We start from the raw sequence: 113,226 nt of genomic DNA, 5'->3' as shown, positions 1-113,226 counted from the left end.
GCCGATCGCCTGCAACCAGATCGAATATCACGCCATGCTCGACCAATCGAAGGTTTTGGCCTATCTCGCCGCCAAGTCCATCCCGCTGGTCGCCTATTGCCCGCTGGCACAGGGCCGCGTCGCTTCGGATCCGGTGCTGGGCGAGATCGGAGCCAAGCACGATGTGACCGCCGCGCAGGTCGCGCTGAAATGGCTGCTCGACCAGGATGGCGTTGCCGCGATCCCGAAGGCGTCACGCCGCGAAAGCCAAAAGGCCAATCTCGATGCGCTGAAGATCAGGCTCGACGAGGCCGACCGCAACAAGATCGCCGCGCTGCCGAAGGACAGGCGCTGCGTCAATCCGGGCTTCGCGCCGGCGTGGGACTGACCAAAAAAGCGCTTCGTGAGCGCAAAGAAATGGCCCCGCGAGAGGCCATTTCCATGTTTGCGTCCACGGCAGGCGCCATTCGCGCGCGAATTTGATCCGCGTCAATGAGGCCGGCCGCTTCCCGGATAGAATGGGACTTCCGAAGGGCGAAATTGGATGGGCCAATGCTGAACGAAGTGATGGATTTCGCCGGCGAGGTGCTGCCGGGAAGCTGCGCCGTGCCGCCTTATTCCGAAACCGCGTTTCTGGCGGAGCTCGGCGAGCGGCTGCGGTTATCGCGCATGCGCTGCGAGCTGTCGCGCCGGGAGCTCGCCCGCGGGTCCGGAATTTCGGAGCGCTACATCGCCCAGATCGAGGCCGGCAAGGGTAACGTCTCGATCGTTCTGCTGCTGCGGCTCGCCTCCGCGATCCACCGTAGCCAGCGGTAGGCCGCCTGACATCAGGCCCGCGCCTTCTCCACGTTGGCGCTGCGGGCCGGCACGGCGAACTCCCTGCGACAGACTTCGGCCAGCACGGCGACGCCCTCGCGGATCTGCTGATGCGTCGGGCTCGCAAAGCACAGCCTGAGCCGTGAGCTGGAATGCTTCCTGTTGGTCGACCATTCCGGCCCCGGATTGATCGAGACGCCAGCGGCAAGCGCGGCCTCGTACAGCTTGAGCGTATCGACCTGGTCGGGCAGCTTCACCCAGAGGAAGATGCCGCCCTTTGGCTCCTCGAACTCGGCGGCGGTCCCGAACTGCTCGTTCAAGGCCTCCATCAGCGTATCAAGCTTGGTGCGTAGCGTCTTCGTCAGTGCCGGCACGTGGGTCGAAAAATGCGGCTTGCAATATTCGGCAAGCACCATCTGCTCCAGCGCGCCGGAGCCGGCATCCGTCTTCAGGGACAGCATGCGCGACATCACATCCCAGGGCGCCACGATGAAACCGACGCGTAGCGCCGGTGCGATCGATTTGGAGAACGACCCGATATGGATCACGCCGCCGTTAGGGCTCATCGCATGGATCGCCGGCGGACGTTGTCCCGACCATACGAGATCGGCATAGCAATCATCCTCGAAGATCGGCACGCCATAGTCGGCCGACAGCCGCAATAGCTCGGCACGCCGGCTTTCCGGCATGACGCTGCCGGTCGGATTCTGCACCGTCGGGATGGTGTAAATGTATTTCGGCTGGATGCCGCGGTTCTTCAGGTCAGTCAGCGTCGCGGCCAACAGGTCCATGCGCATACCATCCGCGTCGAGGGGAATGCCGACCACGTTGACGCCGAGCCGCGCCAGGCGGCTCAGCGAGCCCTGGTAGCTGTCCTGCTCGACAATCACGGTGTCTCCGCGCGCCAGCAGCGTGTGGTTGACGAGGTCGAGCGCCTGCAACGAGCCGGACACGATCAGGAGATCGTCGACCGTGCACATGATGCCGGCGTCGCGCTTGAGTTTCGTCACCAGGAATTCGCGTAAGGGCAGATAGCCTTGGGGGCCGTGTGCCAGCCCGTAAGTCGCGAGGTTTCGGCCCTCGCGCCGCAGCACAGCATTGGCAGCCTCGACCAGCTCGTCGAGCGGGACCTGCTCGGAATCGTTGTTGCCGCCGACGAAGCTGTATTTGGCAAGACCGGTCCAGCGCGCAGTCGGGGCCGGCAGCCCTGCAGGAAACAGGGGCGCGAAGTCGAAGCTGGACATCATGGGGCGTTCCTCGTTCTGTTCTTATTGAGCGGCCGGTTGCCCCGGCCTGCCTTACTTCTTGCCGGCCGTCCGGGTCGGACGTCCCTGGCTGATGAAAGCGTAATGCGCATTGGCGACACCGCCAACCATCAAGGCTTCGACCGCCGGTTCGGCGATCTCGCCCGTGGCAGCCCAGTCGACGATGAAATTGGCCCCGGTCCCGCCGCGCACGTCGTCGGTCGGAATGAAGACGGAGATGGTGGCGAGCGGCTTCAGCGCCACCGGCGCTTTCAGATAGCTCTCGACCTGCTTGCCTGCGGTGTCGAAATAGGCGATGCGTCTGACGACCAGCGGCTGGGCCTCGGAGGCGTTGTGCACGCTCAGCGTCACCGAGAAGTCGACGCGCAGCTTGCCCTGGCTCATCGCGACGCTGGAATAGGCCGGCACGTAGAACCCGCCGGACACGCCGAGTTCATCCTTCGGCAGCGCCGTGAGCGAATCCGCAAAGTTTTGCTCGATATTGACCTTGGACTGAGCGACTGCGGCCGAGGCGAGCAGGTATAGCAGCATTGCGGCGGCAAGCCCCATCCACATGTGACGAATTGCTTGCTTGCCGCGCCGCAACCTGTCTCTAGGGTGCGGCAAAACGGACAAATTTGGCATGCACGAACTCATTCGCGACATCACTCTCTGTATTCTGTTCGCCTGGATGCTGGGCCTGCTCGCCCATTTCTCCCGGCAGCCGCTGATATTGGCCTACCTTATCGCCGGCTTCTGCATTGGTCCATTCGGCGCTGGCTGGGTCAAGTCGCAGGAATCGATCAGCGTCATCTCCGAGCTCGGTCTGATCTTCATGCTGTTCATGATCGGTCTCGAGATCGACCTGAAGAAGATCGTGCGGGCGGGAAGGGTGATCCTGTTCGCGGCCGGCGGCCAGCTCCTCGGCGGCTGCCTGCTCGGCGTTCTGTTCTTCACCGGCATCGGCCTGTCGCTCGGCGGCGGTCATTTCGATGCGCTCTATCTCTGCGTCGCCTGCGCGCTGTCGAGCACCGTCATCATCGTCAAGGTGCTCTACGAGAAGCGCGAGCTCGACACGCTGCCCGGCCGCGTCACGCTCGGCGTTCTGGTGCTCCAGGATATCTTCGCCATCCTGTTTCTGGCGGTGCAGCCGAGCCTTGCCAACCTGCAAGTCAGCGTCATCCTGCTTTCGATTGGCCGTGTCGCGGTACTGGTCGCAGCGGCGCTCCTGGTCAGCCGCTACGTGCTGCCGCGCCTGTTTCACCAGATCGCCCGCCGCCCCGAGCTGATCCTGCTCGGCGCGCTGGCCTGGTGTTTTCTCGTCGCCGAGACAGCCGAGCGGCTCTCGCTGTCTCGCGAGATGGGCGCCCTGATCGCCGGCGTCTCGCTCTCGACCTTTCCTTATGCTCTCGACGTCACGGCCAAGGTCACCACGCTCCGCGACTTCTTCATCACGCTGTTCTTCGTGGCGCTCGGCATGACCATTCCGGTGCCCGGGCTTTCCGTGATCGGCCTCGCACTGATGATTGCGGCCTTCACGGTGGTGAGCCGCGTCGTCACCACCTTCACGCCGCTCTATCTGATGAAGCAGGGCCTGCGCGCTAGCCTGTTGCCGGCGCTCAACCTGGCGCAGATCTCCGAGTTCTCGCTGGTGGTGATCCAGACCGGCGTCGCCGACCACCACATCGCACCCGAGACAGCGAATGCGGCCTCCTTCGCCTTCGTGGTGCTGGCCGTGCTCTCGACCTTCGTGATGACCCGCAGCGACGAGATCATCCGCCGGGCGATCGCTCCCCTGAAGCGGATCGGCCTGCGCGATCTCGACCACGGCCACGCCGATGAGGGGCACAAGGGCGGCCATGGCGAGGCCCGCCGCATCGTTATCCTCGGCTTTTTCCGCGCGGCCAGCGCACTGCTCGCCGAGATCGAGCGGCAGAACCCGCTGCTGCTCGAGCAGATCACGGTGATAGACTTCAACCCCAATGTGTACCAGACCCTGCTTTCGCGCGGCCTGCACGTGATCTATGGCGATATCAGCAACGTCGACACGCTCCTCCATGCTGGCGTCGGCAAGTCCGAGATGATCATCCTCAGCGTGCCGGATGCGCTGTTGAAGGGCGCCAGCAACGAGAAGCTGGTGCGCCACGTGCGGAGCCTCAATCCGAAGGCTCTGATCGTAGCGACCGCCGATCTTCTTTCCGATGTCGGCGAGCTCTACGAGGCCGGAGCCAGCTATGTTACCGTGACCCGGGTCAGCGACGCCCATGAGCTGTTTACGGTGATCGAAGCCGCCCAGGCCGGCCTCCTGGCCGACAAGCGCGCCGAGCTCGACGTGCGGCTGAGCGAGCGGCGTGAAGTGCTGCCCTAGGAGCTCCGGCTGGCCTTCCGCTCGAGCCATTGGCGCCTATATCGCTGGTATCTTCGGTGCAAGCCCGAATGCTGCGCGAAGGCCGCCTCCGGGCATATGTGGTTGCGTCCAGGACACTAGCGCCGGGCCCCAAGTCCGGCTAAGCCTCCGGCCATAACCGATAGAGATTGGGAAATGCCCGATACCGTTCAGGAAGTCTTGCAGGCCTTCGCCAGGGGCGAGCTCGTCGTCGTCACCGATGACGAGGACCGCGAGGGCGAGGGCGATCTGATCGTCGCCGCCTCGCTCTGCACCGCCGAGAAGATGGCGTTCATCATCCGCCACACCTCGGGCATCGTCTGCGCGCCCATCACCACCGAGGACGCGCGCCGCCTGCGCCTCGATCCGATGGTCGCCCACAACGATTCCGCCCACACCACCGCGTTCACGGTGTCGATCGACTATAAGCCCGACGGCGGCACCGGCATCTCGGCGGAGGAGCGCGCCTCGTGTTGCCGCGCGCTCTCGAATCCCAACGCGGGCGCCAACGACTTCGCCCGGCCCGGCCACATCTTCCCGCTGATCGCCAAGGACGGCGGCGTGCTGTTGCGCTCCGGCCATACCGAGGCCGCGGTCGATCTCTGCAAGCTGTCGGGGCTTCCGCCGGTCGGTGTCATCAGCGAATTGATGAACGACGACGGCAGCGTCATGAAAGGCGAGCAGGTCGCCCGCTTCGCCGCCCACCACAAGCTCAGGCACGTCACGATTGCCGACATGATCGCCTATCGCCAGGCGCGCGAGAAGCTGATCGAGCGGGTCTCGACGTTCGTCACCGAGAGCCCGATCGGGCCGCTCCAGGGCTATGCCTACCGCTCGCCGTTCGATTCCATCGCCCATGTCGCCTTCGTCTACAACGGCGTCGGCGACGGCAGGAACGTGCTGACGCGCTTCCACAAGCCGAACATCGTCAAGGACGCCTTTACCGGCCACAAGCGCATGGCGGCCGTGCTGGAGCACTTTAAGAAGTCCGGCCGTGGTGTGCTGGTTTACTTGCGCGACGGTGCGGCCGGTGTTCCCGTGGAGCCGCTGCCGGATGAAACCTCGACGGAGGCCGACCGCAACCGCCAGTGGCGCGAAGTCGGCGTCGGCGCGCAGATCCTGCGCGATCTCGGCGTCACCTCGATCCGGCACCTCACCTCATCTGTGCACGACTACAAGGGATTGTCGGGCTTCGGTATCGAGATCGTCGCTAACGAGCAACTCGATATCTGATACTGTCATTCCGGATGGCGCACGGCGCCGGACTTGGGATCTCGGTGTAGCAGCGATCAGGATGTCGGGTTTCGCGCTGACGCGCGCCCCGGAATGATCGAAACCAGGATGCATTTGCACTTGTTGCCGCGGCGCTCTAATTTGTCGGGCAATTATTGACGGAACAGACGCGAAAGGACGTTTCATGAGCGTGCGCCCCCAGGCCAAGGACAAGCCGGCTGCGGCTTCTTTCCAGTGGGACGATCCGTTCCTGCTCGACGAGCAGCTCACCGAAGACGAGCGCATGGTGCGCGACACCGCGCGCGCCTACGCCCAGGACAAGCTGTTGCCGCGCGTCGCCAAGGCCTATCTCGAAGAGAAGACCGATCGCGAGATCTTCAACGAGATGGGCGAACTCGGCCTGATCGGCATCACGCTGCCGGAGGAATATGGCTGCGCGAATGCAGGCTATGTCGCCTACGGCCTGGTCGCGCGGGAGATCGAGCGTGTCGATTCCGGCTATCGTTCGATGAACTCGGTGCAGTCCTCGCTGGTGATGTATCCGATCTACGCCTATGGCGACGAGAACCAGCGCAAGAAATACCTGCCGAAGCTCGCCAGCGGCGAGTGGGTCGGCTGCTTCGGCCTGACCGAGCCCGACGCCGGCTCCGATCCGGCCGGGATGAAGACCCGCGCAGAGAAGGTCTCGGACGGGTATCGGTTGACCGGTACAAAAATGTGGATCTCGAACGCGCCGATCGCCGACGTGTTTGTGGTTTGGGCCAAGTCGGCCGAGCACGACAACCAGATCCGCGGCTTCGTGCTGGAGAAGGGCATGAAAGGCCTCTCCGCGCCGAAGATCGGCGGCAAGCTGTCGCTTCGCGCCTCCATCACCGGCGAGGTCGTGATGGACGGCGTCGTAGTCCCCGAGAGCGCGTTGCTGCCGAACGTCTCCGGCCTCAAGGGTCCGTTCGGCTGCCTCAACCGTGCCCGTTACGGCATCTCCTGGGGCGCGCTTGGCGCCGCCGAGGACTGCATGCACCGTGCCCGGCAGTATACGCTCGACCGCAAGCAGTTCGGCAAGCCGCTCGCCGCGACCCAGCTGGTGCAGAAGAAGCTCGCCGACATGGAGACCGAGATCGCACTCGGCCTCCAGGCCTCATTGCGCGTCGGCCGCCTGATGGACGAGGGCAAGTTCGCGCCCGAGATGATCTCGATCGTCAAGCGCAACAATTGCGGCAAGGCGCTCGATATCGCCCGCGTCGCGCGCGACATGCACGGCGGCAACGGCATCTCGATCGAGTACCACGTGATGCGCCATGTCCATAACCTCGAGACCGTCAACACCTACGAGGGCACCCACGACGTTCACGCCCTGATCCTGGGCCGTGCGATCACCGGCATTCAGGCGTTTTTCTAGAGGCCGCGGCGTTCGGTGTTGGCTGATTTGCTCCGCTGTCATCGTCCGCCCTGTGCGCATTGCGCACTGGTGCGGACGATCCAGTATCCCAGAGACCTCGCCTTCACCTCAGGCGCTGCGGCGTACTGGATACCCCGCCTTCGCAGGGTATGACGAAGAGCGTGGCGGTACGTACAGGAAGAGCCATGTCCGACAACGACGACGTCCCGTTCAACCGCAACTTTCCACTCAAAGCGGGAATCGTCGAGGAGGTCCGCCCGGGCGTGCGGCGCGTGCTCTGTAACAATCCAAGCCCGTTCACCTTCACCGGCACGGTCAGCTACATCGTCGGTCAGGGTAACGTCGCAATCATCGATCCCGGTCCGGACGATGAGGCGCATGGGGCAGCACTGCTCGATGCCGTGCGTGGCGAGACCGTAACGCATATCCTCGTCACCCACACCCACCGCGACCATTCGCCGAACACCGCCCGCATCAAGCGGGCGACCGGCGCGACCGTCTACGCCGAGGGGCCGCATCGCGCCTCGCGGCCGCGCTTCGAGAGCGAAAAGCACAATCCGGAATCCGGCACCGACCGCGATTTCGTGCCTGATGTCAAAGTCGCCCATGGCGACGTCATCGAGGGCGCCGGCTGGCGGCTCGAAGCGGTCGCGACGCCCGGTCACACCGCCAATCACCTTGCGTTCGCCTGGCCCGAGCGAAAGTTCAACTTCGTCGGCGATCACGTGATGGGCTGGTCAACCTCGATCGTGGCCCCGCCCGACGGCTCGATGATCGACTACATGGAGTCGCTGGATCGGCTCGCGGCGCGCGAGGAGGATCTGTATTTCTCCGGCCATGGCCCCGAGATCCCGGACGGCCCGCGCTTCGTGCGGTTCCTGATCCGTCACCGCAAGGCGCGCGAGGCCTCCATCCTGCATCGCCTCGCCAAGGGCGAAGCCGACATTCCGACCATGGTGCGCGCAATTTATATCGGCATCGATCCGAGATTGACGACGGCCGCCGGTTATTCCGTGCTGGCGCATCTGGAAGACCTGGTCGCACGCGGTGTGGTCGCAACCGACGGCGATCCGGTGATTGGTGGGACGTACCGGATGGCAGCCTAGCTTCTCGTCATTCCGGGGCGATGCAAGCATCGAACTCTGATGCGCAATTGCGCATCAGAGAATCCATTCATCCACCAACTCTGCGGCGCGATGGATTCCGGGCTCGCCGCGTTGCGATGCCCCGGAATGACAGCGAGGCTATTTCTTCACCGTCTTCGCGGGCGCCTTGGGCGGCGCGACTGGCGTCTTCTTCACCGGCTTCAGCGCATCGGCATCGGCGGCGGCGTTGAGATCGTCGATGAATTTTGTGACGCGGGCGGCGTTGCTGCCGAGGTCGCTCTCGAAATAGCGCGAGGCGGAGCGGATATCGACGCGGGAATCGTCGCCGTCGGGCACGACCCGGATCGAGATGTCCTCGCGGAAACCCATGATCGGCGAGCGCGCCACCGCCTCAATGCGGCCGATGCGGCGCGGCGGCTGCGGCGCGCGCTCGTCGATCACGAGCCATTTGCGCTTGTTGACGAGCTGGAGCGCGATCGCATAGGCGCGGTCGACCGAGATCTCGAGCTCGATCGGCTCGATATCAGGGTAGAAATGCCGCTGTTGTTCGGCCGAATAGAGGCCGGCATAGACGGCCGGATTGGCGCCGTCGCCGGTGCGCAGGCGCGCCAGCGCATCGAAGCGCGGCGGATCGATCGGATCGGTGGTGACGTCGTGGATCGCCGGCAGCTTGCGGTATTGCAGGCCGAGATAGGCGGGATAGGCGAGGATCGCACCGTCAATCAGGAAGGCGAGCAGGATGCGCGCCATCCCGCGCGAGCCGTTCTGCCAGATCGCGGCAAAGCCGGCGAGCCCGAACAGGATGGAGAGCGCGGCGATCGCAAGTCCGCCCAGAAAAGTCGCGAGCGCCGGCTTCATTTCCAGGAAGCCGAAGCGGACGATGACGATCGACACCAGCACCGCCACCACCGCGAACACGGCCAGATTGCGTGCCCAGCTCGCGAGACTGGACACGGGCTCCGACTGATAGGGAGCGGAAAACCTGCGGGCCATGGGGTAAGCTCTGCCGGGGTTTTGGGGCGGTGCCGCCGTGCGAAACGGCGGAACTGCCGGATGCGCCGTTGAGACCATGCCCCGGCGGCAAATTCAAGGGTTCCGCAGACCCTCGGATCGTCATGGCCGGGCTTGTCCCGGCCATCCACGTCTATCTTTCTTGCGGCCAAGACGTGGAAGCCCGGGACAAGCCCGGGCATGACGGCTGTGATGATTTACGCCGCCGCGTTCGGGAAGCGATAATCCTTGAACTGGTCGCGCAGCGCGGTCTTCAGGATCTTGCCGGTCGCCGTATGCGGGATACCGTCGACGAAAGCGACGTCGTCAGGCATCCACCATTTGGCGATCTTGCCGTCCATGAACTTCAGGATGTCCTCGCGCGTGGCCTGCTGGCCCTGCTTGAGCTGCACGATCAGGAGCGGGCGCTCGTCCCATTTCGGGTGGTAGACGCCGATCACTGCGGCTTCGGCCACGGCAGGATGGCCGACCGCCAGGTTCTCCAGGTCGATCGAGGAGATCCACTCGCCGCCGGACTTGATCACGTCCTTGGAGCGGTCGGTGATCCGCATGTAGCCGGCCTCGTCGATGGTCGCGACGTCGCCGGTGTCGAAGAAGCCATCCTCGTCGAGGATGTCGGTGTCGACGCGGTAATAGGCCCTGGCGACCGCGGGGCCGGAGACCTTGAGGCGGCCGAAGGTCTTGCCGTCCCAGGGCAGTTCCTTGCCGGCATCGTCGGTGATCTTCATCTCGACGGCGAACGGCGCGTAGCCCTGCATCTGGAGCACGTCGAGCCGCGCCTCGCCGGTGGCGTCGGTGAACGGCGGCTTCAGTGCCGCGACGCTGCCGATCGGGCTCATCTCGGTCATGCCCCAGGCGTGGCGGACGTTCGAGCCCATGTCGAGGAAAGCCTTGATCATCGAGCGCGGCATCGCCGAACCGCCGCAGATCACCATCTTCAAATGTGGCAGCTTGAGATTATTGGCGGACATGTGCTGGAGCAGCATCAGCCACACCGTCGGCACGCCCGCGGTATGCGTCACCTTTTCGGTCGAGAGCAACTCATAGACCGAGGCGCCGTCGAGCTTGGCGCCGGGCATCACCAGCTTGGTGCCCTGCGAGGGCGCGGAGAAGGCGATGCCCCAGCTGTTGGCGTGGAACAGCGGCACCACAGGAAGCATCGTCTCCGAGGCGCTGGTGCCGAGCGCGTCGACATTGTTGGCCATCAGCGCGTGCAGCACGTTGGAGCGATGCGAATACAGCACGCCCTTCGGATCGCCCGTCGTGCCGGAGGTGTAGCACATCGCGGCCGCCGTGTTCTCGTCAAAGTCCTTCCATTTGAATTGGCCGTGGGCCTCTGCGATCCAGTCCTCATAGGCGACTACGTTCTTGAGCGTGGTCTGCGGCATATGCGCCTTGTCGGTGAGCACGACGTAGCGCTCCACGCTTGGAAGCTTGTCGGCGATCTTCTCCAGCACGGGAACGAAGGTGATGTCGGTCATCACGATGCGGTCCTGCGCATGGTTGATGATCCAGGCGATCTGCTCGGGGAAAAGGCGGGGATTGACGGTATGGCAGATGGCACCGATGCCCATGATGCCGTACCAGACCTCGAGATGGCGCCAGGTGTTCCAGGCGATCGTCGCAACACGGTCGCCGAGCTTAATGCCGTCGCGCTCCAGCATCTGCGAGACCTTGAGCGCGCGCTGGTGGATTTCGGCGTAGGTAGTGCGGTGGATCGGTCCCTCGACCGAGCGGGTGACGACCTCCTGCTTGCCATGAATCCTGGCGGCGTGTTCGATGATCCGGTGGCAGAGCAGGGGCCAATCTTGCATCAGACCAAGCATTCAGACGTTCCTCCGAGTAAGGCTGGACTTGTTATCGCTCTCAGCACTGGGCCAAAGAATTGCCATGAGTTTTAGCCTGCCGGACTTTCGCCGCAAATGGTCTTGTCGCGGCTATATGTCCGCCGGCGCGGCAATGGTTACCGTCGGGCTCGGGCTGTTGCTTGTGCTGCCGGAGCCTGCGGCGGCGCGAAAATATGCTGCGCCGCTCGATATCTTTGGCCTTGGTGCGCCACGGCCACGCGGAAAGGTTCATTCTGCCAAGATCCCGCTGCCGAAGCCGCGGCCCGAGGAGGCTCCCAACGCGTCGGATGAGCCGGCGCCGGAGGCTCCCGCCGCGGACGGCAAGCCCTCCCCTGATAAGCCCGCCGAGGCCGCGCCGCCCCCCGAGAAGCAGGCTTCAGCCTGCCGGCTCGCGCTGACCGAGGACATCGCGATCGCGCCCTCGATCCCGGAAATCCGCGGCCCCGGCGGCTGCGGCGGCGAGGATCTGGTGCGCCTCGAAGCCATCGTGCTGCCGGACAGGCGCAAGGTGCCGGTCAAGCCGGCTGCGGTTCTCCGCTGCACCATGGCCTCCGCGATCGCCGATTGGGTCCGCACGGACATGGTGCCGCTGGCCACAAGCCTCGGTTCGACCATCGCCGATCTCGATAATTTCGATTCCTTCGAGTGCCGTGGTCGTAACCGCATCGCGGGCGCGATGCTGTCCGAGCATGGCAAGGCCAATGCGCTCGACGTCCGTGCCATCAAGCTCGCCAATGGCCAGTCGATCGGCCTGACCGACCGCGCCATGTCGCGCGATGTGCGCGAGCGCGTCCTGCATTCGGTCTGCTCCCGCTTTACCACCGTGCTGGGTCCGGGCTCGGACTGGTATCACGAGGATCACATCCATCTCGACCTGGCGCAGCGGCGCAACGACTACCGGATCTGCCAGTGGAACGTCTGGGATCCGCTGCCGCAGGTCGCGCCGCTGCTACCGGCGGAACGCCCCGAGGAGGCGCCGCCGCGCGAGGTTGCGGCCAAGCCTGATGGAAAGGAGGGAGTTGATGACGAGGCGACGGAGAAACTCCGGGCGCCTGCGGATAAGTCGGCGGCTGACGGCAACAAAGCCCGGCCGTCCAAGCCCGCAACAAAAAAGCGCCGATGAAACCGGCGCTTTTGAAAAGCCTCAGGCAGGGCCCATTCAGTACGAAGAATTGGAACCGCCGCCCTGAAGCGCAAGGCGCGAATTGTAGGGCGAGTCGCCGTGCTTCGGCTCGAGCACCACGACGATGGTGCCGACCTTGACGCGGTTGTAGAGGTCGATTGCGTCTTCGTTGGTCAGGCGAATGCAGCCCGACGAGATCGAGGCGCCGATATATTCCGGCTGGTTGGTGCCGTGGATGCGGAACAGCGTGTCCTTGCCGCCCGAATAGAGATACATCGCGCGCGAGCCCATCGGATTGTCCGGACCGGGCGCGACAAAGGTCGGCACGCCCAGGCGCGAAATCTCGCCCGGCGTCGGGTGCCAGGCCGGCCACTCGGTCATGCTGCCGACCTTGGCGATGCCGGACCACGCCATGGCCTCTTCGCCGACGGTGATGCCGTAGCGGATCGCCTTGCCGCCATCCATCACGTAATAGAGGTAATGATTATCGGAATCGACCACGATCGAGCCCGGCGCTTCCTTGCGGTGGTATTCGACGATGGCGCGGCGGAACGGTTCCGCGACCGGAGTGTTCTCGTACCGGACCTTGGCGAGCAGTTCCTTGTCCTTCGGCTTGAAGGCTTTGGTGTCGGTCGCTTCAAAATGCGTGGCCTGCATGCAACCCGACAGCATCAGGCCGGCAGCCAAAATGACTAACTTAACTCTCAGCGACGACATGATTTGGTTCCAATCAAAACAATACCGTGCGGAAATCCCGAGCTTAGCGCCCGAGTTCCTCGACTCCGTTAGTCCCATTATCGTTGAAATCTGCCACAATTCCAGCTCTTAAGGCTTTCTCCCGCGCTGCGAGACCCCAGCTGTGGCTTTTTTGCCGCAAGTTTGCAGCCTCGACGTCGATTTTCGGGCCAGAGCGCGCCGAAACTGTCCCGTCCCCGCCACGGTAGAGCCACGGGGCGGCCATAAATGCAAACGCCCCGCTAATGTGCTTGTCATCGTGAACTTGTCAGAATCGCGCTAAGGGCTGTCACTCTGTCGCAGCCCTGCTGGAGTTGTGCATGTTTTCTGTGTTCGTTCCCTCCGAGTCCTCCCTCAAGAAGGCCATCGTCGGCGATCTCGCGGCAGTGCCGGAGCATGCGGTGTGGATCGATTTGTTCAACCCGACAGCGGCCGAGGACAAGGCGGTGGAGCGGCTCTCGGGCATCGCGATCCCGACCCGGGAGGACATGCAGGAGATCGAGATCTCCAGCCGCCTCTATATCGAGAACGGCGCGCGCTACATGACGGCGACGCTGATGTGCCACTCCGACACCGACATGCCTCGGACCACGGCGGTGACTTTCATCCTCGGCGACCACCGCCTGGTGACGGTGCGCTACGATCAGCCCAAGCCCTTTGCGCTGGTCGAGGCCAAGCTGGCCCGCTCCTGTACGCCGGGCATCACCGGCGAGATGGTGCTGATGGAACTGGTCGACGCGGTGATCGACCGCTGTGCCGACATTCTGGAGCGGTGTGGCGCCGAGATCGACCAGGTCTCGCACGACATTTTCGAGCCGGAGAGCGAACGTCACGGTCACGCCAAGCAATATTCCCAGATCCTGATCTCGATCGGCCGCAAGGGCGACCTGACCTCCAAGGTTCGCGAGAGCCTGGTCTCGATCGGCCGCGTCGTCGCCTTCCTCTCGGCGGTGGTGGAAGGCGTGAAATGGTCGAAGGACATGCGCGAGCAGCTCAAGACCATGCAGCGCGACGTGGTCTCGCTGACCGACCACGCCTCCTATCTCTCGAGCAAGATCACCTTCGTGCTCGACGCCATGCTCGGCGTCGTCAATCTCGAGCAGAACAACATCATCAAGCTGTTTTCGGTCATGGCCGTTGTCCTGATGCCGCCGACGCTGATCGCTTCGATCTACGGCATGAACTTCAAGATAATGCCGGAACTCGAATGGGCGCACGGCTATCCGATGGCCCTGGTGCTGATGCTGATCGCGGCGATCGTCCCGTACTGGATCTTCAAGTGGAAGAAGTGGTTGTAATAGCTACCGAGACCTTTCGCCGTTCGCGCAGACATGGCGGTTGGTGTCGCAGAATAGAGCGGGATTGAGGCTGCGCGGTGATACGTGCTCTCCGCCCCAATTCCTCCGGTAAAATTTGAGCGGTGGGCTGAACGTTTACGCGAAACTTGTCTGCGATAAGCAGTGCGTAGCCGCGAGGAACAGCCATGGTTGAAAAACACATAACGTCGCCCCGCAACGTCATCGATCTGGCGAACTATCGTCAGGTTCTGGCGAGCGGCAAGGCGTCGTCGATGTCGGCACGCCTGTGCCGGCACTGTGGTGCTCCGCTGCTCGACGGTGAGAACGACGACGACTGCTCGACTGCACTCAACGCCGCAGCTCCCCGGCTGCGCGAACGGTCGCGTCGGATTCGACTCGATTGAGCAACGGAAGGAAGGGCGGGCGATCCAGGTCTTGCGGCGGCTTTGTCTGGATCGCCCCCTAGCACACTGCTTCCAATTCAGTCATTGCGAAGAGCAAGACGACGAAGCAAATCCAGACTGGCTCTGCGGAGGCGGTCTGGATTTGCTTCGCGGAGCCTTGTCGTCAGGCCGCGCTTTGCGTGGACCTGGTGGCTAGCAATGGCGGCGAGCGAGCCTAAACGTGCTGGCCGCCGTTGATGTGGATCTCCGCGCCGTTGACGTAGGACGAAGTCTCCGTGCACAGCACGTAGATGATCTTGGCGACTTCGTCCGGCGTGCCGAGCCGGTGCATCGGGATCTGCTGCTCCACGATCTTCTCCGTGCCCGGCGACAGGATGGAGGTGTCGATCTCGCCCGGCGCAATGGCGTTGACGCGCACGCCGATGCGGCCGAAGTCCGACGCCATCTCGCGCGTTAGCGATGCGAGTGCGGCCTTGGAGGTCGCATAGGCCGCACCCGCGAAGGGATGCACCCGCGAGCCCGCGATCGAGGTGACGTTCACCACCGAGCCTTTGGCCGTCTTCAGCTCCTCGATCAGTCCGCGCGCGATCATGATCGGCGCGAAGAAGTTGACGTTAAACACGTGCGTCCATGTGTCGAGATCGGTGTCGACGGAGCCGAGCCTGGAGCCGCCCGGTCCCTTCGGCGAGATCGCGGCGTTGTTGACCAGCGCATGCAGCATGCCGCCCTCGAGGCGGTTGCGAATGTCCGAAATCGCGCGCGTCGTGTCCGCGGGATTGCCGAGGTCGACCTGGATGTGATCCTCGGGGCCTGCGTCCCACGGACAATCCTCCGGGAATGGATGCCGCGAGCAGGTGATGACGCGCCAGCCCGCCGAGGAGAAGCGGATCACGGTGGCGTGGCCGATGCCGCGGCTGGCTCCTGTCAGGAGCAGCGTGCGGCGCGGCGCGTTGGAGGGCTGCGGCATTGAAGTCTTTCCGGTCAGGGGTACATCCGCGTCTTGGACCACGGCTGGCCGGCGACGTCACGGCGAAATTCGATGCGGTCGTGCAGGCGGAATGGGCGGTCATGCCAGAACTCGATGCGCTGCGGCGTGATGCGCCAGCCGCTCCAGCCCGGCGGTCGCGGCACCTCGCCGATGACGTGTCTGGCGGCGACCTTGGCGATAGCCTGCTCGAAGGCAAAGCGGCTTTCCAGCGGCTGCGACTGCTTGCTCGCCCAGGCGCCGATCTGCGCCTGCTTGGGGCGGGTGGCGAAATAGGCATCGGCCTCGGCCTCGGACACCGGCGTCACGTTGCCGCGGATGCGGACCTGACGGCGCAGCGATTTCCAGTGAAAAAGTAACGCGGCCTTAGGATTTGCGGCGAGCTCGCGGCCTTTCTGGCTCGCGATGTGGCTGTAGAAGACGAAACCCGCGGAATCGAAGCCTTTCATCAGCACCATGCGCACGTCCGGCAGCCCGTCCGCGTCGACGGTCGCGAGCGCCATGGCGTTCGGATCGTTCGGCTCGCTCTTGATCGCCTCGTTCAGCCAAGCCTCGAACAATGCAAAAGGCTCGTCGGCGGCGGTGAAATCACCGGATGTTAAGGGTGTCTGGTGTTTCATCGAGGTCGTGTCGGTCATGTCTGGAGTCCGAGTTGCGTCCTGAGGCCCAAAACGCGTTGTTGTCCGCTACCGCTCTATATAGGGCATGGGGACGCGTTGGCCTATCGGCGATGCGGCCGTCCGGCTTTGTCATGACGATGATTCTGATCGGGCTCGGCGCCGGCGGTTGCAGCTTTTCCCGCAACGAGAGCAGTGCGTACGCGAAGGCCGACGACAGCGACCTCACCGGCTCGATCGTGCGGGCGGCAAAGGAGGCCGCACCGACCGAGACCGATCTCGCCTTCGCCCGCAACGCCGCCTCCGACGTCCTGAGCCAGGGCGACAAGGATTCCAGCCAGCACTGGGAGAATCCGCAGACCGGCGCGCGGGGCTCAGTGACCCCGATCGCGCAGTCCTACGCCGCCGAGGACGGCCGCAAGTGCCGCGATTTCCTGGCGAGCTATGTCAACGGCAGCACCGAAAGCTGGCTTCAGGGCGCCGGCTGCCAAAGCAGCCGTGGCCGTTGGGAGATTCATACGCTAAAGCCGTGGCGGAGTTAGGAATCGGCTCCACGGGCTAGTTGCAAAAATGCCACTGGTCCCCACATGAAGCCCAGGTGGGGCGGGGAGCCCTTTGAACATATCGATTTCCGAGAGGAGACGTGACGGATGCGCGACCCCTATGAGGTCTTGGGGGTGCCGCGGAGCGCCAACGCTGCCGCGATCAAGAGCGCCTATCGCAAGCTTGCCAAGAAGCACCATCCCGACAGCAACAAGAACGACCCGAAGGCGGCCGAGCGCTTCGCTGAGCTCAATACCGCCAACGAGATCCTCGGCGACGAGGACAAGCGCAAGCAGTTCGACCGCGGCGAGATCGACGCCGACGGCAAGCCGCGCTTCCAGGGCTTTCCTGGCGGCGGCGGTCCGCGCGGGCGCGCGGGTCCCGGCGGGTTCGAAAGCTATACATTCCGCAGCGGCGGCGCGGGCGCAGGCCCGGGCGGGGGCGCTTTCGAGGATATTCTCAACAGCATGTTCGGCGGCGGGATGCGCGGGGCGCGGCCCGGTGCCGGCGGCGCCGGGCAGTTCGAATTCGACACCGGCGGGATCGGGCTGGATCTCGACCTGAACGTCGCCATGACCGTCTCGCTGGAAGAGTCGGTGCAAGGCGGGGAGAAGCGCGTCCGGTTGCCGTCCGGCAAGGAACTCAACGTCAAGATTCCGGTCGGCGTCGTCAGCGGCCAGCAGATCCGGCTGAAGGGGCAGGGCGAGACCGTGCCCGGCCATCCGCCCGGCGATCTCCTGATCACCATCACCGTCGCGCCGCACGCCTTCTTCAAGATCGAGGGTGCCGATCTGCGGATCGACCTGCCGGTCACGCTCTATGAGGCGGTGCTCGGCGGCAAGGTCCGCGTGCCCACCCTCGGTAACGCCGTGGAGCTCTCGATTCCAAAAAACACCTCCAGCGGCCGGACCTTCCGTCTCAAGGGCAAGGGCCTGCCCAAGGCGGGCGGAACCGGCGATCTCTTCGTCACCGTCAGGATTATTCTACCGGACGGGAACGACGCCGAGCTTGAGGCATTGATGGAAAAGTGGCGGGACCAACATCCCTACAATCCGCGCAGCGGGCTCGGCTAGGGCGAGACCGGAATTTAAATGGGTTCTCCTAAAGGCCAAGAGCATCTTCCTAGCAGATGATGCTCATCAATACGTCGCCTGAAGCGCGGTGACGCTGCGCGATCCCAGGTGCTCGACGTGTCGGATGTCCGGCGGGCAGCCGATGAAAAGGTGCGGCCTCGAGAGGGGGACCAGCGCGGTACCAAAAACCCCAATCGAGGCCGCTCGCGTCGATCGGCGGATCGAACGCTGCTCAGTTTCGCGTGAGCATCCGGTGCGATAATGAGACGCGCCGATGTCTTGATTCCAAATTTTCAATGTCGGAATCGAGGCACTGCGTTCGCGCGGTTGTCTAGGTGCCGCTTTTCTCTGCCTGGTCGTAGACGGCCTGGGCCACCTTGGTCAGCCGGTCGCGGTCACTGCTGCCGCTGACGACGTAGCCGACGCCGCGGTCGGCCCAAAACAGCGCCCCGTCCCGGTCCGTTTTGGCGTAGCGCATCTGCGTCGCGCCGCTCTCGGTCTTGGCGGTGTAGATCGTGTAGCGCTCGCCCGAGGTGCCCTCATACATCAGGAACGACGCGGGGCCATTCGGCCCCGGCAGCAGCCGGCCGCCGACGAGTTTCAGTCCACTCGCCTCCAGGTTCGGCGCGAACACGGTCCAGCCGCAGCGCCTGGTCAGCCAGGCCTGGAGATGGTCGCGCTCGTTGGCGCCGACCTCGACGGGATGACGGACCTCGACGACATAGAGCCGGTGGGCGTCGAGTGCGTCCGCCGTGAAGCTCTGGAAGGTCGAGGGCGTATTGGCCGCGCCATGCGCCACCCAACCGGCCGCACCGCCGGCAACGAAGGCAACCAGTGCAGCGGCGACGGCGCCATAGAGCCACTGCCTCGGGTGGCGTTCCAGCCGCTCCAGTTCCAGTCGCGCCGGCACCGGCTCCTGGGCGACGTCGTCGTAGCGGGCGTGCAGCATCTCGGCCATGGCGCGCCAGGATTGCACCCGCTCGGCATCCTCGGGGTGGGCGGCGAGCCAGGCCTCGACGTCGGCACGGCGCTCGGCCGGCAGTTCGCCGTCGACATAGGCGTGCAGCTCGTCCTCGGTGATTGGAATATTGCGGTCCTTCATATCGGTCGTCTCTGGCTCTGCGGCCCAAAATATCGTTCGCGGCTGACCTTCGCTTTGTCCCTCTGCAAGCAGAGGACGCGACATGCGCAATGCATCAACCCTGCCATCATTTCACCCGCCTGAGCGCCGGGCGCTCGCCCACTAGCGATGCTTTGACGTGGGCGCGGGCTCGCGCCAGGCGCGACATCACGGTGCCGATCGGTACGCCCTGGATATCGGCGACCTCGCGGTAGCTCATGCCCTCCAGCATCACCAGCAGCAGCACCGAGCGCTGCTCCTCGACGAGCGTCGCCAGCGCCCTTTCGATGTCGCGTCCTTCGGCTTCGGTGCCGCTGGCATCGGGGTTGTTCTCCGTCAGCTGCATGAATTGCGGCCGTCTTGCCAGCGATCGGCGCCGGTTCTTGTTGAGGTTGGTCAGGATCGTGTAGAGCCAGCTCCTGACGTCGCCTCCGAGAAACAATCGTTCCGAACGCAGCGCCCGCACCAAGGTGTCCTGCACCAGATCGTCGGCCGCATCCGCATCGCGCGTCAGCGCGCGGGCGTAGCGGCGCAACGCGGGGATCATGGCTTCGACACTCTGGCGAAACGCACTCATGGCCGTCTTGACGTCCTTAACGTTCGGCACGAGCGCCTCAACGATGATAACACCCGAACGGAACGGCTATTCCGGCGCTTCAAACAGCGTTAACGCCGCGGATTAGGACTGTACCGCGAAGGAGGGCTGGTGTACCTCCAGACCTCAACCCCGCTCGATGGGACATCAAGAAAATGGCGCAGAATTCAGGTCTGATGCAGGGCAAGCGCGGGGTGATCCTCGGCGTTGCCAACAACCGCTCGATCGCCTGGGGCATCGCCAAGGCATGCCATGCGGCCGGCGCCGAGCTCGCCTTCACCTACCAGGGCGATGCGCTGAAGAAGCGCGTCGAGCCGCTCGCCGCCGAGATCGGCGGCCTCGTGCTCGGCCATTGCGACGTCACCGATGCCGCGACCATCGACGCGGCGTGCGCGGTGCTGCAGGAGAAGTGGGGCAAGATCGACTTCCTGGTGCATGCGATCGCCTATGGCGAGCAGCTCGACGGCCGTTACGTCGACACCACGCAGGAGAATTTCACCAAGTCGATGCTGATCTCCTGCTACTCGCTGACTGCGGTCACGCAGCGCGCGGAAAAGCTGATGACCGACGGCGGCTCGATCATCACGCTCAGTTATTACGGCGCCGAGAAGTGGATGCCGCATTACAATGTGATGGGCGTGGCAAAAGCTGCGCTGGAGGCCAGCGTGCGCTATCTCGCTGCCGATCTCGGCGAGAAGAACATCCGCGTCAACGCGATTTCGGCGGGGCCGATCAAGACGCTCGCCGCCTCCGGCATCGGCGATTTCCGCTATATCCTGAAGTGGAACGAGTACAACGCGCCGATGCGCCGAAACGTGTCCACCGAAGACGTCGGCGGCAGCGCGCTGTACTTCCTGTCCGACCTGTCGCGCGGCGTCACCGGCGAGGTGCATCATGTCGATTCCGGCTATCACGTGCTCGGCATGAAACGGCCGGACGCGCCGGACATTTCGCTGGGTGGCAAGGACTAAACCTTACCTGAAATGCCCGTGCCCACGATCTACTTTCTTCGCCATGGCGAGACCGAGTGGAATGCGCTCGGTCGGCTCCAGGGCACCAAGGACGTTCCGCTGAACGTGCGCGGCCGCGGGCAGGCGGTGTATGCCGCGGGCGTGCTGGCGGACCTCTTCAAGAGCGACGGGAAGGACAAGGCGGCGTTGCCTTACGTGTCGAGCCCGCTCGGCCGTGCACGCATGACCATGGAACTTGTGCGCGGCAGCCTCGAACTACCGCCTGCCGACTATTCGCTCGACGATCGCCTGCGCGAGATCGGCTACGGCGTCTGGGAGGGGCTGACGCCGGCCGAGAGCGAGTCAGCCGATCCCGACGTCTATGCAAACCGCCTTGCCGACAAATGGACGGTGGCGCCAGCAGGGGGCGAGACCTATGCGGCCGTGCAGCTGCGCATGCTCGACTGGTACGAGTCGCTGCTGGTCGATACGGTCGCGGTCGCCCATGGCGGCACCTGCCGGGCCCTCATGGTTGCCCTCGGCATCGAAACCCCGGCCAGCGCCGCCGAACTCTATATCGAGCAGGGCGCCGTCTACGTCTTCCGCGGCGGGCGGCTGGAGAAGTATAGTTAAGTCCTGCCGTGGTCGTCCGTGCCGTGCTGCGGGTTTGACCCCTGGCCCCTCGCGCGTTACCACACGCCGGAACTAGGCGAGCAGCGCATGTCCTTCAACACCTTCGGCCACATGTTCCGCGTGACCACCTTTGGCGAGAGCCATGGGGTGGCGATCGGCTGCGTGGTCGACGGCTGTCCGCCGCTGATCCCACTCACGGAGGCCGACATCCAGCGTGACCTCGACCGCCGCCGGCCCGGCCAGTCGCGCTTTACGACCCAGCGCCAGGAGCCGGACCAGGTCAAGATCCTATCCGGTGTGATGGCGCATCCCGAAACCGGCGTTCAGGTGACGACGGGCACGCCGATCGGGCTGTTGATCGAGAACACCGACCAGCGCTCCAAGGACTATTCCGAGATCAAGGACAAGTTTCGTCCCGGCCACGCCGACTTCACCTACGAGGCCAAATACGGCCTGCGCGATTATCGCGGCGGCGGGCGCTCCTCTGCGCGCGAGACCGCGACGCGGGTTGCCGCCGGCGCGATCGCGCGAAAGGTGCTGCCAGAGGTCAAGGTGCGCGGCGCGCTGGTGCAGATGGGCCCGCACAGGATCGACCGCGACAAATGGGATTGGGGCGAGATCGCCAACAATCCGTTTTTCTGTCCCGACAAGGACAAGGCGGCGTTCTTCGAGAGCTATCTCGATGGCATCCGCAAGAACGGCTCCTCGATCGGCGCAGTGCTCGAGATCGTCGCCGAGGGTGTGCCGGCAGGATTGGGCGCGCCGATCTACGCCAAGCTCGATGCCGAGCTCGCTTCCGCGATGATGAGCATCAACGCGGTGAAGGGCGTCGAGATCGGCGCCGGCTTTGGCGCCGCCGAACTCACCGGCGAGAAGAACGCGGACGAGATGCGCACCGGCAACGACGGCACGCGCTTTTTGTCGAACCATGCCGGCGGGGTTCTGGGCGGCATCTCCACGGGACAGCCGGTGGTGGTGCGCTTCGCGGTGAAGCCGACTTCGTCGATCCTCCAGCCGCGCCTGACGGTCGATCGCCAGGGCGCCGACACCGAGATTATGACCAAGGGCCGCCATGACCCCTGCGTCGGCATCCGCGCCGTCCCCGTCGGGGAAGCCATGATGGCCTGCGTGCTGGCCGACCACTTCTTGCGCGATCGCGGGCAGGTCGGGCGGTAGGGCAAATAGAGCGCCGGTGTCGCGGCACCAGCTTGCCGCGCAACTTGACGATCCCACAACTTCGTCGGCAAATGCGGATATGGAAAGCTGCGAACTCCGGCGCATCATCAATTGGCTGATCGACGGCGCCTGGTCGTCGAAGAGCCCGGCCGAGATGACCGCGGAGGCCTGCGAACGTCTGGTCGCGGCAGGCCTGCCGCTGTCACGGTTCGGCATCTTCATCCGCACGCTTCACCCTGAGATCTTCGGCCGCAACTTCATCTGGCGACAGGGCGCGGAGGTTGAAATCGGCGCGGTCGATTTCGAGATCCTGGACACGCCCGAATTTGCCAGAAGTCCGCTGCGAATCGTGTTCGAGCAAGGACTGGAGGTCAGGGGACGCATGGACGATCCCGACAGCAAGCGGTTTCCGTTCCTCGACGACATGCGTGCCGAAGGCGTGACCGACTATATCGCGGTGCCGCTGTCGTTTCTCGACGGCTCGATCCACGCGACGAGCTGGACCACACGGCATCCCGGCGGCTTCAGCGACAGCGACATCGCCGCAATCCGGGCTCTGATAGCGCCGCTCGCGCGCGTCAGCGAGATCATCAGCCTGCGCCGCACCGCCGAGATGCTGCTCGACACCTATGTCGGCAACAGTGCCGGCGCGCGCATCCTCGGCGGTCAGATCCGCCGTGGCCACAATGACACCATGCAGGCCGCGATCTGGCTGTCGGATTTGCGCGGCTTCACCGCGCTGTCGGACCGGCTGCCGGCCGAGACCGTCGTCGAGATCCTCAACCAATATTTCGACTGCCAGGTGAGCGCGATCCGGGGCCACGGCGGCGAGGTGCTGAAATTCATGGGCGACGGCCTGCTCGCGGTGTTCCCGATCGACGAATATGTCGGCGACGCGGCCCATGTCTGTTCGCGCGTGCTGGAGGCCGCTCGCGAATCCCGCGCCAGCGTCGAAGCGCTCGCGTTTCCGGTCGGCGACGCCATCGAGCGCTTCCGCTTTGGCGTCGCGCTGCATGTCGGCAACATCCTCTACGGCAATATCGGCGGCGGCAACCGGCTCGACTTCACCTGCATCGGCCCTGCCGTCAACCTAGCGGCACGGCTGGAGAAGATCGCGGGCCGGACCGGACGGACCGTCGTCGCGTCGGAAGGTTTTGCCAATGTCTGCCGCCAGGACTGGCGCGAGCTTGGTGAATTTCCAATCGCCGGATTCTCCAAGGCGCAGCGCGTGTATGGACTCGCCGAAGAGACGCCGGTGGTAATGGCCTAGCGGACGGCGCCGTCAGGGGCGCTAATTGCCGCGAACATAGGACCGCTTTAGACCACGGGTTAGGACCCTGAGGGTGATCCACAGCCGCAGCATGGCGAAGCTGAAGATGAACACGAAATAGATCAGGTTCTTGGTGAACTGCGTCGCCGACGAGGTCTGCCAGAAATTCCAGATCGTGCTGCGCACGGCTTCCTGTCCATAGGCGAGGGCGACGTTGATGACGCCGAGCACGATCACGGCGGCGCCGAGCCACACTCCGCGTCGCGCAAACTCGCCGATCGCGGCAAACAGGGCGATCTCGCCGTCATCGCGCTCGGCACGGACGATCATGAGAAGCACCAGCGCAGCGATCAGCGCACTCCAGAATCGTCCGAGATGCGTGAACTGGTCGAAAGCAATGCCATCGAGGCCCGCCATCAGGTGGGGCGCAAACGCGTCATGACCGGCGGCCGCGGTGCCGAGGGCTGCCGCGAACATCACGAAGGCGATCCGCCACAGGATCGAAAAGGAGAGCTTGAACTGCTCGCCCAGTGTCAACTCACCGAGAGAGGATTGGCCTCCGGCCGCCTCGATCGATTGTTGCGCCGTTGCAAAGAAGGCCAGCAGCAACGATACTTGCGGGCAGCGCCACGGCGCCGCCACCGAACGCTACCACCCGCATCGCCGCCGCCAGGATCAGCCAAGGCAGGGCGTGCAGCAGTTTGAACGGACCGAACGTGGATTCGTGGCAGGCCGGCTTGAGTTCAACCTGTTTGCGCAGTGCGACTGTCATCGCACCTTGGTGACATAGGACGTTAAATCTGCGGTAGCGCGGATCGCTAAAATTGACCAGAAGTCGCCTGGCGGCGCCGCTATTCCTCCGGCTCCGTCGTGAACAGCAGCGGATAGCCCTTGGTCCGGCCGGCATCCGTTGCACGCGTCGCCTTGGTCTCGGCGACGTCCCTCGTGAACACGGCGACCACGCAGGCGCCCAGCTTGTGCGCGGTTATCATGACCTTGTAGGCCTGATCCTCCGTCATCCGGAATTCCGCCTTGAGTATCATGGTCACGAACTCACGCGGGGTGTAGTCGTCGTTGATCAGGATGACCTTGTGCAGCTTCGGCCGCTCGACCTTGGTCTTCGTCCGGGTTTTCGGCTTGGTAACAATGTCGTTCATTCCGCCTCCTGAAACGGCGGGCGTCTCTCGGTTCCAGCCGCGGCGTCAGCACGCGACCTTCTCACCATATTGCAGGACCTGCACCTTCTCCAAGGTGATCAGCCCGCTCGACATCATGCCATCCAGGATGGGCAGGAATGCGTTGATGTTATCCTCGCTGTCGACGATTTCGATCAGCAGCGGCAGATCCTCCGACAGGCGCAGGATTTTCGAGGTGTGCAGCCGGCTCGATTTGCCAAAGCCCATGGGGCCGCGCAGCACCGTGGCGCCGGCCAGGTGCTGCTCGCGCGCCTTCATCACGATCGCCTCATAAAGCGGCTTGCCGTCGCAATGGTCACTCTCGCCGATGAAGATCCGGAGCAAAACGGCCTGATTGGGAATTTGCATGATCAGCTCCTCTTCAAGCGGTTGTAGCGGCTCCCCATCATATAGCCGAGCCACACCGACACCAGCCAGCAGACGACGGACGCCGCGACATAGGCGAACGCAGTGTACTTCATGCCGCCATGGAGCAGGCGGAAGGTCTCCAGGCTGAAGGCCGAGAAAGTGGTGTAACCGCCGCAGAACCCGGTCATGATGAACTGCCGGTGTTCGGGCCGCGCCAGCACCCGGCCGTCGGGACCGGTCAGTGCCGCGTAGAAGCCGATGATCAGCGAGCCGGTCGCGTTAATGAACAGTGTCGCGAAAGGGAATCCGGGCCCGGTGTCGAGCGCAAGGGAGACCAGATAGCGCGTCAGGCCACCGGCGATGCTGCCGGCGGCCACCCAGGCATAAAGCATCGCGCTGCGCCAGCGCTCGGCGGAGGAGGGGGTGGTTATGGCAGTCATGGCACCTCTAGCCTCCGAGACTGTCCGCAAGGAGGAAGCCGCAACTGACGGCCACAAGGCACAGCCCGACCGAGACCACGACGTTGCCGACGGCAGCGAACGGCTCGCCGTTGCGGGCGAGCGTCAGCGTTTGCAGGCTGAACGAGGACACCGTAGTGTAGCAGCCGAGGAAGCCGGTCACTGCGAACAGCCATGGGTTGGGCGCGGCGAAGACCGAACCGGGATGAGTCGCCAGCGCGCCGAAGATGCCGATCAGGAAGGCGCCGGTGACGTTGATGGTCATGGTGCCCCAGGGAAAGGTCTCGCCCAACCGCCGCGCGATCGCGCCGGAGACGAAATAGCGCGCGCAGCCGCCCAGCATGCTGCCGATCACGATCGCGATCACTCCGCTCAGCACGACGAATGGTCTCCCCTCATCCCTTGCGCTCCACGCTCAGTCCATTGCCGATCACGAGCAGCCCAGCAAGCGCGACCAATGCGAAGCCTAGCCCGGCCAAGAAGGTGCCGACCGGACCGAAGGCGTCCCACAGCGCGCCGGCGATGACGCTCGCCGCCAGCAATGCAATGCCGGTGAGCAGATTGAAATACCCGAACGCAGTGCCGCGTAAATTGGGCGGCGCGGTGTCGGCGACGAGGGCCGAGAACAGCCCTTGCGTCAATCCCATGTGCAGCCCCCACAGCACGACGCCGAGCGCCAGACCCGCAAGGCTCGGCAGCAGAGCGAGCGCGAGATCGGCTCCCGCAAGAAAGACGAGGCCGAGCGTGAGCAGGCCGGTCCGGTTGATCCGATCCGACAGCACGCCGGCCGGATAGGCCGAGAGCGCGTACACGATGTTCATCAGCACCAGCACGGCGGGCACCCACATCGCGTTGAGGCCGATGTTCTGCGCCCGCAGGATCAAAAAGGCCTCGCTGAAGCGAGCGAGCGTGAAGACGATTCCGACCGCGACGACGCGCCAGTACACCATTCCGAGTTGCCGCATCGCGGCGAGGTTGAGCGGATTTTTCGCGGGCTCCCGGCTGGCGTCAGGCTCAGGTTCGTTGACCGCAAACGCGATCAGGCCGAAGGACAGAAGTGCCGGCAGTACGGCCACCCAGAACACAGCGGTAAAATTATCCGCGGTGAACCACATCAGGCTGATTGCCGCGAGCGGGCCCAGAAAGGCTCCGATCGTGTCGAGCGATTGGCGCAGGCCGAAGCTCGCGCCGCGCAGGCCTATGGGCGCGATGTCGGCGACCAGCGCATCGCGCGGCGCACCGCGGATGCCCTTGCCGACGCGGTCGATGAAGCGCGCTGCCACCACCCATCCGACGCTGGGGGCGAGCGGGAACAGCGGCTTGGTGAAGGCGGCTAGCCCGTAGCCGAGCGCCGCGAGCAGCTTGCGCCGGCCGAGCCAGTCCGACAGCGCGCCGGAGAAGATTTTTGTGATCGAGGCGGTCGCCTCCGCTATGCCCTCGATGAAGCCGACGGTCAGCGTGGAGGCGCCGAGCACGGTGACGAGATAGACCGGCAGCAGCGCGTGGATCATCTCCGAGGAGATGTCCATCAGCATCGAGACGAAGCCGAGCACCCAGATCCCTCTGGGCAGTCCGGCGCGCGCGGCATTCGGTGCGGTCGTCGTCACGTCGTGGCCCTCTCCTTGGCCTTCGTCCTCAGGCAAAAAAGTCATCACACAACAAAAAACCCGCCATCGGCGGGTTTGTCCATGCTCCCTCAAAAGGCAGAGGCTCAAAGATTGCCCCGCCTCAAGCAGAAGTCATCAGCCCTCTGCGATCATCGACCGTCGGGCGGTTGTCGGGGGACTCCATCCCCATCTGTGCGGTCAGCCTAGCATGGAAATCGCGACGGACAATAGGGTGGGAGGATGCCGCGCATATCATGCGCGGGTTTGACCCACGCATCCGTCCAGAACGAAAGCGCTCTTGCGGAGATGGATTTCCGGGTCCTGGCGCCGCCAAGGCTTCGCCGGGCTTTCGATGCTGGGCCAGCGAAGCTTTAGCGAAGATGGCAAGCCCGGCAATGACGTTCGGTGTGTTCCGTACGCTCCAGCGGCATCGAGATGGCGAAACGGCGGCATCTTCGCGCAAGCGTGCAAATCCTAACTCGTAAATTCCTAACTCGAATGTGAAGCATAAGCGATCTTCGCACTTTGCGGCAAGGCGATTGCATGTCACCATCGCGTCATACGACGGGAGACTGCGATGCGCTTGCTGTTCTCGATCGGGGCTGTGCTGGTGGCCGGCGTATTTGCCGGAGGGGACGTCGCGGGCATCGCGGCACCTGGACCTAAATCTGAGCGGCCTAAATTCGAAGCGCCTAAAAGCCAGCCGCAGCAGCAAGCGGCCGACAAGGACGGGCAGACCGTCGATGTCGAGCTGATCCTTGCGGTCGACGTCTCCTACTCGATGGACATGGACGAACTGGCGATCCAGCGCGAAGGCTATGCGCAGGCGCTCCAGTCGAAGGAATTCCTGCAGGCGTTGAAGATGGGGCCCAACGGCCGGATCGCGGTGACCTATTTCGAGTGGGCCGCCTCGACCGACCAGAAGATCATCATTCCCTGGCGGCTGGTCGACGGACCGGAGACCGCGGACGCCGTCGCCGCCGAAATCATGAAGACGCCGATCCGCCGCGCCTCGCGCACCTCGATCTCCGGCGCGATCAGCTTCGCGATGCCGCTATTCGACGAGGATCCCTATCGCGGGATCCGCCGCGTAATCGACATTTCCGGGGACGGTCCCAACAACAATGGCAGCCCGGTCACGGTGGCGCGCGACGCCGCGATCGAGAAGGGCATCGTCATCAACGGCCTGCCGATCATGGTCAAGGAGCCGTCCTACTCGACCATGGATATCGACAATCTCGACTATTACTATGAGGACTGCGTCATCGGCGGCCCCGGCTCCTTCGTCATCACCATCAAGGACCGCGACAAGTTCAAGGAAGCGATCCGCACCAAACTCCTGATGGAGGTCGCAGGCCTCAAGCCGGAGCGTCCCGTGATGCGGGTTGCGGACAAGGAGCCGCGCGTCAGCTGCTTGATCGGCGAGAAGATCTGGTCGGACCGCTGGGGGCGGTGAGACGCTAGCCCCGAGGCGGTTGAATTTAACCGTTCGTTAATCGGTGAGTGGCCCTAATCCAGTTGTTTCCGTCAATGACCTGACATGGCTGGCCGGCGCGCAGACGGAGGCGGGTTTGTCAGACGGGTCCGCCGAGCAATCCAATGGCCATCGTCACGCAGAGCACCGGCCAGATTTCTCCTGCCAACGAGCGGGTCTATCACTAGAGCAACCTGCTCGGTGAATGGAAGGGTAATTGGGCGGGAAACAATCAGGCCGTCGGCTTCAAGGTCGTGAACATCCGCGGCGCCCGCGCGCAGGTGGAATACACCCATAACGGGCACACCGAGCGTGGTTTTGGCAAGGTCGACGGTGCAACCATCAGCTTCGGTTCGGTCACGATCGGGACCAAGAACGGCAAGAATGCGGCGCTCGTGTTCTCCGCCGGCGGCGGTCAGGCGAGCGCATCACTTGAAAAACAGGCGCCGCCAGCCTCCGAGAGCCGCCTCATCGGAAGCTGGGGTGGCTATTCGGCCGACAACAACAAGAGCGCGAGCTTCCGGGTGGTCTCCATCACTGGCAACGAGGCGCTGGTCACGACCACCATCGACGGCATCACCCGGCAGGGCACCGGCATCGTCTACAAGAACGTGGTCATGTTCGGACAAACGCAGATCTCGACGGACGACGGAAAGAACGGCAAGGTCATCTTCCAGGTCGGCAGCAAATCTTTCCAGGTACCGGTGACGAAATTACCGCCGTCCGATACGTCGTCTTCGGTGGACAGGACGGCGTAGCCGCTCAGGCTGCTTCTCGCCGGACTGCGTTAGGGCCTTCAATTGCCGGTCGATCTGACGCAAGACGTCGCAGGCGGGCGCGAAAGCACCACCGCCGATCAGCCGCCAGATCTCCGTTGCCTGCTCGGCCAGACGCGGAATCGTCAGTGGCAGCCGCGCCGCTTCCAAGAGCGCGCCCTTTTCGTTGATGAGATAGCGTTCGTTGAGAGCGAACACGACCTGCGCGACGCAGGCGAGCGACCGGTAGGCGCATCCAGCGATATGGGTCTGTTCGCCGCGCGCGATGGCAAGCTCGGCATTCTCGATGCCGAACAGGATTTCCCACTGGAAGCGCCGGATCAACGCCTCGCGCAGTGGCCTCGGATAAGGCAGAGCGATCGATTTCAGCCGGGCGATCAGCGCTTGCGGATCGTGCAGTGGCCGGCAATGAGCGACCTCTCCCATCCAGATCGCCGAACAGAAGCCGTGTGGATGGCCGGGCTGGTAATCGATGCTGACGATGCCGGCCCGGCAGGTTTCCATTACGGCTTCGACCGCCTCGGCGTCGCGATAGAGCAGATCGACCTTCTGTCCGCCGACCGACAGCCAGGCGCCTCCGACGATCCACGGTCCCCATTCGCCGATCTTCGTTACTGTCGCGGCGGCGGGATCATCGGCGATTTCCTTTACGGCGGTGAGCAACCGTGCGGTATCCAGCGGAACCGCCGCCCTGAAATAGAGGCCGATATCGTGGTCCGACGCGGCGTGCCCGCTTCCCCGCGCACGCGAGCCGCCGAGCACGATGGCCGCGACACCTGGCAGTTCGGCGAGCGCGGACGTCAGGCGCGTGAGCAGCGGATCGTGCGGCATGGACGCCAGCTTACGTCGGCGCGCGACCCGTGCAAGGATGTCAGCGCCGGGCGCGGCTGCGGGATCGGCATGGCCGTGTGGCAGCTTGCGCGGAAGACATCGAAGAACTTTGCCGCGGGCGATCGCGGCGGGAATCAGCTTACCTTCGGGATGGGAACGGATGCCTCGAGCCGACTCCGTCGGCCGGAAGTGACCGGCTCGAAGTCAGGAGAGTGACGAATGCCGACCGCAAGGCTAGCCGAAGAGTCCGATCTCTCCGCGCCGCTCGAGCTGTTTCGCGCATCGCAGGTCAGCGCCGCCGCACCGGTGGAGCGAGCCGAGGACATCTGGCGGCAGACAATGTCCCGCGACGATCTCGCCGTATTCGTCTCGGCGGAGGAGAGCCGCATCGTCGCCAGCTGCATGCTGATCACTGCGCCGAACCTGTTGCGCGCCGGCCGGTGCCACGGCTTTGTCGAGAATGTCGTGACCCACCCCGACTATCAGGGACGCGGCCACGGACGCGCCGTGATCGCGGCGGCGCTAACTGAGGCCTGGCGCAAGGACTGCCATCACGTCCTGATGCAGAGCGGCCGCAAGGACGCCCGCGTGCATCGTTTCTACGAGGACTGCGGCTTCGTGCCGGGCCTGCGGGTCGGCTACGTCGCGCACAGGCCCGTGCGGCCGGCGTGAGGAGGTCAGGCCTTGGCCTTCGGATCAGATTGAAGGGCACTGCCACAGCTAGTCGCGCGTCACTCGCTGGCATTTGCGATCTGCGGAGGGTATAATTCACGAACTTTTCGACGGTAGTCTGAATGTCCAACCTCGCAGTTCCACGTGGTCTCGCAACTCTCTTCGCGGTGCTTTGCCTGGGCGGAGCACCGCTTCAGGCGCAAGTTGCGCCCCTGAGATATTGGATACCGGGCGGGCCTTTTGGCCTCAGTGGCAGTGCAGGCCAGAGTTCCGATGCTTACGGTAACTTTCCAGGCTTCAATGCCGGCGATGCAGCCGAACGCAGCGATGTTCCGAGCGGATTCTTCGTCGGAGGCGAGCGCGGTCACCTTGGCTTGAGTGGCATTAGCACATCTGGAAATTTCGGCGCGCTCTCTTATGACAGCACGCAGTTCGGCTACAACACCAAGACGGCGGGCGGCATACCCGTCACGTTCTTTGCCGGTTTCGACACGCTGAAATACCGCAACGGCATCGGCAACTCGCTTGCGCCGCTCACCTCCAGCACCACACCCGGCTATGGTGGGTTTGCGGGTGTCGAATTCAAGCCGACCCCCAACCTCAGCCTGTCGTTCGGGGTCGGTTACACCCAGCAGCAATCGGGGCGCATGGACAGCGATATCAACTCGTCGATGCTGCCCGGCGAGTCGCCGGCGTTGAGCGGCTTGCGTCGTTGAGCGTTCACGCGTCAATTTCGCCGCCCGCTTGACCGCGGCCGCGTTGGCCTACGAGAAGCCCGCCACCAGCGGGCGTCGCAGGTGCTTCGCCATCAGCTCCGCCGCTTCGGCATAACGCCGCGTTTCCAGAACCTCGAGTAGGCGTAAATGCTCGCGCACGTGCCGCCGCATGCCGTCGCGGTCGGCGAAGCTGCGATAGGCGAACAGGCGTCTGATCGAATTCACGCGCCTCAGCGACTCAAGAAAGAAGGGATTGCCGGCGCCGCGGATGATCTCCTCATGGAATTCGCAACCGGAATGAAAGACCTCGCCGATCGTCATCTTCTCGAGCTCGCCCTCGAACACGCGCTGTTGACGCTCGCGCAAGCGTGCAATCACCTCCTGCGGCAGCGCAAAGCCGGGCTGCGCGATCGCCGCCGGCTCGATCACCGCGCGAAACGCCATAGCCTTGGCATGAGCTTCGGGGCTTGAGACCGTCTCTGCGAAGCGCCAGCCATAACCCGGCAGGCGCGCGACCCAGCCCTCGGCAGCGATCCGGTCAAGCAGCCGCTGCAGCTCGGCCCGGCTGAGGCCATAGCGGCGCATCAGCTCCGCCTCGGTGACGTCAGCCGGTAGCCGGCTTGCGAGCACGTCGCCTGCGATGGTCGCATAAACCTGTTCGCGGCGCCGGACTGCTGCGAGGGCTGGCTGGGCTGCGCCGCTGGTCGGGTTCTTGGCCAGCACGAACCCGCGATGCGGCTCGCCGCGCGCGAGTCCTGCCGCTTCCAGAGCCCTGAGGCCGAGCCGGATGGGCGCGCGTGAAAGATCGAGCGCATCGGCAAGCCTTTGTTCGATCAACCGATCGCCAGCTTTCATACCTTCGCGTCGGGCAAGCGCCATGATCAGGCCGGCGAGGTGCTCAGCGCGCTCGGAACCGCCTCTACGTGAGGCGGGCTGTCGGGAACTGTCGGAGGCAGTCATTGCAGTGCACGCAGATTTTGAGCTTGACAGACTGTTCCACGGATTGTTCTTTAAGGCAATAATATACAATCATGCCAGGGAGAGCCAGATGACGCATGCGCCGGATGTCCTGATTTGCGAGGTCGGCCCCCGTGATGGCCTGCAAAATCTGGACGTGTTCGTTCCCACCGAAGCCAAATGCGCGCTGGTTGATATGATCGCCGCCGCCGGCGTGCGCGAGATCGACGCAGGGTCCTTCGTGCCGCCGAAAGTCGTGCCGCAATTCGCCGATGTCGATGCGGTGATGGCGTACGCACTCGCGCACAAGACGGCGACAATCGGTGCACTTGTGCCGAACGTGAAGGGCGCGGAGCGCGCCATCGCCGCCGGTGTCAACGCCATGTACTTCGTCATCTCCGCCAGCGAGACTCACAACCGCGCCAATGTGCGCCGCTCGATTGAAGAGCAGCTCGAGGGATTTCGCGCGGTCCGCGCCGCGATCGACGCCTGTCCGGCGGACCAACGACCGCACTTGATGGGAGCGATCTCCACCTCCTTCGGCTGCTCGCTGGAAGGCGAGGTGAGCGAAGCGGCCGTGTGCCGGGTTGCGCGCGCCTTTGCCCAGGCCGGTGCCGACGAGATCGGGCTCGCCGACACCGTCGGCTATGCCACCCCGAAACTGATCAGGCAGATCGTCGAAGCTGTCAGGCACGAAGTCGGATCGCAAATGACGCTGCGGCTGCATCTGCACGACACGCTCGGTGCTGGCCTTGCCAACGCCGTCGCCGGCCTCGAAGCCGGGATCCACCGTTTCGACGCCGCGGTATCAGGACTTGGCGGCTGCCCCTTCGCTCCTGGCGCCCGCGGCAACATCGTCACCGAGGACCTCGTGTTCATGCTGGAACGGATGGGACTATCCACCGGCATTGACCTGGATCGCCTGATGCAAACGCGCGAGATTCTCGCCCGCCATATCCCGGCAAGACATCTGACCGGGCATCTTCACGAGGCCGGCATTCCCAAGGTGCTGCGGAGGGCGGCATGACGGCAGCTACGTCCGAGGCGGCATCGGAGTTGCGTCCGCTGGCCGGCCTTCGTGTCATCGAGTTCAGCCAGATGGTGATGGGGCCGAGCTGCGGCTTGATCCTCGCCGATCTCGGCGCCGATGTCATCAAGGTCGAGCCGCCCAAGGGCGACCGCACCCGCTATTTCAAGGGGCCCGCTGCCGGCTTCTTCGCCACCTACAGCCGGAATAAGCGCAGTATCGCGTTGGACACGTCGACCGCGGAGGGCCAGAACGTCGCGCGGAGGCTGATTGAGAACAGCGACGTCCTGATCGAGAATTTCCGGCCCGGCCTGCTGAAGCGGATCGGCCTCGACTCCGAGTCGGTGGCCGCTTTTGCGCCACGCCTGATCTACTGCTCGCTCAAAGGCTATTTGCCCGGCCCTTACGAGAATCGTCTCGCGCTCGACGAGGTCGTGCAGATGATGGGCGGTCTCGCCTACATGACCGGCTTGCCCGACCGGCCGATGCGCGCCGGTGCCTCGGTTAACGACGTCATGGGCGGCATGTTCGGCGTGATCGCGATCCAGGCTGCGCTCGCCGAGAGGCAGCGCACCGGCCGTGGCCGCTACATCCAGAGTGCACTCTACGAGAACAACGTGTTCCTGATGGCGCAGGCCATGATGTGCGAGGCAGTCAGCGGCCAGCCCTCGATTCCCTATTCGATCAAGGACAGCCCGTGGCCGGTCTATGATCTCTTCGACACCAGGGACGGCTCGAAGCTGTTCGTCACCATCGTCGGTGAAGAGCAGTGGGAGGCCTTCTGCCGCGCCTTCGATCGCGAATCCTGGCTTGCCGATCCGCGCTTTGCGACGAGCAACGATCGCGTCGACCATCGCGGCTGGCTGATCCCCGAAATCGCGAAGATATTCAAGCAATGGGACAAGGCCGATCTCGCCGCGCGCCTTGAGCAGCTCGATCTGCCTTACGCGCCGGTGAACAAGCCCGGCGATCTCTTCGATGACCCGCATCTGAACCAGTCGGGCGGATTGACCAAGATTCACCTGCCTGATGGCGGCGAGGCGAAAACGCCGCTGTTGCCGATCTCCATGGACGGCCGACGTCTGCCCAACCGCTACGATCCGCCGCAGATTGGCGAGCAAACGCGCGAGATCCTGAGTGAGATCGGCGTTTCGTCGAACGAAATCGAAACTCTGCGAAGAGCAGGAACGATCCGGATTGCGCCTACGCCGTCCTGACCAACGCATCAATCAAACAAGAACGAGGGGAGGAGCACATGAACATCACCAGGCGCCAGGCGCTGATCGCGGGCTCCACATTGGCCGGCGCATCGATGCTGCCCAGGCAGCTCTGCGCCGAGACCGAGCAGGTATCGCTCGCCTTCGGGCCGGTTTCGCCGGTCTACGCCATCGGCATGATCGCTGAGCTGAAGGGGTACTTCAGGGACGAAGGTCTCGACTCAAAGCTCGTCACCGGTAACGCCGGAACATTCGGTCGCCAGACACTGGCGGCAGGACAAGCACAGTTCGCGCACGGCGATGCCAGCCATCCACTCCAGCTCAGTGCGCGCGGCAAGCCCTGCAAGATCCTGCTTGCGACCGAGATGGTGTGCTCCTACGCCAACATCATGGTCCGGCAGGACCTCTACGACAGCGGTGTCAATTCGGTCGAGAAGCTCGCCGAGTACAAGCGGCCTGACGGCGCCAAGCCGATCGTCGCGGCCACCGCGATCGGGTCGGGCACCTGGGTGTTCGGCACCTATGTGTTCGAAACGCGCGGGCTCGGCGACAGGGTGAACTGGGTCGCTGGCGGCGGGCCCAACACGATGTTTCCGTCGCTGCAGACCAAGCAGTTCGACGGCATCATGGCGCCGCCAAGCTGGATCGTCGAGATCGAGAAGAAGGGCTTTGGCAGGACGATCTACGACACCTCCAAGCCCGGCGTATTCGAGAAGGATTTCGGCGGGACGCTGCCCGTGCTCGTGATCTACACGCTCCATGACACGATCGAGCAGGACAAGGCGATGGTGCAGGCCTACGTGAACGCGATCCACCGCGCGATGGCTTTCGTGAAGGCGACGCCGCTCGCCGACGTGCAGGCATTGGTCACGCCGAAATATTTCTCGGGTATCGACCCTGATGCGGTCAGCGCCGAGCTCGGCTTCGACAAGTCGACGTGGGCCTATGACGGTGTCATCGACAAGTCTTCGTTCGAACGCGGCGCCAAGCCCTGGCACCGCAAGGGAACAGATATTCCCGAGACGAAATACGAGGACGTCGTCGACATGAGCTTCCTCCAGGCGGCCAGGGCAAAATACAAATGATCGTCGCGCCAGGTCCCGGCTTCGCGCTCGCGCGAGACGAGGATAAACGAGCCGCGCCGCGCACCCGAATTGCGGTGCAAGGTCTCACCAAGCGCTTTAACGCGTCCGGCCGTGAGTTCGTGGCGGTCGATGACGTTTCCTTCGAGGTGAAGCAGGGCGAATTCGTCGCGCTGCTCGGTCCATCCGGCTGCGGCAAGAGCACAATCCTCAACATGGTCGCGGGGCTATTGCCGCGCTCGGGCGGACACATCCTGATCGATGAGGACACGGTTGAGACCGGCAAGGTCAACCCCAGGGTCGGCTACGTCTTCCAGCGCGACACGCTGTTTCCCTGGCGAACCGTCGAGCAGAACATCGGCTACGGGCTGGAGATTGCGAGGCTACCAAAGACCGAGCGCGCCGGGCGCGTCGCTTCGGCGGTCGAGAAGGCCGGGCTCTCAGGTTTTGCGCGGAGCTTTCCCCGCATGCTGTCCGGCGGCATGCGCCAGCGCGTCGCCTTGATGCGCACGCTGATCCTGGAGCCCGAGATCCTGCTGATGGACGAGCCGTTCGGCGCGCTCGACACCCACACCAAGCTCGAAATGCACAAGACGCTGCTGGAGATATGGGAACGCGAGCGGCAGACGGTGCTGTTCGTAACCCACGATCTCGGCGAGGCTTTGACGCTGGCGAGCCGCATCATCCTGCTCTCGGCGCGGCCCGGCAGGCTCAAGGAAGACTTCGACGTCGCCATCCCGCGGCCGCGCGATCCCGTGGCCGTGCGCGAGACCGCCGAATTCGGCCGCCTCTACTCTCACATCTGGCATTCCCTCGGCGAAGAATTCCGCCGCACCAGGGCCGACTAACCATGTCCAACAGCCGTACCGCCGTCCTGTTCTGGCAACTGGCCATTCTCGTATTGGTTCTCGTCGTCTGGCAGTGGGGGTTTGAATGGAGCAGGGCGCTGTTGCCGAAGGCCTATGTTCCGCAAATCCTGGATCCGTATTTCATCGCCAAGCCATCGTTGATCTGGCAGAGCTTCTTGCGGCTTGGCTGCTTTGCCGATTCCGCCGGCTTTGCCGCCTGCATCAACGGCAACGACAACAATTTGTGGGTCGCCACGCTCGTCACGCTGAAGAACACCTGGTGGGGCTTTCTTTTCGGGTCAGCGAGCGGAATCGCGGCTGGCCTGCTCCTCGGCCGTTCGGACTTCCTTGCCCGCGTGTTCGGGCCCTACGTCGTGGCGCTCAACTCGATACCGCGCATCGCGCTGGTGCCGCTCGTCATCCTGATCTTCGGCCTCGGCGATCTCTCCAAGATCGCCACCGCCTGGCTCGTCGTTTTCTTCGTGGTATTCTTCAACACCTTCGAGGGAACACGTGCGGTCGACCGCGACCAGATCGCCGCCGCCCGTCTGCTGGGCGCCAGCGAATTCACCGTGCTGCGCACCGTCGTGATGCCTTCCGCACTGGCCTGGGTGTTCGCCTCGCTGTTGCCGGCTGTGTCTTTCGCGCTGATCGGTGTCATCGTCGGCGAGTTCATCGGCGCCGAACGCGGGCTCGGCAAGCTCATCATCGAGGCCGAGGCGCGCGCCAATGCCAGCGAGATGATGGTCGCCATCTTCGTCATGATGTTCGTCGGGATTTTACTGGCGATCGCCGTGCGTTCGCTGCAGTCCTACCTGCTGCGATGGCAGCCGCAATTCGAGGGGTCGGCATAGCAGTCCGGAAGGAATCGAAGGCTGGGCGGCCGGGTACCGCGTCAGCGGCTGAACCTTGCCACCAGCTCCACATGCGGCGTGTGCCGGAATTGGTCCACCGGCACCACGGTCTCGATCCTGTAGCCGCCATCGATCAGCAGCCGTGCATCGCGGGCAAACGTCGCGACATTGCAGGACACCGCGATGATGACAGGCACCTTGCTCGCGGCGAGCTTCAGCGCCTGCGCCTGCGCGCCCTGGCGCGGCGGGTCGAGCACGACGGCATCGAACTCGCGCAGCTCCTGAGGCACCAGCGGGCGGCGGAACAGATCGCGCGGCTCGGCCTTGATCGGCTTCAGGCCGGGCGCGCGTGCCGCTTTTGCCAGTGCGGCGATGGCGCCGGTATCGTTGTCATAGGCCGCGACGCGGGCTTTCTCGGCAAGCCGAAGCGCGAACGGGCCGACGCCGCAGAAGAGGTCGAGAACCTCCTTGGACTTGCCGATGCGTTCCGCAACGAGCGCGGCCAGCGTCTCTTCGCCTGCGACGGTTGCTTGCAGGAACGAGCCCGGCGGCAGCGACACCTCGGCACGGCCCATCTGCAGGGTCGGCGGCAGGCGTTGCAGCACCAGCTCGCCGTGACGCGTCAGCCGCGCCAGGCGGTGCTGCTCGGCGACGCGCGACAGCGCCGTGACTATCGCCGTCGGCAGCGGGCCGGAGCCGCGCACGTCGACGTCGAGGCCGTTGGCGGTGGCGGTGACCTGGATGTCGAGCGGCTTTGTCACCGGCATCCTCGACGTCAGCGGCTCTGAGAGCGCCCACGCGGCATCGAGTGCGCCATCAAGCGCGGGATCGAGAATGGGGCAGCGATGGATCGGGATGACGTCATGCGAGCTTGCGGCGGAAAAACCCACCTTGAGGATGTCATGCGTGCCGAACCGGCCATGCAGTGTGATGCGTCTGCGCCCCGCACCATGGGCATCGACCAGCGGCGCCACCTCGCAGTCGAGGCCGGCCTGCGCCAGCGTCTCGACCACGATGTTGCGCTTCCAGGCTTGGTACGGCCCGGCTGCCCAGTGCTGGATCGCGCAGCCGCCGCAGACACCGAAATGCGGGCAGAACGGTTCGATGCGCTCCAGGCTTGCAACATCGACCGCAAGCAGCTTGCGGCGGTCGGGATGGTTGCCCGCGACATGGTCGACCTCGACGGTCTCGCCGCCGAGCGCATAGGGCACATAGATGGCTTCGCTTTCATCGAGGCAGACGCCATCGCCGCGATGGCCGACATGATCGATCTTCACGCGCTCAACCACGGCGCGCGCCCAGGAAGAATTCGATGTTGCCGTCGCCGCCCGCAATCGAGGAAGGGAACACCTCGATATCGGTGCAGCCGAGCGATGCGGCAAAGGCCGCGATATCGTCGCAGATCTCCCGATGCACGGCGGCGTCGCGGATGATGCCCTTCTTGTTGTGCTTTCGGTCTGCCTCGAATTGCGGCTTGATCAGCGCCAGCAGGCTCATGGGCGCCGCGGCAAGCGAGAGCGCCACGGGCAGCACCGTCTTCAGCGAGATGAAGCTGACATCGATGACGACGACGTCGGGCCGCGCCGGCAGCCGCTTGCCTTCGTAGCTGCGGATATCCGTCTCCTCCATCGAAATGATCTTTGGATGCCCGCGCAGCGAGGGATGCAATTGCGCGGTGCCGACGTCGACTGCGAAGACGAGGCTCGCGCCGTTGGCGAGCAGCACTTCGGTGAACCCTCCGGTGGATGCACCGACGTCGAGGCAGACATGGTCCTCGATCTCGATCGGATAGCGCTCCAGCGCGCCGGCAAGCTTGACGCCGCCGCGGGAGACATAGGGATGCGCCGGCTCCGCCTGGATCACTGCATCTTCTGCGACCGTCTCCGACGGTTTGGAAACCGGCTTGTCGTTCGCGGTGACGAGCCCGGCCTCGATCGCCGCGCGCGCCCGCGCCCGGCTTTCGAACAGGCCGCGCTCGACCAGCAGAACATCCGCGCGCTTGCGGGGAGGGGACATCACGCTCTCCGGAGACGACTGTTATGTAGTGATCGCTCGCGCGGCCGCCATCCGGACGCAAGTCTCGAACGCGGCAAGGTCATGCCAGACGTCGATAGGCATCGCCGCCGGCGTCACCAGCGGGCAGCCATGCAGCTCCAGCGCATGGATCATCATGAGATTGTCGGGGAGGCCAAAGTCCTCGACGGTCAGCCCCTGCGCATCGACCAGCCGCCCGTTCTCGGATGTAACGTCCATCAAGCGCCGGACGCGGTCGGCGTAGACGGCGCCGTCGTTGGAATAGGCCAGACAAAACTTGCCGCGGCCGGCCATGTAGCCGAGCTCATAGACGGTGCCGGGATCGGCCCCGGCGCCGCGGAACGGGGTGAGGTTGGCGATGACGGCGTCGGCCTGATCCATCATCGCCTCGTTGCCGGTAAAGATCCGCCGCGAGGCATCGGCGGCGGCGAGGTCGATGGCGTTGTCGAGGGGATAGAGGCCGACGAGCCCGAAGCGAGCGCAGATCGCCGCCTTTTGGCGACCGATCTCGACCGCATCCGGCAGGAACACGTCAGGGCCTGCCAGATAGATTTTCATGGGACCACCGGTCGAGGAGGCGTGGAGTTGTTGCGGCATCGGAAGTGTAAAACCTCTCCCATTGGGAGAGGTCCGCCGAAGGCGCGGGTGAGGGGTTACGCTCTCACGTGGGACCTCTACCCCTCACCCGGATTGCTTCGCAATCCGACCTCTCCCTATGGGAGAGGTGCGGGCAGCGTCTGGCCGATAATCAGGCCAGCTTGACCGTCTCGGCCTTGACGTCCTTGCCGAGCGCCTCGAACACCTTGGCGACGATGCCCTTGGCATCGAGACCGGCGCGGGCGTACATCGCGGCTGGGGTGTCGTGGTCCTGGAACACGTCGGGCAGCACCATGGTGCGGAAGCGCAACAGGCCGCTGTCGAGCATGCCCTGGTCGGTCAGGAACTGCGCGACATGCGAGCCGAAACCACCGACCGCGCCTTCCTCGATCGTGATCAGGATCTCGTGGTCGCGGGCGAGCTTGAGCACCAGCTCGGTGTCGAGCGGCTTCATGAAGCGCGCATCGGCGATCGTGGTGGAGAGGCCGTGGGCTGCGAGCTCGTCGGCCGCCTTCTCGCATTCGACCAGACGGGTGCCGAAGGAGAGCAGGGCGATCTTGCTGCCCTCGCGGACCACGCGGCCCTTGCCGATTTCGAGGGGAATGCCGACGTCCGGCATCTCGATGCCGCGGCCTTCGCCGCGGGGATAACGCAGCGAACTCGGACGGTCGTTGATCGCGACCTGGGTTGCGACCATGTGCACGAGCTCGGCTTCGTCGCTTGCAGCCATGATCACCATGTTCGGCAGGCAACCGAGATAGGCGTTGTCGAACGAGCCGGCATGCGTCGCGCCGTCGGCGCCGACGAGGCCGGCGCGGTCGATAGCGAAGCGGACCGGCAGGTTCTGGATCGCGACGTCATGCACGATCTGGTCGTAGCCGCGCTGCAGGAAGGTCGAGTAGATCGCGCAGAACGGCTTGTAGCCTTCGCTGGCAAGACCGGCGGCAAAGGTCACCGCGTGCTGCTCGGCAATGCCGACGTCGAAAGTGCGGTCCGGGAAGGCCTTGTTGAAGATGTCGACGCCGGTGCCGGACGGCATTGCCGCAGTGATCGCGACGATCTTGTCGTCCTTCTCGGCTTCCTTGACGAGGCTCTGGCCGAACACGTTCTGATAGGCCGGCGCGTTCGGCTTGGCCTTGGCCTGGGTGCCGGTCGCGACGTCGAACTTGACGACCGCATGATATTTGTCGGCGGAGGCTTCCGCCGGACCGTAGCCCTTGCCCTTCTGCGTCACGACGTGGACCAGGATCGGGCCGGTCTCCATGTCGCGGACGTTCTTCAACACCGGCAGCAGATGGTCGAGGTTGTGGCCGTCGATCGGGCCGACGTAATAGAAGCCGAGCTCCTCGAACAGCGTACCGCCGTCCATCATGAACCCGCGGGAATATTCCTCGACGCGGTTGGCGCGGTTGGCGAGGATCTTGGGCAGCCGCTTGTTGATCTGCTTGGCCGCCTCGCGCAGCGTGCGATAGGTCTTGCCGGAGTAGAGCCGCGACAGATAGGCGCTCATGGCGCCGACCGGCGGCGCAATCGACATGTCGTTGTCGTTGAGGATGACGATCAGGCGCGAGTTCATCGCACCCGCATTGTTCATCGCCTCATAAGCCATGCCGGCCGACATGGCGCCGTCGCCGATCACCGCGATGACGTTGTTCTTGCCGCCGGAGAGGTCGCGCGCCACGGCCATGCCGAGGCCGGCGGAGATCGAGGTCGAGGAATGCGCGGCGCCGAACGGATCGTAATCGCTCTCGCTGCGCTTGGTGAAACCGGACAGGCCGCCGCCGGTGCGCAGCGTGCGGATGCGGTCGCGCCGGCCGGTGAGGATCTTGTGCGGATAGGCCTGGTGGCCGACGTCCCAGATCAGCCGGTCGCGCGGCGTGTCGAAGACGTAATGGATCGCGGTGGTGAGCTCGACAACGCCGAGGCCCGCCCCGAAGTGACCGCCGGTCACCGAGACGGCATCGATCGTCTCCTGCCGCAGCTCGTCGGCGACCTGGCGAACCTGCTCGATCTTGAGCTTGCGTAGGTCGTCCGGCGTTCGGATGGTGTCGAGAAGCGGCGTTTTACTGTATGCGTTCACGGCGATTTCCAATTTGTCAGCGCCGGAAGGTCATTCCGGGGCACGATGGGTTTGCACAATATCGGCGCAGCGCGAGTCCTTAAACCGTCGGAGCCACCTGCATGGGGCAGAGCCCCTTCTTCAAGCTTAGGTGAGCTTAAGTGCGCTCCGGTTCAGTCTCTGTGATCCCTGTCACTTAGATCGGCTTCGTCCATCCCAGCCAATTTCATTAGCGATTTGAGTTACTTGCTGTTGGCAATCGATGCCCACGCAAGGCTTACAAAAAGCCACACTCCGCGCAGCTTTACACCAAACCTTGGGCCAAAGCCAACCCGCGGGACCGACTACGGCCATGCAGGTGCAATCCGCAGGCCAGTTTAGTTAATCCTGGCGCGGGAGCGGAGGTTCCAATCCTGCCCGGTTCCTCGGCAGGCTTTTAGGCGAGCGCGAGGCCGTTTGGGGGCGGATTCAACCAGCTGGGAGCCTCTTGGGACGCGAATCGCGACCAAGCAGATCGTGCGTCGCGGATCTTCCGCGAGCGGAACCCCATGATCATCAAAAATTGCGGGGCGGTTACCGCCCGAGATGGGCGGCACTGACAAACGGGCCTTTACTGCACGTCGAGCGGCGCGGTGCCGGTGGCCTGGCCGCTGGCATCGGTAGTAATCTTGTCGACCCGCGCCTCGGCCTGGCGCAACAGCTCCTCGCAGCGGCGCTTCAGGGCCTCGCCACGCTCGTAGATCGTCACGGATTCCTCGAGCGGCACCTTGCCGTCCTCCAGCCGCTTCACGATCGTCTCGAGCTCCTCGATGGCACGTTCGAAGGTGAGCCTGGAGACGTCGACTTGAGTATTTTCGGCCATATCCGTTTCCGATTGCCCGATTCGCTTCCCCTGCAGAAGAGCAGGGTTTTGCGGGCGTAATGTGGCGGGTGTTTTCAGGCGCCCATCAGGGCGCCGACATGCGCCGTAACAGATTCTTTCAATCCTTGCAGATCATAGCCGCCCTCAAGCACCGAAACAATTCGGCCCTCTGCGCTCTTGTCGGCGAGGTCCATCAGCTTGCGCGTGACCCAGGTGTAATCCTCGGCACGCAAATTCAGCGAGGCCAGCGGATCGCGGTAATGCGCATCGAAGCCCGCGGAGATGATGAGAAGCTCGGGACTGAACTTCGTCAGTTGCGGCAGGATCAGGTTCTCGAATGCGATACGGAATTCGGGGCCGCCGTCTTCGGAGGCGAGTGGCGCGTTGACAATGGTCTCGTGGTCGCCGCGCTCGTCCCGCGCGCCCGTGCCCGGAAACAGCGGCATCTGGTGGGTCGAGCAGTACATCACGGTCGGATCCGACCAGAAGATGTCCTGCGTGCCGTTGCCGTGATGCACGTCGAAATCGACGATGGCCACGCGCTTGATGCCATATTTGCGTTGCGCATGGCGCGCCGCGATCGCGACGTTGTCGAAGAAGCAGAAGCCCATCGGCTTGCCGATCTCGGCGTGATGTCCGGGCGGGCGCACCGCGACAAAGGCGTTGCGGTGCTCGCCGGCCATCACCGCTTCGGTCGCGGCGACCGCGCCGCCAACGCCGCGCATTACCGCCTCCCAGGTGCCTGGGGACATCGAGGTGTCGCCGTCGACATAGACCTGGCCGCTGGTCGGCGCGATGTGGCGCAACTCGGTGACGTAATGCTCGTTGTGGCAGAGCGTGACGAGGTCGAGGTCGCCCTCCGGCGCTTGGTCGCGCACCAGGAACTGAAAGCGCTCATGCGACAGCGCCTCCTCGACCGCGCGCAGGCGGTCGGGCCTTTCCGGGTGCCCCGGCGGCGTGACGTGGTCGAGGCAGGCCTTGTGGGAGAGGAGAAGCGTGCTCATCAGGTCGGGCTCATGGGATGCGGGCTCTTGATGTCGCTTGGCGCATCCGGCGCCAAAACGCAATGCAAGACCCAATCTATGCGCTTGGCGTTAAATGGCAAATGGCGGTCCCGTTCCGGCCCGTTTGCGCCAGATCAATTCACGCGAAGAATGCGGGTGGGCGGCAGCGGGCCGATCGGTCCGTGCGCCCTGAAGAAGGCAAACAGCGCGTCCGCATCGTAACCGCCATATTGCGGCGAGTTGCCCTGTTTGGCGACCGTAAAGCTGTCGCCACCGACGGCGAGGTAATCGTTGAGGGTGACGCGGTAGCCGGTGGACCGCTCGATCGGCCTGCCGTTGAGCGTCATCGTCTCGGCAGCGACGCGCTCGCCGAGCGGTTTTGACGCATCCCAGGTGTAGCTGAACCCGTTCGAGACCTGGAGGATCCGTGGCCGCTTCGGATCGAGCCATTGCTGCTCCAGCATGTCCTTGAGCTGGCTCCCTGTGAGCGTCATGGTGACGAGGCGGTTGCGGAACGGCTGGCTCGCGAAGACATCGCCGAAGGATATAGCGCCATTCTCCTTCGGAACGATGTCGGTGCGGATGCCGCCGGGATTGGTGAGCGCGATGACAGCGCCGCCATCCTTGGCGTCCTTCGTTGCCGCGAGCTGCGCGTCCGCAATGACGTCGCCGAGCGCGCTTTCGCCGGCCTCGTTCGGCACGCGCGACAGCGTCCGCGTCACCGACCCGGCCGGACGACTGGCGATCGGGGCGGCGAGCTTGTCATAGGCCTCGATCAGCGCGGTCTGCTCGGGATCCTTCGGCAGCGAGGCGTTGGCGACGATGACGTTCTCGGCCCTGGCGCTGACGACGTCGCGCGTCGCCGGATCGAGCTTGAGGTCGACCGCGGTGACCAGCGTGCCGTATTTGTCGCCGCTGGTGACGAGCCGCCCGTCGATGTTGCAGACATAAGCGCGATGGGTGTGGCCGCTGACGACGACGTCGACGGCGCGGTCGAACTTTTTGACGATCTCGACGATCGGCCCGGAGATGCCGGGGCAGTCATTGTAGTCGCCGGCCGGCTCGCCGCCTTCATGGATCAGCACCACGATGGCTTCCACGCCGCGTGCCTTCAGTTGCGGCACGAGCGCGTTCACCGTCTCGGCCTCGTCGCGGAATTCGAGACCGGTAATGCCGGCGGGCGAGACGATGCCGGCTGTGCCTTTCAAGGTCAGTCCGATGAAGGCGACGGGGATGCCGTCGAACTCCCTGATCTCGTAGGGCGGCAGCACGCTTCTGCCGGTCGCGGTCTCGACGGTGGAGGCTGCGAGATAGTGGAATTTCGCGCCCGTGAAGGGATGCGGCCCCTGGCAGCCGTCGACCGGATGGCAGCCGCCGTTCTGCATCCGCAGCAGCTCGGCCTTGCCCTCGTCGAACTCGTGATTGCCGACCGAGCTGATCGCAAGCCCCATCATCGAGAGCGACTCGATCGAGGGCTCGTCGTGAAACATCGCCGACAAGAACGGGCTTGCCCCGATCAGGTCGCCGGCGGCAACGAAGATCGTGTTCCGGCGCCCCTCGCGCAATTGCCTGACCAGTGTCGCCATGTACTCGGCCCCGCCGGCCGCCACCATCACCTTCCTGGCTTTGTCCTCAGGATCACCGATGCGGATGCCGCCGGGCGGCGGCTGCAAATTGCCGTGGAAATCGTTGATCGCGAGGATGCGCAGCTCGACGGGGGCTGCGGTTTGGGCCGCAGCGGGCAGGGCAGCGGCGAGGGCGAGGGCGAAAATGGTCAGGCGGAGAAGATGTCGCATGGAACCAAGATTAGACGCTCCGCGCGAAGATTTCACGAAGCATTGTCGTGAATGTGCCGCGCTTCCTCCTTTCCCCTTGTGGGAGAAGGTGGCCGCCTTCGGCGGCCGTCCTAAAGAGGACGCCGAAGCGAAGCTTCGGCTACGGCGCCGGATGAGGGGTTCTATCCGCAGAATAAAATGGAGAGTGAGTTCGCTGAGGCAACCCATCACCCGTCTCGCCGCTGCGCGGCGAGCCACCCTCTCCCACAAGGGGAGAGGAAGAGCCTCACCGCCGTTTCCTGTTCGCGAACGCATTGAACGCAGCGACGGCTTCGTCCGACTTCAGCCGCTCGCCGAACAAATGGCTCTCCTGGTCGATGCGGCGGGTGAGCTCTTCCGGCGGGGCGCGCAGCAATTTGCGCGAGGTCGCAACCGCCTCGCCCGGCAGCTTGCAGATCTCGCGCGCCACCTTGCGGGCCTCGACCTCGGTATGTCCCGACGAGACCACCGTGTTGACGAAGCCTGCAGCGTGGGCTTCCGCGGCAGTGAAGGTCCGTCCCATCACCAGCATCGCAAAGGCGCACTGGTACCCCATCGTGCTCGGCATCAGCAGGCTGGAAGCGCCGACCGGCACGAGCCCGAGATGGATATAGGGCGCGGAGAACGTCGCGGCGGTCGAGGCGAGCACGTAGTCGCAATGGAACAGCATCACGGTGCCCATACCGATCGACGCGCCGTCCACGGCCGCGATGATCGGCTTGACGTTGAGGGCGAGCGAGTAGAGGAAGCGCGCTCCGTCCGTCAGCGTCTCGGAATTCGCCTCCCCGGCTTGCATGAAATCGTCGATATCGTCGCCGGCAGTGAACACGCCGGAGCCGCCGGTGATGATCATGCAGCGGATCTCGGGATTGTTTTGCGCGGTGTCGATCGCGCGGCTCATCTCGCGATACATGTCCTGTGTGATCGCGTTTTTCTTGCTTGGCCGGCGCAAAGTGATCACGCGCGTCGCGCGCTCTTCGGTGACGACTATGTTACCGTTCGGCATGAGTGCCCCCCGCGCCACCGCGGCGCTTGCCTCTGGCGAGTCTCGCTGGCTTCAGCCTACATCATCCCACGGACGTGCCAATGCGCTCGCTCAACCTTTTCGTGGCAATTCCGTGAGACAGGCGCTTGGTGCTTGCGCCATGGCTGCATTTGTCCCGGGAACCGACCTGCCATGGATGGTGCCAACGCATTACTTTACGCGGTATTTCGTGCTGCAACAATCGGCTACAATGTTTCGGTTGAAAAACCGTTGGTTGTGCGGCACGATGTCCTGTCTCGTTTCCATTTGGTCGATTGCTTGATTGATGATTGCCACAACGGGTATTGACGAATCCTCGGTGCACTATCGCGGCTGGCGCGTCGTGCTGGCCTGTTTTCTGATGGCTTTCTTCATGTTCGGCTTCGGCCTCTACGGCCAGGGCGTCTATCTTGCGGAGCTCCAGCACGCGCATGGCTGGCCGGGCACGCTGGTTTCCGCCGCCAGCACTTTCTCGTTTCTACTGACCTCCGTCCTCGTCATCTTCACCGACAATCTCCTGGCCCGCATCGGGCTGAGATCGCTGATCCTGTGCGGTTTGACAGCGCTCGGGGCATCGACGGTGCTGCTGGCGCTGATGCAGACGCCCTGGCAGCTTTATCTCGCCTACGCGCTGATGTCGGTCGGCTGGACCGGCATGGGCACCGTCGTGATCGCAACCGTGCTGAATTCCTGGTTCGAGCGGCGACGTGGGCTCGCGCTCAGCCTTGCGTTCAACGGCGCGACGTGCGGCGGGATCGTCCTCGTGCCGCTGCTGCTGACGCTGACCGGCAGCATCGGCTTCCGCTCGGCCATGCTGGCGGTCACGATGGCGATGGTGGTGCTGGTGTTGCCGGTGGTGGTCATCTTCACCGGCTGGCCGGCCGAGATGTCGCCGGAATCGGGCGGCCGTCCTTCCGGTGGCGGCGCGGCCGCGCCGGCCCATTCGCGCAAGGCGCTGCTCGCCCAGGCGGCGTTCTGGACCATGGTGCTGCCGTTCGCGATCGCATTGCTCGCGCAGATGGGTTTCATCGTCCACCAGGTGACGTTTCTCGAGCCGCTGATCGGCCGCTATGCCGCGGGCCTTGCGGTCACCATCATGGCGGCGATGGCAGTGGTTGGCCGCCTGTCGCTCGGCCTGTTCGTCGACCGGCTCGATCCGCGGCTCGCAAGCGCCGCCTCGATGACGAGCCAGGCGGCGGCGCTGTTCGTCATCGTGCAGAGCACGAGCCCGACGGTGCTGCTGATATGTTGCGCCGTCTACGGCTTCTCGATCGGCAACATGATCACGTTCCCGCCCCTGATCATCCAGCGCGAGATCGGCGCTGGCGCCTTCGCGGCCGCAATGGGACTGGGGACCTCGATCAGCGGCATCGTCAGCGCGTTCGGTCCCGGCATCGTCGGCCTCGTGCGCAGCCTGACCGGCGATTACACGACGGCGTTCGCGATGTGCGTGGTGCTCGATCTCGTGGCGGCCGGGATTGTGCTGTGGCGGCCGGGAGCAAGGGGCGCAGCACGAAGGTCGAGGTAAGTCCGCTAGCTGAGAGTTGGCCGGGAGCGCGCCGCATATTCCGCTGTCGTCCCGGCGAAGGCCGGGACCCATACCGCGTGATCCATCGATGGGGTTCGGATCGCAGTAACGCACGACCGCTTAACTGCCAATCTTCGTCAAACTTCTGCCTGGGGGTATGGGTCCCGGCCGGGACGACACTGAACATGCGGCACGTACATCCTAGCAGCTTACCCCAACAACACCGCATCCGCCGCTGCGACCGACTCCGCGCTCTCCGTCACGGTGCGCTCCAGCGCTGCCGCCTGCACTGTGATGTTCTCGGCGAAAAAGCGGGCGAGCGAAACGTAACGCGGCGCGTCCGTACTTCCGTCCGCCTTCGCGGCGAGCGCTTCGGATGCAAGCATGCAGCCGCCGAGGGTGGCGCCGAATTGCTGGAGATAGGGCGTCGCACCCGCGAGCGCCTCGTTCGGCGCAGAGGCGACACGCTCCAGAAGCCATTTGCTGGTGCGGTGAAGCGCCTCCAGCGCCTCGCACAGCTTTGCACCCGTGGTGCCGAAGGCGGGATCGTTGGAGGCCTCGACCTGCTTGACCGTCGCCGAGAGCTCGGACAGCAGCGCCCACACCGCGGCACCGCCATTGGCCGCGAGCTTGCGCGTGACAAGGTCGATTGCCTGGATGCCGTTGGTGCCCTCGTAGATCGCGGTGATGCGCGCGTCGCGATAGTGCTGCGCCGCGCCGGTCTCCTCGATGAAGCCCATGCCGCCATGCACCTGCACGCCGAGATAGGCGACCTCGTTGCCGACATCGGTGGAATAGGCCTTGGCCATCGGCGTCAGCAGCGCGGCGCGTGCGGCTGCGTCGGCCCGCACCTTTGGATCTTTCGCGCGCGTGGAGACGTCAATCGCAACCGCGGTGGCGTAGCAGATGGTGCGCGCGGCCGCGGTCTGCGCCCGCATCCGCATCAGCATGCGCTTGACGTCGGGATGCACGAAAATCACCTCGGAGCCTTCGCCCTTGCTGCCGACCGCGCGGCCCTGCTTGCGCTCCTGCGCATAAGCGAGGGCCTGCTGATAGGCGCGATCGGCGACACCGACGCCCTCCAGCCCCACGCCGAGGCGAGCCTGGTTCATCATCGTGAACATGCAGCGCATGCCCTGGTTCTCTTCGCCGACCAGGAAGCCGATTGCGCCGCCGTGATCGCCCATGGTCATGGTGCAGGTCGGAGATGCATGCATGCCGAGCTTGTGCTCGACGCCGCTTGCGAAGATGTCGTTGCGCGCGCCGAGCGAACCGTCGGCATTGACCATGAACTTGGGCACCAGGAAGAGCGAGATTCCCTTGGTGCCGGCCGGCGCATCCGGCAGCCGCGCGAGCACGAAATGCACGATGTTGTCGGTCATGTCGTGTTCGCCATAGGTGATGAAGATCTTCGTCCCCTTGATGCGATAGGTGCCGTCGGCCTGCCGTTCGGCGCGGGTGCGCAACGCGCCGACGTCGGAGCCGGCCTGCGGCTCGGTCAGCTGCATGGTGCCGGTCCATTCGCCGGAGACGAGCTTTTCGAGATAGATTTTCTTCAGCTCGTCGCTGCCATGCACGTCCAGCGCCTCCATTGCCGACGCCGTCAGCAGCGGACAGAGGCCGAAGGCAACGTTGGAGGCGCTCCAGATCTCGGTGCAGGCCGCGTTGATCGCGAGCGGCAGGCCCTGGCCGCCAAAATCTTCCGGACCGGACACCGCGTTCCAGCCGCCCTCGGTCCAGCGCTTGTAGGCATCGGGCCAGCCCGGCGCGGTCGTGACCTTGCCGTCGTCGAGCTTGATGCCGTGCTCGTCGCCGACCCGGTTGAGCGGCGCCAGCACGTCCGAAGCGAACTTGCCGGCTTCCTCCAGCACGGCCGCAACGATCTCGGCGTCGAAATCGCCGTAATGACCGGCCTCCAGGGCGGCCTTCAGGCCGGCGCCATGGTTGAGCGACAGCAGCATGTCATTAATCGGCGCGCGGTAGGTCATGGCTCACTCCCGTGGATAGTCTTGGCGCCGTATTCCCATGAAACGCCGGAGGTCTCAACTGCTGGGACGGCAGGGGAGCGCTCCAGCACGGAACGGCGCCATCGCCGGGTCATAATAGAATGTGGCGCGGCCGGTCGCGGGGCTGTGGTATTTTGCCCCCCAAGCGGTTGAAATGCCGCGCCGCTCCCTATAGACCGGCTGCGACTGGAGGGAATCCGCGGTAGCCGGTTCTTCCACCGTTCCGTCAGTCACGTGTTGGGGCGTAGCCAAGCGGTAAGGCAGCGGATTTTGATTCCGCCATTCGGAGGTTCGATCCCTCCCGCCCCAGCCAGCAATTAAGCTGCTGGGTTTGTTACGTTAGCAGCTCTATTAGCGCCAAGCTTTTGGGCACATTTGGAAATGGAGCTTCTGATGCTCGGTCGAGAATCGAACTAATCGGCGTTGTGCATCCCATCGACCATGCTGGCTTATCTCCGTGGCTTTCATCCCAACATATCCCGCAGGGAGGCTACTCCGGCAGGTCTGTTACGCGCTCATCGTAGAATAGCGTATTACGGCGCACAAATCGGACAAACAGTCGAGATGATGCGCTTTTGCGCAACTTCGGCCTGCCTGTCTTTTCCTGGTGCTCCGCTTCGTAGCGGCCGAGCCGAGGAGATCAGCCATCGCCTCATGCTGCTTGCGACCTTGTTGCGCATCAATGAATGAACTGGCGGACTCGAAAGCTGCGGAGTCGTCTGGAGCTGTCACAGGCGCTGGGAGGTTAGTAGTCGCCCAGATCGCCGAGCAATGAGGCGGCCAGGCCTTCTTCGGCGATAGAGACTTGATGATGTTGCATGGCCTTCGTCAACGCCGGATCCCAAACCGCGTCGACCACCTTGCCCGCAAGGGGAGCTGCGATGGCCGAGGCCGACCGGAGGGCAGCCTCGTAATCCTCCGCACGGAAACGCCACGGTTGCACGCCGTGTTCCCGCATGACGTGATTGGCGATGCGCAGTCCCGGCCAGTCGAAATCGCCATGATATCGAAGTCGCGCGCCGGCGGACGCAAGTTGAGATAGGATGCATCGCTGCGCGGCGGCCGGCATGCCATCCGTGCAGACCATCGGAGCGCAATCGGCGCCCCAGCGGTCGGCAGCGATCGAAAGCAAATTTGCATTCTCGCAGACATATACTTCCCGCCCGGCGACGTTCCATACGGGCGATGAACGCAGCAAGACACGCAGCGACGCGTACGCCGGCTCTCCCGGCGGCCTTCCGTAGCTTTCCGTTTCGCTCGTGGGAAGATTCAGAAAGAGGGCAGGGCGTGCCAATTCATTAACGAGGACGCCCACCTTCGCCCAGATGTCGCGCTCCCGTTCTCCGTTTTGTCTCTCTTCGTCCGGGCTCTCCTCCATGGAGTCATCGTAGGTTCGCGGGATGGCCTGGCGGCAGACAGCCATCACGATGGTCGCTGTTGCCCGTCCGCTATCCAGCGCATGGGCATCGCCCAACACCTCGGCAGCCAATTGCGAGCGTGTGATGCCGTTTGCCGGCAGGCGTTGCAGGACCGCTTCAGCACGGCGACATAATCGGCTCGCTGCCGAAGGCTCTCGTTTGGCGAGGCGTTTGAGCAGGCCCAAGCCTGCCGGATTCTCGAGCAATCCGACGAGTCCGGAGTGATTGCAGCCCCTTATCACATCCGACCAAAGGGTTTGTGATTGAAACCGCTCGCAGGCGAGGTTGGCAATCGGGCCGTCAAGCCGCTCAAGCGCGTCGCGCAGGGAGGAAGCGATGCCAGAATTCCGGAAGGCGGCATCGACCATGCGAACATCGATTCGCATCGAATTAGCGTAATGCTGCGGACGACCCAGTACCGAAGCCAGCGCAGCGTGCTCCGACGCCGTCAAATCGCCGATCCGGAAACTCTCGACCACGCCATTCAGCGGCGCTCGCTCGAAGCGCCGACGTAGACGCTTGCGCAGGGACGCGAGATGATCGCCGCCGAGCAGACGTCGAAGACGTTCTTCGGCCGCATCGGTCATGCCGGCGCAAACCTGCGGTCAGGATCGGCTTCCGGCATCTTTGCCTTTCCATCCCAGGTCCAGCGCGAGACGAACACTGCATCGATGCCTTCCCGACGCTGCAACTGACAGATCGATACGCCGGGCAGTTCGGCGTAGCAGGCCCATTCTCGCTCGCTGGTAATTACGAAATCCAGATCGAACTCCCGGATGAGGCCCATACAATGAGCGCGCGCGGTATCGTCAATTCCAGCAAAGGCTTCGTCGAGCAGAATCAACCTCGGTGCTATGGCATAGCTGCCCTGGCTGTAGAAACTGGCAACAGCGGCAAACAAAGGCACGGTAAGGCCGAGCGCCCGCTCCCCGCTGGAGGCCGGACCGGAAAGCTTGCGCCATTGGCCGTCCTGCCAGCGTTCGACGCGGAATCTGTGCCAGCGTCGATAATCGAGCGCACGGGAGAGCTTGTCTAACAGGCTGCCCCCATCCGCTTCGACGAGCTCGCGCTCGGCGGCGATGCGCTGCTGCAACATCGCGCCGACGACCCGACGGTCCTCGGACGACCACAGGTCAGCGTTGGTATTGAGGAGACGTTTGCGCGCGGCTTCCAAGCCGACCGGGGCGCCTTCTTCTTCCGACAGGGGCTGCCATAATAGACGAAAGCGAACGCCCGTCGATGTTGGCCGACTGTGCAGTTCCTTGTTGATCGCATCGCGCTGCGCCTCCGCCGTCTGCAGCAGACGCTGGATTTCGGAGGCGATTTCTGCCTGAAGGTGATTTTCCAGCACGGCGCGCTCGTTGGCGTTCAACAGCTCAGTGCGCTGGTCGATCTCTGCCACAAGGCGCGTAGCAAGGCGGTCCGGGCGTTCGGATCGATTCTGGTAGATGACGTTTACGATGAGCCCCCAATCGCTCTGTTCGGCAAGCACCTGATGACCGAGCGCGCTGAGGGAACGTTGCAGTTCGGTAAAGTCTTCGCCGATCTGCCGCTGGACGCGCGTCCACGCCTCATCGTCGTCCTTCACGGCGGATAGGGCCTGTTCGGCGCGGCGGGCCAGCGTCAGCGCCGGATCTATCGTCCAGGGGCTGCTCGCGTCCGGTACCTCCAGGCCTGGCAATGCGGCCGACAGCAGACCGGCCAAGGTAAATTGCCGGAACTTCGAAATGGCTTGCGCACGCGCTTCGCTGCCGCGCTCAAACGCCGTATTGGCGGTCGCGTATTGCTCGTCGGCGACGGCGCGCGCCTCGCCGGCCTTTTGCAAGGCCGTCCCTGCCTTCTTCCATTCGGCCTCGCACCGTTCGACACCGGCGCGGGCCTCGCTCAGCTTCTGCTGCAACTCCTCGACCTTTGCACCTACTGCTTCGCGCAATACAATAAGTCGGGATGACGCTTCTTCCGCCTCGATGCGAGCTGTCCCGAGCTGCTCTTGATGCCTCTTCGCATCGTCAAGCAATTCAGCTTCGCGGGCGCGTTGCCTTTGCAGGTCCACGAGCGCCAGGCGCAGCTCATGGATGGTTTGCGTGAGCCGGATCTGCGCGTCCTGATAGTTGTTCAGGGCCGCTTCGATCGCAGGTAGGGCGGCAGGTGATATTGGCAAACGCAGATCGCTAGCGTCGGCGGCAAGCCGTTCACGCTCCCTCCGCAGGTTTTCTTCAGCTTCCCGGTACTGAGCGTCGGCCTCGCCCAACCGGTCGCGGGCAAGTTGTGCCTCGCGGGCGGCAGCGGCGCCGGTGAGATGGGCTTCTCGAAGGACATCATCGGTCGGAGCCAGGCGCCATTCGGCGTCTGCCTCGTGCTGATCGTTGGCGAGTTGCTCGGTCTTCGCCTGCATGGCCACGAGTTCACGGCCGATTGTCACAAATCTCTCGGCAATCTCGGCCAGCCGCCGCTTACGGGCGGCCGCACGAGCGGCGGATCCGATATAGACCGCCGCGGATTTGTCCCAAGCGCCTGCCAGACTGCCAAGGCGGAATCGGCCGTCGGGAGCAACCCAGACTTCACTTTCGGTAAGATCGTGGTCGCTGCAGGCGATTGCCGCCAGCACACGCTCCACAACATCAGCCGACACGGTGCTGTGGTCCGGTGGGGTAACCTGCAACCAGTTGACAAGCGAGGTCGGATGCGGTCGTCGCTCCAAGATTTGCTCATCGTGCAGCACGGAGCCGCCCTCTCCAGTTTGCAACCGGCCATCGGGCGAAACCCAGGCATCGAGCAGGCCGGCAGCTTCCAGCGCAGCTTCAAGGCCGGCCCGTTGCGGACCAGTTACCGCATCGCGAAAGTCCACCAATTGCCAGAGCGGCGCGCCGGTACGGGCAGCCCTCGCATCGGAGCTTCGCGTGTAAGGTGCGGGGGGCACAGTGTCGATACCGGCTTCGAGATAGCCACGCTCGTCTTCGAGGGTCTTGCGCTCAGCCTCCAGCGCTTGGCGTTCGCCGTCGAGCGTGACGCGACGTTGTGCAAGCCGCTGATTGGCTTGCAACTGGGCTGCCTGCAGCAAATGACGCGTCGGATTGTCTCCATCCAGGGCCATGACCCAGTCACCCAAGGCTGACAACGCCGCAAGACGATCGTCGGAACCGACCTCGAGTTGCTTCAGGTCGGCGAAGAATCGGTCCCAGGCCTCGATGAGATCGGTGCCCTTGCGCTCAACGTCGGCATCCGCCAGCTCACGTTGGTGAGCTGCGGCTTCGACTGCAGCCTGTCTATCGCTACGTGCGCGCAGACGTTGCGCGTGCTCGACCTCGATGAGCGCCATATCGGCGTGGCGCTGGCGGAGCAGCGCGATCTGCTCGCGTCGTCTGGTGACCAATTCCTGCAGCGCGGCCGATGCACCGTCGAACGCCTTTTGCGTCAGCTCGACCAGCGCATCTGTCGCGAACGTTGACAGCGGGTTCTCCGCGTGGAAGTTGGCGATGCCGGCCGATCCGGCATGGGCTGTGCTAACCTGACGCAATGCGGTCATCCTGCGTTCGGCCGCGAGTGCGCGTTGACTGGCGAGTTCTGTATCCCTCGCGCTGCGCTCCGATCGTCTGGCCGACTCCTCAAGGGTTGAAGCTGCTCCCTCCGCTGCGCGTCCACGCGCCTCGGCTTCCTTCACGGCCAATTCGAGGAGGTTGGCATCTTCCATCGCCGGGCCGCTACGCAGCGCTTCGAGGCGGGCGCGTTCGCTGGCCAGCGCGACCTCCGTCTCATGATGTGCGGTCCGGGCTTTCGCCTCCTCGCTCCTTGCGTTCTCAAGCCGGACTTGAGCCTCGCTGCGCGCTCGGCTGGCGCTGTCGAATTCAGTCTGGGCCTGACGCAGCGCGCGCGCTTGCCGGCGGCTCTGCGTTCCGGCGTAAATGCGATAGCGTTGGTCGAATTGCACAATGGCCTTGGCCAGTGCCTGGTATTCTTCAAGCTGACGGCGGTCCTCCTCGAGTTGGCCGAGCGCTTCGGCCACATCGCCGAGCAACTCCGGCGCGAGTGGCGGCAAGGCCTCAGTCAGTGCGTTCGAGAGCGCGGTTTCATCCGGCTTCCTGGAAAGTTGCGGCTGCCGCAACTGGATAAGGGTGTCCATCAATGCATCGTAACGCTTGGCGCCGAGGTGAAACAGCCGTTCGTCGACCGCGCGACGATAGCTGGTCGCGGTGTCGAAAACCTGGCCATGGCTATGGAGCGCGTCGCGAAGGCGTTGCCTGGTCAATACGACGCGCTGGTCGCTCATCAACCAGAGGTCTTGATTGATGCGCGGCGCCTGCTCTGCTTCCTCGATCAGGAAGAACCAGCTTTCCACCTGCGGGCGGGCGGCGACCGCGGAAAGCCCGACCCCGAGCGACAGATATCGTGGCGTGCCGTCGTCGGCGAGGCGGCCGAATTCGATCCACGCATAGCCATTGCGACGATCGTGGCTGTTCATCAGGAGATTCCAGGCCATCCTCTTGCCGCTGTCCCCATCGGGTTCGATGCGCGATGGCTTGACCTGCGCGTCGAGCAGGAAGGGCAGGGTCAACGACAGCACCTTCGACTTGCCGGTGCCGTTATTGCCGCGCAAAAGCAGATGGCCGTCGCGGAACCAGAATTCTTCACTGTCGTAATGAAACAGCTCCACGACACCGAGCCGTAACGGTTGCCAGCGCGGTTGCGCGGGAATTGGCAGATCCGGCCTCTTGTGCGGTGGCGAAAGCAAGGCCGACATCGTCTTCAACTGGAAAAGAGAGAGTTGGAGGCCGGGATTGGCATCTCCGGTGTTTCCTGGCGGATTTCGGCCTCGCCCAGTGCGAAACGCGCGAGCGCCGGAAGCGGCAGGATGGAGTCTCCGCTCCTGACAATTAGCTGGAGCTTCTCAAGACGCCCTATGGCAATCTTCGTGAGCTCGCGTTCGGCACCTGATTCACGTGCCGATTTCCGCCAATAGCGGCCATATCGGCTCTTGGCGTCACGCAGGAAGTCGACGATATCGTGCTCGCGCTTGACGAAGGGCTGCCTTCGGCCGGCGGTATCGATCTGCTGCCTGTAGTCCGTGGCGAGATATTCTGCAGCCAGCAATGTCACATGCGCATCGGTGCCTTCGGCAGGCATTGCGACATCCGTTAGCGTGCCTGTTTCATCGACGAGGGCCAGCCCCTCGGCTCGCTGCTCCGCGACCAAGCCTGTCGCGTCGCACAGACGGGCGGCCATCGCCCCGCGTTGGTTTATGAAATAGGAACGGGCCTCCGGGTTCAAGTCTTCAAGGTAAACCACCGGATCGTCGAGGAGACGACGCGCGATCTGGTGTCTCAACGCCGTGCGCTGACCTTCATCGCTGTCCGCGACGTGCTCATCGAGCAGGGTGTGCATTCGCTGGTCCAGTGTGTCGGGCGCCTCTTCGGCGGGCCAGGTCGACGGGCCCCGCACGGCCGCCAGCATGCCGGCGAGCGCTGGCCGATGCACGTCGTAGAGCGCATCTGCCTGATCGCCTCCACCCTGCACGAAGGCATCCTCATCGCCGGCAACACGCTGTAGTACGCCCAGGCTCAACAAGGTACGGCATATTATTACCAGTTCGCGCCGCTCGTGGTGGGAGCCGAGCGTGAAGTTGAAGCCGAGTGACGTCAGTCCCGGTTCGGCGGCAAGACCGAGCAATCTTTCTCCCAGAATGCGAAGCGTGACTTGGGGGTCGGCGCGCTCGAGCACCGCGCAGGCAAGGCAGAGCAGCACATACTTGCGGCGATCGTAATCGGGCAGGCCCCGGGTGGAGTTGTTGAGATCGGCGGGCCGCTTGTAGAGGCGCGCGCCCTCCCGTCCGATCTGCAACGGCCATCCGGTTTCGCGGGTAAACCACTCTTGCAGGGCGTTTGCCTGGCGGCGTACGGCAATGAAGTCTTCATGCATCGGGCTCATCAACGGCGTCATCAACAAGGCGCGGAGGGCGCTGCGAAATTCTTCACGCTGGAACTGGCGCTGCTGCTGGCCGATGCTGCGGCTGTCCCTGGGTCTCTGACGACTTGTCTTCATTGCACGTCTTGTGTCGATGTGATTGTGATTACGTGGTCGCGCCCGCCGAAAATGCCCCGCGGCGTATTGATCTCGGCATAACTGTCCGGAGGAAGCGGCTTCAGATGAATGTGCAATAGACCGTCACCTGTCGGCCGTTCGGCTACGGATTCCGGACCAGCCTGTTCGGACAGGGCTTCGCCAAGCAGTCCCAGGAACAGGCTGAAGGCGTGCGTGTCGAGTTCGCCCAGGTTGGAGAGATGCGTTGGTAGTCCGGTCGCCAGACGCTTGCGAGCCGCCTCGACCTGCTGAGATTCTTGCGCGAGTTCGCGCGCCAGGCGCGCGCGGGCCTCCGTACGGTCCCGCACGCGCGGCAGAGGCCCTCTTGGAGCGGCTTCGCCATATTCGCGCAAGCGGGGGTGAATCACCAAGGGCGAGGCGTCGGCCCAGCGTGTGGTGGCCGGCACGTCCATTCCCGCATCGATGTCGAGCGAGAAATGCCGCGCGGGATTCAGCGCAAAGGCGGCGCGGGCAAGCCGATGGGCCTCGTTGTCGTCGGCGCAGGCGGCAAACCAGCCCGCCAGAACGCGGAAGTCGGCCGAGCGATCGCTGCGGCCGCTTCGCCGTTCGTTGAGTGCCGCGATGGCGGCCAGAAGCTGCGGAATGGCCGATCGTGCCCTCGCTCGCAACAACTCGGCTTGAGATGGTTCGTGGCTGGAGCGGAAGAACCAGCCACGCAGCCCTCTCCAGCGCTCGCGCCACGCGTCCCTGTAACGGGCTTGCGCGTCGATCTGATCCTGGATCTCGCCTGGAGCGGCATCGCGCCCTTCGCGCGCGGCGACCTGTTGCAGCATGGCATCGATCCTGGGCTCAAGAGCATGGATCAAGCCGGCGATCGTGTCGGACCGGCGCACCAGATCGCCGATGAAGCGCTCCAGATAATCGATGAGTTGTCGCTTGTAGTTCAGCACTGCACCGGCCTGGGCCTGCTGCAGCTCAATGCTGCGTGCAACGCCGGCCATGAACGCCTGTGCATTCTCGGCAAGTCCTTCGAAAACGCGGACGAGGTCCCGAAGCGTTTCATGGACCTTGGCCGCATCCGGCTCGGTCTCGGCAGCCAGCGCCCGCAGGGCTTCGAGCCGGCTTGCGATGTCTTCGAGGGCTACGCTTTGCAGTTCGGCGCGGCGCTCCAGCGTCTGCACGAAAAGCGCCAGCGCCGATTCTACGGCTTCGCCGCCTTGCGAGAGCCGATAGAGATAGCGGGCACGGTAGAAATCACTGAGACTGGACACCCGCGCAGTGTCAGGATGCGACTCCAGATTACCCCAAGCGGTGAGCTGGGTCAGCGCGGCATTGACTTCTTCAATCTCGGGGAGCTTGGCTGGCCATCGAGCTTCGGCAAGCACTTCGTCCGGTCTTAGCTGCAGCCGGTACTGCCGCTTGGCTGCGGCGAAAACGTCCATGATGCAGCGATAAAAGTCCGCCTTTTCGGCGCTGACGTGCCTGAAAAGTTCGGCTGAATCGCTTACGGCTTGCATAGGCGATCCTCTCGATATTCCGACGGAGATCCGCAACTTGCACGATAGGCTAGTACCCGGAATCAGAGCTCAGTGATACGGCGGCCTTTGGACGAAAGGTGGACTTCTCTCGCTTCGGTAGGCCTCCGATCTTGAATTGCGACTCACGCTTTAAGAAAAGGAAGTACTAGTCTATTTTCCCACCCGCTGCAGCCTGCAGTGCTATCTCGGCCCTCGAAATACACCTGATTCATAAAATCCCAGATAGCCATTGGTTGTCCTTCGTCGGTGTCCCTGATCTCTTCGTGCACGAGCGGCGAAACCCTTCGTCGGCATCGCGGCGGTCGCCATCCGGCGCCGCTGGGTCGAATGACAACAGTTGTCGCTGTGAGGGCAACACGGAGTTTCGAAAGCGTCCGTCGCGGGCGACATCGGTTGGCAGGCTTGAAAAAGTTCCCTATTTGTTCTCTCCGGTCGATGCCTTCATTCTTGATTCTTCCAATTTGCCTACTTAAAGAGGCGTTTCCGTCAATACTTGATAGACTAACTTCTATAGAAGGCATTGCATCTGCCAGCTATAATAGGTAAATATGGTCGAAATAGTAGAATTGACTATTATAGGCTGCAAACATGGACCTTATCGAACTCGGTGAGCGTGTTAAGGCGGCCCGTAAATCCAAGGGATGGTCGCAGACCAAGCTGGCACAAGCTGCGGGCATCAGCCGTGCGCGCCTGGAGGCGCTTGAGAATGCGCGCCTTGCGGAAATGGGTATCAAACATCTGCTTCGCATCTTGAACGCGTTGGATCTCGACCTGCGGTTGACGCAGTTTAATCGCGGTCGCCCAACACTTGAGGATCTGGCAGCGGAGGAGACTCGCTAATGCTCCGCGTCTGGACTGATCAGCATTCCGCTGGACATCTGGACCGCCATGGACCGCGCGGGACAGCTTTCGTCTACACGCCCAACGTGGCAGCCGAACGTGCAGTCTCGATCACCATGCCGGTGCGAACAGCATCCTGGAATACGCAACATGGTCTCGCGCCGATATTCGACATGAATCTCCCGGAGGGGGCGCTCCGGGCATACCTTATGCGAAGTTTTGCCAAGGCGACCGGAACGTTTGATGATTTCGATTTGCTGGCAGTCGTTGGACGAACCCAGATCGGGCGCATCCGTTACTCTGATCTCGATGCCGAGCTAAATGAGGACGTTCCATTCCAATCGATCGACGAGATCCTCAGCGCAAAGCGCGGTGGCGAGTTGTTCGCTTACCTGCTAGAGAAGTTCGCGGTCCATTCAGGACTTTCGGGCATCCAGCCCAAGGTGATGATCCGCGCTGCCGACGACGCGGGAATAGGTGCAGGTGATCGCCAGTCTCAGAGTTTTCGCAGCGCTACGCACATCGTAAAGTTCTGGGACCCGAACGAATATCCCGAGCTTGCTGCCAACGAACATTTCTGCCTGTCGGCCGCAAAGGCCATAGGATTGACTGTTCCGGATTTCCAGCTTTCGGACAGCGGTGCCGCCATCGTTGTGAAGCGGTTCGATCTGCGGCTTGATGGCACCTATCTGGGCTACGAGGACTTTTGCGTCCTCAACGGTGTACCCACTACCGAGAAATACAACGGTGGCTACGAAACACGCTTATTCAAGCGTGCCCGCGAATTCATTGATCCGGCCGGACACCGCAACGCGCTAGAGGATCTGTTCAAGCTGTTCGTCCTAAATTGTGCACTTCGCAATGGTGACGCACATCTGAAAAACTTCGGTGTCATCTATGAAGATGTCACTGGTCCCGCACGTCTTGCGCCGATCTATGATCTCGTCAGCACGGTACCCTATTTGCCGAAGGACGGCATGGCGCTCACATTGAATGGTTCCACCAACTGGCCAGAGCGCAAAGCGTTGGTGCGTCTTGGTCAAACCCGCTGCGATCTTTCCCTGCAGGCGATCAATAAGATCATTGAGCAGGCCGCGGACGTTCTGGCGAAGCTGTCACCGGAAGTGACGAAGTATTTCAATGAGAATTCGGTTCATCGCGAGATTGGAGGAAAACTTCTCGCGGCCTGGCAGACAGGCATTCGAGAAAGTCTTGGCTTTCCGAGAGCGGCGCTCGTGTAGCGAGCCAAAGCTTGGCTTCCAGCGGTGGGTTCAATCCGCGGTGGATTATGATCTCGCCGGGGGTGTGTAGCGATTGGCCAGGAGCTAGGATCGGCTATCAAAATCGCCGAAAGACGCCCCTCTTGAACCTTGAACGGAAGGTGCGTCGATGAGATCGATGCACCGTAGCTGCGAGCCCGCCCGTGAAATCGAACAAAGAAGCCAAGCTTTCTCGCACCCACGTACCCGTTGGTCTATCACCGGCCGATTGGCAGCGCGGTTTGCGCCGCCAGTTTGGCCGCGAGCAATCGTTCGTGCTGGAAAATCTCGGCAGCGAGCCGTTCTTCTCCGAGTTTCGGGTCACCAATCCCAATTCGGAAATCGAGTTACCGCGTGGCGGTACGCGGCCTGGGACCAGGAGGGAACTTCTGCTCCGGCCCCGACTACGCAACAAATGAGCTGGGGACTTGCAAGCATCTCGAGTTCGCGCTCGCCCAATTGGAGAAAAAGCGAGGCGCGAAAGCGGCGTTCGCACGCGGCTACCAGCCGCAATTTTCCGAGCTCTACTTGCGCAATGCAGGCCAGCGCCGCGTGCATTTCCGTGCCGGGACGGATTGCCTGCAGGCGGTGAGGATGGCCGCCGATCGCTTGTTCGATATGAAGCGTGATGGAATCCTCGCAGACAACCGGCCGGACGAGCTCAAACGCTTCATGACCTTGGTGTCGGAGAGCGGTCACGAGCTTCGTGCCTATGACGATGCCCTCGATTTCATTGCGGGAAGGCAGGACGCCGATCGCCGAGCGTCGAAGCCCGATCGATTGTTCCCACGCGGTGCCGCCGACCTCAAGCTGCGAAGACTCCTGAAGGTAGCGCTTTATCCCTATCAGGCCGAGGGCGCGCTGTTTGCGGTTAGGGCCGGTCGGGCGTTGATCGGCGACGATATGGGATTGGGCAAGACGATACAGGCAATCGCCGCGACGGAAATACTGGCCCGCCACTTCGGCGTATCGAGAGTCCTGGTGATTTGCCCGACATCGCTCAAATACCAATGGCAGAGCGAAATAGCGCGCTTTTCCGGGCGGCGAGGCAAGCGCGCGGCGCGCGTCATAGGAGGCGGGCGAGCGCAACGGTAGAACGACTATGGAATCGACGACTTCTGCAAGATCACGAACTATGAGAAGCTGCAGTCCGATCTCGACTTGATCACCGCCTGGGCGCCTGAACTGGTCATCGTCGACGAAGCGCAGCGGGTAAAAAATTGGAACACGATTGCGGCGCGAGCGTTGAAGCGCATCGACAGTCCATACGCGATCGTTCTGACCGGAACGCCCTTGGAGAACAAGCTGGAAGAATTGATCTCGATCGTGCCGGCTGGGCCCGACCTGAAAACTCTTGCACGAACATCAAGTCAGGGACGAAGCCGGCCGCGTCACCGGTTACAGGGGGCTGGAGAAGATCGGCCAAACCTTGGCGCCCATCATGATTCGCCGCCGAAAGTCGGAGGTGTTGCGGCAATTGCCCAGCCGGACGGACCAGAATGTGCTGGTACCAATGACTGAGCCGTAAAAGCGACTGGAGGCGCGTGGGATCGGCTATGTGAGTTTCCATGGTGGCGTGCCGTCGGAGAAGCGGCCGGAGCTCATCGGCCGTTTTCGCGACGATCCCGCCTGTCGCGTTTTCCTGTCTACGGATGCCGGCAGTACCGGCCTCAATTTGCAGCATGCGTCGACGCTGGTGAACATGGATCTGCCATGGAATCCGGCCGTGCTCGAACAACGCATCGCACGCGTCCATCGGCTCGGCCAGGGGCGTCAGGTTCAGGTCGTCAATTTCGTTGCGAAAGGCTCGATCGAAGAGGGCATGCTTTCGGTGTTGGCGTTCAAGCGCTCGTTATCGGAAGGAATCCTCGACGGTGGCAATGGCGAGATTTCACTTGGCGGATCGCGGCTCGTTTCCTGAAGGATGTGGAGAGTGTCACGGGAACGATGGGGGCAGGCGAAACCATTTCCCCTGCCGAAGAGAGGGGAGGTGTCGACGGCGCCGTCAACGAGCAATCAGCCGACGAAGATCCAGTTGCCGGCGCTGACGATGTGGCGGTCGCGCCGGCCGGCGAAATGGGGCAAGTGTTGCGCGATGCGCCTCCCGATCCGTGGCAGGTGCTGCTGCAGATGGGGGTACAGTTCATTGGCGCCCTTGCTGCCTCGTCCGGCTCCGGCCCCGCCGCACAATCATGGATCGAGCGTGATCCACGCACGGGCGCGGAGAATCTTAAGCTTCCGTTGCCGTCACCGGAGATGGCGAGGCAACTGGCCGATGTGCTCTCGGCAGTAGCCAAGAGTTTGCGTGGAAGGTAGCTCAGATCCGTCATGGAGCGCGGTCTTCACGTTTGGAAACGGCTGCCAACCTATTGAGATTGTTGAAGCGTGTTTTGACCGCTTCTTCCAAACGCGCCTTGAAATCATTGAATAATCAAACTGATTTTGATTCCGCCATTCGGAGGTTCGATCCCTCCCGCCCCAGCCAGCACTTTAGCTGCTGAGTTCCCGGTTCAAGCCGCATGCCGGCCTGCTCGCAGCCGCTGGAGCGCGTGTCCGACCATCAAGCGCGTCGACAGAGAGGGTGAATGCACTGCAAGGCAGGCGTGCGGAAATACCGAACCATATGATTTCTTCTCTAATCGTTTCAGCCGTGCCGCCGGACACGGCATCCAGCGCGCCTGTCACCATGTTGCTCTGATGGATTGACCACCTATGATTTTGCCTCTTTGTGGCTTTCCGCCCCTGGTTTCGGTCACGATCTGCTCGAGCACCGGCAGACGGCCTGAACCGGCTGCTTGTGTTCGCCAGCGCAGCGCGCCATGCGCGGCCGCTATCGTTCAAAACCATCGAGGCGGTTACGTCCGTGAGGCTGCCACCGGCAGCTGATCGGCACGGTGTTTGGTTCGTGGGATGGATGACTATCGTGATCTTGTAGGGGCTGGCCTTGCGCTGTTCTGCGCCGGAATGATGTTGGTGGCCGGCCACCTTTTCATCGAGTGGCAGGCCAAGCGTGCCGATGCAGGTATCAAGATCGAGCCGTCAAGACGCGGAGGCTCGCCTTTGCCAAGCATCTCAAGCAGTTCGCCATCAATAGGGATCGTGATCGAGCTCCCGACGGAGGTTAGGCGGAAGCGGCCTGCGTAAACTGTCTTGCGCTACTGTGCCCATTGAACGCCGCGCCCGCTCGGTGTGCGAAGCCCGTTAGATCGCGCGTAACCCTTCCTTGGGCATTTCCCGGGACAGCATATCGATATCGCTCTGCTCCAGTGTCTCCTTATCCAACAATTTCGTCGCGGCGCGGTCCAGCACCGGCCGCCGCGTGTTCAGGATGCCCTGGGCGCGTTGGAAGACCTGGTCGACAATGGCTTTCACCTCGTGGTCGACTGCGGCTGCAGTTTCCTCCGCGTAGTCGCGCTCGCGAACCGGATAGGGGCGTTCGGTGCCCGCAAGGAAGTTGCCGGGATCGCGCTCATAGGCCACGCTGCCAAGTCTCTCGGACATTCCGTAACGCGTCACCATGCTGCGGGCGATGTCGGTGACGCGGCGCAGATCGTCGGCCGCACCAGTGGACAAATGCCCGAACACGATCAGTTCCGCGGCGCGGCCACCGAGCAGCACCGCCATCTTGTTCTCCAACTCCTCCTTCGTCATCAGGAAGCGGTCTTCGATCGGCCGCTGAATGGTATAGCCAAGCGCGCCCACGCCGCGCGGGATGATGGAGATCTTGTGCACGGGATCGACCCCCGGCAGTGAGAGCGCGACAATGGCGTGCCCCAACTCGTGATAGGCGACGATCTCGCGTTCCCTTGCATTGAGCAGGCGGTTGCGCTTTTCGAGGCCTGCGACCATGCGCTCCACCGCGTTGTTGAAGTCGCTCATGCTGACTGCGTCGGCCCCGCGGCGGGTCGCCAGAAGCGCGGCTTCATTGACGAGATTGGCGAGGTCGGCGCCAGTGAATCCCGGCGTCAAGGCAGCGACGGCGTCTGCCTCGACATCCGCGGCGAGGCGCACTTTCTTCATGTGAACCTCGAGGATCTCTACGCGCCCCTTCTTGTCGGGCCGGTCGACCAGCACCTGCCGGTCGAAGCGGCCGGCGCGAAGCAGGGCGGGATCGAGAATTTCCGGCCGGTTGGTGGCGGCGAGGATGACGAGCCCCGAGCGTGCATCGAAGCCGTCAAGTTCGACCAGCAGCTGATTGAGCGTTTGTTCCTTCTCGTCGTGGCCGCCGGCGAAAGGGCCGATGCCGCGGGCGCGGCCGAGGGCGTCGAGCTCGTCGATGAAGATGATCGCCGGCGCCTTTTCGTGCGCCTGCTGGAACAGGTCCCGCACCCGCGCTGCGCCGACACCGACGAACATCTCGACGAACTCCGAACCCGAAATCGAGAAGAACGGCACCCTGGCCTCGCCAGCGACGGCCTTGGCCAGCAAGGTCTTGCCTGTGCCCGGCGGGCCAACGAGCAGCACGCCTTTCGGCATGCGGCCGCCAAGCCGGCCATAATCAGTGGGATTCTTCAGAAAATCGACGACCTCGCGAAGCTCGTCCTTGGCTTCGTCGACCCCGGCGACGTCGGCAAAGGTGACACCCGTATTGGACTCGACATAGATCTTGGCCTTGCTCTTGCCGATCGCCATGAGCCCGCCGCCAATCCCGCCGCCTTCCGCCATGCGCCGGCCGATGTACCACCAGAGCCCGAAGAACAGCAGCACGGGCATGACCCACGACAACAGGTCGCGAAGGAACGTGCTCTCGATCTGCCCGGTAAAGCGGACGTTGTATTTCTCCAGCTCCTGCGCAACCTCCTGGTCGACGCGCGTGGTGATGAATTGCTTCTGGCCGCCCGGCAGCGGCTCCTTCAGCGTGCCTTGCAGGGTGCGATCGGAGATGCCGACGGCATCGACTTTGCCCTGACGCAGCAACTGCTGGTATTCGCTGTAGGGAATCACGGCTATTTGGTTGGCCGCCGAGATGAGATGCTGGATCAGGAGGACGGCGAAAATCGCGGCGACAGCATATCCGAGATTGAAGCGGACGTTTTTGTTCATGCGGAAGCTCGATCCGATATCGTTGCGCCGCGGGGCAGCGACGCGGTTTGCGCGCTTGTTCGGCCCGGATGCGCGTTCGGACCTAGATCGTACCGACAGAACGCTTCCCTTGGCCTCCAGTTCCTGGCCCGCAAGAGCCCCCGGCAGGCGTTCACACCCGCGTGGAAGCGTGCCGCACAGCTGCATCTCAAACTAGGACCGGACTTCAAGCCTCTCGCTTCAGCGAGACAGCCTCGTCGCGCTTCGCTCCTGGCTCTTCGGAGCACGGGAGGCGGCGCGCTTGTGCTCCTCCATGAGCATCGCCACGAACGCCGTGACTTTGGGGGGGCGGAAACGAGACGCCGGATAAACGGCGTGGATGCCGCCGGCCGGAAGCGTCCACCCTGGCAAAATGTGGATGAGCCGGCCGGCCTTGATGTCGTTCAAGACCAGAAAATCCGGCAATACGGACAGGCCGGCTCCCGCGATGGTCGCGGCGAGAACGGCCGGCGTTGTATTGATGGTTAGCGTCTGGTTCATCCGAACGGTCTGCCGTTCGAAGTCGGTCTTGGCGAATTGCCATTCCAGGGGCTCCCTCAGGGCGGCGTTGGCAACGAAGGGAAGTGACGCCAGATCTTCCGGCCGGGCCACGGCGCCTTTCTTGACGAGGCCCGGTGCCGCGACCAGCAGCTGCCGAAAGCTTCCAATCCGTTTGGCCTGCAGGTTGGAATCCTCCAGCCAGCCGACACGGATCGAAAGGTCGATCTGGTTCGCGATCAGGTCGATCTTGGTGTCGGCGAGCATCAAGTCGACGCGGCAGGCGGGAAATCTTTTCGAGAACGCCGCGGCTAGGGGCGCAAGCCTGTAGGAGCCGTAGTCGTTCGGCGCAGCGATCCGCAACAGCCCTATCGGCTCGGCATTGGTCTGCGCCAGCTCCGCCACCGCGGCTTCGGCCTCATGCAGGATCATGACGCATCGCGCGTGGAGCAGGCGGCCGGCTTCCGTGGGCTCGACCCGCCGCGTTGTCCGCACCAGCAGCCCGGTCTTGAGCTCCCGCTCGAGCCGGGCAACTTGCTGGCTGACAACCGTCTTCGTGATGCCGAGCCGGTCAGCCGCCCGGGTAAACGACCCTGCGTCGACGACCGCCGCAAAGTAGGCGAGCCGGTTGAGATTGATCGATTCCATGCCGCGCCATCGAGGTAGATTGTAAGTCAATTACATACAGTCTGTCGTATTAGACGTCATTTATCAATGAATGAAATTCGCCTATCTCCGCCCTCAAGCAAACCTGCCGCGGAGTTGCACATGCGCATCACCTATTTGTTCGACCCGCTCTGCGGCTGGTGCTACGGCGCAGACCCCACCCTTGAAAAGCTTGCCCAACTCGACGACGTGACGCTGGCGCTCATGCCGACGGGCCTGTTCGCGGGCGAGGGGGCGCGCGCAATGGACGCACAATTTGCCGCCTATGCCTGGCAGAACGACCAGCGGATCGCGCGCCTGACGGGCCAGCCTTTCTCTGAACGTTACCGCAGCGAGGTCCTGGGCAAGTCCGGCGGCATGTTCGACTCTGCGCCGGCAACCCTCGGTATGATCGCGGTCCGCGCTACGGAGCCAGCGAGGGAGCTTGAAGCGCTCAAAGCGATCCAGCGTGCCCGGTACGTGGATGCTCAGGACATTGCCAGCCTCGCCGGCATCAGCAACATCCTTCGATCCATCGGTCTGCCTGCGGCCGCCGAGCGTGTGCGGGCGCAGGACAGCGAACTGATGCAGACCTATCGCCGCGAGATCCAGGCCGCGCAGTTCGAGATGCAGCGGTTTGGCATCTCGGGCGTTCCGGCCGTGCTGGTGGGGGATGGCGCCGAGCGCCACCTGCTGCCCGGCAATCTTCTGTTCGGGCGCTTCGACCTTCTCATCTCACAGCTGAAGGTCGCCTGATCCTGCCAAACGGCAGCGCCAAGGCGATGCCGATTTCTCGCAGGGGGGATGGTCGCGGGGATTCTCCCGCGGCAATCGCCTCTGTCTCACAAGCGCGAAGGAATCAGATGCCCACACGCAGAGATATCATGAAGACCACCCTGGCAGCCGGCGCAGCAGCCGTCTTTGCTCCTGCCGAGTTCGGCCATGCGGCGGATAGCAAGCTGAGCTGGAAGCATTTTCCGGCGGGCCCCAACGGATTCTTCCGCGCCCCCGTCCTGGTGTCCGGCCCGACTGAAGCTCCTTGATCGATGGCGGTTTTAGCTTTCCGGATGGACGCGCGCTGGCCGAGGCGATCAAGGCGACGGGCAAGAAGCTGACTGCGATCTACATCAGCCAGTCGGATCCCGACTACTATTTCAGCCTGAAGCCGGTTCGCGAAGCCTTTCCGGGGGTGAAGGTGATCGCCGCGTCGGCGACGCTCGAAGCGATCAAGGGCAATGTCGAGAAGAAGCTCGCGGTATGGGGCCCCCAACTCAAGGAAAACGGCCCGCAGACACCTTCCGATGTCGTGCTGCCCGAGGCCTTTGACGGCCCGTCCTTGACGATCGACGGCGAGACCGTCGAGATCGTCGCCGCCGACGGATTGGCCAACCGCCGCTATCTCTGGGTCCCTTCGCTCAGGGCCGTTTTCGGCGGCGTCATGATCTTCTCCGGTGTCCATGTCTGGACCGCCGATACGCCGACTAAGGAACAGCGCGCGGCGTGGATCGCGAACCTCGACAAGATCGCCGAGCGCAAACCGGCCGTCGTGGTCGCCGGCCATAGCGCGCCCAATGCTCCGACAGATCTTTCAGGCGTTCAGCACACCAGAGCGTATCTGGTCGCATTCGAGGAGGAGTTGGCCAAGGCCAAGGACAGCGCAGCCCTGAAGGCCGCGATGGACGCCAGATTCCCCAATCTCGGCATGGGCGTCGCCCTCGATATCGGCTCGAAGGTCGCCAAGGGTGAAATGAAGTGGGGTTGATATAGCGTCCGCTCTCGATCCGATCTGAGCTTGGTGCTTCGTTTGAGCGAAATCATGAGTTGTTGCGGGCAGCGCTCGAACGAACATTGATCCGCGGGATGATGCCGGCGGGATTGCCGCCGACATCGCCGGTGCGCCTCCGTGTATTACCGGGACGGCGCCTCCAGAGATTGGGTCATTTCCGCTTGGCGGCCGGCGGAGGATTAATTTCCGCGATCCTGCGCAGGCAATCGGCCTCCGATTCGTGGGGACCGGACATAAACGTTCCACTGACTTTGGTCGAATACCATCCGGACACCACGCCCAGCCGAACGGACTCTTCCAACTTGACGTGCCGCGGCGAGAGATTCTGCATGAACTGCTTTCTGTTGATAGCCCGGAAGTGGGCCTCGATTCCTTAGACACCAGCTCGTGCTCGCTCAGCTCTCGCCGGCGAGGCGGCGCGAGATCCGCAAGTACCGAGGCCGGATGCCGCGTGCATGTCGGTAGGCGCCAGGATTCGCGTAAAGGTCACGCACGTAACGCGCCTTTACCACTGCCTCGGGCTTTTGATGACGAGAACCGCGAGATCGACCAGAGTCTCGCTCACGAGACTCGCTCGCATCCTCGCGTTGCGCATCCGCGAGCGACAGCGCGGGCGCACATCAGGAGTAGGCCGTTTCCGGCCCTTAAAGAACCGTGCGCGCTTTCCCGGCAAATAGCTATCGGTTTCTCGCACAGACGCCGATCTCCTTCGGCTTCGAATGCTGGGACTGAAAATGAAACCGAGCGGGGGCTCCATTTTGTTGAGCTTGCTCGCGTCAGGCGGGAGAAAGGCTTAATGGCGGGCTCTAGGAACGCTCCGGCGAGGTCAACCCGTGCGGCTATTCGTGCGGTTCACTTCTTCTTCGCTTTGGGTTGCTTCTTTGGCACCGGGCCCGCTGCGGCTTCCCGTGCCAGTCGCTCTGCCTTCAGCCGCTCTCGATTCTGAGCAAAGGCCTTCTCGGCGAGCGCATGCTCGGACATGGCCTTCTCCGCGTCGACCTGGCGGAAGGCCTTGCGTGCTTCACGCTCCGCTTTACTGATCGGTTTCGGCGGTTCGTATTCACCAACTTCTTTTGTCATCTTTTCCGATCTGATGCTTCTCTCAGGGGTCAATTCTTGCCTTTGAGCCCGGCATCTCGCGCCAGGCGCTCGGCCCTGAGACGTTTATGGTTTTCCTGGAACTCTGGATCGGCGTGGCTGTCCGCTATCGTTTGCCGCGCCCCAACGGGGTTTTGCGCCTTTCGGTCCGCTTCATCCGCGACCTGTTGCTCGGCGGAGCGCTTTCGTTTGGTCATTGCCAGATCCTTGCACCCATGATTGGTCCAGAGCTACCCAAATCATTGGCTATCCAAATCATTTCTGGGGTCTATGATAGACGTTTGTCGCGCAGGCGGCGACTTGAAAGTGCGGTGCGGTCTAAACCAACGGCTTCAGCGTCCGGATGCATTGCGTTGCAGCATGCTCCACGCTAGAGCAGCCGCAGATGAACTTTAGAGGTGAGCACATGTCGTATGCTTATAAGCTGAATGAAGACGTTCGCCACCAGCCCCAGGGTCCACAAGGACGTGAAGCAACTGATCCGCCGATGATTTACACCATCGTTCAATGTATGCCGATCGAGGCAGATGGGCGTCTTCGGTACCGTATCAAGAGCAAGTCGGACAATGTCGAGCGGGTCGTAACGGAAGATCAGCTGTCGTACTTTCAGTGATTGGCGCGCTTGATGAGCGTCGGAGTTTCGCCGTGTTGAATGAACGAGAAAAGATCCTGGTTGCCCTTCGAGAGAAACCGCTCAAAGTGTACGAGGTCATGAAACGCGCCAATGTCACAAATGAGGAGGCTTGCCAGACCCTGCTGCTGAAAATGCGGGACGAGGGCCTGGTGAAGTTCGATATCCATAAGGGGCGATGGCACGTCGGATGACTAGTGGAATTACGGCGACCATCCAGGCATGTCGTGCCTGGTCGAGTACGCCGTACGAAACCGGCCCGGGTTCTTCATTGCCAGCGCCGGAAGATGACGCTGGCGTTGACGCCTCCAAAGCCGAATCCATTCGAAATCGCATGTTCCATCGTCATCGGCCGGGCCTCGCGGGCGACGACGTCGATGCCTTCCGCGGCGGCGTCGCGATTGTCGAGATTGAGTGTGGGCGGCGCGACCTGGTCGCGTAACGCAAGAATCGTGAAGATCGCTTCCGCTCCTCCGGCCGCGCCGAGCAGATGACCCGTTGCTGATTTGGTGGCGCTGACGGCAATTCGCCCCTCGCGGCCGAACACGGCCTTGATCGCTTCCAGTTCGGAAAGGTCGCCAACCGGCGTCGAAGTGGAATGGGCGTTGAGATGCTGGATATCGCCCGGCTCGAGGCCGGCCTGCCGCAGAGCGGCTTCCATGGCGCGGCGCGCGCCGTCGCCGTCCTCGGGTCCCGAGGTGATGTGATAGGCGTCAGCCGTCGTGCCATAGCCCGCGATTTCGGCTATCGGTCGGGCGCCGCGGCGCAGCGCATGTTGCAGTTCCTCGATGACGAGGATACCGGCACCTTCGCCCATGACGAAGCCGTCACGGTCGCGATCGAAGGGCCGCGATGCACACGCCGGCGTTTCGTTGAAGCCGGTCGAAAGCGCCCTGGCGGCGGCGAAGCCGCCGAGACTCACCAGATCGATGCAGGCTTCCGATCCGCCGCAAATCGCAACATCAGCTTCTTCGGATCGAATGAGGCGCGCGGCATCGCCGATCGCCTGCACGCTCGCGGCGCAAGCCGTGACCGGCGTGCCGATCGGACCCTTGAAGCCGTAGCGGATCGAGACGTGACCGGCTGCGAGATTTGCCAGAAAGGACGGCACGGTGAACGGCGAGAGCCGCCTGATCCCGCGCTGATCGGTGGTCCGGACCGCCTCGACGATGGCCGGGAAGCCGCCGATGCCCGATGCGATCACCGTTGCCGTGCGCGCCAGCGACGGTGCGTCGGAAGGGGTCCATGCCGCTTGCACAATGGCCTCGGCACTGGCGGCCAATGCGAACAGGATGAAGCGATCCATCCTGCGCTGATCCTTCGCCGGTACAATGAGATCCGGATCGAAGCCTCCATCCGGATCGTCGGCCTTTGTCGGCACGAGTCCACCGACCCGTGCGGGGAGGGCAGCCGCCCATTCGGGAAGGGCGACCAGTCCTGAGCGGGCCGCGCACAAACGCGACCATACCAAGTCACTGCCGCAGCCCAGCGGCGATACCAAGCCCAATCCTGTAACGACAACGCGACGCATAAAGACTACCTCTTTAGTTGCCCATCAACCACGCCGTTCGGCTCGACCGAAAGCTCGCGTTCGAACCGAAATGGGGTCCTTGGCAGAGCAGCGCAACGCGCCCGACCGGACCACAGCTCCGCAAACCGAGCTGATTGTCATGGCCAAATTTTTCCGTGCGAATTCGGCTAAGCGGCCATTCGCAGCAGATCGACGATGTCGGCTTCGCTTTTGAAGGGCCGCGGATTGGCCTGGACGAAGCGATGATTGATCGCAATCTTGCTGATCTGGTCGAACTTGTCTTCGCCGATACCGACGTCGGCAAGGCGGCCGGGCAGTCCAAGGCTGTTGGTGAATTCTGCGAAGGCAGCTGCGGCTTCCATACCCGGCTCGCCAAGAGCCGACGCCAGGCGCTGCTGCGCATCCTCGGTGAACGGCTTGTTGTAGCGGAGCAGGCTCGGCATGATGACAGGTGTGCAATAGTAGTGCGGAACGCCGAAGCTCCCGCCAAGGACATGGCCGATGCCGTGACTGGCGCCCATCGGGATCCGCGCCTGGAGGCCGAAAGCGGCGAGCCACGCGCCGTATTGAGACAGTCGGCGCGCCTCCAGATCATCAGGTTGCTGCAAGGTCCGGAGCATTCCCTCGCGCAGGGTACGAACGCCTGCCAGGACGACCTCGTCGGCGAGCGGCGTGCCGGCGGGTGAGCACAATGCTTCGATGCCGTGGTCCATCGAGCGCGTTCCCGATCCCATCCAGAGCTTGGAAGGCGTATGAAGCGTGAGGGCGGGGTCGAGAATGATCGCCACCGGCATCATCCGGGGATGGAAGAAAATCTGCTTCAGCCTGCTCCGTTCATCGGTGACGAGCGCTGCCGCATTGTATTCGCCGCCATTCAGCGTGGACGGTACCGCGATCTGTCGGATCTGGGGCGATCGGAACGGAGAAACGGTGACGCCCGGGCCCATGGGGAATGGATCAAAACCCGATTCATCGCGGATGTCGTGTTCCATCGCCATGATGACGATCTTGGCGAGGTCGATCGCCGAGCCGCCGCCGACCGCGACGACCAGATCGGCTCCTGCGTCATCGGCTTGACGGGCAACCTCGGCAGCTTGCTTGCGCGTGGTGTGCTCGGCAATTCCGTCGAAGGTGGCGACATGCCTGCTGCCGAGCGCGCGCCGGATCTTCTCGATCTCGTCGGTCTTGGTGTTCAAGGTTCGGCTGACGAGCAGGAAGACGCGCTTTGCGTCAAGCCGCTCCGCCTCTTCGCTGATAGCCTCGGACGCAGCTTTGCCGTAAATGACACGGTCAATTGCTGGAAAATTATGTACGCCGGTGCTGCGCATTTTTTGTCCTCCCATGAGTGCCGTGGCCGAGAGCCTCAAGCGGCGAAAGTCTCGCGAACCTGTCTTGTCGCGGCATCCAGAACGGCTTTAGCCAGTTCGGGATCGTTGACGACGCGCGATAGCATCACCGCACCGACCATGGTCGAGAGGATGGCCATGGCCTTGCGACCGGACTCCTCGCCAGGGGTATCGGCAATGAAGTGGCCGAGGACTTCGAGATGCGCCTTGATGCCCGCTTCGAACGCCGCTTTAACGTCGGGCCCCTGTCTGGCGGCATCTGAGCCGAGCGCCACGATCGGGCAGCCGTCCATCTTTTCTTCGCAATGGTCGGCACTCAGGTAAAACGCGATCACTTCGCCAAGCGGATCACTAGGATTCTCCGCAGCCGCGTCCGACCATCGGCGGGACGCGCTCTCCAGCGCCCGTCTGGACGCCTCGACTGCCAGATCCTCTTTGGACGCGAACTGCTTGTAGAAGGCACCTTGGGTCAGCCCGGCACCCTCCATCAGATCCTTGAGACCGATGCCATCAAAGCCATGCTCCCGAAAAAGGCGACTTGCCACATTGATTACGGCTTGGCGGTTTTCAGCGGCTTGAATGCGACTCACACGCATCGTGGGTCTCCATTTGGATTTCGTCCGTAATCTAATATTGCACATAGATTTCATCCGCAATCTATCAAGTGAAGATCACGTTTTAGTCAGAACCTTAGTCGGCGCCGCTTTTTAGATTGTGAACGAACTCTATAAAGCCTATAGAGGTCATACGAAATCTAAAAGGCGGGAGATGGACATGAAAATGCGGGGCTTTGCGGTGTTGGCCGGTATTCTGATCCCGGCGGGGGTCGCCACATTCGTGAGCATTGTCCTTCCCGCGCACGAAGCCGCTGCCGTGAGCGACCCGAGGCAGGAACCGCCGATCGTCAGCCTGGTGAGGGCAGCGCGAGCCGCTGGATCCGACCGTGGCTTCACGGGCGTCGTGGGGGCCAGGGTGGAAAGCAATCTTGGCTTTCGCGTCGCCGGAAAGATCGTGGAACGGCTTGTGAATGTGGGAGAGCAGATCAAGGCCGGACAGCCGCTGATGCGGATCGACGAGACCGACCTTCACCTTGCGCTGGCAGCCAAGCGCAACGCTGTTGCCGCAGCTCGTGCATCGGTCGTTCAGACCGGCGCGGATGAGCAACGATACGCCAGCCTGGTAAGCGACGGCTGGGCTTCCCGACAGCGCTATGAGCAGGCGAAGGCCGCATCGGACACAGCCAAGGCGCAACTTGCTGCGGCCGAAGCTGACGCACGGGTGGCCGAGAACCAGGAGACCTATTCCATCCTGGTGGCGAGCGCGGATGGGACGGTCACCCAAACGCTTGGTGAGCCGGGACAAGTGGTCTCCGCGGGACAGCCCGTTATCCGGCTTGCGGAGGCCGGTCCTCGCGAAGCGGTGGTCACGCTTCCCGAAAAAGTCCGACCGGCGATCGGCTCGGTGGCTGAGGCTAGCCTGTATGGGAGCGATGGTCGCCGCTGGACGGCTCATCTCCGGCAGTTGTCGGATTCCGCCGATGCCCAGACGCGCACCTACGAGGCCCGCTACGTGCTCGACGGTGAGGCCGCGACGGCGCCGCTTGGCGCGACGGTCACCATTCGGCTCGCAAGCCAGGAGAGTCAGTCGGAAGTCCATGTGCCGCTGGGAGCCGTGCTCGACGACGGCAGAAAGACCGGCGTTTGGGTCTTCGACAGCGCGACCTCGACCGTACATTTTCGGCCCATCAAGCTTGTGCGTGTGACCAGCGAAACCGTCGTGATCTCCGGGCTGAGCTCAGGTGATCGGATTGTTTCGCTCGGCGCCCATCTCCTGCAGGACGGCGCTCACGTCAGGACCGCCGCTGAAAGCCGGAACAACTGAAGCGTCTCAATCTTTCCGCGCTGGCCGTTGGAGAAGCCACATGCTGTACAGCTACATCGTCGAGCAAGAAATCCGAAAGACCTTCGACCATGTCAACAACCATCGCTGGGATGAAGCGGTGAAAGCGGTTGCGCCGCATGTCCATCACCGCGTTTCCGGCGCCCACGCGCTTGGCGGCGAGCGCCACGACAAACAGGCCGTGCGCCGCTGGTTTGAGCGGCTCGGACGCGTCCTGCCCACTCTCCATCTCACGGTCAACAATGTCTGGGTGAAGGGCTGGCCCTGGAACACCACAGTCTTTGTCGAGTGGGACGGTACCGCAACGCTTCTCGACGGCGACGCCTCGTACGTCAACCGCGGTCTCCACGTGTTCACTCTGCGGTGGGGCAGAGTCCATGCACTCGAGGAATTTCAAGATTCACAGCAAGCCGCCCGTGGGCTTGGCGTCCAAGCGGCAGCTGGCCTCACAGAAGCTGGCGCCGAACCAATTGTGAGTTAGCAGATGAACCTCAATCTTTCCGCGATCGCCGTTCGCGAACGGGCCGTCACCCTGTTCTTCATCCTCCTGCTGGCAGCCGCAGGCGCCTACGCCTTCCTCATGCTCGGGCGGGCGGAGGATCCCTCCTTCACCATCAAGACCCTGACGGTCACGACGGTATGGCCAGGCGCGACGGCGCGCGAGATGCAGGACCAGGTCGCCGAACCGTTGGAGAAGCGGCTTCAGGAGCTGACCTGGTACGACCGAGTGGAGACGACCACGCGGCCCGGCTATGCGTACATGACGGTGACGCTGAAGGACAGCACGCCGCCATCTGCCGTGCAGGAGGAATTCTACCAGGCCCGCAAGAAGCTTGGGGATGAAGCGCGCAAGCTGCCCTCTGGTGTGCTCGGCCCCTTCGTCAACGACGAATATTCCGACGTGAGCTTCGCCCTTTATGCCCTCAAGGCGAAGGGCATGCCGATGCGCGAACTCGCGAGGCAAGCGGAGACCATTCGCCAGGACCTCCTGCACGTGCCTGGCGTCAAGAAGATCAACATCCTCGGCGAACGTCCCGAACAGATATTCATCGAGTTTTCCTATAGCAAACTGGCAACCCTCGGCGTGTCGGCACAGGATATTGTTGCCGCCTTGCAGCGGCAGAACACCGTCACACCGGCAGGCTCGATCGACACCAAGGGGCCGCAGGTCTTCATCCGGGTCGACGGCGCCTATGACAGCGTCGAGGCGATTGCCGACACGCCGATCGTCGCTGCGGGGCGAACGATAAAACTCTCTGACATTGCCGATATCCGCCGCGGTTACGAGGATCCGCCGACCTACCTCATCCGGCATCAGGGTGAACCCACGATCATGCTCGCCGCGGTTATGCAAGAGGGCTGGGATGGCCTCGCGCTCGGCAAGGCGCTGGAGGAGAGGTCCGCAGCTATCGCTCGGACGCTGCCACTCGGGATGACTCTGGCCAAGGTCAGCGACCAAGCCGTCAACATCACCTCGGCGGTTGACGAATTCATGATGAAGTTCGCGATGGCGCTCGGCGTGGTGCTTCTGGTCAGCCTGCTCAGCCTCGGCTGGCGCGTCGGTATCGTCGTGGCGACTGCCGTCCCTCTGACGCTTGCCGTCGTGTTCCTCATCATGCTGGAAACCGGGCGGTTCTTCGACCGCATCACGCTCGGTGCCCTCATCCTGGCGCTTGGCCTTCTCGTGGATGATGCCATCATCGCCATCGAGGTAATGGTGGTGAAAATGGAAGAGGGCATGGACCGCATCGCGGCGGCGGCCTACGCGTGGAGTCACACGGCGGCGCCAATGCTGTCGGGCACATTCGTGACGGTCGCCGGGTTCCTGCCGGTGGGTTTCGCGCGCTCGACGGCGGGCGAATACGCCGGCAACATCTTCTGGGTCGTGGGCTTTGCCCTCATCGTCTCCTGGATCGTCGCGGTGGTCTTCACGCCCTATCTGGGCGTCAAGATGCTGCCCGCGATCAAACCGATCGAAGGTGGTCACCACGCGATTTACGGTACGCCGAACTATCGGCGCTTGCGCGCGCTCATCACCTTCGCCGTGCGCCACAAGTTCGTGACCGTCGGCATCGTCGCCATCGCTTTCGCACTTTCTGGCGTCGGCATGGGCGCGGTCAAGCAGCAGTTCTTCCCGACGTCCGACCGCCCCGAAGTGCTGGTGGAGGTTCGTCTGCCGGAAGGCACCAGCATTGAGACGACGACCGCCACAGTCGAGAAGCTCGAACACTGGCTGCAGGACCAGCCGGCGGCCAAGATCGTCACGAGCTATGTCGGTCAGGGCGCTCCCCGCTTCTTCTTCGCCATGGCCCCGGAACTGCCTGATCCTGCCTTCGCCAAGATCGTCGTGCTCACACCGGACGCGGAGGCGCGCGAGGCTTTGAAGCGCCGGCTCCAGGAGGCGGTGTCTCAGGGGCTTGCACCCGAGGCCTATGTGCGCGTTACTCAGCTTGTGTTCGGACCCTACACGCCGTTCCCGGTCGAGTTTCGGGTGACGGGGCCTGATCCCGCGCAACTATACGCCATCTCCGATAAAGCCCTCGATACCATGCGAGGCGTGCCCGATGTGCGGCAAGCGAACCGCGATTGGGGTGATCGCACACCCGTGCTCCGCTTCATCCCGGATCAGGATCGACTGAACCTCATCGGCCTCTCGCCAGCGGAAGTGGCCCGGCAGCTCCAGTTCCTTCTCACGGGCGTCGCCGTTACGCAGGTCCGCGAGGACATCCGCAATGTCCCCATCGTGGCACGCAGCGCCGGCGGCGAGCGGCTGGATCCGACACGTCTGGCGGATTTCTCACTGATGAGCCGGGACGGCCGCCCGATTCCGCTCGACCAGATCGGACATTCGGAAATTCGTCTGGAAGAGCCGATCCTGAAGCGCCGCGACCGCACGCCCGTCATCACGATCCGCTCGGACATCAATGAAGCGACCCAGCCTCCAGAAGTTTCCAAGGAGATCATGAAGGCCCTTCAGCCGCTGATCGCAACCCTTCCGGCCGGCTATCGCATCGAATTGGGTGGCTCGATCGAGGAGGCGGAAAAGGCCAACACCGCGCTGGGTAAAATCTTCCCAGCCATGATTGCCGCCATGCTGATCGTCATCATGCTGCAGGTGCGATCCTTCTCGACGATGGCCATGGTCATGCTGACGGCACCGCTCGGCCTCGTCGGCGTCGTGCCGATGCTGCTCGCCTTCAACCAGCCGTTCGGGTTCAACGCCATTCTCGGCCTGATAGGACTGGCGGGCATCCTGATGCGTAACACCCTGATCCTGACCGAACAGATCAAGGAGAACCGTGCTGCCGGCCTCGATGACTACCACGCCGTCATCGAAGCCACCGTGCAGCGCACGAGGCCGGTGATCCTGACCGCGCTTGCCGCCGTGCTGGCCTTCATCCCTCTGACGCATTCCGTGTTCTGGGGTTCGATGGCCTATACGCTGATCGGCGGAACGGCGGTCGGCACGGTCCTGATCTTGCTGTTCCTTCCTGCGCTCTACGTCGCCTGGTTCCGAATCAAGCCGGCCTCGGACGAGCTCTATGAGCATTCTGCGAACGAACCGGAATTGCGAACAGCAATGGCTGCCGAGTAGGGCGCTCTTGGAGGACGAGACGCTTGAAGTTTTCGCCCGCTCGGTGCGCTTGATGATCCGTGGGGCGATCCCGGCCGATCCGTTTCAGTTCTGGAGATATCCGTGAAGTGCCGAACGGGAACAGATGCAGACGAGACGCGGAAGCGCATTCTCGAGGTCGCAGAGAAGCGCTTTCGCCGTGTCGGGTATCATAAGACATCTGTGGCCGACATAGCTTCCGAACTCGGCATGAGCCCGACGAATGTCTATCGCTTCTTTCCCTCCAGGGATGCGATCAACGAGTCCATCTGCGCGCGGATGGTGGACGAAGTTGCGGACGTCGCTTTTGCGATCGCGCGCGCGAATGCGCCGGCCATGGAAAAACTCGGCCAGCTCCTGACTGCCGTTCACCACCACAACAAGATGACCCTGATCGGGGAAAAGCACATGCACGACCTGATGGTCGCAGCCACGCGAGAAAACTGGCCGATCATCAACGCGCACACCCAGCGGTTGGCGACGATCTTCGAGGCAATCATACGGGAGGGCATCGAAGCCGGCGAGTTCGTGATCGAAGATGCGGCGGAAGCCGCGCGAGCGGTCAAGTCAGCGTTCATGCCGTTCTTCCATCCGGTTCTGATCGAGCACTGCGTTCGAAACGGGGAAGATACCGAAGCGGGCCTATGCAACCAGATACGTTTCATCCTGAAGGCGCTCGGCAAGTCTGAGCCGGCATGGACATAGCCACGGTCACATGGCTCCTCAAACGTGTCGAATGGGCCGACATGGTGACCCCGTGCACACGATCGCGACGACGAACGTCGCACTCTTCCCATGGACGAAAGGCGATCCCATAAATATCCGTCGCTCACAACCGATCCGGGACTGCGTGACGACCGAACCTCCAGACTGGAAAACCTCGGCGTCCAAAAACCTCTCAACTACTTCATGGCAAGCGTTCGATTGGGTGAGCGGGCGTTACGCCGCCCGCTCACTAATGAGCAGCTATTGGTTCTAAAATAGAATTAATTGAAGCGCCTTCCACAGCTCACAACCTCGTCTGCGGGCCCGCGCCAGAGCGGCTCAAACATCGACGTTTTTCGCACAATTTCCGGACTGACTTGCCGTGCACGAGAGTAGACCCGTCGTCCGTTGAGCGGAATGATCGTCTAATCGCTTGACGAGTTCAAAAAAAGAACTGTAGGCTGCGCAAAGAAGATGGCCGGGCTAAACGGCCGCGACGTGCCGGATTACGGCTGGACCCGTTCAGCGCGATGCGTCTTTGCAATGACGCGCGACGAGCAGCCACCGGCGCAACAAAACAAAGCCACGTACCCGAAAAGGGTGCACGTTTGGGAGGACGAGCAATGTTGCTGAGATGGAAGATCGTAGCGGCCCTGACTCTATTTTTGAGCGGCCCCGCATTCGCCGCCGACGAGCCGGGAATCTCTGCCACCGAGATCAAGATCGGCGGGGTTTTTCCCTTCAGCGGACCGGCGTCATCGATCGGTCTGGTGGGCAGGGGACTCATGGCCTACATTCAGGCGTTGAATGACCGCGGCGGCGTCAACGGACGCAAGATCAACTACATCGCCTATGACGACGGATACAGTCCTCCCAAGGCGGTGGAGCACGTCCGCAAGCTCGTTGAAAGCGACGAAGTGTCGTTCATGTTCGGCCAGCTCGGCACCCCCGGCATCTCGGCCACTGCAAAATACCTGAAGGCCAAGGGGGTACCGAGTGTCGCCATCGTCAGTGGATCGTCCAAGTTCACGGACGTTGCCAACTACCCGCTGATCACCACGGGTCTTGTCAGCTACGATACCGAAGGAAAGATCTACGCCAAATATCTGACGAGGGCGTTGCCGAACGCCAAATACGCCATCCTTTATCAGAACGACGATCTCGGCAAAGATTACGTCGGTGCCTTCAAGGCGTTTCTCGGCAAGGAGTTCGACCGCAAGGTCGTCAGCGCCTCCTATGAGGTCACTGAACCGACGATCGACTCGCAGATTACAAATCTGAAGAGCTCGGGTGCCGAAGCCCTGGTGATCGCGGGGACGCCGAAGTTCGCAGCCCAAGCCATCCGGCAAGCCTCGGTGATCGGCTGGAAGGCGACCGTGATCATCAATTTCCCGTCCGGATCGGTCGGAGGCACGCTTGCACCGGCCGGCGTCGACAAATCGGTCGGTGTGATGGTCGGGACGACGAACAAGGATATCCTGGATGAGACATGGAAGGATGACCCGGGCATGCAGGCCTACCGGTCATTTTTCGACAAGTATCTGCCGGGCGCCGACATCACCAACGGCAGCTATCTGACCGGTTATCAGCAAGGCGTCCTGCTCGAGCAGATTCTCAAGCAATGCGGTGATGATCTGTCGCGGAAGAATATTCTGGCGCAGGCGAAGAACCTGAAAAATGTCGTCGTTCCGACTGCACTGCCTGGGATCAAGGTCAACACCAGCGAGACCGAGAACATGATCTGGACGCAGATGCGGCTGCAGCGCTGGACCGGCACGACGTGGCAAGCCTTCGGAGAAGTCCTGGACGCCAGGTCCGAGTGACTCTGGCGCAGCTCGCTCGCTCTATCCACCCGCAGCAATTCAGGAGATCGTTTTCGATGTCGACGAAGCCACTAACGTTTGCGCCGAGGGAGCTCTCCATCGAGCGCCGGACCGACGGCACGCTCATCTTGACGTCGCCGCTTGAATTGGGGCCATGCGACTGGCGCATCACCGATTTCCTGCCGCGCTGGGCAAACGCGGCTCCAGAGCGAATATTCCTCGCGCAACGCAATGCCAAAGGGGGATGGGACGAGATCAGCTATCGCGAGGCATGGTCGCAGGTCCAGGCGGTCGGCCAAAGCCTGATCGACATGGGCGCAAAGCCGGCCGACAGGCTGGCCGTGCTTTCTGGGAACGCCATCGAGAACGCGGTGATCTCCTTTGCGGCGATGTCGATAGGCGTCATTCTGGCGCCGATATCGCCGAACTACACGCTGATGCCCGGCGGCCTTGCGCGCCTTAAGGACATCGCGCAGGTGCTGCGGCCGAACTTCGTTTTCGTCCAGAGTGGACGCGACTTTTCTGCAGCCCGCGCCATTCCCGAATTGTCAGATGCGGCCTGGATCAGCGTCGATGGCGCGCCGGAGACGACGCCCTTCCGTGTCCTGACGGACCGAACTGAGTGCGACGGGTTCACGCAAGCGTCGGGTGCGGTCCCCAGCGATGCCGTTGCGAAAATTCTCTTCACGTCCGGTTCGACCGGTCTGCCAAAGGGCGTGTTGAACACCCACCGCATGATGGCGAGCTCCCTGCAAATGGGAAGCCTGCTTGTGTCGCCACCGGAGGCGCCGGTCCAGGTCGAGTGGCTGCCGTGGCACCATACGATGGGCAGCAACGTCATTCTTCACGGCATTCTCAAGAACGGCGGAACGCTCTACATCGATGATGGCCGGCCGCTGCCTCAGCTCTTTCACAAATCGGTGGCGAACCTCAAGGAGATCTCGCCGACGGCGATGTTCAACGTTCCCGCCGGCTATAACCTGTTGTGTGATGCCATCGAGAACGATCTCGCCCTCGGCGCGAGCATCTTCAAGCGGCTGGATCGATTGAGCTACGCGGGGGCTGCAATTTCGCAAGGCACGCTTGAAAGACTCTATCGGCTGACATCATCGATCACGGGCCGGCGGATTCCAGTCATGTCGGGCTATGGGACGACCGAAACCGCGCCGACAATCAGCACGACCCACTGGGCAACGGATCGGCCGGGCGAGATTGGTCTTCCCGCGCCGGGCGTGCAGCTGAAACTGATCCCGGTTTCCGATACATACGAGGCTAGGGTCAAGGGTCCCAACGTCACCCCCGGTTATCTCGGAAGCGCCGATTTGACGGCGAAGGCCTTCGACGAGGAGGGTTTCTATCGCATCGGCGATACCGTGTCGTTTCTCGATCCCGAGCAGCCGGAGCTCGGTCTTCGCTTCACGGGCAGGATTTCCGAGAACTTCAAGCTCGCGAACGGTACCTGGGTTGCGATCGGGATTATGCGCGCCGCCATCCTGGCTGCAACGCGCAGCGTCTTGCTGGACATTGTCGTTGCGGGAGAAAACCGTGAAGCCTGCGCCCTGCTGTGCTGGCTGAATCCGACCGAGGCGGCGCGGATCTCGAACGCGCCGGCCGCGGATTTGACCTGCGACCCCCGGGTTATCGAATTCCTGAGGCGTCGTTTGCAGGAATATAATGAGGCCGTCGGAAGCAGCGAAAGAATCTGCTCGTTCACCCTGCTGAAGGATCCGCCTTCATTGGCCGCAGGAGAAATCACCGACAAGGCCTATGTCAATCAACGTGCCGTGCTCAAACACCGGGCCGAACAAGCGGAGCGTCTCCACTGCGAGGAACCTGACGCAGCTGTGATTCGAGTCTGAGGACGCGTTCAGTTGGTAGTGATCGTGGCCGGCTCAAGCGGCGCTGCGCCGCGCCTTTGCCTTCGGCTTGTCAGGTGCCGCTATCGTCAGCGGGCTTTGGGCGCCTGGGCCTGGATGGGTATGAACCTCCTTGGCCAGGAGCGGCTCGCCGCATTCAGAGCACACCATGACCGGGTCGAAGTCCTTTCCGCACTTGCGGTGCTGGTGCAGCAACGGCCGGCCGCGCTCGTCGACCATGTGAGTGTCGCCCCAATGCACCAGCGCCATCATGATCGGATAGAGATCGAGGCCCTTTTGGGTCAGGATATATTCGTGACGCTTGGGCGCTTCCTGGTAGGGAATGCGGCGCAGGATGCCCAGCCGAACCAGCTTCTTCAGCCGTTCAGCAAGCAGATGGCGTGTAATTCCGAGCGCCGACTGGAATCCTTCAAAGCGCCGCGTGCGCAGAAAGCATTCGCGCAGGATCAGAAGCGTCCAGCGGTCGCCGATCACGCCAATGGTCCGGGCCATCGAACACGGCTCTTCCTCGAGTTCCTTCCACTTCATCCGTACTCTCCAGTCGTCCCGGCATGGCCGCCTCGAATCGTCGCTGAGGCCATTCCATTCCTTGCATTCTAGATAGGTACTGAATTCCAAACAATACCCGGTCACTAGGCCAAACCAGCATAAATCCGGCCAAATTTGACAGTTCAATTTTAGAACTGTAAAGACGAGATCAGCAAGCCATGCGATTGGATCGCCGGTCCCTGACCATCCAATGCGCTCTGCGGGAGAAAGCGGTCATGACCCCCAAAGTTGAATTCCAGTTCGATTTCGGCAGCCCGAACGCCTATCTGGCAGAGGTCGCCATTCCCGGGATCGAGCGGCGGACCGGCGCGAAATTCGAGTACGTCCCGGTCCTGCTTGGCGGAATCTACAAGGCGACCGGCAACATGTCGCCGTTCGACTCGCTTCGCGGGATCAAGAACAAGCCGGAATACCAGGCGCTCGAGACCCAGCGGTTCATCCGGCGCCACAACATCACGAAATTTCGCCAGAACTCCTTCTTTCCGGTCAACACATTGATGCTGATGCGCGGCGCCGTCGCGGCCCAGTTCGAAGGCGTGTTCGAGCCCTATTTCCGCGCCGCCTATCATCACATGTGGGAAGAGCCCAAGAAGATGGACGATCCCGAAGTGTTCCGGAGCGCATTTGCTTCCTCGGGGATTGACATCGACAGGCTGGTTGCGCGCGCGCAGCAGGATGACGTCAAGAAGAAGCTGATCGATCTGACCAATGACGCGGTCGCCCGCGGTGCGTTTGGGTCGCCGACATTCTTCGTTGGCAAGGAGATGTTCTTTGGCAAGGATCAACTCCGGGACGTCGAGGAATCGATCGTCGAACAGTCCCGGCAGCCCGTTTCCAAAACCGGCTAGCTGCCGTGAGCGGTCCGGGGCTATCGTGACGAGGGCACCTGCGGGAAGCTAAAGTGACCCTCGGCCCGTTGGCAGAAAAAAAGATCCAGGGAGAGTGAAATGGCTGGTCCGCTGAGCGGCGTTCGTGTCCTCGATCTGACCGGCGTGGTGTCGGGCCCGTTTGCGACTATGTTTCTCGCTGATCAGGGCGCCGACGTGCTCAAGATCGAGCCGATCGGCGGCGATATCACACGTCGCAGCCGGGCCACCATCGACAAGGACGGCGAGTTCTCCGCGCTGTTCATCTCTTCAAACCGCGGCAAGCGTTCGCTCTCGATCGACGTCAAGAGCCCAGCCGGGCGCGAGGTGCTGGCCAAACTGGTCGCGCAGGCCGATGTCCTGGTGCAGAACTTCAGGCCCGGCACCATGGAGCGCCTCGGCCTAGGCGTCGAAGAACTGCGCCGGCGTCATCCGCGCCTGATCTACGTCTCGATCAGCGGCGTCGGCGAGACCGGACCCTATGTGAAGAAGCGCGTCTACGATCCGATCATTCAGGGCCTGTCGGGCTTTGCCGATATCCAGTCGCAGCCAGTCACCAATCGCCCGCAGATGATCCGCACCATCGTATGCGACAAGACCACCGCCGTGTTCACGGCGCAGGCGGTGGCGGCGGCGCTCTATGCGCGCGAGAAAACCGGGCAGGGGGATCACATCCAGGTCGCCATGCTGGACGCCATGATCTCCTACCTCTGGCCGGAAGGCATGATGCAGTACACCGTGATCGGAGCCGAGGCCGCCGCCGCCGATCCCAATGACCGGCCGGATCTCGTGTTCAAGACCAGCGACGGCTACATCACGGCCGGCACCATCTCCGATTCCGAATGGCAGGGCTTCTGTCGCGCGTCCGGCGATCCCGAACTCGCCAAGGATCCCCGCTTTGCGACCCCGTCTGCGCGTTCGGTCAACGCCACGGCGCGTATCAACAAGATGGCGGAGTATATCGGCCAGCACACGACCGCCGAATGGCTGGAGCGTCTGGATGCTGCGGATGTCCCTTGCGCGCCCATCCTGCGGCGCGGCGAAATCATTCACAATGAACAGGTGGTGGCGCGCGGGATCATCGCGGAATTCGATCAGCCGAAGGTCGGCCGGGTGCGGCAGCCGAAGCCCGCGGCCCGCTTCGAGGTCAACCAGGCTGCGATCGGCGGACCGGCCCCTCGCGTCGGCGAGCACTCGCGCGAGGTGCTGCGCGAGCTGGGTTACGGCGATGACGCGATCGACGACATGGTCGCCGCGCGCACGTTGCGCGTGGCCGTGTAGGCCGATGCGCTTCGGGCGACCGGCTCTCAGGCCTTGCCAGGCAACGGTGTAATCGATGCTAGCGGAGCGTTCGCCGCAGCCGCGCGCTGGTAAGCCTTCCGACTTCGCATACGCTCGAGATAGGGCTGCGCATTGTCGCAAATGCCGACACCATATTCGACCGCCCAGTCGAGGCACGTCGTCAGCAGGATATCGGCGCTGCTGAAGCGGTCGCCCATGAGGAACTGTCGGCCGTCGGCCAGCGCGACCTCCACATGGCGCAACTGCGCCCGAAAATATTCCGCGGCTTGAGCTACCACCTCCGGCGCCACGCCGTAAATCGGGCCGAGCGCATCGGCGCTGTGACGGCGCATCACGTACAGGCTGGTGGAGTCGAGCTCGGTGACGATAAAGAAGCACCATTCCAGCCACGCGGCATAGTCGCGGGTGGATTCCGGAATCAATGCACGCTCCGGCGTGGAATACATGCGCGACAAATATGCGACGATCGCGGCGCTCTCGCCGATGCGGAAGTCACCGTCCTGCAGCAGCGGAATCTTCTGGCGCGGATTGAGCCTGGTATACTCGGGGGTCTTGGTCTCGCCGGTCCGCGGGCCGATCGGTTTGACCTTGTAAGCCAGGCCCAGCTCGTGCATCGCCCAGTGCGGTCGAACGGTGCGGCTTGTCCCGACGCCCCACAGGGTGAGGTCTGGATTGTCGCTCATGTCACCATTTCTCTGCAGCGGGGCGAAGATCGAGTTCATGGGTCCAGCCGTCGCGGCTTTGCTGATGGGCAAACCAATACGCTTCGGCAATCGAGGAGGTCTTGGTCAGGCTGTCAGGAGGGATCTCGCTTGCCTCGATCCCCTTGGCCGCCTTCATGCGCTGATGAATGGCTTCGCTATCGACGCCGGCATCGATGATGAGGTGGACGACATGAATATTCTTGGGCCCGAGCTCGCGCGCCATGGCTTGGGCCAGCGCGCGAAGGCCGAATTTTGCCGATGAGAACGCGGCAAACCCCTTGCTACCGCGGATGCTTGCGGTCGCACCGGTAAAAAAGATGGTGCCGCGCCCGCGCGCCAGCATGACGCGAGCAGCTTCACGTCCGACCAGGAATCCGGCGTAGCACGCCAGCTCCCAGGCCTTGAAGAACAGCTTCTCCGTGGTCTCAAGCAGGGGCTTGTTGACGTTCGATCCGGCATTGAACAGGCAGATCTCGATCGGCCCGATCTCGCGTTCGACGTCCGCGAACAGCTTCTGGACCTCCGCTTCCTGGCGGGCATCGATGCTGAAGGCGTGGATGCCTTGGCCTTTCGCCCTGAGCTCATCCACCAGCGCCTGGGATTTGGCTGCATCGCGTCTGCAGATGCAAACAGTGTAGCCGCCGCCGGCAAACCGGCGTGCAACGGCAGCGCCGATGGCATCGCCCGCGCCGACCAGCATCGCGACCCCGCGACTTTCTCCCATGCTCGCCTCTCCCATAAGTTCTTATTTGATACGCTATCGGTATCGGCTGAAAGTCGCGTTGTAAACTGAGTTCTGGGGAGTCCCCGAATATGGCAGTGAAGTTGCCATTTTCTGATCCGCCCCTGACAGCAAAATAGCGATTGACGAGTTCTAAAAAAGAACGCATGTTTCGCGGCGAGGCGCAGTTTTGAAAAGCGCCGATGTTCTGCAGGTGGGAGGCGATTGGTCGTGGCGAAGCTGTCGCAAGGGCTCGGTTTCGATGAGACTGTTTTCGATTTGCTGAGCCGCATCCGTCAATCAATTCGTCGCCAGCCTACCAAAGCCCTGGGTCGAACCACGCCGGTCGAGGGACGCGCCTCTGGCCATGGTAACCTCCGGCAGCGCGCTGGCGAGATGAGAGCGGACGTGCACGTCGTCATCGGCCGCGACAATTGCGGTCCACGTTCCAGCGCCGACAGAACAGCTTCGCACACAGCGAGCCCAACCTAACCGGGAGAAGACCTTGAAAAAAAGAAATGCAACCGTCGCCGTGATCGGCGCGGGCGATTTCATCGGCGGCGAGATCGCCAAGAAGTTTGCCTCCGAGGGCTTCACCGTCTTCGCCGGCCGCCGCAACGGCGACAAGCTGGCGCCGCTGGTCAAGGAGATCGAGGCCGCCGGCGGCGCGATCCAGGCACGTTCGCTTGACGCGCGCAAGGAGGAGGAGATCGTCTCCTTCCTGAACGATGCCGACAAGCACGCGCCCTTGGATGTCTGCATCTTCAATATCGGCGCCAACGTCAACTTCCCGATCCTCGACACGACCGAACGCGTGTTCCGCAAGGTCTGGGAGATGGCCTGCTACTCCGGCTTCCTCGCCGGACGCGAGGCGGCCCGGCTGATGCTGCCGCGCGGTCAAGGCAACATTTTCTTCACCGGTGCGACCGCTTCCTTACGCGGCGGCAGCGGTTATGCCGCCTTTGCCAGCGCCAAATTCGGACTGCGCGCCGTGGCGCAGGCGATGGCGCGCGAGTTAGGCCCCAAGAATATCCATGTCGCCCACCTCATTATCGATTCGGGTGTCGACACCGAGTGGGTCCGGCAGCGGCGCCTGGAAGCGCTCGGCCCCAATGCGCTCGACGATCCAGATTTGCTGATGCCGCCGGCCTCGGTCGCGACCTCCTATTGGCAGCTTTATCAGCAGCCGAGAAGCGCCTGGACTTTCGAGATGGAAATCCGCCCCTTCGGTGAGAAGTGGTAGGACGCGCACGATGGAACTCGCACTGTCTCCCGAAGACGCAGCCTTCCGTGAGGAGGTGCGCGCTTTCATCGCCGAAAACTATCCGAAGGAAATGCGCGTCCCCAATCCGGAGACCGACCTGACCAAAGAGCAATCCTTGCTCTGGCACCGCATCCTCTACAAGAAGGGCTGGATCGCGCCGCTCTGGCCCAAGGAATATGGCGGCCCCGGCTGGTCGATTACCCGGCGTTTCATCTTCGAGCAGGAAACAAGCCGGGCCGGGACGCTGCCGCCGTTAGCGTTCAGCGTCACCATGGTGGGTCCCGTCATCTACACCTTCGGCAACGACGCACAAAAACGGAAGTTCTTGCCGCGGATCCTCTCGGGTGAGGATTGGTGGTGCCAGGGCTATTCCGAGCCGGGCTCGGGCTCGGACCTCGCCACGGTCCGGACCAAGGCCGTGCGCGACGGCGACCACTACATCGTCAACGGTCACAAGACCTGGACGACGTTGGCGCAGCACGCCGACTGGATCTTCTGCCTGGTGCGTACAGATCCGGGCGCAAAGCCTCAGGCCGGCATCTCGTTCCTCCTGATCGACATGAAATCGCCCGGCGTCACCGTGCGTCCGATCATCACAATCGATGGATCGCACGAGGTCAATGACGTCTTCCTCGAGGATGTCCGCGTCCCCGTCGAGAACCTGATCGGCGAGGAGAACAAGGGCTGGACCTACGCAAAATTCCTGCTGGGCAACGAGCGCACCAGCATGGCCGGGATCGGCCGGTCGACGCGCTATCTCGACCGGCTGAAGAAGATCGTGAAGGCGGAGATCGCAGCGGACGATCCGGCGCATCTCGAATTCAGCAAGGAGATCGGTCGGATCGAACTCGACGTGCTTGCGCTCGAGGCCACCGAGCTGCGCGTCATTGCCCAGATGGCGCGCGGCATCGATCCGGGTCCCGCGGCCTCGCTGTTCAAGATCCGCGGCACCGAGATCTTTCAGGGGATTACCGAGCTGACGCATCGTGCCATCGGCAATTACGGACTGGCGCTTCGCGAGCAACCGCTGAGCGCAAACCAGTTCATGCCGGGTCCCGATTACGTCCACACCGCGTCGGAAAAGTACCTGAACGCGCGCAAGCTCAGCATCTACGGCGGATCGAACGAGATCCAGCGCAACATCATCGCCAAAGCGGTGCTCGGCCTTTAGCAACAGCGCAACAAGAGGATCGGATGGATATCCAGTTCACGGAAGAGCAGGAACTGTTGCGCTCCAGCGTACAGCGCATGCTGCGCGACCAGTACAGCTTCGAGGCGCGCCGCAAGATCGTTGCCAGCGAAGACGGCTGGAGCCGCAGGCAGTGGGGCGCGTTCGCGGAGCTCGGCCTGCTTGCCGCGCCGTTCTCCGAGGAGAGTGGCGGCCTCGGTGGCGGCCCGCTGTCCACCATGATCGTTGCCCAGGAGTTCGGCCGTCACCTTGTCGTGGAGCCGTATGTCGAGACGGTCGCGCTGGCCGGCGGCTTGATCGAGCATGCAGGGACGAAAGAGCAGAAGCAGGCTTTCATTCCCGATATCATCGCCGGACAGAAGATCTGGGCGCTGGCCTGGACCGAAAAAATCTCGCGCTTCGATCTCGCCAATGTTGCGACCACGGCACGGCGCGAGGGCGACGACTACATGCTCAGTGGTGAGAAGACCGCCGTCATCGCCGCGCCATGGGCGGACTATCTCATCGTCTCCGCCCGGACCAAGGGCACGCGCGACGATCGCGGCGGCGTCAGCCTGTTCGTCGTCGACGCCCGGGCGGCCAATCTCGATCTGCGGAGCTTCAAGACCATCGACGGCCGCCGCGCTGCGGAAATCACCTTCCGCGACGTTCGCGGCGAGTTGCTCGGCAGCGAGGGCGAAGGTGTCGCCCTGCTGGAAGCGTGCCGGGATCGGGCCATCGGCGCGCTCTGCGCCGAGGCGGTCGGCGCGATGGCCGAACTGAACTCCGCGACGCTGGAATACTCCAAGGCCCGAAAGCAGTTCGGTGTCACCATCGGCAGCTTCCAGGTGCTGCAGCACCGGATGGTCGACATGTTCATCGCCCATCAGGAGGCGCTCTCCTTGATGCAGCATCTCAATCTCAGCCTCGGCGTCGGCGAGAGCGGCATCTCGCGCCTCGCCTCCGGCGCCAAGTCGAAGGTCGGCTATGCCGGCAAGTTCATCGCCGACCAGGCCGTGCAGCTGCATGGCGGCATGGGCATGACCGACGAATTGAACGTCGGCCATTACTTCAAGCGCATCTCCTCCATCAACATCCAGTTCGGCGATCCCGCTCACCACTTGCTGCGTTATGTGCAGCTCGACGCGGCTGCGTAACAAAAGAGGCAAGCATGACGACAGAGGCAGTTATCGTTTCCACCGCCCGCACCGGCGTCGGCAAGGCCTACCGCGGAGCGCTGAACAACACCGAGGGCCCGACCATGGCCGGCCATGTGATGGCCGAGGCGGTCAGGCGCGCGGGCATCGAGCCCGGCGAGGTCGAGGACGTCGTGATGGGGTGCGCGATGCAACAAGGCACCATGGTGATGAACGTCGCACGCAAGGGTGCGATTCGTGCCGGCCTGCCGGTCACCGTCGCCGGCACCACGATCGATCGGCAGTGCGCATCCGGCCTGCAAGCGATTGCGGTCGCGGCACGCTCGATCATGCTGGATGGCGTCGAGGTCGCAATCGGAGGCGGTATCGAATCGATCAGCCTGGTGCAGAACGAACACATGAACAGATTCCATGCGGTCGACGACGAGCTGCTGGCGATGAAGCCGGAGATGTACATGTCGATGCTCGACACCGCCGAGATCGTCGCCGAGCGTTACAAGATCGGCCGTGACCGGCAGGACGAATACAGCCTCGAATGTCAACGCCGCATCGGTGCCGCGGTGCAGGCCGGCCGTTTCAACGACGAGATCGTCCCGATCACGACCAGGATGGCCGTCGTCAACAAGGACACCAAAGAGGTCACCTATCAGCAGGTAACGCTGTCGAAGGATGAAGGCCCGCGCCCCGAGACCACGGCGGAAGGGCTCGCGAAGATCAAGCCGGTGTTCGAGGGCAAGACCATCACGGCGGGCAATGCCAGCCAGCTCTCCGACGGTGCATCGGCCTGCGTGATCATGAGCGACAAGATCGCCGCCAAGAAAGGCCTGAAGCCGCTCGGCATCTTCCGCGGGTTCGTCGCCGCCGGTGTCGAGCCGGACGAAATGGGCATCGGTCCGGTCGCGGCGATCCCGCGCCTTCTCAGGCGGCACGGTCTGAAGATCGATGACATCGATCTCTGGGAGCTGAACGAAGCCTATGCGGTCCAGGTGATCTACTGCCGCGACAAGCTCGGCATCGATCCGGACAGGCTGAACGTCAACGGCGGCTCGATCGCGATCGGCCATCCCTATGGCATGACGGGCAGCCGGCTTGCGGGGCACATCCTGATCGAGGGGCGGCGGCGCAAGGCGAAATACGGCGTGGTGACCATGTGCATCGGCGGCGGCATGGGCGCGGCTGGCCTGTTTGAAATCGTCAACTGATCGGAAAGCGGAGAAGCGCACGTGAAGACAGCAATTACTGAACTGTTCGGCATCCAGCATCCGATCATCCAGGGCGGCATGCACTATGTCGGCTTCGCCGAGCTGGCAGCTGCGGTGTCGAACGCCGGCGGTCTCGGCATCATCACCGGCCTGACCCAGCGGACGCCGGAGCTGCTGGCGAAGGAAATCGCGCGCTGCCGCGACATGACCGACAAGCCGTTCGGTGTGAACCTGACCTTCCTGCCGAGCTTCACCGCGCCGCCCTATCCGGAATACATCGCCGCCATCAAGGAAGGCGGCGTCAAGGCGGTGGAGACCGCCGGCCGCAGCCCGGAAGCGTACATGCCGGCGCTGAAGGCGGCCGGCATCAAGGTGATCCACAAATGCACCTCGGTGCGGCATTCGCTCAAAGCCGAGAGGATCGGTTGCGACGCCATCAGCGTCGACGGCTTCGAATGCGGCGGTCATCCCGGCGAGGACGATATCCCGAACATGATCCTGCTGCCGCGCGCGGCGGACGAATTGAAGATTCCGTTCGTGGCCTCGGGAGGCATGGCGGATGCGCGCAGCCTCGTTGCCGCACTGTCGATGGGCGCCGCCGGCATGAACATGGGCACCCGCTTCATCGCAACCAAGGAAGCTCCCGTCCATGCCAACGTCAAGCAGGCCCTGGTCAAAGCCACCGAGCTCGACACCGTGCTGGTAATGCGCGCGCTGCGCAATACCGAGCGCGTGCTGAAGAACAAGGGCGTCGATCACCTGCTCGAAGTCGAGCGCGAGAGGGGGGCGAGCCTCAAGATCGAGGACATCCATGAGCAGGTCGCGGGCGTCTACCCCAGGGTGATGGTCGACGGCGAGATGGACGCCGGCGCCTGGAGCTGCGGCATGGTGGTCGGGCTGATCAACGATATCCCGACGGTGAAGGAGCTGATCGACCGCATTATGACCGAAGCCGAGCAGATCATCCGGCAGCGCTTGACCGGATTCCTCGACGGTACTGTCTCGACTGTGGCCGCGCGCGCCGTTGCGTGACAAAGATCGTTGCGGGCGAACGCCTTAGAGCAGAATGAGTTTTGCTCGAATCCATGCGGGCGCGGCATTCGTCACCTCTCCCGAAGGGAGAGGTCGGATCGCATCGAAAGATGCGATCCGGGTGAGGGGTTACGGTCTCGCCGGGTGCCGCGCCCATCACCCGGATTGCACTGGACGATGCTTCGCATCGCAGCCCTTCCAGGAAGAGCGTCCAGAGGCTCAAAGGCAAAATCGATGGGCTTCTGGTCTCCGGCAACAAAGATCCGTGGCCTGAGGTACGCGACCAGCTGAACCGACTTCTGCGCGGCTGGTCGAGTTACTTCAGCTACGGCACCCGGCTGATGGCCTACCGGGCGGTCGACAATCACGTCTATGATCGCGTGCGACACTTCCTGCGAAGACGGTGCAAGGTGCAAGGACGCGGCACACGAAGGTTCCCCGCTGACCATGTCTTCGGGCCCGCCGGCGTGCTGCGGCTCCGCCGCGTGCATCTTGGGCCGCTGCCGCGTGCCATGTGATGAAACCAGTCGGAAAGCCGGATGCCGGAAATCGGCACGTCCGGTTTGGCCCAATCCGACCTCTCCCCGTTGGGGAGAGGTGAATCGCGCCGCTCCCTATCCCTCATACTGATCCGGCCCCATCGCCCATGATGTCTGATCGTGGCCGAACGCGTAATTGCGGTTGGTGAGCGCCGGATTGCGATTGACCATCGGCCGCATGAACATCGGGTGCGTCGCACTGCGCACTTCATGCTCGAGTGTGAACAGCGGCTTGCCGCTCCCGAGATCGACGATGTCGCAAAACCGGTACTGGTATTGATTGTCCTCGCGGGAGATCAGCTTGCGCGCCTTTAGCCTGCGGTAGGGACCTGAGAAATCGGTGATGTACATCTGCACATGGTGCCCGTCATAGTCGCGCTGGGGCCGGTCGGTCTCGCGGAACAAGAGGTGCTGGTCGCGGCCCGTCTTCACTGCCGCAACCGTGCCATCGCCATTCCACAATTCGGCCGGCATGCCCATGATCTCCGGATAGAAGGCGCAAATTGCAGGCGCGGTCCCGATGGGCACCTCGAACTCGACATAGGGGATGCCGAGCGCGATGCGCCCAAAACGCGCCGCGTCCGGCTCATAGCAGCGCAGGCGGTTGCCCCACGGACAGGTCGCCTCGACATAGCCGTTATGCTCGGCGAATGCGAACGCCGTGCCTTCAAGTTTGCTTGCAACCGACGCCAGCCGTTGCAACAGCGCCTCGCGGCCTTCGATCACCAGCCCGATATGACCGCGCAGCATCTGCGGCCTGCCGCTCGGCAAGTGAAACTGGCTCCGTCCGGCGTTGATCCACATGTTGGTATCGGACACCATCAGATAGGGATCGCGGGTCAGCCCAAGTCCCGTGACGTAGAATAAAGTCGCCAGGCGCTGATCCGGAACCTGGATGTTGACGTGCTCGAAATGAATCGCGTTGCCGAGATCTTCTTTGGATCGATCGAATTGTTGCGGCATGGATGCGGCTCTGGGGTGGGATGACGGATAGGTTATCCTAGAGCAGAAGGTCGAGCAGTTGAACCGTAGCGCGATCACATCTGCCGGTCGAGGCATGCTGCCGGCCATCTTGCCGTGCTCGACTACGACTCGCTATGACAAGGCCGCGATTGCGGCGTCGTCAAGGCGGCATCATCTAGCGGCTATGCACCGCCGCGCGCGTCACGCGTTCAGCAGGAACGAAACCGCGGCCGGCGGACTTCTACCGCAGGCCTGCGGCGCGAACCCGTGCAAGCATCTGTCGGTGGAGGACCATGAGGGACAGCAAGTCGGATGTCGCCGACATCAGCAATGCAGTTCACCTCTGCATCGACATGCAGAACATCTTCGCCCGTGGCGGTCTCTGGGAAACGCCATGGATGGAGAAGGTTCTGCCGACGATCGTCTCGATCGTTTCCCGTCACCAGACTCGAACGATCTTTTCGCGCTTCATCACGCCGCAGGATCCGGAAGACCGTCCCGGGCAGTGGCAAAGCTATTTTCGCCGCTGGAAGCAGGCCACGCGCGGCTGCCTGCCGCCATCCGGGCTCGAACTCGTGCCTGCGCTCGCCCGGTTCGTTCCGCCGGCCCTCGTCATCGACAAGCCGGCCTATTCGGCGTTCAGCAGCTCCAGCCTCGCAAGCCTACTGATCGAGAAGGGGATCGGCACGGTGGTGATTACGGGGGCGGAGACGGATGTCTGCGTCCTATCGACGGTGCTGAGCGCCGTCGATCTCGGCTTTCGGGTCGTCATCGTCGAAGATGCGCTTTGCAGTTCGTCCGACGTCGGGCACGACGCGCTCATGACCATGTACCGCAACCGCTTCCACGGCCAGGTCGATCTGGTGAGGGCAGAGGAACTCGAGACGTTCTGGCGCGAGTAGAGAACGTCACGTCTGTGCCGACTGGCTGCTCATTTCTCGCGCTATTTCTCGCGTTTGCCTGCAACCGTCACTTCGCGCTAGACTTAACGTGACGCGTGCGTTCGCACGGCAAATCCCATATGCATGGCGATCGGCTGCCGAATCGAGATGAGTTCGGCTCGCGTGCAATTGACGATCGTTGACGACCAGAAACGGATTAACGTGCGGCATTCCCAAAAAGCTCGGCCCGCCAAAGCTTCGCGAACCAGCTCGCGAACCAAGAGCCTGCCAAAGAAGCGTTCGCCAAACAGGCGTCTGCCGAAGAAGAGTTCGCCAAAGACGAGCAAAGCGGTGCAACGCGCTGCGATCTCGTCGTCGTCGCCGCTTGGCATGATGGCGCTTCATCTGCTCGCCCAATGGAAGCAGTCCGGCCGCAGCGGCCTCGTGTTCCTCGCCGAGAACGAGAGCAGGGCGGAGCGGCTCGGCAGCGTCATTCATGCGCTTGACCCGTCCTGCGAGGTGCTGGTGTTTCCGCGATTGAACACCTTGCCGTTCGATCAATTGGAGCCGTCTCGCGAGATCGCGGGGCGCCGCGCCTCAGTGCTGAGACGCCTTGCGAAATCGAAGCGACCGATCTTTCTGGTCTCGACGGCCGAAGCCGTGATGGAGCGCCTGCCGCCGCCGGCGAGCCTGTCGCGCCTCAACATCAGCCTGAAGATCGGCGGCGCGTTCTCCGAGCAGGAGCTTCGCTCGCGTCTCGAAAGCCTTGGATACGATCTGGACGAGGAGCCGGATTATCCCGGCGGCGGCCTATTTCATGGCCAGACATTCGAGATATTTCCCGCGGGTGCGCTTGGTCCGTTCCGGATAGAGCATTCGGCTCGCGCGATACGCCGCATCGTGGCGTTCGACCCGAAGCAGCATGACATCATTTTTGAGACCCGGGAGCTCCTGGTCGATCCGATGTCGGAGCGGCTCGGCTTCGCCGGCAAACGCGGCAAGCGCGCGACGCTGTTCGAATATTGCGGACGTGCCAAATGGATCGCGGATGCAGGCGTCCCATTGCACGCCGATGGCTGGCTGAGCACGATCGAGGAGGCGGCGGGTCGCGCCGACCGCGAACGCGAATATTTGGGCCCGCGCGAATGGAAGCAGGCGACCAGGGGCATGAAGGTGTTGCCGCAGGCCGCCCGGTTCCAACCGACGCCGGAGTTTTCGAAGCTGACGTCCTCCAGGAAAGCCCTTCGCGGCTTCGTCGAAGAGACGCGGCGAGCCGGTTCGCGACTGATCTTCGTCGCAGCGCAGGAGGAGGATCTGCGTGCGATGGAGCGGATGAGCGGCGTCAGGGCGGAGCGTCTGGCGGATTGGAACGAGGTGACGAGCGGACGCGATCGCGAAGCGGCGCTGCTGGCCGATTTCGATGCGGGCTTCGTCGTCGCCGGCAAGAAGGCTCTCGTCGTCGTGACGGCTGCCGACGTGCTCGGCAGCCGGGCGCATCATCCGCAGCCGATGGCCAGAAGCGGCAGCGCAGCGTTCGATCATGCCGACGTACCGGAGCAGGGCACGGTGGTGGTCCATCTCCAGCGGGGCCTTGCCGTGCTCGATGGCTTGCAGACCGTGAACACGGGCGGCGGCGCGTGGCGCGAGATGGTCAGGCTTGGGTTCGCTGGCGACAACGCGGCTCTCGTCCCGCCGCCTGATCTGGCCTTGATGTGGCCCTATGCGGCTGAGCGCGGCAAGGTGGCGCTCGACAAGGCGGATGGCAGCACGTGGTGGGCTCGCCGCACCGAGGCTGAGCGGGAAATCCAGATCGCCGGCAAGGTGCTCGCCAAGCACATCAGCCAGCGCCGCCGGCGGCGCGCTGCGAAACTGGTTCCGCCGGGGCCGGTCTACGAGAAATTCGTCGCGCGCTTTCCCTATTTCACGACGAGCGGCCAGGCGGCAGCCATCCGCGATGTGTTGGATGATCTTGCGTCCGGCCACCCGATGGACCGCGTGGTTTGCGGCGATGTGGGATTCGGCAAGACCGAGGTGGCGCTGCGGGCGGCAGCCGCCGTGGTGCTGTCGGGCAAGCAGGTGGCGATTGCGGTGCCGACGACCGTGCTGGCTCGGCAGCACGTCGCAACGTTCAGCAAGCGTTTTGCCCCGTTCGGCATCGAGGTGGGCAGCCTGTCGCGGGCCGCGTCAGGTGCGGAAGTGCGGGCGACGAAAGAGGGCTTGCGCAGCGGCCGGATGAATATCGTGGTCGGAACGCAGGCGCTCGCTTCAAAAGACGTGAAGTTTGACGATCTTGGCCTCGTCATCGTCGACGAGGAGCAGCATTTTGGCGCAGCCGAGAAAGCGAAGCTGTCGGCGCTGGCCAAGAATCTCCACGCGCTCTGGATGAGCGCGACGCCGATCCCGCGGACTCTCGCCGCCGGTCTTGCCGGCTTCAGGGATTTGAGCATCATCGCCTCGCCCCCGGTTCACCGGCTTCCGGTCGCAACCAGGATCGCTCCGTTATCGGATGCCGCCATCGCCTCGGCGTTGCTGCGCGAGCAGAGGCGTCACGGGCAGAGCTTCCTGATCTGTCCACGCATCCAGGATCTCGATCCCCTGCTGGCACGCGTGCAGGCGGTGGCGCCCGATCTTCGCATCGTCTGTCTCCATGGCAGATTGGCTGCCGACGAGATCGACGATCGGATGATGAGCTTCGTCGAAGGCGGAGCCGACGTTCTGCTTGCGACCAACATCGTGGAGAGCGGTCTCGATATCCCGCGTGCGAACACCATCGTGGTGTGCTGGCCTGAAAAATTCGGGCTTGCCCAGCTTCACCAGCTGCGCGGGCGGGTGGGCCGTAGCGGCATACGCGCCTTCGCATATCTCTTAACCGAGACGGCTTCCGTTCAGTCCGAGAAACGGCTTGCAGTTCTCGAGGAGTTCAGCCGGCCGGGCGCAGGATTTGCCATCAGCGAGCGCGATCTGGACCTGCGAGGTGCGGGAGACCTGTTTTCGGAAGCGCAATCCGGCCATGTCCAGGTCTTCGGGCCCGTGCTCTACAGCCACCTCCTGAAAATGGCATCGGAGAAGGCCGATGGACGAATCGAGATGTGGGTGCCAGACCTCAATCTGCCGGTCGCCGACATGCTTCCGGAAACCTATGTGCAGTCGGAGCCCGTGCGGCTCGAACTCTACGCCCGTGCCGCAAGGTGCCGAAGCGAGGACGATCTCGACGATCTGGAGGAGGAAACCTCCCGCCGTTTTGGGCGGTTGCCGCCGGTGGCCCGCGACTTCTTCGCTGCAGCAAGACTCAGGCTTGATTGCAGGCGCAGAGGCATCGTCCGCCTCGACGTCGGGGCGGGCGCGGTGGCCGCGACGTTCCTGCCGGGACGTTTGCGGAAATCGAAGGGGCGATCGCTGCAACGCGATGGCGATCGCGTCGTCTACCACAGTCCCATGCGGGATGCCCCGTTCGACAGGGTCGAAGAATTGTTCGACCTTCTCGACGACACGTGATGGTGGCGAGATAGCCGAGCGCACGGCGACATTCGCCGCGCATGGGAACCGCAAGCGGCAGCTCGGGTTGGTCGGATTGCACCAATTGCCGAGGAGTCCGTATGACGGAACCGGACGTTCGCAAGGGCATGCCGCCCGTCAAGCTGTCGCGGGAGGCGTTCGAGAGCCGCTACAGGAGCCAGTTCGTTGATCCCGCCTTTGCGCGGCTCCAGCGGGAGCTCGACGCCATCGTCGGCGCCGCCTGGGACGCCTACAGCCATTCGCGGAAAGCGCCGCTGACCCGGAAGGCGGGTGCTGGCTTTGCTGATCCCGAATACGATCTCGCCGTCGACTGGCTCGCTGCGCGCGCGGCCATCCTCGAGGCGCAGCGGCGGTATGACGATGCGAGCGAGACGCCGCGCATCCTCATCATCAACGGCTCGGCGCGCAGCGAGCACACCTGTCCCGGCGAGATGTCCAAGACCTGGCGCATGGTCAAGCTGGCCGAGCCTGTGTTCGTCGAGATGGGATTTGCCGTCGACATTCTCGATCTCTCCCGCCTGACCTCGGAGTTCGGCAAGAATATCCATCCCTGCAAATCCTGCGTCGCCACCGCCATGCCGCTGTGCCATTGGCCGTGCAGTTGCTACCCCAACTACTCGCTGGGGCAGACCGGCGACTGGATGAACGAGATCTATCCGCTCTGGGTCGCCGCCTACGGCATCCTGATCGCGGCGCCGGTGAACTGGTATCACGTGCCTGCCGGTCTCAAGGCGATGATGGATCGCATGGTCTGCGCCGATGGCGGCAATCCCGATCCGACGTCGACGCATGGCAAGAAGGCCGCCGAGGCCAAGGCGATGGAGCTGAAGGGCTGGCCCTATCCGCGTCATCTCGCCGGCCGCCATTTCGGGCTTGTCATTCACGGCGACAGTGTTGGCGCCGAGAGCGCGCGCCGGGCCTTGTCCGACTGGCTGACCGACATGCAGCTGATCTCGGCCGGCCGCTTCGCCGAGCTCGACGGCTATGTCGGCTACATGGAGCCGTACGCGACCTCGCACCGTGAGCTAGATGAAGACCGCGAATTTCAGCAGGAGGTGCTGAATGCGGCGCGCACGCTCGGCAACGCGGTCCGGCTCGCGCGCAGCGGACGGCTGCGCGATCCCAGCGCGGGCCTGGAAGATCCCAACCCAAAATGACCGGCCTGAAAGGACAATAGAATGCTCGAAGAGAAACTCAAGGAAGCCATCATCGGCGAGCTGCAGCGGCAGGCCGCCAACCGGCCGCAATCCCTGAAGGTCGAAGGCTCCTCGGAAGAGTTGGTCGTCAACGGCAAGATCGATCTTGCCGATCTGGTGATGGTGATCGCGGGCTCGGTTGCCGGCGGGCCGTAGCGCGTTCAAATCTTGCTGTGTCAAGCCCACCCTTCTCCTCATCCTGAGGAGCGCGGAACGCGCGTCTCGAAGGATAGGTCGGGCCTTCATGGTTCGAGACGCGCTTCGCGCTCCTCACCATGAGGGTCTTGTGACGCAGCAATATTACAGCAGGGCTTTCAACCTCAGCGCATCGGCCGGCGCTGCGCTCTTCTGGTCGTTGTCGAAATAGACATAGACGTCGCAGCCCTGTCGTTTCCACGACTTGATGCGGCGCGCCCACTGCGCGAGCGCCGGCTGCGAATAGTGGCCGTGATAACGGCCGCCGGGGCCATGGCCGCGAACATAAACGAAATCCGCCGTGCGCTTCCACGGCGCCGGCGCGTCATGATGGTCCGACAGGCAGAGCGAGATGTTCTCGTCGGCCAGCATCCGCAGGATGCGGGGCTGATACCAGCTCGGATGGCGGAATTCGAAACTGTAGCGGCGCTTCTTCGAGAGCAGCTTGAAGAATGAGGCAAGGCGATCGGCGTCCGCCTCGAATTGCGGCGGCAGCTGGAATAGGATCGGCCCGATCTTGCCGCGCAGCAACGAAACGCGGTCCTCCAGCAGTTCGAGGCTGTTGACGGAGCGGTCGGATAGGCGCTTCCAATGGGTGATGAATTTCGACGCCTTCCAGGCGAAGACGAAGTCGCGGCCGGTCTGATCCCGCCAGGCTTTGACGGCCTCTTGCGTCGGTGTGCGGTAGAAAACGCCGTTCAGCTCGGTGGTGTCGAATTGACTGGCGTAATAGCGAAGCTGTTCTTTCAGCCGTAAGCCCTCGGGAAAGAACGGACCTCGCCAGGATGCGTAGTGCCAGCCGGAGGTGCCGATCAGAACGCGCGCCATTTTCACGTGCCGTCCGTTGCCGTCGTCGGAGGCGGCACTCGGGTAGGCCGCGCTTTTCCGAAAGGGGAACGTCTATGGAGCAGATACGTTTCTTGTCGGGATGGAACGTGCTGGCAGGAACCCGACCCAGGAACCAACCGATGTATGCGCTGTTCGAAGGCAACAAGCAGATCGGCAATCCGTTCTCCTCCGAGAAAGAGGTGTGGGAAGCGGCGCTGATCGAAGGACTGGTGACCGACGTTCCAGTTGCGGATGAGGAGGGCGGCCGGATTCTGCCGAACGGCTATCACGTCGAGCGGGTGGATGAGGTCTGCGAGCCGCGGCCGGAGTGGAAGCTGCCCCGCGAGATATCGTGAGCGGATTCGCTTCGCGCTAGTTCGAGGTCAGCGCCGCCTTGGCCACTTCGGCCATCCAGCTTGACGCCACCGGCAGGATCGCATCGTTGAAATCGTAGCGCGGGCCGTGCAGCTCGGCGCCGTCGCGCAATTTCCCGTTGCCGATCCAGACGAAGGCGCCCGGCCGCTGCTGGAGGTAGAAGGCAAAGTCCTCGCCGGCCATGCTGGGCGCGAGATCGCGCCGCACGTGGGCCCGCACTTTCTCCGCAGCCATTCGCGCCAGGCCCGCTTCGGCCGGCGTGTTGATGACGACGCCGACGCCCATGACGATCTCGGGCGTGACCTTGACGCCAAAGCTCGTCGCGATGCCGGCGCAAGTCCGCTCGATTCCGTTCAGGATGACGTCCTTGACGCCGTCGCGATGAAACCGGAGCGTGCCGCGGATCACCACGCGCCCGGCGATCTGGTTTGCCGCCGTGCCGCCCTCGATCGTGGACAGCGAGAGCACGGCGGTGTCGAGCGGATCGACGCTCCGCGAAACGATCGATTGCAGCGCGACGATGAGATGGCCGGCCGCCATCACCGGATCGCGCGTCAGATGCGGCATGCCGGCATGTCCGGCATGGCCATCGATGGTGATGGTGACGCGTCCGCCGGAGGCCATGACGACGCCGTCATGGACCGCGATCGTGCCGGCCTCGAGGCCCGGCCAGTTGTGAAAGCCGAACACCCGGTCCATCGGAAAGCGCTCAAACAGGCCAGCTGCGACCATCGCGCGCGAGCCGCCAAAGCCTTCCTCGGCGGGCTGGAAGATGAAATCGATGGTGCCGCTCCAGTCGGTGTCGCCGACCAGCAGCGCCGCCGCGCCGAGCAGCGAGGCCGTATGCCCGTCATGCCCGCAGGCATGCATCACGCCGGGATTGCACGAGGCATGGGGCAGGCCGGTGTCCTCGGTGATCGGCAGCGCATCCATGTCGGCGCGCAGCCCAACGCGGCCCTGCGCAGACCCCCGCCTCAGCGTCGCGACGACGCCATGCCCGCCGATGCCGGCCTCGAAGGGAATGCCGAGCTCGGTGAGCTTGTCCTGCACAAAGGCGGCGGTAGCCTTCTCCTGGAGGGAGAGCTCGGGATGCGCATGCAAATGCCGGCGCCACGTGGTCAGTTTCTGGTGCAGCTCGGGTGTCAAGGCGGGGTCTCTCGTGCCGGCAGCCACCACCATAGCGGAATCTTCGCGTCTTGCATCCAACAGCAGCGAATGCCTCGCGTGCAGCAAAGCGGGGCTACTTGGATTTCGATTAGGGTTGAGTGCTACCGCGAAGAAGGTTCCCTCTCCCGCTTGCGAGAGGGCTGGGGTGAGGGTGTCTCCACGTCGGGATTCTATCCCGATGAGGAGAGAGCCCTCACCCGGCGCGCGGGACGATGCTGCGCATCGCCCGAGGCGCGCCGACCCCTCCCGCAAGCGGGAGAGGTAAGGAGGAGGCTACGCGCTACGCCGCCACCTTCGCCAGCCCCTTCCAGTCGAAGCCGATCCCGTGGCCGGGCCGCACCGGGGCGAGTGCCATGCCGTCGTCGAGCACCAGCGGATGCTCGATGTAGGTGTCGAGCCCGAAGCCGTGGGCCTCCAGATAAGAGCGGTTCGGGCTGGCCGCGAGCAAATGCACGGTGATGTCGTGCGCGCCGTGGCTGGTGACGGGAAGATTGAAGGCCTCGGCCAGCCGCGCAATCTTCATGAACGCACTGACGCCGCCGCAATTGGTGACGTCGGGCTCGGGATAGGACACCGCGCCAGTGACGATGTAGTTCTTGAACTCCCACAGCGAACGCAAATTCTCGCCCGCCGCGATCGGCACGCCGCCGGCCTGCATGATGTGCGCGTGTCCCGCGACGTCGTCGGGAATGATCGGCTCCTCGAGCCAGGTGAGGTCGAACGGCACGAACGCACGGGCGGCGCGGATGGCTTCCTCGACCGTCCACTTCATGTTGGCGTCCGCCATCAGCTGAAAGCCGTCGCCGAGATGTTTTCGCATGGCAGCGACACGAGTAACATCGAATTTGAGGTCGGGCCGGCCGACCTTCATCTTGATGGCGCGAAAGCCTTTTGCGAGATTGCCATCGGTCTGCTTCAGAAGCGCCTCCACCGAGAGATCGAGGTCGATGCCGCCGGCATAGCAGGGCACGCGCGAATCGTAGCCGCCGAGCAGCCGGAACAGCGGCAGCCCCGCGCGCCGCGCCTTCAAATCCCACAGCGCGATGTCGAGCGCAGAGAGCGCCAGCACCACAGGCCCGCCGCGCCCGCCATAATGCAGGCCCCACCAGACGTGATGCCAGATCGCTTCGGTGTCGTCCGCCTCGCGTCCCTCGACCAGCGGCGGAATCTCGCGCCTGAGGATGTCTGCGACAGCACCGCCATTGCGCCCCACGGTGTAGGTGTAGCCCACGCCTTCGGCGCCGTCGGCATCGCGGATGCGGCAGGTGATCAGCTCGAACGCCGCGATCTCGCCATGGGTAGAGTCGGAGAGCGTGACGGGGAGAGGGATCCGGTAGAATCCGGTCTCGATGGTTGCAATGCGGGCCATGTTTCCATCCTGCTTTTTCTTTGCAGGCTAGGCCGACGACCGCCCTCGGGCAAGGGTGACCAGCGCAAACCAGCTCACCGCTTCGTTGCAAGCTGCACCGCCAGCGCACAGCCGCGGTCGTATTCGTCGAGATTGATCCATTCGTCGACGGTGTGCGCCTCGTTCTGGCCGGCGCCGAAGGTCACGGTCGGTACCCCGTGGCGGACCATCCAGTTCGCATCGAGGCCACCATTGGCGGCGCGAACGTTCGGCGTTCCGCCGACGGCGGTCACCGCTTCGATGGCGCGTTTGACCGCCGGCAGATTGTCCTTCATGCGGAACGGAAAATAGTCGGTCTCGGCCTTGAACTTGACGCGGCCGGACTTGCCTTGCGCGTTGGTGACCTTCTTGGCCGCTTTCTCGAACGCGGCCTTGTAGGCCTTGGTGATCTCCTTGAAGAACTTTCCGTCGTGACTGCGGCTTTCGCCGCGCACGTGCACATAGTCGGTGACGACGTTGGTGGCATCGCCCGCGGGGCGGCCCTCGCCGCCGGTGACGGGACCGACATTGCTGGTGCCCTGCCGCTTGCCCTTCACGACCTTGCCGAACCAGCCGCCGGCCTTCACCTCGGCGAGCGCAAGCGCGAGGATCATGGTCGACGAGATACCGCGCTCGGGCGCGACGCCGGCATGCGAGGCGCGGCCGAAAATCTCGACAGTCCAGCGATCCGCACCGACGGCGCCGATGATGACATTGGATGCGGAACCGCCGTCATAGTTGAACGCCATCACCGGCGAGCCGAGCTCCTCGGTATTGACGTGGCGCGCGCCATAGAGACCGCTCTCCTCGCGCACGCAGAACAACAGCGTGATCGGCGGATGATCGAGCCTCTGCTTGGCAAGCTCGGCCGCCAGCGTCACCAGCACGCCGCAGCCGGTGCGGTTGTCGCCGCCGAGCGCGGTCTTGGCCTCGTTGACGACCTTGCGCCCGGAGAGTTTCGGCCTCGCGCCGGCGCATAGCGGCACGGTGTCCATGTGGGTCATGAACATGATGCGCGGCTGGTTGTGCAGCGCGCCGCGGCCGGGCAGGTCGACAATGAGGTTGCCGGTTTCGGTCGGCACGGGAATGCGCGTGTTGGCGTCGTCGAGCCGGATTGCGCCCGCAGGCACGCCGACCTCGTTCAGCGCGGCCGAAAGCTCGCGCCCGATCGCCGCCTCCTGTCCGGTGACGCCCGCGACGGCGAGAAAGCGCATGAGGCGGTCGGTGGCGGCTTTGGTGTCGACGGGCATGAGTTGTTCCTTGTGATGCACGGTACGCGTCAGCATCTCCTGCTGTAGGTTGTTTCGCAAGGCTGCCTCAACGCATGAATCGCGGCGTTGCGTTGCTATCCACGCATGGTCGCAGAACCTCGCGCCATGCTGAAGGCAGTATTAGCGACCTCAAACCGCTCCGTGATCTCCGTCACCGACCCTATTCGCGGGTTCATACATGGTGTCTCCACGCTGCGATTGGGCAGCCGGGAAAAGGGACATCACCATAATGATCGCAAGATAAACGACGCGGCGGTAAAAGCGTGCAACAACGCGCATCCGATGTTCGGGGAAGGGTTGATCCTGCGCCATGCTGGCCCTCAGCGTCGATCCCGAGAGCTCGCCAGTTGCAGCGGGCTCTCGCGGGCTCGTCGACGACGCGCAGTTGGGCTCCATGGCATGGGCGGAGGCGGTCGCTCGCCGCACAGCGGATGGAGGTCGGACCAGTTCCTGTTGTTCCGACGAGCCGGGCATGGGCGACAGCAAGCGCGTGTGCGAGAGTGACGCGAGCGTTCTGATTGGAACGTGCGGCGTGCAACCTTGTTTGGCCTAATCTCGTTTAACACGCCGTGTAGGTGCCGATCCCTGCTGCGAGGAGATGCAGCCATGACCGTCGACTTCAATCATACGATTCTGTCCGCGCGCGACAGCAAGGCCTCAGCTGACTTCCTTGCCGAGATGCTGGGGTTGCCGGCGCCGCGGCGTTGGGGACCGTTCCACATGGTCAAGACCGACAATGACGCCAATCTCGACTACATGGAGACCAAAGGCGACATTGCGCATCAGCATTACGCCTTCCTAGTCGGTGACGCCGAATTCGACGCGATCTTCAACCGGATTCGAGACAGGAACCTGCGCTACTGGGCCGATCCCGGTCGGCAGAAGGCCGGCGAAATCAATCATCACGACGGCGGCCGCGGTCTCTATTTCGAGGATCTGAACGGACACCTGCTCGAAATCATCACGCGTCCCTATGGAAGCGGCGGCTGGAATCCCTAGGCGCGACGGCTTGAAATCATCGCGCGATGCTCGCAATGTCGCCGGCGCGGAAAGCGCAGGCGGTATCAAGCGGCATCATGTATCTCGGCATCGACCTCGGCACGTCTGCCGTCAAGATCGTTCTCGTCGACGACGCCCAGCGCGTGGTGGCGAGCCGCAGCCGGCCGCTGACGGTCTCTTCGCCACATCCCGGCCAGTGCGAGCAGGACCCGGCGCAGTGGATCGAGGCCACATTCGCGGCACTGGATGCACTCAAGGCCGATCACGCGCGCGAATTGGCCGAGGTCGAGGGCATCGGCCTGTCGGGCCAGATGCACGGCGCAACACTGCTCGATGCCGGTCAGAGGCCGCTGCGGCCCTGCATTCTCTGGAATGACGGCCGCTCTTTCGCCGAATGCGCCGAGCTGGAGCGGCGCTGGCCCGCATTGCGGGCGACCACAGGCAATAAGGCGATGCCGGGATTCACCGCGCCAAAACTGATGTGGGTCGCCAGGCACGAGCCGGAGATCTTCGCCGCCACCAGCCTTGTGCTGCAACCCAAGGCCTATCTGCGCCTCGTGCTATCAGGCGAGACGATCGAGGATGTCTCGGATGCCTCGGGATCATTGTGGCTCGATGTTATCAGGCGCGATTGGTCGGACCAGGGGCTTGCCGCAACCGCGCTGTCGCGCCGCCAGATGCCGCGTCTAGTCGAGGGCTGCGCACCGGCGGCGCGGCTGCGCACCGAAATGGCGCAGCGCTGGGGCATGAGCCGGCGGCCGATGATCGCCGGCGGCGCCGGCGACAATCCGGCGGGAGCGATCGGCATCGGCGCCATCAGCCGCAGCGCAGCCTTCATTTCGCTCGGAACCTCCGGCGCACTGCTGGTGCCGACCGATGTTGTCGCGGCCAATCCGGAGCGGGCCGTGCACACTTTCTGTCACGCCGTCCCCGGCCGATGGATTCAGGCCGGTGCGATCCTCTCGGCGGCCTCGTGCCTGGCCTGGATCGCGCGGCTGCTGCGAGCGTCCGAATCTGACCTGCTGGCGCCGCTCGGGCTGCGCCCGCTGGCTCCGTCGCCCGTCAGCTTCCTGCCTTATCTCTCGGGCGAACGCACCCCGCATGATGATCCGGACGTGCGCGGCATGCTCGACGGGCTCAGTCACGCCACCGATCGTGACGCCATCGTGCAAGCCGTGCTCGAAGGCGTGGCCTTCGCGCTTGCGGATTGCCGGGACGTGCTGGCCGAGACTGGCCTCGCGATTGCGGAGGCGGACGTCATCGGCGGCGGCTCGCGGTCGCGGTTCTGGCTTGCGGTGCTGGCCAACGTCCTGAACATCCCCGTGCATCGATTTGCCGATGGCGAGACTGGCGCCGCATTCGGCGCAGCGCGGCTTGGCCGCCTTGCGGTCACCGGAGAGGCGATCGACGCCGTCTGCACCGCGCCGCAGCGCATCGAGACGTTCGCGCCCGAGCCCGCGCTTGCGCAGGCCTATGCCGCGCGGCTTGCGCAATGGCGCCGCCTGTACCGGCCGCGGCAATGACCGCGATACGCAAAGCATCGTGATCCGGCGCGAGGATGGTGCGCGACGATGTGGCGAAGAAAAGGCATTAGGTCCGAGGGTCGGTTCCGTCCGACAAAGATAAATCCGCCCCCGAGGGTTGGTCGGCTCGCGAGAGCTATTGCCCTGCGCCGCAGCCTTTTGTTTAATGCGCGCACGCGCGCCAGTGACCGAATGAGACGCGGGTGAGATGCGATGCCGCCGTCGGCGCATCGGGGAGGTGTGATGAGCGAGCCCATCCTCGAGATGCGCCGGGTCTCCAAGTCTTTCTTCAGCATCAAGGCGTTGCGCGACGTCGACCTCACCGTCTATCCGGGCGAGATCCACGCCTTGATGGGCGAGAACGGCGCCGGCAAATCCACGCTGATGAAGATCCTGTCGGGCGCCTACCGGCCCGATCCCGGCAGCGAAATCCGCATCGACGGCCAGCCGGTGCAGATCAACGGCCCGCTCGGCGGCCGCGCCGCCGGCATTGCGATCATCTATCAGGAGCTCTCGCTCGCCCCCAATCTGAGCGTCGCCGAGAATATTTACCTCGGCCGCGAGGTCTCCCGCGGCGGCTTGCTTGCGCGCGAGGCGATGCAGGCCGGCGTCGGTCCGATCCTGGCGCGGCTTGGTGCCGATTTCACGCCGCAGACGCAGGTTGCCAATCTCTCGATGGGCCAGCGCCAGCTGGTCGAGATCGCCCGCGCGCTGCACGCCCGCTCAAGAATCCTGATCATGGACGAGCCGACCACGGCGCTGTCGGCCGGCGAGAGCGAACGGCTGTTCGCCCTGATCCGCCAGCTGCGCGCCGAAGGTCTTGCCATCATCTATATCTCGCATCGCATGGACGAGGTCTACGCGCTCGGCGACCGCGTCACGGTGCTGCGCGATGGCACGCTGGTCGGCTCGCTCGACAAGGGCGAGATTCGCGCCGACGCCATCGTGCGGATGATGGTGGGACGCGACGTCTCGTCCTTCTACAAGAAGGATCATGATCCCCAGGCGCGACCGGGCGCGCCGGTGCTCGCGGCCGTCGACATCAGCGACGGGCGGCGCGTCAAGGGGTGTTCGCTGACGGTGCATGCGGGCGAAGTCGTCGGCCTCGCCGGCCTGATCGGCGCCGGCCGCACCGAGCTTGCGCATCTCATCATCGGCGCCGCGCCCATGACCTCCGGCCATGTCGAGATCGAGGGCCGCACGGTCTCCATTCGCACGCCCGGCGAGGCGCTGGACGCGGGCATTGCCTACCTCACCGAGGACAGAAAGGCGCTCGGCCTGTTCCTCGACATGTCCTGCCTCGACAACATCAATCTGGCGGTGCTCGGCCGCGATGCGAAGTTTGGCGGCATCCTCGACCGCGACAAGGCGCGGGAGCGGGCCCAGCGCGCGTTCGCTGGCCTCGGCATCCGCGCCGCGAATGTCGGCGTTCCCGCCGGCGGGCTCTCCGGCGGCAACCAGCAGAAGGTGCTGCTGTCGCGGCTGCTGGCGATCGGCCCGAAAATCCTGATCCTGGACGAGCCGACGCGCGGCGTCGACGTCGGCGCCAAGTCCGAGATCTATTCGATCATCGACAACCTCGCAAAAGCAGGCACCGCGGTGCTCGTCATCTCGTCAGACCTGCCCGAGATCATCGGCATCTGCGACCGCGTCATCGTGATGCGCGCAGGGCACATTGCCGGCCAGATGCGGCGCGGTGCGACGCCGCTCAGCCAGGAGGAGATCATGGCACTTGCCACCGGAACGGAGCAGCTCGATGCCTGAGAACGGCGCTTCCGCCAAGACCGCCCCCGCCAAAACCGCCCCCGCCAAGGCCGCCACTGCCACGCCCGGCCTTGCGGCCGCACAGGAGACCAAGCGGCAGCGCACGCGGATGATCATTCGCGCGGTCGGCATGCTGCCGGTGCTGCTGCTCTTGTGCATCGGCTTTCATGTCCTGTCGGACGGCCGTTTCTTCACCGGCCAGAACATCGGCATCGTGGTGCAGCAGTCCGCGGTCAACACCGTGCTGGCCGCAGGCATGACCTTCGTCATCCTCACCGGCGGCATCGATCTCTCGGTCGGCTCCATCCTCGCGGCCTCGGCGATGGCCGGGCTGATCATCTCCAAATTCCCCGATCTCGGGGCGCTGTGGCTGCCGGTCGCGGTGCTCACCGGCGCTGTGTTCGGCATCCTCAATGGCGCCTTGATCGCACTGTTGCGGCTGCCACCCTTCATCGTCACGCTGGGTTCGTTGACCGCGGTCCGTGGCGCCGCGCGCCTGCTCGGCGCCGACACCACGGTGTTCAATCCGTCGATACCCTATGCCTTCATCGGCAACGGCGCGCTGACGCTTATTCCCGGCGTCGTCTCGATTCCCTGGCTCTGGGTGATCGCGCTCCTGGTCATCCTGGTCTCGTGGCTGGTGCTCAAGCGCACCGTGCTCGGGGTGCACATCTATGCGGTCGGCGGCAATGAGAGCGCGGCGCGGCTGGCCGGCATCAAGGTCTGGGCCGTGCTGATCTTCGTCTACGGGGTCTCCGGCCTGCTCGCGGGCCTCGGCGGCGCCATGCAGGCGGCGCGTCTCTACGCGGCCAATGGCCTGCAGCTCGGCCAGTCCTACGAGCTCGACGCCATCACGGCCGTGATCCTGGGCGGCACCTCTTTTGTCGGCGGCATCGGCTCGATCTGGGGCACGCTGGTCGGCGCGCTGATCATTGCCGTGTTGTCGAACGGCCTGATCCTGATCGGCGTCTCCGATGTCTGGCAATATGTCATCAAGGGCCTGGTGATCATCGGCGCGGTGGCGCTGGACCGCTACCGGCTGCAGGGCTCGGCGCGGACGTGAGAGCGAAAGCAAAGCGGTGAGCGCTCACCGTCATGTCTATTCCGTCACGGCAACTGGTCGCCGTGGCGGAGATTCAAACAGACCAGGGAGGAAGCCAATGTTGAAGACGATCTCGTTTGCCGGCGCCGCGATGGCGCTCGTCCTGAGCTCCGCACCGACCTCAGCCAAGGAACTCAAGTCGATCGGCATTTCGCTGGGCTCGCTCGGCAATCCGTTCTTCGTCGCGCTGTCGAAGGGCGCCGAGTTCGAGGCCAGGAAGACCAACCCCAACGTCAAGATCACCACCGTCGGCTTCGAGTATGACCTCGGCAAGCAGGTCACCCAGATCGACAATTTCATTGCCGCCGGCGTCGACCTGATCCTGCTCAATCCCGGCGATCCCAAGGCGGTTGGCCCTGCGATCAACAAGGCACAAGCCGCCGGCATCGTCGTCGTTGCCGTCGACACCGCGGCCGAAGGCGCCGACGCCACGGTGACCACCAACAACGTCCAGGCCGGCGAGATCTCCTGCCAGTACATCGTCGACAAGCTGGGGGGCAAAGGCGATGTGATCATCGAGAACGGTCCGCAGGTCTCCGCGGTCATCGACCGCGTCGTCGGCTGCAAGAACGTGTTCGGCAAGAACCCCGGCATCAAGGTGCTGTCCAACGACCAGGACGGCAAGGGCTCGCGCGAAGGCGGGCTGACGGTGGCGCAGGGCTATCTGACCCGCTTTGCCAAGATCGACGCCGTCTTCGCCATCAACGATCCGCAGGCCATCGGAACCGATCTTGCGGCACGCCAGCAGCAGCGCACCGGCATCATCATCACCGCGGTCGACGGCGCGCCCGACATCGAAGCAGCCCTCAAGGACCCGCAGGCGGCGCAGATCCAGGCCTCCGCCTCGCAGGACCCGTTCTTCATGGCCCGCCGCGCCGTGCAGGTCGGCGTCGGCATCCTCAACGGCCAAAAGCCGGCGTCCACCGTCGAGCTGCTGCCGTCAAAACTCGTGACGCGCGACAATGTCAAAGAGTACAAGGGCTGGACGTCAGACCGGACGCAGTAAGCGGCAGAGGACGGCCGGCGCCGGATGCGGCGCCGGCTGGTCTCGTGGAGTGCGGATTGTTTAGGTCCAAATCCTGCTCTAAAACAGTCCGCAGACTCGATCGTGTCATAAGTCCCACTTCGGCTGTTCAATGCAAAGCGAACGTCGTCGCTCCTTTCCGCCATGACCGCATGTGTGAAGGTTTTCGGATGCCGGCCCCATGACGGTGGCTCGGCGCACACCGGGGCCGGCGTCCGCAAACCTCCAAGGGAGATGCTATGGGGCGGCGGCGAGGATATTGCATCCATCGTTGCTGATGTGAACCGATGGAGCGCCCCATGCAGAAATTGAACGATCTGAGCCGATCCCCGAGCCCCCTCGACCCGGACGGCACGCTGATCGCCGTTATCGAACTGAGCCTGTCGAGCTGGC

Annotated in this window: 103 protein-coding genes, 1 tRNA gene, 3 pseudogenes and 1 riboswitch (1 of these 108 only partly in view); of the genes and pseudogenes, 60 read left to right on the top strand and 47 right to left on the bottom strand. The window is 63.5% G+C overall.

Annotation, left to right across the window (positions count from 1 at the left end; all coding sequences use genetic code 11):
- Positions 1–367: the end of an aldo/keto reductase gene (locus IVA82_RS29710; RefSeq protein ID WP_247382992.1), read on the top strand. It extends 452 nt beyond the left edge of the window; 367 of the gene's 819 nt are visible here — the last part of the coding sequence; its start codon lies off the left edge, out of view; its stop codon occupies positions 365–367.
- A 164-nt stretch (positions 368–531) separates the two neighbouring features.
- Complete coding sequence (locus IVA82_RS29705; RefSeq protein ID WP_247382990.1) at positions 532–795, top strand: helix-turn-helix domain-containing protein; 264 nt, start codon at positions 532–534, stop codon at positions 793–795.
- Positions 796–806: 11 nt separating this feature from the next.
- On the opposite strand, the gene IVA82_RS29700 is transcribed toward IVA82_RS29705, so the two are convergent.
- The gene (locus IVA82_RS29700) at positions 807–2,042 is read right to left on the bottom strand and encodes a PLP-dependent aminotransferase family protein (RefSeq protein WP_247382989.1); all 1,236 of its coding nucleotides are present in this window, start codon (positions 2,040–2,042) and stop codon (positions 807–809) included.
- Between the two features lie 51 nt (positions 2,043–2,093).
- Positions 2,094–2,615, bottom strand: a complete 522-nt coding sequence (locus IVA82_RS29695; protein ID WP_247382987.1) for a DUF3124 domain-containing protein — start codon at positions 2,613–2,615, stop codon at positions 2,094–2,096.
- A gap of 67 nt (positions 2,616–2,682) precedes the next feature.
- Between IVA82_RS29695 and IVA82_RS29690 the strand changes: the two genes are divergently transcribed.
- From IVA82_RS29690 to IVA82_RS29675, 4 genes are all read left to right on the top strand, one after another.
- Positions 2,683–4,407: a cation:proton antiporter gene (locus IVA82_RS29690; RefSeq protein WP_247382986.1), complete on the top strand. Its 1,725-nt coding sequence runs from the start codon at positions 2,683–2,685 to the stop codon at positions 4,405–4,407.
- 174 nt (positions 4,408–4,581) lie between these two features.
- Positions 4,582–5,658, top strand: a complete 1,077-nt coding sequence (gene ribB, locus IVA82_RS29685) for a 3,4-dihydroxy-2-butanone-4-phosphate synthase (RefSeq protein ID WP_247382984.1) — start codon at positions 4,582–4,584, stop codon at positions 5,656–5,658.
- A gap of 184 nt (positions 5,659–5,842) precedes the next feature.
- Complete coding sequence (locus tag IVA82_RS29680) at positions 5,843–7,057, top strand: acyl-CoA dehydrogenase (protein ID WP_148741623.1); 1,215 nt, start codon at positions 5,843–5,845, stop codon at positions 7,055–7,057.
- A gap of 185 nt (positions 7,058–7,242) precedes the next feature.
- A complete protein-coding gene (locus tag IVA82_RS29675) occupies positions 7,243–8,163 on the top strand; it encodes an MBL fold metallo-hydrolase (protein WP_247382983.1) in 921 nt (306 codons plus the stop codon).
- A 138-nt stretch (positions 8,164–8,301) separates the two neighbouring features.
- Here IVA82_RS29675 and IVA82_RS29670 read toward each other — a convergent pair whose 3' ends face one another.
- Entirely contained in the window at positions 8,302–9,156 is an 855-nt protein-coding gene (locus tag IVA82_RS29670; protein ID WP_247382981.1) for a DUF1499 domain-containing protein, read from the bottom strand.
- 215 nt (positions 9,157–9,371) lie between these two features.
- Positions 9,372–11,000, bottom strand: a complete 1,629-nt coding sequence (locus IVA82_RS29665) for a fatty-acid--CoA ligase (RefSeq protein ID WP_247382980.1) — start codon at positions 10,998–11,000, stop codon at positions 9,372–9,374.
- Between the two features lie 64 nt (positions 11,001–11,064).
- On the opposite strand from IVA82_RS29665, the gene IVA82_RS29660 reads away from it, so the two are divergent.
- Positions 11,065–12,144 carry an extensin family protein gene (locus tag IVA82_RS29660; protein WP_247382979.1) on the top strand — a complete coding sequence of 360 codons (1,080 nt, stop codon included), beginning with the start codon at positions 11,065–11,067 and terminating at the stop codon, positions 12,142–12,144.
- Positions 12,145–12,180: 36 nt separating this feature from the next.
- Here IVA82_RS29660 and IVA82_RS29655 read toward each other — a convergent pair whose 3' ends face one another.
- Positions 12,181–12,861 (bottom strand): L,D-transpeptidase, encoded by a 681-nt coding sequence (locus IVA82_RS29655; RefSeq protein ID WP_148741628.1) that lies wholly within the window; start codon positions 12,859–12,861, stop codon positions 12,181–12,183.
- 338 nt (positions 12,862–13,199) lie between these two features.
- On the opposite strand from IVA82_RS29655, the gene IVA82_RS29650 reads away from it, so the two are divergent.
- Both IVA82_RS29650 and IVA82_RS29645 read left to right on the top strand, forming a co-directional pair.
- Positions 13,200–14,177, top strand: coding sequence for a magnesium transporter CorA family protein (locus IVA82_RS29650; RefSeq protein ID WP_247382978.1), 978 nt, complete (start codon positions 13,200–13,202; stop codon positions 14,175–14,177).
- Positions 14,178–14,362: 185 nt separating this feature from the next.
- Positions 14,363–14,581 carry a hypothetical protein gene (locus tag IVA82_RS29645; RefSeq protein ID WP_247382977.1) on the top strand — a complete coding sequence of 73 codons (219 nt, stop codon included), beginning with the start codon at positions 14,363–14,365 and terminating at the stop codon, positions 14,579–14,581.
- A gap of 214 nt (positions 14,582–14,795) precedes the next feature.
- On the opposite strand, the gene IVA82_RS29640 is transcribed toward IVA82_RS29645, so the two are convergent.
- The gene (locus IVA82_RS29640) at positions 14,796–15,548 is read right to left on the bottom strand and encodes an SDR family oxidoreductase (RefSeq protein WP_247382976.1); all 753 of its coding nucleotides are present in this window, start codon (positions 15,546–15,548) and stop codon (positions 14,796–14,798) included.
- Positions 15,549–15,562: 14 nt separating this feature from the next.
- On the bottom strand, positions 15,563–16,204 hold the full coding sequence (gene pdxH, locus IVA82_RS29635; protein ID WP_247382975.1) for a pyridoxamine 5'-phosphate oxidase: 642 nt from the start codon (positions 16,202–16,204) through the stop codon (positions 15,563–15,565).
- A 113-nt stretch (positions 16,205–16,317) separates the two neighbouring features.
- Here pdxH and IVA82_RS29630 point away from each other — a divergent pair, with 113 nt between their 5' ends.
- The gene (locus IVA82_RS29630) at positions 16,318–16,725 is read left to right on the top strand and encodes an RT0821/Lpp0805 family surface protein (RefSeq protein ID WP_346658692.1); all 408 of its coding nucleotides are present in this window, start codon (positions 16,318–16,320) and stop codon (positions 16,723–16,725) included.
- Between the two features lie 108 nt (positions 16,726–16,833).
- Complete coding sequence (locus tag IVA82_RS29625) at positions 16,834–17,799, top strand: DnaJ C-terminal domain-containing protein (RefSeq protein ID WP_247382973.1); 966 nt, start codon at positions 16,834–16,836, stop codon at positions 17,797–17,799.
- Positions 17,800–18,130: 331 nt separating this feature from the next.
- Here the strand turns inward: IVA82_RS29625 and IVA82_RS29620 are convergent, their stop codons facing one another.
- Positions 18,131–18,901, bottom strand: a complete 771-nt coding sequence (locus IVA82_RS29620; RefSeq protein ID WP_247382972.1) for an anti-sigma factor — start codon at positions 18,899–18,901, stop codon at positions 18,131–18,133.
- Between the two features lie 106 nt (positions 18,902–19,007).
- Positions 19,008–19,496 carry a sigma-70 family RNA polymerase sigma factor gene (locus tag IVA82_RS29615; protein WP_148741637.1) on the bottom strand — a complete coding sequence of 163 codons (489 nt, stop codon included), beginning with the start codon at positions 19,494–19,496 and terminating at the stop codon, positions 19,008–19,010.
- Positions 19,497–19,669: 173 nt separating this feature from the next.
- On the opposite strand from IVA82_RS29615, the gene fabI reads away from it, so the two are divergent.
- From fabI to IVA82_RS29595, 4 genes are all read left to right on the top strand, one after another.
- Positions 19,670–20,485 carry an enoyl-ACP reductase FabI gene (fabI, locus tag IVA82_RS29610; protein ID WP_247382970.1) on the top strand — a complete coding sequence of 272 codons (816 nt, stop codon included), beginning with the start codon at positions 19,670–19,672 and terminating at the stop codon, positions 20,483–20,485.
- Between the two features lie 12 nt (positions 20,486–20,497).
- Complete coding sequence (locus tag IVA82_RS29605) at positions 20,498–21,097, top strand: histidine phosphatase family protein (RefSeq protein WP_247382968.1); 600 nt, start codon at positions 20,498–20,500, stop codon at positions 21,095–21,097.
- An 87-nt stretch (positions 21,098–21,184) separates the two neighbouring features.
- The gene (gene aroC, locus IVA82_RS29600; protein ID WP_247382967.1) at positions 21,185–22,273 is read left to right on the top strand and encodes a chorismate synthase; all 1,089 of its coding nucleotides are present in this window, start codon (positions 21,185–21,187) and stop codon (positions 22,271–22,273) included.
- A 79-nt stretch (positions 22,274–22,352) separates the two neighbouring features.
- Positions 22,353–23,543, top strand: coding sequence for an adenylate/guanylate cyclase domain-containing protein (locus tag IVA82_RS29595; protein WP_247382965.1), 1,191 nt, complete (start codon positions 22,353–22,355; stop codon positions 23,541–23,543).
- A gap of 21 nt (positions 23,544–23,564) precedes the next feature.
- Here IVA82_RS29595 and IVA82_RS29590 read toward each other — a convergent pair whose 3' ends face one another.
- The 6 genes from IVA82_RS29590 to IVA82_RS29565 form a co-directional block, all read right to left on the bottom strand.
- Positions 23,565–24,152, bottom strand: a complete 588-nt coding sequence (locus IVA82_RS29590) for a hypothetical protein (RefSeq protein WP_247382964.1) — start codon at positions 24,150–24,152, stop codon at positions 23,565–23,567.
- A 242-nt stretch (positions 24,153–24,394) separates the two neighbouring features.
- Positions 24,395–24,700, bottom strand: coding sequence for an ATP-dependent Clp protease adapter ClpS (gene clpS / locus IVA82_RS29585; protein ID WP_247382963.1), 306 nt, complete (start codon positions 24,698–24,700; stop codon positions 24,395–24,397).
- Between the two features lie 45 nt (positions 24,701–24,745).
- Positions 24,746–25,087, bottom strand: a complete 342-nt coding sequence (locus tag IVA82_RS29580; protein ID WP_247382961.1) for a DUF190 domain-containing protein — start codon at positions 25,085–25,087, stop codon at positions 24,746–24,748.
- A gap of 2 nt (positions 25,088–25,089) precedes the next feature.
- Positions 25,090–25,518, bottom strand: a complete 429-nt coding sequence (crcB, locus tag IVA82_RS29575; protein ID WP_247383054.1) for a fluoride efflux transporter CrcB — start codon at positions 25,516–25,518, stop codon at positions 25,090–25,092.
- A 16-nt stretch (positions 25,519–25,534) separates the two neighbouring features.
- Positions 25,535–25,924: a fluoride efflux transporter CrcB gene (crcB, locus tag IVA82_RS29570; protein WP_247382960.1), complete on the bottom strand. Its 390-nt coding sequence runs from the start codon at positions 25,922–25,924 to the stop codon at positions 25,535–25,537.
- Positions 25,925–25,940: 16 nt separating this feature from the next.
- Complete coding sequence (locus tag IVA82_RS29565; protein WP_247382959.1) at positions 25,941–27,152, bottom strand: MFS transporter; 1,212 nt, start codon at positions 27,150–27,152, stop codon at positions 25,941–25,943.
- A 119-nt stretch (positions 27,153–27,271) separates the two neighbouring features.
- A riboswitch (Fluoride riboswitch) is annotated at positions 27,272–27,349 on the bottom strand.
- A gap of 380 nt (positions 27,350–27,729) precedes the next feature.
- Between IVA82_RS29565 and IVA82_RS29560 the strand changes: the two genes are divergently transcribed.
- Complete coding sequence (locus tag IVA82_RS29560; RefSeq protein ID WP_247382958.1) at positions 27,730–28,608, top strand: DUF1194 domain-containing protein; 879 nt, start codon at positions 27,730–27,732, stop codon at positions 28,606–28,608.
- A 212-nt stretch (positions 28,609–28,820) separates the two neighbouring features.
- Positions 28,821–29,384, top strand: coding sequence for a hypothetical protein (locus IVA82_RS29555; RefSeq protein WP_247383052.1), 564 nt, complete (start codon positions 28,821–28,823; stop codon positions 29,382–29,384).
- Here the strand turns inward: IVA82_RS29555 and IVA82_RS29550 are convergent.
- Positions 29,340–30,233, bottom strand: coding sequence for a nucleotidyltransferase domain-containing protein (locus IVA82_RS29550; protein WP_247382957.1), 894 nt, complete (start codon positions 30,231–30,233; stop codon positions 29,340–29,342). The two genes, IVA82_RS29555 and IVA82_RS29550, sit on opposite strands and share 45 nt — an antisense overlap.
- Positions 30,234–30,452: 219 nt before the next feature.
- Here IVA82_RS29550 and IVA82_RS29545 point away from each other — a divergent pair, with 219 nt between their 5' ends.
- Both IVA82_RS29545 and IVA82_RS29540 read left to right on the top strand, forming a co-directional pair.
- Complete coding sequence (locus tag IVA82_RS29545) at positions 30,453–30,905, top strand: GNAT family N-acetyltransferase (RefSeq protein WP_247382956.1); 453 nt, start codon at positions 30,453–30,455, stop codon at positions 30,903–30,905.
- A gap of 122 nt (positions 30,906–31,027) precedes the next feature.
- Positions 31,028–31,621, top strand: a complete 594-nt coding sequence (locus tag IVA82_RS29540; protein ID WP_247382955.1) for a hypothetical protein — start codon at positions 31,028–31,030, stop codon at positions 31,619–31,621.
- A gap of 48 nt (positions 31,622–31,669) precedes the next feature.
- Here IVA82_RS29540 and IVA82_RS29535 read toward each other — a convergent pair whose 3' ends face one another.
- Entirely contained in the window at positions 31,670–32,476 is an 807-nt protein-coding gene (locus IVA82_RS29535) for a GntR family transcriptional regulator (RefSeq protein ID WP_247382954.1), read from the bottom strand.
- Positions 32,477–32,669: 193 nt separating this feature from the next.
- On the opposite strand from IVA82_RS29535, the gene IVA82_RS29530 reads away from it, so the two are divergent.
- Genes IVA82_RS29530 through IVA82_RS29510 form a run of 5 tightly spaced genes read left to right on the top strand, consistent with a single transcriptional unit; the run spans position 32,670 to position 37,606 of the window.
- On the top strand, positions 32,670–33,605 hold the full coding sequence (locus tag IVA82_RS29530) for a hydroxymethylglutaryl-CoA lyase (protein WP_247382953.1): 936 nt from the start codon (positions 32,670–32,672) through the stop codon (positions 33,603–33,605).
- Positions 33,602–34,822, top strand: coding sequence for a CaiB/BaiF CoA-transferase family protein (locus tag IVA82_RS29525; protein ID WP_247382952.1), 1,221 nt, complete (start codon positions 33,602–33,604; stop codon positions 34,820–34,822). The genes IVA82_RS29530 and IVA82_RS29525 overlap by 4 nt, the downstream gene beginning before the upstream one ends.
- Positions 34,823–34,860: 38 nt before the next feature.
- Positions 34,861–35,907, top strand: coding sequence for an ABC transporter substrate-binding protein (locus IVA82_RS29520; protein ID WP_247382951.1), 1,047 nt, complete (start codon positions 34,861–34,863; stop codon positions 35,905–35,907).
- Positions 35,904–36,752, top strand: a complete 849-nt coding sequence (locus tag IVA82_RS29515) for an ABC transporter ATP-binding protein (RefSeq protein WP_247382949.1) — start codon at positions 35,904–35,906, stop codon at positions 36,750–36,752. Before IVA82_RS29520 ends, IVA82_RS29515 begins: the two co-directional genes overlap by 4 nt.
- A 2-nt stretch (positions 36,753–36,754) precedes the next feature.
- A complete protein-coding gene (locus IVA82_RS29510) occupies positions 36,755–37,606 on the top strand; it encodes an ABC transporter permease (protein WP_247382947.1) in 852 nt (283 codons plus the stop codon).
- Positions 37,607–37,647: 41 nt separating this feature from the next.
- Here IVA82_RS29510 and IVA82_RS29505 read toward each other — a convergent pair whose 3' ends face one another.
- The 8 genes from IVA82_RS29505 to IVA82_RS29470 all read right to left on the bottom strand — a co-directional run bounded on the left by IVA82_RS29505 (position 37,648) and on the right by IVA82_RS29470 (position 46,982).
- The gene (locus tag IVA82_RS29505; protein ID WP_247382946.1) at positions 37,648–38,895 is read right to left on the bottom strand and encodes a methyltransferase; all 1,248 of its coding nucleotides are present in this window, start codon (positions 38,893–38,895) and stop codon (positions 37,648–37,650) included.
- A complete protein-coding gene (locus IVA82_RS29500) occupies positions 38,888–39,622 on the bottom strand; it encodes a TlyA family RNA methyltransferase (RefSeq protein WP_247382944.1) in 735 nt (244 codons plus the stop codon). Before IVA82_RS29500 ends, IVA82_RS29505 begins: the two co-directional genes overlap by 8 nt.
- Positions 39,623–39,643: 21 nt before the next feature.
- Positions 39,644–40,198 carry a nucleoside 2-deoxyribosyltransferase gene (locus IVA82_RS29495; protein WP_247382942.1) on the bottom strand — a complete coding sequence of 185 codons (555 nt, stop codon included), beginning with the start codon at positions 40,196–40,198 and terminating at the stop codon, positions 39,644–39,646.
- Positions 40,199–40,388: 190 nt separating this feature from the next.
- A complete protein-coding gene (gene dxs, locus IVA82_RS29490) occupies positions 40,389–42,317 on the bottom strand; it encodes a 1-deoxy-D-xylulose-5-phosphate synthase (RefSeq protein WP_247382941.1) in 1,929 nt (642 codons plus the stop codon).
- A gap of 589 nt (positions 42,318–42,906) precedes the next feature.
- Complete coding sequence (locus tag IVA82_RS29485) at positions 42,907–43,158, bottom strand: exodeoxyribonuclease VII small subunit (RefSeq protein WP_008132970.1); 252 nt, start codon at positions 43,156–43,158, stop codon at positions 42,907–42,909.
- A gap of 74 nt (positions 43,159–43,232) precedes the next feature.
- Positions 43,233–44,162, bottom strand: coding sequence for a histone deacetylase family protein (locus IVA82_RS29480; RefSeq protein WP_148741661.1), 930 nt, complete (start codon positions 44,160–44,162; stop codon positions 43,233–43,235).
- Positions 44,163–44,296: 134 nt separating this feature from the next.
- Positions 44,297–45,958: a bifunctional metallophosphatase/5'-nucleotidase gene (locus IVA82_RS29475; protein ID WP_247382939.1), complete on the bottom strand. Its 1,662-nt coding sequence runs from the start codon at positions 45,956–45,958 to the stop codon at positions 44,297–44,299.
- A 265-nt stretch (positions 45,959–46,223) separates the two neighbouring features.
- Positions 46,224–46,982, bottom strand: coding sequence for an enoyl-CoA hydratase-related protein (locus tag IVA82_RS29470; protein ID WP_247382938.1), 759 nt, complete (start codon positions 46,980–46,982; stop codon positions 46,224–46,226).
- Between the two features lie 304 nt (positions 46,983–47,286).
- Here IVA82_RS29470 and IVA82_RS29465 point away from each other — a divergent pair, with 304 nt between their 5' ends.
- Entirely contained in the window at positions 47,287–48,528 is a 1,242-nt protein-coding gene (locus IVA82_RS29465) for an MFS transporter (protein ID WP_247382936.1), read from the top strand.
- A 209-nt stretch (positions 48,529–48,737) separates the two neighbouring features.
- Here IVA82_RS29465 and IVA82_RS29460 read toward each other — a convergent pair whose 3' ends face one another.
- Complete coding sequence (locus IVA82_RS29460; RefSeq protein WP_247382934.1) at positions 48,738–50,516, bottom strand: acyl-CoA dehydrogenase; 1,779 nt, start codon at positions 50,514–50,516, stop codon at positions 48,738–48,740.
- Positions 50,517–50,772: 256 nt separating this feature from the next.
- Between IVA82_RS29460 and IVA82_RS29455 the strand changes: the two genes are divergently transcribed.
- A tRNA-Gln gene (locus tag IVA82_RS29455) sits at positions 50,773–50,847 on the top strand.
- Positions 50,848–51,279: 432 nt separating this feature from the next.
- Here the strand turns inward: IVA82_RS29455 and IVA82_RS29450 are convergent.
- From IVA82_RS29450 to IVA82_RS29435, 4 genes are read right to left on the bottom strand one after another with little or no spacing between them, the layout of a single operon-like run.
- Positions 51,280–52,539 carry a TIGR02679 family protein gene (locus tag IVA82_RS29450; protein ID WP_247382932.1) on the bottom strand — a complete coding sequence of 420 codons (1,260 nt, stop codon included), beginning with the start codon at positions 52,537–52,539 and terminating at the stop codon, positions 51,280–51,282.
- Positions 52,536–56,690, bottom strand: coding sequence for a TIGR02680 family protein (locus IVA82_RS29445; RefSeq protein WP_249815505.1), 4,155 nt, complete (start codon positions 56,688–56,690; stop codon positions 52,536–52,538). The genes IVA82_RS29450 and IVA82_RS29445 overlap by 4 nt, the downstream gene beginning before the upstream one ends.
- 5 nt (positions 56,691–56,695) lie before the next feature.
- The gene (locus tag IVA82_RS29440; protein ID WP_247382928.1) at positions 56,696–57,988 is read right to left on the bottom strand and encodes a TIGR02678 family protein; all 1,293 of its coding nucleotides are present in this window, start codon (positions 57,986–57,988) and stop codon (positions 56,696–56,698) included.
- Entirely contained in the window at positions 57,985–59,505 is a 1,521-nt protein-coding gene (locus IVA82_RS29435; protein ID WP_247382927.1) for a TIGR02677 family protein, read from the bottom strand. The genes IVA82_RS29440 and IVA82_RS29435 overlap by 4 nt, the downstream gene beginning before the upstream one ends.
- A gap of 609 nt (positions 59,506–60,114) precedes the next feature.
- On the opposite strand from IVA82_RS29435, the gene IVA82_RS29430 reads away from it, so the two are divergent.
- From IVA82_RS29430 to IVA82_RS29405, 6 genes and pseudogenes are all read left to right on the top strand, one after another.
- Positions 60,115–60,366 carry a helix-turn-helix transcriptional regulator gene (locus tag IVA82_RS29430; RefSeq protein ID WP_247382925.1) on the top strand — a complete coding sequence of 84 codons (252 nt, stop codon included), beginning with the start codon at positions 60,115–60,117 and terminating at the stop codon, positions 60,364–60,366.
- Complete coding sequence (locus IVA82_RS29425) at positions 60,366–61,607, top strand: type II toxin-antitoxin system HipA family toxin (protein WP_247382924.1); 1,242 nt, start codon at positions 60,366–60,368, stop codon at positions 61,605–61,607. The genes IVA82_RS29430 and IVA82_RS29425 overlap by 1 nt, the downstream gene beginning before the upstream one ends.
- A gap of 182 nt (positions 61,608–61,789) precedes the next feature.
- Positions 61,790–62,044 (top strand): hypothetical protein, encoded by a 255-nt coding sequence (locus IVA82_RS29420; RefSeq protein ID WP_247382923.1) that lies wholly within the window; start codon positions 61,790–61,792, stop codon positions 62,042–62,044.
- A gap of 175 nt (positions 62,045–62,219) precedes the next feature.
- Positions 62,220–63,146 (top strand): annotated as a pseudogene (locus tag IVA82_RS29415) (SNF2-related protein).
- A 37-nt stretch (positions 63,147–63,183) separates the two neighbouring features.
- Positions 63,184–63,546 carry a C-terminal helicase domain-containing protein gene (locus IVA82_RS29410; protein WP_247382922.1) on the top strand — a complete coding sequence of 121 codons (363 nt, stop codon included), beginning with the start codon at positions 63,184–63,186 and terminating at the stop codon, positions 63,544–63,546.
- A 26-nt stretch (positions 63,547–63,572) separates the two neighbouring features.
- Positions 63,573–63,941 (top strand): hypothetical protein, encoded by a 369-nt coding sequence (locus tag IVA82_RS29405; RefSeq protein ID WP_247382921.1) that lies wholly within the window; start codon positions 63,573–63,575, stop codon positions 63,939–63,941.
- A gap of 885 nt (positions 63,942–64,826) precedes the next feature.
- Here IVA82_RS29405 and ftsH read toward each other — a convergent pair.
- The gene (gene ftsH, locus IVA82_RS29400) at positions 64,827–66,668 is read right to left on the bottom strand and encodes an ATP-dependent zinc metalloprotease FtsH (protein WP_247382920.1); all 1,842 of its coding nucleotides are present in this window, start codon (positions 66,666–66,668) and stop codon (positions 64,827–64,829) included.
- A 219-nt stretch (positions 66,669–66,887) separates the two neighbouring features.
- On the bottom strand, positions 66,888–67,832 hold the full coding sequence (locus IVA82_RS29395) for a LysR family transcriptional regulator (protein ID WP_247382919.1): 945 nt from the start codon (positions 67,830–67,832) through the stop codon (positions 66,888–66,890).
- A gap of 120 nt (positions 67,833–67,952) precedes the next feature.
- Between IVA82_RS29395 and IVA82_RS29390 the strand changes: the two genes are divergently transcribed.
- Together IVA82_RS29390 and IVA82_RS29385 are read left to right on the top strand one after the other, a co-directional pair.
- Positions 67,953–68,585, top strand: coding sequence for a DsbA family protein (locus IVA82_RS29390; protein WP_247382918.1), 633 nt, complete (start codon positions 67,953–67,955; stop codon positions 68,583–68,585).
- 107 nt (positions 68,586–68,692) lie between these two features.
- Positions 68,693–69,591, top strand: a pseudogene (locus tag IVA82_RS29385) (MBL fold metallo-hydrolase).
- 175 nt (positions 69,592–69,766) lie between these two features.
- On the opposite strand, the gene IVA82_RS29380 reads toward IVA82_RS29385, so the two are convergent.
- The 3 genes from IVA82_RS29380 to IVA82_RS29370 all read right to left on the bottom strand — a co-directional run bounded on the left by IVA82_RS29380 (position 69,767) and on the right by IVA82_RS29370 (position 70,910).
- Complete coding sequence (locus tag IVA82_RS29380) at positions 69,767–69,946, bottom strand: hypothetical protein (RefSeq protein WP_247382917.1); 180 nt, start codon at positions 69,944–69,946, stop codon at positions 69,767–69,769.
- Between the two features lie 521 nt (positions 69,947–70,467).
- A complete protein-coding gene (locus IVA82_RS29375) occupies positions 70,468–70,695 on the bottom strand; it encodes a hypothetical protein (protein WP_247382916.1) in 228 nt (75 codons plus the stop codon).
- Between the two features lie 29 nt (positions 70,696–70,724).
- The gene (locus IVA82_RS29370) at positions 70,725–70,910 is read right to left on the bottom strand and encodes a hypothetical protein (protein WP_247382915.1); all 186 of its coding nucleotides are present in this window, start codon (positions 70,908–70,910) and stop codon (positions 70,725–70,727) included.
- Between the two features lie 448 nt (positions 70,911–71,358).
- On the opposite strand from IVA82_RS29370, the gene IVA82_RS29365 reads away from it, so the two are divergent.
- Positions 71,359–71,538, top strand: coding sequence for a hypothetical protein (locus IVA82_RS29365; protein ID WP_148741711.1), 180 nt, complete (start codon positions 71,359–71,361; stop codon positions 71,536–71,538).
- Positions 71,539–71,612: 74 nt separating this feature from the next.
- Here the strand turns inward: IVA82_RS29365 and fabF are convergent, their stop codons facing one another.
- The 3 genes from fabF to IVA82_RS29350 form a co-directional block, all read right to left on the bottom strand.
- Positions 71,613–72,875, bottom strand: a complete 1,263-nt coding sequence (gene fabF / locus IVA82_RS29360; protein WP_247382914.1) for a beta-ketoacyl-ACP synthase II — start codon at positions 72,873–72,875, stop codon at positions 71,613–71,615.
- 167 nt (positions 72,876–73,042) lie between these two features.
- Complete coding sequence (locus tag IVA82_RS29355) at positions 73,043–74,203, bottom strand: iron-containing alcohol dehydrogenase (protein ID WP_247382913.1); 1,161 nt, start codon at positions 74,201–74,203, stop codon at positions 73,043–73,045.
- A gap of 35 nt (positions 74,204–74,238) precedes the next feature.
- On the bottom strand, positions 74,239–74,817 hold the full coding sequence (locus tag IVA82_RS29350; RefSeq protein ID WP_148741714.1) for a TetR/AcrR family transcriptional regulator: 579 nt from the start codon (positions 74,815–74,817) through the stop codon (positions 74,239–74,241).
- A gap of 178 nt (positions 74,818–74,995) precedes the next feature.
- Here IVA82_RS29350 and IVA82_RS29345 point away from each other — a divergent pair, with 178 nt between their 5' ends.
- The 7 genes and pseudogenes from IVA82_RS29345 to IVA82_RS29320 all read left to right on the top strand — a co-directional run bounded on the left by IVA82_RS29345 (position 74,996) and on the right by IVA82_RS29320 (position 84,120).
- Positions 74,996–76,102 carry an efflux RND transporter periplasmic adaptor subunit gene (locus IVA82_RS29345; protein WP_247382912.1) on the top strand — a complete coding sequence of 369 codons (1,107 nt, stop codon included), beginning with the start codon at positions 74,996–74,998 and terminating at the stop codon, positions 76,100–76,102.
- Positions 76,103–76,142: 40 nt separating this feature from the next.
- Positions 76,143–76,601: a nuclear transport factor 2 family protein gene (locus IVA82_RS29340; RefSeq protein ID WP_247382911.1), complete on the top strand. Its 459-nt coding sequence runs from the start codon at positions 76,143–76,145 to the stop codon at positions 76,599–76,601.
- A gap of 3 nt (positions 76,602–76,604) precedes the next feature.
- Entirely contained in the window at positions 76,605–79,715 is a 3,111-nt protein-coding gene (locus IVA82_RS29335; RefSeq protein ID WP_247382910.1) for an efflux RND transporter permease subunit, read from the top strand.
- 102 nt (positions 79,716–79,817) lie between these two features.
- Positions 79,818–79,979 (top strand): annotated as a pseudogene (locus IVA82_RS49140) (TetR/AcrR family transcriptional regulator); the annotation flags it as partial.
- Positions 79,980–80,069: 90 nt separating this feature from the next.
- Complete coding sequence (locus IVA82_RS49135; protein WP_346658695.1) at positions 80,070–80,438, top strand: hypothetical protein; 369 nt, start codon at positions 80,070–80,072, stop codon at positions 80,436–80,438.
- Between the two features lie 623 nt (positions 80,439–81,061).
- Positions 81,062–82,261, top strand: coding sequence for an ABC transporter substrate-binding protein (locus IVA82_RS29325; protein WP_247382909.1), 1,200 nt, complete (start codon positions 81,062–81,064; stop codon positions 82,259–82,261).
- A gap of 56 nt (positions 82,262–82,317) precedes the next feature.
- Positions 82,318–84,120 (top strand): AMP-binding protein, encoded by a 1,803-nt coding sequence (locus tag IVA82_RS29320; protein WP_247382908.1) that lies wholly within the window; start codon positions 82,318–82,320, stop codon positions 84,118–84,120.
- Positions 84,121–84,153: 33 nt separating this feature from the next.
- On the opposite strand, the gene IVA82_RS29315 is transcribed toward IVA82_RS29320, so the two are convergent.
- Positions 84,154–84,666 (bottom strand): helix-turn-helix domain-containing protein, encoded by a 513-nt coding sequence (locus tag IVA82_RS29315; RefSeq protein WP_148741721.1) that lies wholly within the window; start codon positions 84,664–84,666, stop codon positions 84,154–84,156.
- Positions 84,667–84,902: 236 nt separating this feature from the next.
- Here IVA82_RS29315 and IVA82_RS29310 point away from each other — a divergent pair, with 236 nt between their 5' ends.
- Complete coding sequence (locus tag IVA82_RS29310; RefSeq protein ID WP_247382907.1) at positions 84,903–85,535, top strand: 2-hydroxychromene-2-carboxylate isomerase; 633 nt, start codon at positions 84,903–84,905, stop codon at positions 85,533–85,535.
- Positions 85,536–85,634: 99 nt separating this feature from the next.
- Positions 85,635–86,834 carry a CaiB/BaiF CoA-transferase family protein gene (locus IVA82_RS29305; RefSeq protein ID WP_247382906.1) on the top strand — a complete coding sequence of 400 codons (1,200 nt, stop codon included), beginning with the start codon at positions 85,635–85,637 and terminating at the stop codon, positions 86,832–86,834.
- Between the two features lie 26 nt (positions 86,835–86,860).
- Here the strand turns inward: IVA82_RS29305 and IVA82_RS29300 are convergent, their stop codons facing one another.
- Complete coding sequence (locus IVA82_RS29300; protein WP_247383049.1) at positions 86,861–87,538, bottom strand: glutathione S-transferase family protein; 678 nt, start codon at positions 87,536–87,538, stop codon at positions 86,861–86,863.
- A gap of 1 nt (position 87,539) precedes the next feature.
- The gene (locus IVA82_RS29295; protein WP_247382905.1) at positions 87,540–88,283 is read right to left on the bottom strand and encodes an SDR family NAD(P)-dependent oxidoreductase; all 744 of its coding nucleotides are present in this window, start codon (positions 88,281–88,283) and stop codon (positions 87,540–87,542) included.
- 502 nt (positions 88,284–88,785) lie between these two features.
- On the opposite strand from IVA82_RS29295, the gene IVA82_RS29290 reads away from it, so the two are divergent.
- From IVA82_RS29290 to IVA82_RS29265, 6 genes are all read left to right on the top strand, one after another.
- On the top strand, positions 88,786–89,523 hold the full coding sequence (locus IVA82_RS29290; protein WP_247382904.1) for an SDR family oxidoreductase: 738 nt from the start codon (positions 88,786–88,788) through the stop codon (positions 89,521–89,523).
- Positions 89,524–89,533: 10 nt separating this feature from the next.
- Entirely contained in the window at positions 89,534–90,715 is a 1,182-nt protein-coding gene (locus IVA82_RS29285) for an acyl-CoA dehydrogenase family protein (protein ID WP_247382903.1), read from the top strand.
- Positions 90,716–90,738: 23 nt separating this feature from the next.
- Positions 90,739–91,869: an acyl-CoA dehydrogenase family protein gene (locus IVA82_RS29280; RefSeq protein ID WP_247382902.1), complete on the top strand. Its 1,131-nt coding sequence runs from the start codon at positions 90,739–90,741 to the stop codon at positions 91,867–91,869.
- Positions 91,870–91,883: 14 nt separating this feature from the next.
- The gene (locus IVA82_RS29275) at positions 91,884–93,071 is read left to right on the top strand and encodes an acetyl-CoA C-acyltransferase (RefSeq protein ID WP_247382901.1); all 1,188 of its coding nucleotides are present in this window, start codon (positions 91,884–91,886) and stop codon (positions 93,069–93,071) included.
- Between the two features lie 21 nt (positions 93,072–93,092).
- On the top strand, positions 93,093–94,103 hold the full coding sequence (locus IVA82_RS29270; RefSeq protein WP_247382900.1) for a nitronate monooxygenase family protein: 1,011 nt from the start codon (positions 93,093–93,095) through the stop codon (positions 94,101–94,103).
- Positions 94,104–94,258: 155 nt separating this feature from the next.
- Positions 94,259–94,621 carry a group II intron maturase-specific domain-containing protein gene (locus tag IVA82_RS29265; RefSeq protein WP_346658694.1) on the top strand — a complete coding sequence of 121 codons (363 nt, stop codon included), beginning with the start codon at positions 94,259–94,261 and terminating at the stop codon, positions 94,619–94,621.
- 96 nt (positions 94,622–94,717) lie between these two features.
- On the opposite strand, the gene IVA82_RS29260 is transcribed toward IVA82_RS29265, so the two are convergent.
- Positions 94,718–95,605 (bottom strand): hypothetical protein, encoded by an 888-nt coding sequence (locus tag IVA82_RS29260; protein ID WP_247382899.1) that lies wholly within the window; start codon positions 95,603–95,605, stop codon positions 94,718–94,720.
- 293 nt (positions 95,606–95,898) lie between these two features.
- Between IVA82_RS29260 and IVA82_RS29255 the strand changes: the two genes are divergently transcribed.
- Positions 95,899–96,507, top strand: a complete 609-nt coding sequence (locus tag IVA82_RS29255; RefSeq protein WP_247382898.1) for a cysteine hydrolase — start codon at positions 95,899–95,901, stop codon at positions 96,505–96,507.
- A gap of 83 nt (positions 96,508–96,590) precedes the next feature.
- Here the strand turns inward: IVA82_RS29255 and IVA82_RS29250 are convergent, their stop codons facing one another.
- Positions 96,591–96,878 carry a hypothetical protein gene (locus IVA82_RS29250; RefSeq protein ID WP_247382897.1) on the bottom strand — a complete coding sequence of 96 codons (288 nt, stop codon included), beginning with the start codon at positions 96,876–96,878 and terminating at the stop codon, positions 96,591–96,593.
- On the opposite strand from IVA82_RS29250, the gene IVA82_RS29245 reads away from it, so the two are divergent.
- The 3 genes from IVA82_RS29245 (at position 96,877) to IVA82_RS29235 (ending at position 101,354) form a co-directional block, all read left to right on the top strand.
- Positions 96,877–99,981: a DEAD/DEAH box helicase gene (locus IVA82_RS29245; RefSeq protein ID WP_247382896.1), complete on the top strand. Its 3,105-nt coding sequence runs from the start codon at positions 96,877–96,879 to the stop codon at positions 99,979–99,981. The genes IVA82_RS29250 and IVA82_RS29245 overlap by 2 nt on opposite strands.
- 101 nt (positions 99,982–100,082) lie before the next feature.
- On the top strand, positions 100,083–101,159 hold the full coding sequence (locus IVA82_RS29240; RefSeq protein ID WP_247382895.1) for a flavodoxin family protein: 1,077 nt from the start codon (positions 100,083–100,085) through the stop codon (positions 101,157–101,159).
- 21 nt (positions 101,160–101,180) lie between these two features.
- On the top strand, positions 101,181–101,354 hold the full coding sequence (locus tag IVA82_RS29235) for a hypothetical protein (RefSeq protein ID WP_247382894.1): 174 nt from the start codon (positions 101,181–101,183) through the stop codon (positions 101,352–101,354).
- Between the two features lie 144 nt (positions 101,355–101,498).
- Here the strand turns inward: IVA82_RS29235 and IVA82_RS29230 are convergent, their stop codons facing one another.
- Complete coding sequence (locus tag IVA82_RS29230; protein WP_247382893.1) at positions 101,499–102,221, bottom strand: DUF72 domain-containing protein; 723 nt, start codon at positions 102,219–102,221, stop codon at positions 101,499–101,501.
- Positions 102,222–102,361: 140 nt separating this feature from the next.
- On the opposite strand from IVA82_RS29230, the gene IVA82_RS29225 reads away from it, so the two are divergent.
- Positions 102,362–102,577 carry a hypothetical protein gene (locus tag IVA82_RS29225; RefSeq protein ID WP_247382892.1) on the top strand — a complete coding sequence of 72 codons (216 nt, stop codon included), beginning with the start codon at positions 102,362–102,364 and terminating at the stop codon, positions 102,575–102,577.
- A 16-nt stretch (positions 102,578–102,593) separates the two neighbouring features.
- Here IVA82_RS29225 and IVA82_RS29220 read toward each other — a convergent pair whose 3' ends face one another.
- The 3 genes from IVA82_RS29220 to IVA82_RS29210 form a co-directional block, all read right to left on the bottom strand.
- Positions 102,594–103,742, bottom strand: a complete 1,149-nt coding sequence (locus tag IVA82_RS29220) for an amidohydrolase (RefSeq protein WP_247382891.1) — start codon at positions 103,740–103,742, stop codon at positions 102,594–102,596.
- A 301-nt stretch (positions 103,743–104,043) separates the two neighbouring features.
- Complete coding sequence (locus tag IVA82_RS29215; protein WP_247382890.1) at positions 104,044–105,132, bottom strand: mandelate racemase/muconate lactonizing enzyme family protein; 1,089 nt, start codon at positions 105,130–105,132, stop codon at positions 104,044–104,046.
- A 74-nt stretch (positions 105,133–105,206) separates the two neighbouring features.
- Positions 105,207–106,400 (bottom strand): M20/M25/M40 family metallo-hydrolase, encoded by a 1,194-nt coding sequence (locus tag IVA82_RS29210; RefSeq protein ID WP_247383046.1) that lies wholly within the window; start codon positions 106,398–106,400, stop codon positions 105,207–105,209.
- A gap of 627 nt (positions 106,401–107,027) precedes the next feature.
- Here IVA82_RS29210 and IVA82_RS29205 point away from each other — a divergent pair.
- The 5 genes from IVA82_RS29205 (at position 107,028) to IVA82_RS29185 (ending at position 112,815) form a co-directional block, all read left to right on the top strand.
- On the top strand, positions 107,028–107,420 hold the full coding sequence (locus tag IVA82_RS29205; RefSeq protein ID WP_247382889.1) for a VOC family protein: 393 nt from the start codon (positions 107,028–107,030) through the stop codon (positions 107,418–107,420).
- Positions 107,421–107,497: 77 nt separating this feature from the next.
- Positions 107,498–108,943, top strand: coding sequence for a xylulokinase (gene xylB / locus IVA82_RS29200; protein ID WP_247383044.1), 1,446 nt, complete (start codon positions 107,498–107,500; stop codon positions 108,941–108,943).
- 243 nt (positions 108,944–109,186) lie between these two features.
- Positions 109,187–110,707, top strand: a complete 1,521-nt coding sequence (locus tag IVA82_RS29195) for a sugar ABC transporter ATP-binding protein (protein WP_247382888.1) — start codon at positions 109,187–109,189, stop codon at positions 110,705–110,707.
- Positions 110,700–111,770: a ribose ABC transporter permease gene (locus IVA82_RS29190; protein WP_247382887.1), complete on the top strand. Its 1,071-nt coding sequence runs from the start codon at positions 110,700–110,702 to the stop codon at positions 111,768–111,770. The genes IVA82_RS29195 and IVA82_RS29190 overlap by 8 nt, the downstream gene beginning before the upstream one ends.
- Before the next feature lie 97 nt (positions 111,771–111,867).
- Positions 111,868–112,815 (top strand): ABC transporter substrate-binding protein, encoded by a 948-nt coding sequence (locus IVA82_RS29185; protein WP_247382886.1) that lies wholly within the window; start codon positions 111,868–111,870, stop codon positions 112,813–112,815.
- The last annotated feature ends 411 nt before the right edge of the window (positions 112,816–113,226 follow it).

This window comes from Bradyrhizobium sp. 142, from assembly GCF_023074015.1.
In the GTDB taxonomy this organism is placed as follows: Bacteria; Pseudomonadota; Alphaproteobacteria; order Rhizobiales; family Xanthobacteraceae; genus Bradyrhizobium.
The sequence above is the reverse complement of the archived record's forward strand: the minus strand, read 5'-3'. Positions and strand labels throughout refer to the sequence as shown.

What these genes read in the sequence shown, in the direction of transcription:
- IVA82_RS29310 (WP_247382907.1), top strand. Translation starts at nt 84,903, where the DNA reads ATGACCCCCAAAGTTGAATTCCAGTTCGATTTCGGCAGCCCGAACGCC.
- IVA82_RS29390 (WP_247382918.1), top strand. Translation starts at nt 67,953, where the DNA reads ATGCGCATCACCTATTTGTTCGACCCGCTCTGCGGCTGGTGCTACGGC.
- IVA82_RS29250 (WP_247382897.1), bottom strand. Translation starts at nt 96,878, where the DNA reads ATGCCAAGCGGCGACGACGACGAGATCGCAGCGCGTTGCACCGCTTTG.
- IVA82_RS29425 (WP_247382924.1), top strand. Translation starts at nt 60,366, where the DNA reads ATGCTCCGCGTCTGGACTGATCAGCATTCCGCTGGACATCTGGACCGC.
- IVA82_RS29230 (WP_247382893.1), bottom strand. Translation starts at nt 102,221, where the DNA reads ATGGCGCGCGTTCTGATCGGCACCTCCGGCTGGCACTACGCATCCTGG.
- IVA82_RS29675 (WP_247382983.1), top strand. Translation starts at nt 7,243, where the DNA reads ATGTCCGACAACGACGACGTCCCGTTCAACCGCAACTTTCCACTCAAA.
- IVA82_RS29510 (WP_247382947.1), top strand. Translation starts at nt 36,755, where the DNA reads ATGTCCAACAGCCGTACCGCCGTCCTGTTCTGGCAACTGGCCATTCTC.
- fabI (WP_247382970.1), top strand. Translation starts at nt 19,670, where the DNA reads ATGGCGCAGAATTCAGGTCTGATGCAGGGCAAGCGCGGGGTGATCCTC.
- IVA82_RS29325 (WP_247382909.1), top strand. Translation starts at nt 81,062, where the DNA reads ATGTTGCTGAGATGGAAGATCGTAGCGGCCCTGACTCTATTTTTGAGC.
- IVA82_RS29650 (WP_247382978.1), top strand. Translation starts at nt 13,200, where the DNA reads ATGTTTTCTGTGTTCGTTCCCTCCGAGTCCTCCCTCAAGAAGGCCATC.
- IVA82_RS29515 (WP_247382949.1), top strand. Translation starts at nt 35,904, where the DNA reads ATGATCGTCGCGCCAGGTCCCGGCTTCGCGCTCGCGCGAGACGAGGAT.
- IVA82_RS29655 (WP_148741628.1), bottom strand. Translation starts at nt 12,861, where the DNA reads ATGTCGTCGCTGAGAGTTAAGTTAGTCATTTTGGCTGCCGGCCTGATG.
- fabF (WP_247382914.1), bottom strand. Translation starts at nt 72,875, where the DNA reads ATGCGTCGCGTTGTCGTTACAGGATTGGGCTTGGTATCGCCGCTGGGC.
- IVA82_RS29315 (WP_148741721.1), bottom strand. Translation starts at nt 84,666, where the DNA reads ATGAAGTGGAAGGAACTCGAGGAAGAGCCGTGTTCGATGGCCCGGACC.
- IVA82_RS29285 (WP_247382903.1), top strand. Translation starts at nt 89,534, where the DNA reads ATGGAACTCGCACTGTCTCCCGAAGACGCAGCCTTCCGTGAGGAGGTG.
- IVA82_RS29525 (WP_247382952.1), top strand. Translation starts at nt 33,602, where the DNA reads ATGACGGCAGCTACGTCCGAGGCGGCATCGGAGTTGCGTCCGCTGGCC.
- IVA82_RS29470 (WP_247382938.1), bottom strand. Translation starts at nt 46,982, where the DNA reads ATGCCGAACGGTAACATAGTCGTCACCGAAGAGCGCGCGACGCGCGTG.
- IVA82_RS29680 (WP_148741623.1), top strand. Translation starts at nt 5,843, where the DNA reads ATGAGCGTGCGCCCCCAGGCCAAGGACAAGCCGGCTGCGGCTTCTTTC.
- IVA82_RS29605 (WP_247382968.1), top strand. Translation starts at nt 20,498, where the DNA reads ATGCCCGTGCCCACGATCTACTTTCTTCGCCATGGCGAGACCGAGTGG.
- IVA82_RS29195 (WP_247382888.1), top strand. Translation starts at nt 109,187, where the DNA reads ATGAGCGAGCCCATCCTCGAGATGCGCCGGGTCTCCAAGTCTTTCTTC.
- IVA82_RS29535 (WP_247382954.1), bottom strand. Translation starts at nt 32,476, where the DNA reads ATGAAAGCTGGCGATCGGTTGATCGAACAAAGGCTTGCCGATGCGCTC.
- IVA82_RS29295 (WP_247382905.1), bottom strand. Translation starts at nt 88,283, where the DNA reads ATGGGAGAAAGTCGCGGGGTCGCGATGCTGGTCGGCGCGGGCGATGCC.
- IVA82_RS29435 (WP_247382927.1), bottom strand. Translation starts at nt 59,505, where the DNA reads ATGCAAGCCGTAAGCGATTCAGCCGAACTTTTCAGGCACGTCAGCGCC.
- IVA82_RS29615 (WP_148741637.1), bottom strand. Translation starts at nt 19,496, where the DNA reads ATGAGTGCGTTTCGCCAGAGTGTCGAAGCCATGATCCCCGCGTTGCGC.
- IVA82_RS29485 (WP_008132970.1), bottom strand. Translation starts at nt 43,158, where the DNA reads ATGGCCGAAAATACTCAAGTCGACGTCTCCAGGCTCACCTTCGAACGT.
- IVA82_RS29500 (WP_247382944.1), bottom strand. Translation starts at nt 39,622, where the DNA reads ATGTCCCCTCCCCGCAAGCGCGCGGATGTTCTGCTGGTCGAGCGCGGC.
- IVA82_RS29205 (WP_247382889.1), top strand. Translation starts at nt 107,028, where the DNA reads ATGACCGTCGACTTCAATCATACGATTCTGTCCGCGCGCGACAGCAAG.
- IVA82_RS29355 (WP_247382913.1), bottom strand. Translation starts at nt 74,203, where the DNA reads ATGCGCAGCACCGGCGTACATAATTTTCCAGCAATTGACCGTGTCATT.
- IVA82_RS29345 (WP_247382912.1), top strand. Translation starts at nt 74,996, where the DNA reads ATGAAAATGCGGGGCTTTGCGGTGTTGGCCGGTATTCTGATCCCGGCG.
- IVA82_RS29665 (WP_247382980.1), bottom strand. Translation starts at nt 11,000, where the DNA reads ATGCTTGGTCTGATGCAAGATTGGCCCCTGCTCTGCCACCGGATCATC.
- IVA82_RS29545 (WP_247382956.1), top strand. Translation starts at nt 30,453, where the DNA reads ATGCCGACCGCAAGGCTAGCCGAAGAGTCCGATCTCTCCGCGCCGCTC.
- IVA82_RS29595 (WP_247382965.1), top strand. Translation starts at nt 22,353, where the DNA reads ATGGAAAGCTGCGAACTCCGGCGCATCATCAATTGGCTGATCGACGGC.
- IVA82_RS29450 (WP_247382932.1), bottom strand. Translation starts at nt 52,539, where the DNA reads ATGACCGATGCGGCCGAAGAACGTCTTCGACGTCTGCTCGGCGGCGAT.
- IVA82_RS29690 (WP_247382986.1), top strand. Translation starts at nt 2,683, where the DNA reads ATGCACGAACTCATTCGCGACATCACTCTCTGTATTCTGTTCGCCTGG.
- IVA82_RS29430 (WP_247382925.1), top strand. Translation starts at nt 60,115, where the DNA reads ATGGACCTTATCGAACTCGGTGAGCGTGTTAAGGCGGCCCGTAAATCC.
- ribB (WP_247382984.1), top strand. Translation starts at nt 4,582, where the DNA reads ATGCCCGATACCGTTCAGGAAGTCTTGCAGGCCTTCGCCAGGGGCGAG.
- IVA82_RS29215 (WP_247382890.1), bottom strand. Translation starts at nt 105,132, where the DNA reads ATGGCCCGCATTGCAACCATCGAGACCGGATTCTACCGGATCCCTCTC.
- IVA82_RS29625 (WP_247382973.1), top strand. Translation starts at nt 16,834, where the DNA reads ATGCGCGACCCCTATGAGGTCTTGGGGGTGCCGCGGAGCGCCAACGCT.
- clpS (WP_247382963.1), bottom strand. Translation starts at nt 24,700, where the DNA reads ATGAACGACATTGTTACCAAGCCGAAAACCCGGACGAAGACCAAGGTC.
- IVA82_RS29255 (WP_247382898.1), top strand. Translation starts at nt 95,899, where the DNA reads ATGAGGGACAGCAAGTCGGATGTCGCCGACATCAGCAATGCAGTTCAC.
- IVA82_RS49135 (WP_346658695.1), top strand. Translation starts at nt 80,070, where the DNA reads ATGGAAAAACTCGGCCAGCTCCTGACTGCCGTTCACCACCACAACAAG.
- IVA82_RS29235 (WP_247382894.1), top strand. Translation starts at nt 101,181, where the DNA reads ATGCTCGAAGAGAAACTCAAGGAAGCCATCATCGGCGAGCTGCAGCGG.
- IVA82_RS29405 (WP_247382921.1), top strand. Translation starts at nt 63,573, where the DNA reads ATGGGGGCAGGCGAAACCATTTCCCCTGCCGAAGAGAGGGGAGGTGTC.
- pdxH (WP_247382975.1), bottom strand. Translation starts at nt 16,204, where the DNA reads ATGACCGACACGACCTCGATGAAACACCAGACACCCTTAACATCCGGT.
- IVA82_RS29560 (WP_247382958.1), top strand. Translation starts at nt 27,730, where the DNA reads ATGCGCTTGCTGTTCTCGATCGGGGCTGTGCTGGTGGCCGGCGTATTT.
- IVA82_RS29340 (WP_247382911.1), top strand. Translation starts at nt 76,143, where the DNA reads ATGCTGTACAGCTACATCGTCGAGCAAGAAATCCGAAAGACCTTCGAC.
- IVA82_RS29280 (WP_247382902.1), top strand. Translation starts at nt 90,739, where the DNA reads ATGGATATCCAGTTCACGGAAGAGCAGGAACTGTTGCGCTCCAGCGTA.
- IVA82_RS29375 (WP_247382916.1), bottom strand. Translation starts at nt 70,695, where the DNA reads ATGACAAAAGAAGTTGGTGAATACGAACCGCCGAAACCGATCAGTAAA.
- IVA82_RS29645 (WP_247382977.1), top strand. Translation starts at nt 14,363, where the DNA reads ATGGTTGAAAAACACATAACGTCGCCCCGCAACGTCATCGATCTGGCG.
- IVA82_RS29670 (WP_247382981.1), bottom strand. Translation starts at nt 9,156, where the DNA reads ATGGCCCGCAGGTTTTCCGCTCCCTATCAGTCGGAGCCCGTGTCCAGT.
- IVA82_RS29445 (WP_249815505.1), bottom strand. Translation starts at nt 56,690, where the DNA reads ATGTCGGCCTTGCTTTCGCCACCGCACAAGAGGCCGGATCTGCCAATT.
- ftsH (WP_247382920.1), bottom strand. Translation starts at nt 66,668, where the DNA reads ATGAACAAAAACGTCCGCTTCAATCTCGGATATGCTGTCGCCGCGATT.
- IVA82_RS29465 (WP_247382936.1), top strand. Translation starts at nt 47,287, where the DNA reads ATGATTGCCACAACGGGTATTGACGAATCCTCGGTGCACTATCGCGGC.
- IVA82_RS29630 (WP_346658692.1), top strand. Translation starts at nt 16,318, where the DNA reads ATGACGATGATTCTGATCGGGCTCGGCGCCGGCGGTTGCAGCTTTTCC.
- IVA82_RS29530 (WP_247382953.1), top strand. Translation starts at nt 32,670, where the DNA reads ATGACGCATGCGCCGGATGTCCTGATTTGCGAGGTCGGCCCCCGTGAT.
- IVA82_RS29475 (WP_247382939.1), bottom strand. Translation starts at nt 45,958, where the DNA reads ATGCGACATCTTCTCCGCCTGACCATTTTCGCCCTCGCCCTCGCCGCT.
- IVA82_RS29225 (WP_247382892.1), top strand. Translation starts at nt 102,362, where the DNA reads ATGTATGCGCTGTTCGAAGGCAACAAGCAGATCGGCAATCCGTTCTCC.
- IVA82_RS29370 (WP_247382915.1), bottom strand. Translation starts at nt 70,910, where the DNA reads ATGACCAAACGAAAGCGCTCCGCCGAGCAACAGGTCGCGGATGAAGCG.
- IVA82_RS29240 (WP_247382895.1), top strand. Translation starts at nt 100,083, where the DNA reads ATGACGGAACCGGACGTTCGCAAGGGCATGCCGCCCGTCAAGCTGTCG.
- IVA82_RS29580 (WP_247382961.1), bottom strand. Translation starts at nt 25,087, where the DNA reads ATGCAAATTCCCAATCAGGCCGTTTTGCTCCGGATCTTCATCGGCGAG.
- IVA82_RS29380 (WP_247382917.1), bottom strand. Translation starts at nt 69,946, where the DNA reads ATGCAGAATCTCTCGCCGCGGCACGTCAAGTTGGAAGAGTCCGTTCGG.
- IVA82_RS29480 (WP_148741661.1), bottom strand. Translation starts at nt 44,162, where the DNA reads ATGAGCACGCTTCTCCTCTCCCACAAGGCCTGCCTCGACCACGTCACG.
- IVA82_RS29640 (WP_247382976.1), bottom strand. Translation starts at nt 15,548, where the DNA reads ATGCCGCAGCCCTCCAACGCGCCGCGCCGCACGCTGCTCCTGACAGGA.
- IVA82_RS29620 (WP_247382972.1), bottom strand. Translation starts at nt 18,901, where the DNA reads ATGAAGGACCGCAATATTCCAATCACCGAGGACGAGCTGCACGCCTAT.
- aroC (WP_247382967.1), top strand. Translation starts at nt 21,185, where the DNA reads ATGTCCTTCAACACCTTCGGCCACATGTTCCGCGTGACCACCTTTGGC.
- IVA82_RS29495 (WP_247382942.1), bottom strand. Translation starts at nt 40,198, where the DNA reads ATGAAAATCTATCTGGCAGGCCCTGACGTGTTCCTGCCGGATGCGGTC.
- IVA82_RS29275 (WP_247382901.1), top strand. Translation starts at nt 91,884, where the DNA reads ATGACGACAGAGGCAGTTATCGTTTCCACCGCCCGCACCGGCGTCGGC.
- IVA82_RS29320 (WP_247382908.1), top strand. Translation starts at nt 82,318, where the DNA reads ATGTCGACGAAGCCACTAACGTTTGCGCCGAGGGAGCTCTCCATCGAG.
- IVA82_RS29190 (WP_247382887.1), top strand. Translation starts at nt 110,700, where the DNA reads ATGCCTGAGAACGGCGCTTCCGCCAAGACCGCCCCCGCCAAAACCGCC.
- IVA82_RS29185 (WP_247382886.1), top strand. Translation starts at nt 111,868, where the DNA reads ATGTTGAAGACGATCTCGTTTGCCGGCGCCGCGATGGCGCTCGTCCTG.
- IVA82_RS29350 (WP_148741714.1), bottom strand. Translation starts at nt 74,817, where the DNA reads ATGCGTGTGAGTCGCATTCAAGCCGCTGAAAACCGCCAAGCCGTAATC.
- IVA82_RS29460 (WP_247382934.1), bottom strand. Translation starts at nt 50,516, where the DNA reads ATGACCTACCGCGCGCCGATTAATGACATGCTGCTGTCGCTCAACCAT.
- IVA82_RS29705 (WP_247382990.1), top strand. Translation starts at nt 532, where the DNA reads ATGCTGAACGAAGTGATGGATTTCGCCGGCGAGGTGCTGCCGGGAAGC.
- IVA82_RS29395 (WP_247382919.1), bottom strand. Translation starts at nt 67,832, where the DNA reads ATGGAATCGATCAATCTCAACCGGCTCGCCTACTTTGCGGCGGTCGTC.
- IVA82_RS29695 (WP_247382987.1), bottom strand. Translation starts at nt 2,615, where the DNA reads ATGTGGATGGGGCTTGCCGCCGCAATGCTGCTATACCTGCTCGCCTCG.
- IVA82_RS29245 (WP_247382896.1), top strand. Translation starts at nt 96,877, where the DNA reads ATGATGGCGCTTCATCTGCTCGCCCAATGGAAGCAGTCCGGCCGCAGC.
- IVA82_RS29520 (WP_247382951.1), top strand. Translation starts at nt 34,861, where the DNA reads ATGAACATCACCAGGCGCCAGGCGCTGATCGCGGGCTCCACATTGGCC.
- IVA82_RS29660 (WP_247382979.1), top strand. Translation starts at nt 11,065, where the DNA reads ATGAGTTTTAGCCTGCCGGACTTTCGCCGCAAATGGTCTTGTCGCGGC.
- IVA82_RS29550 (WP_247382957.1), bottom strand. Translation starts at nt 30,233, where the DNA reads ATGCCGCACGATCCGCTGCTCACGCGCCTGACGTCCGCGCTCGCCGAA.
- IVA82_RS29540 (WP_247382955.1), top strand. Translation starts at nt 31,028, where the DNA reads ATGTCCAACCTCGCAGTTCCACGTGGTCTCGCAACTCTCTTCGCGGTG.
- xylB (WP_247383044.1), top strand. Translation starts at nt 107,498, where the DNA reads ATGTATCTCGGCATCGACCTCGGCACGTCTGCCGTCAAGATCGTTCTC.
- IVA82_RS29700 (WP_247382989.1), bottom strand. Translation starts at nt 2,042, where the DNA reads ATGATGTCCAGCTTCGACTTCGCGCCCCTGTTTCCTGCAGGGCTGCCG.
- IVA82_RS29440 (WP_247382928.1), bottom strand. Translation starts at nt 57,988, where the DNA reads ATGAAGACAAGTCGTCAGAGACCCAGGGACAGCCGCAGCATCGGCCAG.
- IVA82_RS29335 (WP_247382910.1), top strand. Translation starts at nt 76,605, where the DNA reads ATGAACCTCAATCTTTCCGCGATCGCCGTTCGCGAACGGGCCGTCACC.
- IVA82_RS29260 (WP_247382899.1), bottom strand. Translation starts at nt 95,605, where the DNA reads ATGCCGCAACAATTCGATCGATCCAAAGAAGATCTCGGCAACGCGATT.
- IVA82_RS29305 (WP_247382906.1), top strand. Translation starts at nt 85,635, where the DNA reads ATGGCTGGTCCGCTGAGCGGCGTTCGTGTCCTCGATCTGACCGGCGTG.
- IVA82_RS29300 (WP_247383049.1), bottom strand. Translation starts at nt 87,538, where the DNA reads ATGAGCGACAATCCAGACCTCACCCTGTGGGGCGTCGGGACAAGCCGC.
- IVA82_RS29210 (WP_247383046.1), bottom strand. Translation starts at nt 106,400, where the DNA reads ATGCCCGTCGACACCAAAGCCGCCACCGACCGCCTCATGCGCTTTCTC.